A 112,242-nucleotide genomic window follows, 5' to 3' on the forward strand; every position below is an offset into this window, starting at 1 on the left:
GGGGTCCGCCTGAGAGTGCCACTGCCTTGTCCTCCGCTCGAGCACGCAAATGTAGTAGAGCCTGAAGTTCTACCTACACTGCAATGTATCGCATCCCGCGTAATCGCCGTGAAAAAACAGGGTCTTGGAGGTGGTGATGCGCGAGCTGACGGCATGGGGCGAGCGGCACCAGGTGATGTTGTACCTGACGTCCATCGTCGTCGGCGCCGCGATCGGTCTATGGGCACCTGCAAGTGCTCCGTGGTGGGAGTCTGCGATGACCCCTGCCCTGGGGCTGCTGCTCTACGCGACGTTCCTGAGCGTGCCTTTCTCTCGCGTCGGGCGGGCCTTCACCGACTGGCGCTTCCTCGTCACGCTGCTGATCGTGAACTTCGCCGTCGTGCCGCTCGTGGTGTTCGGCCTGACCAGGTTCGTCGCCACCGACGAAGCCGTGCTCCTCGGTGTACTGCTCGTGCTGCTCACTCCCTGCGTGGACTACGTGATCGTGTTCACCGGCCTCGCCGGTGGCGACCGCGCCCGGCTGCTGGCGGCGACTCCACTGCTCATGCTGGTGCAGATCCTCCTGCTCCCCGTCTATGTCTCCCTCATCATGGGGCCGGGCGTTCTGCGTTCGTTCGATGCCCGCCCTTTCGTCGACGCGTTCCTCCTCCTGATCGTGCTGCCTCTCGGGCTGGCCGCGCTGACGCAGCTGACGGCGAGGAGACACGCGTTCGCTCGGGCCGTCGAGCAGGGATCGGCAGGGGGAATGGTGCCGCTCATGATGCTGACCCTGTCCACCGTCGTCGCCTCGCAGGTGGCGGACCTCGGCGATGCATGGGCAGGCGTGCTCGTGACGGTTCCGCTCTTTCTGGGATTCGCCGTGATCGTCGGGCCGCTCGGAGCCCTGGCGGCACGCGTCGCACGACTCGATGCGCCGGGGCGGCGTGCCGTGGTGTTCAGCGCCGTCACCCGCAACTCGCTCGTGGTGCTGCCGTTGGCACTGGCTCTTCCGAATGCTTTCGCGATCGCCCCGCTCATCGTCGTGACGCAGACGATGGTGGAACTGATCGTCATGGTCGTGATGGTGGCGCTCGTCCCACGCCTGGTCCGGGGCGACTGACCGCTCTCCACCCACAGCCGATATCCCGCCCGTATCGCGTCGCTCGACGTCATCCGCGGCGTGGCCATCATCGGCACCCTCACGAGCAACATCTGGCTGTTCCGCGCGTTCTGCGGCGAACGGGTCATCGACATCTGGTGGGATGACCTGCTGTCGGCCGCCTCGAACGGCAAGTCCCTCGGGCTCCTGCTCCTCGACGGAGTGCTGAACTACATCTTCGTGGTGCAGTTCGACGTGCTCCGGGCCTATGCGATCCTCGGTTTCGTGGTGGCATTCGTGCTGCTGGACCGCTCGAGTACATCTGGGACGTCAGCTTCCGATTCCTCACCCGCAGGCGGTCGATCTCACGAAGGCTGTCAGTCACTGAGACACGACATCCCGAATTCCCGGGTGAGCGGTGCCGAAGTCAATGAGCTTCGGGCCGCTGTGGATACACAACGTTTGCGACGTGCTTCGTCGACGGGTCGCGCTCATGTGGCTCGTCCGGCACGGGCTAGGAGGTGGGCCCGGGCTGTCACCTCGACAGCACTGTCGGCATCACGCGCAAGGAGGCTGAGGGCTGAGTCGGCTTTCTCTCCTGGGATGGTGGCGAGCAGTCCAGCGAGACGTCGGCGTCCGTCGCTTCCCGCCAACTCGATCGCGGCGATTACCTGGTCGACGAGGAGAAGCGTCACCCGTTCGTCGACTGCAAGCGCCTCGATCGCATCTGCTGCCTCAACGTCCAGGTCGCCCGTCGCGACCATCTCCACCAATGCGGGGATCGCCCGTTCATCGCCGTCTGCACCAGCAACGACGTTGGCCCGCACACGCACGACCCCATCCGTGTTCTGAGTCTGACCGGCAACCACCTCCCGTGCGAGAGGCGTCCCTATCTTCAACAACGCTTCCAGTGCACGTCGGGATCGCTGCCGATCAGTCGATGAGAGCGCTTCGGTGAGCGCAGGAACCGCGGCGTCATTCATCCGGGCCACCGACCACACGAGAGCGCCCGCAACGTTTGGATCGTCCTCGCGCAGCGCAAGCTCTACCAGGACTGCAGAGTTGCGTTCGTCCCCCGTGACCAGAGAGAGTGCCAATCGCTGCCGGTCGGACGCGCTGCCAGCATCGAACCTGCGGATGAGCTCAATGACGCGCAGCACGTCCGACCACTGCTGAGGCTCACTCGCCCGCACTTGGTCAAGTCGAGAGAGAAGTTCCGTCGCCGCATCTCTCTGTCTGCGCACACGCTCAGTGATGCGTTCGATGAGTTGGCCAGCCGCAAAGTCGGGGGCTTCGAGGGTCGCGGCGACCTCAGACAGACTGAGGCCGAGTGATCGTAGCCCTTCGACGTAGAAGAGCTTTTCCACGTCCGCATCCGTGTATTGGCGGTAGTCCCCGCCCGTGCGTTCGGTCGGGACGACGAGCCCGATGCGGTCATAGTGACGCAACATCCGAGCGCTGACGCCAGTCCGCCGCGCGACCTCACCAATGAGCACTAGTCGACCTCACCCATTGGCGCAGCACGGAGAGCGACGACCCGTCGCGCCTCCTCGACGGCTGCCTCGAAGCTGTCGTCAGGGTTGGCCATGACGTGCGCGGTGGCAAGAGCGTGAGCCCGAACAGCCGGATCACCGGATTCCGCCGCCGTTCCCACTACTGAGGAGGCAGCGTCTCCGAGCATGGCGATTGCGCGACTGAGACTCCTCTGCAACTCGCGATCACCACGACCGAAGTTTCTTCCCAGCTCGCGGGCCAGCTCGCCGCGCTCTCGCTCGGGAGCGAGTCCCGCCGCGGTGTGCCACGCGGCCTTGGCCACCTCGTCGTCAACATCACGCAATAGGGCGACAGTGATTGCTGGCCAGGCTCGTGAGTCACCGATCTTGGACAGACTGTGCAGCGCCTGGCTACGCGCCTGGGGTGTCGACGACTTAAGTTCACGCAAGAGAAGATCTACGGCGTCGCCGCGGTCGTGTCGCGTAATCGCCCAGGTGAGCATGTCGCGCACGTAGAAATCGGGCTCTACCGCGCACCGCTCGATGAGGATAGGCAGATAGGCCCCATCGGCCTGAATGCCCGCGGTGAGAGCTGCCTGTAGGCGACTAGACGGTTCCTCCGTGCGCAGGGCTTCGCTCAGTCGTGTGGCGCGGATTGTTGTGGTGTCTTCGGTCATCGGGACCACCTCCGTCTCACAACTAACACCCTGTCACGATGACAAGGTCAAGCTCCTTGTGATTTGTGATTTGTGATTTGTGCACAACCCCGTCAGGACCACACCTCCCGCAACGGCTTTCGGTCGACACTGATGGACGTGCTACGAGGCTGTCGCATCTTTCATTCGCCGCAGAGCGACCCCCTGGCTCACCGCGAAAGCCGCCACGTCGACTGCGATGGCGAATGCGGCGAGGCTGAGCACGGCCGTGCCAGAGAGCAGGCCAGTCGCCGCCAACCCCAGGCTGGCGACAACATTGGCGATCATCACCAATTGGGCGCTCGTCCGGACTGATCCACGGCGCGATGCGTACCAAACGTAAGCGCCCCAGGTGACGGTGGCCGCGCCCAGGACGACAAGGACCGGGGCGGGCAAGGCCAACCCTTGCGCGGTGAGTGGGGCGGTGACTGCCACGACGAGGCCGAGCGCAATGCAATAGATCGCGTCGAAACGGAGGCTGAGCTGGGCGAGGCGGTCACCGGTCATGACTCCATTGTGGTTGGCAACCGTGCCAGGATCGACGGCGTTTTCGACGACGGCGCGAAAGGGTGCTGGCGGACCACTGAGTTCTCAAAGGAGAAAGACAAAGTGGCAGAGGCGTCGGAGCGCTTGGGCGCTCTCCGCACGGCCGAACGAGACCGACCCCGCAGTGGACACACCCGCACGAGGAATGCTGGAAAACGAGAGGGGACAGTCTGGTCGCGCCTACGAGTGGGAGGTAGAGGGTCCCCGATGCGTCTGCTCAGCGGAGTCACGGGTGTGATCTACCCAGCGGTGTCACCCGAGTGTCCGATCTCACGGGAGTTGACAGTTCGTGAGAGGAAAGAATCGCGGATTCTCACGCGTGGCGGATCTCAAGACGGCGCTGATTTGTCTCACCAGAGTTGTCAGCAACTGCACGGCAGTCCCTCTCAGTCCTCGACGTGGTTCCGAAATGCCGTCATCTGTCGGCTCGCCGCGATCGTCCTCTCGACCGCGTCGGGGACGCCGAGTGGAAGCAGCATCACGCGCTCATGCAGCTCGAAAGCGGCGACGTCCGCGGTGACGGCGGCCACATCCCGCTGCTGCGTCAAGCCGCAGCGCCACGTTTCGCCCAGAACGCGATCGAGGTGCCACTCCAAGGCGTCCAGTTCGGCGACGTTCGCGAAGTCGTTGCTAGCGAGTCGCCGTGCATGCCACAGCGCAAGGTAGGGATTCCGCTCCTGCGCGAAGACAAAGTGGAACACTGCGGTGAAGACCGCCGCGAACTGATCGCCTACCTTCCAGGCGGGTGCGAGCACCCAGCGGACACCTCGAACCAGCAGCGCTTCAGCGACCGATGCCGACCGCACGCGCAACGGTGCGTGAGCTTTCCCCGCACCCGCGTCGCATCCACTCAGCACCGCCAGCGCTGTGCCTTGCCAGACTCCCTCGCCACCCAGGATGTCGTACGCGGTGACGGGTCCGCCTAGTTCAGCGGAGAGGTGGAGCGCGTTGTCGAACACCTCGCCGTTCCCACGCGCATGTCCGCAGAAATGGAAGACGTCGGCGCCCACTCCCGTCACGTGTTCGCGCGCGGACAGGACCTGGTTCTTCGGGTACCACTTCGAGACGAACGTCGCCTCGAACTCAGCCCAGGGCAGCGAGCCCGAGGGATGAGCGTCCGCGCGATCGACCACGATCCGCGCAGTCGCGGCGTTCGCGTAGCCGTCGCGGCAATGGGTGAGCCGGTCGTCGCCTAACGCCGCGTCCGTCGCGGCGTTGAGCGCCAGCGAGACCGACCTGACGGCGCCCACACCCAGCCGCAACAACACCTCCAGCAAGGGGCTCGACGTGAGTCCCCTGCCGAGCGAGACATATACACGCGTCTTTCCCTTCAACGCGGCAAGGCGCTCCGCGATGTCAGCGGACAGCGAGGCGATCAGTCGCTGTAAGGCGAGCGCTCCATCGCGACACCGCACAGCGCCAACGGCGCGATCGCGCGCATGCCGTTCGAGGAGGCCGAGTGTCTGGGTTGAGAGCGGCACCGTGTACGCGGACTCCATCAGGGCTATGCGAGCGCGGCACTGGAGCCGCCCATCAGGCGTGAGATCGAACAGGGCGAAGGCCTCGTCCTCACCAAGCAGCCGGGCGGGGTCGAACACCGGCATCCGGCGCAGCCGCATCGCATCGGGCAATGAGGCGAACGGGTGGCGATCAAGAGACGCCGCAGACCGCGCCGCCAACTGGCAGCACCGCACGAAAGCCTCAACCTCGGCTTGCGCAACTTCGCCCCATTCCTCCTCGTCGTACGCGATCGCTCGGTGCGGCGCAGAAAGTGACCACAGGTCTCCATGCCTGAGGTAATCGACACGGAAGAAGTCGCCATCGGCGAAGTCGGAGCCGGGAAGCTCCCCATACTCAGGCGCGGACTGCCGTGCAAGGACGTCAGCAATGAGCGTCAGTACGCGCGATAAGCCGCCTTCTGGGAACGAGTATTCCGTCCAGGTCGACTCCTCACACATAGGGTCAAAGCCCGTCGTGCCCCATAACTCGACTCGGGCGGCTCCGACGAGCAGTGTCGACACGGTCGACCGGGCATTGGCAAGCGTCACGGGGATGCCAAAGATCGCGCTCTCCTCGCCGGGGGTCAGGAATCCGATTTCCAATCGCGATCCGGGCTCGACGCGCAGGATCCCCGCCGCGATGTCATCTGCAGAGAAGGAACCGCCGAAGAGGGCATAGTCTCGGTGATCCGCTGCGATCAGCATCTGCGGCACGAAGCCGGCGCTGACGACGTCTCCTGCCTCACCACGTCGCGCCATCCCGACGACGGCGTCGACGTTGCTGGCAGCCTTCACGCCCCTCGGCAGCTCGTTCAGTCTTTCGGCGACAACGGCAAGCACGTCCGCCGAGGGCTCACGCGCCCGATCCAGCCACGGGACGACGCGGGCGCGCCACTCCGGGACCTCTGCCAGCGCGGCGTCCGCTCCGCCGAGGATCTGCTTGGCATCGGCCGGGAAATGTGCAACATCGACAAGGTCGGGCGGCCGCTGTCCCCGCATCCGCCCTGCGAGGTCGACGGGGTCATCATCGAGTCCCGCCGCCGAGCGGACCGCTGCGGCAACCTGTTCATCGAGCGCGAACAGATGACAGATGCTGGCGACGGTCTCCGCGTGCACCTCTTTGAGCGTCGAGACACCATACATTCGCCGAAGGCGCGATTCCGACTTTGGGATTCCCATCCCCCGATACTGGGCCACCGCGCACAGTGACGGCGATGCATGCGCGCCCCGCGGCACCCATGGGGACCCCCGTGCGACGCTCCACAGGTAGATGAGATTTCTACAGATCCGGTGAGACAGGACAAACCCGAGGCCTCGCGGAACTTTCCGTGATCAAACCGTTGCATTCGTTACCTCGCCGTTATACAGTGATCGCACGGTGAATGTTTGCTGTGGCATCCACCGCATGTGATTGCAGGACACTCTTGGTGCAAGGGACAAGGGCCGGTCGGGAGCCTCTCCGACCGGCCCTTTACTGTTCGCACTATTCTGTGAGGATGACCGATCGCAAGCTCGCCCTGGAGGCCTGGGAGAGCCTGTTCCGCGCGCAGCACGAGCTGTTCACCGAGATGATGGGCGACTTCGAGCACAGCGATATCGCGCAGGCCGAGTACGACGTGCTGCTCACCGTCACCCGCTCCCCCGACCTCACAGCGCGGCTGCGGGACATCACGGCGAATATGCTCATCAGCCAACCCAGCGTCTCGCGACTGGTCGACCGCATGGTCGCGCGCGGTCTCGTGGCGAAGTGCCCCGACCCCGACGACGGTCGCGGCGCACTGATCCGCGCAACCGACGAGGGGGCACGGGCCTTCCGCTCGCTCGCCACTGTGCACGGACGCTCGATCGCCGAGCGCATGTCCCGCCTCGACGACGACGAGCTCCGCGCCCTGCGCGACCTCGCGGAGAAGCTCCGCAAGGGCTGACGTCCGACTCTCCTCCACAGCTTCTCTGGGGAGGATGAGTTCCCCATGGGGCACGGGAGATGACGTCCGCCGCGGCGACGCCGGGCGCTTTTCTGGCAGGGTGGGGGCGAAGGCGCGCATTACGGCGCGTCCGAGACCGCCCCCTCGGGGGGAACCAGGGAGGTCATCCATGGAGATCGCCGGAATCGTCGGCATCCTCGTCATCGTCGGAATCGCCGTCGTCGTCGCCGTCGTCCTACTGCTCGTCCTGCTGCTGTTCGCGCGCAGCTGGATCAAGGTCGCTCGCGCCGACGAGGCACTCGTCATCTCGGGACGCAAGCAGAAGGTGCAGACGGCAGTGCTCTCGGCCGACGGCTCGAGCAGGTCCGAGATGTCGGAGTCGCCGGTCACCGTGATCGTGAACGGCAAGTCGCTCGTGAACCCGATCACGCAGCGTCACGAGATCATCTCGCTGCGTTCACGTCAGGTCTCCCTGAACGCCGAAGCGCAGTCGCTCGACAGCGTGACCCTGAACGTCGACGGTGTCGCGATCGTGAAGATCGGATCCGACCCGATCCTGGTCCGCCGCGCAGCCGAGCGATTCGCCTCGCAGGACAAGGCCATCGAGCAGTTCACCACCGAGCAGCTCGAAGGTGCGCTCCGCGGCATCGTCGCCACCCTGTCGGTCGTCGAGTTGATGCGCGAGCGCAAGAAGTTCTCGGACCAGATCGCGGCAGACGTCTCGCAGGAGCTCGCCGAGCAGGGGCTGATCCTCGACTCGTTCCAGATCAAGGGCATCACCGACAAAGTCGGCTACATCCAGTCGCTCGGCGCCCCCGAGATCCAGGCGAAGCGCCAGTCCGCCGAGATCTCGCAGACCAACGCCGACCGCGCGATCAACCAGAAGAACATCGCCAACCAGGAAGCGAACCTGATCGAGCAGACCGCGCTCGACACCAACACCGCCAACGCGGACTCCGGCATCGGCCGGGCGCGCGCCGAAGCCGAGCAGGCCGAGGCACTCGCCCGCGCGCAGGCCGAGCAGGCGGTGCTGCAGCAGCAGGCCGAGAACAAGCAGGCACAGCTCGACGCCGACGTGAAGCGCGTCGCCGACGCCCAGCGCTACGAGGCGGAGACCCGCGCCCAGGCCGAGCTCTACACACGCGAGCGCTCGGCCGAAGCCGCCGCGATCGAGCAGGTCAAGCAGGCCGAGGCCCGCACGCGCATCGCCGAACAGCAGGCCCAGGCCGACAAGGCCCGTGCCGAGGGTGAAGCAGCAGCGGCGATCGCGAAGGCCAGCGGTGAGGCGAACGCCCTCCGAGCCCAGGCCGAGGCCGAAGCAGAAGCCCGCCGCCTCCGCGCCAGCGCCGAGGCCGACGCGATCCGTGCCGAGGGTGACGCCCGTGCGGCAGCCCTGGAGGCGGAGGCCAAGGCCATCGCCTCGAACCAGGACGCATTCCTCTCGCAGCGCGTCCTCGAGGTGCTGCCGTCGATCATGGCCGAGTTCTCGAAGGGCTATGCGGCGATCGGCAACGTGTCGATCATCGGCAGCTCCGGCGAAGACGGCGCATCCACCGTCGTGGGCGCCGACAGCGCCAAGGCACTCGCCTCGGTGTTCGACAGCGTCCACTCGGCTACGGGACTCGACCTGGCCGGCATCATCCAGGGTCAGGCCGTGGGCCGCGGCTTCGGCGCAGGAGTCGCAGAGGCTTCGGCGGCCGCGCCCACGCCGCGCGTCGCGACGCCGACCACGCCACCGCCGCCCGCGCCGCCCGCGGAGTAGTCGGCGCATGACGGCAGATGCCGCGATCGATTCGGTCGCGGCATCCGCCGTTTCTCCGACCGGGCAGACTGGACGGATGACGCGCGCCGCCTTCGACATCGCCACGATCGGCGCCGGCCTGTCGTTCGCCGGCGCCGTCGAGGAGCTCTCCGCCGCCCTCGACACGAGTTCATCCGTGGTGGTGACCGCACCGCCGGGCACGGGCAAGACCACCCTGGTGCCTCCGCTTCTCGCCTCGCGAACCCCCGGGCGGGTGATCGTCACCCAACCGCGCCGGGTGGCCGCACGCGCGGCCGCTCGCCGACTCGCGCAGCTCGACGGCTCGCCTCTCGGCGGGCGCGTGGGATTCACCGTCCGCGGCGAGCGCTCCGCGGGAGCCGACACGAAAGTCGAGTTCGTCACGGCGGGGGTCCTCCTGCGACGGATGCTCGACGACCCGGGACTCGACGGTGTGGGCGCGGTCATCATCGACGAGGTGCACGAGCGCGCCATCGAGACCGACCTCCTCGTCGGTCTGCTCTCCGAGGTGCGCGAGCTGCGGGACGACCTGATGGTCGTGGCGATGTCGGCCACCCTCGACGCCGCCCGGATCGGCGCCGTCATCGGCACCGACGAGTCCCCTGCGCCGGTCGTCGACCACGACGTCCCGGCCTTCCCCCTCACCGAGCGATGGGCTCCGAGTCCCGTGCCCCGCCTCGACGAACGGGGAGTCACCCGGGGGTTCCTCGACCACGTCGCGAGCATCACCGCATCCGCAGCCGCCGAACTGGTCCGCGAAGACCCGGAAGCCGATGTGCTGGTCTTCGCCCCCGGCGCTGGTGAGGTGTCGGAGATCGCGCGACGCCTCCGCTCCCTCAGCGACGCCTTCGACGTGCGCGAGTTGCACGGGCGGATCGCCCCGGCGGAACAGGACGCCGTGATCCGCGGCCGCGCGCCGCGAGAGGTCCCCCGCATCATCGTCACCACCTCCCTGGCCGAGTCATCTCTCACCGTGCCGGGTGTACGGCTGGTCGTGGACACCTGCCTGTCGCGGCAGCCCCAGCGTGACGCGGCCCGTGGCATGACGGGTCTGGTCACCACCGCCGCCTCACGCTCCTCGTGCGTGCAGCGTGCCGGACGCGCCACCCGGCAGGGCCCCGGCGCCGTGATCCGCTGCGTCGACGAGCGCACTTACGCCGCGGCTCCCGCTCGTCCGTCGCCGGAGATCGCCACGGCCGACCTCGCCGACGCCGCCCTCCTCCTCGCCTGCTGGGGCGCACCGGATGGCGCGGGTCTGCGCATGATCGAACCGCTGCGAGCCGACAGCCTCGCCGACGCCGTGGCCGTGCTCCGCGGACTCGGCGCGATCGACGACGACGGTCGCGCCACGGCAGACGGCCGAGTGCTGGCACGTATCCCGACCGACCCGCGACTGGCCAGGGCGCTGCGGGACGGCAGTCCCGTGGTGGGGAACCGACTCGCCGCTGAGGTGGTCGCGCTTCTGAGCGGAGACCAGCGCGTCCCCGACGCCGACGTCGCCCACGCTCTCATCGCACTGCGCGGAAGTCGGACCCCCGACGCTCGCCGTTGGCACGAGGACGCGCGTCGCCTGGAGCGGATGGTCGATCCGACGCCGGACACGCGTTCGGGCCTCGAGGGGGTGGGTCTCGTGATCGCGCTGGCCTTCCCTGACCGTGTCGCCCACCGCGTCGAGCGCTCGGAGTCGGGCGCGACCTTCCTGCTGGCTTCGGGCACCCGGGCCGGGGTCACCGGTCCGCTCGCCGCCGTGGAGTGGCTGGCCGTGGCCGACGTCACCCGGGCCTCATCGCGGGCGGCGGCGGGCTCCGGTGCGGTCATCCGATCGGCGGCGGTGCTGACGGAGGGGCAGATGGAGAGCGCGGCCAGCCACCTGATGACAGACCGCATCGAGGCCGCGTTCGTCGGAGGTCGCGTGCAGGCCCGCCGTGAGCGCCGGATCGGGGCGATCGTTCGCTCATCGGTGCCGGTGCGGGCGGCGGCGTCGGAAGGCCGGGATGCAGTGGAGCGGGCGCTCCGACGCGACGGACTCGGCATGTTCACCTGGTCCGAGAGTGCGGATGCCCTGCGCCGCCGACTCGCGCTGCTGCGACGCGAGCTCGGCGAACCCTGGCCCGACGTGTCGGACTCGGGGCTGCTCGAATCGCTCGACACGTGGCTGGCGACGGAGCTCGATGCCCTCGCGTCCGGCGCCCCCGCCAGCCGGCTGGATCTCACGTCCGCCCTTCGCCGTCTGCTGCCCTGGCCGGAAGCCGCGCACCTGGATACGCTCGCCCCGGAACGGCTCGCCGTGCCCAGCGGGTCCCGGGTGCGCATCACCTACCCGGAGCCCGACGGCGACGCGACCGCACGCCCCGTCGTGGCAGTGAAGCTGCAGGAGTGCTTCGGCTGGGCGGAGACGCCGCGGCTGGTGGACGGACGCGTTCTCGTGCTCTTCCACCTGCTGTCCCCGGCGGGGCGGCCGCTCGCCGTCACAGACGACCTCGCCTCCTTCTGGTCCGGTCCCTACGCCCAGGTGCGCGCCGAGATGCGCGGCCGCTACCCCCGGCACCCGTGGCCCGAGGACCCATGGGCCGCGGCGCCGACCAAGCACACCAAGAACCGCGCCGCTCGCTGACCCGCACCACCGAGCCGGTCTCAGCCAGTTCGCCGCCGCAGTGTGAGGGCGGCAAGCGCCAGGGCGCCGACGGCGAACGCCACGACGATGAGCAGCGGACCGAACACGTCCGCGCCCTCGTCCCCCGCCGCGACCGCGTTGATCGTGTCGATCGCGTAGCTGAGCGGCAGCCAGTCGGAGATGGCGTGCAGCACATCGGGCATCTGGTCTCGGGGCATGAACAGACCGCCGAGGATGATCTGCGGGAACACCAGCAGCGGCATGAACTGCACGGCCTGGAACTCGGTCTGGGCGAACGCGCTCGCCAGCAGCCCCAGCGCCGTGCCCAGCAGAGCATCGACAACCGCGACGAGGCCGAGCTGCCACAGCGGCCCGTCGACGTCGAGGCCGCACACCGCGACCGCGAACGACACCGTGATCACCGCCTGCAGCAGGGCCATCAGCCCGAACGCGAGTGCGTAGCCGAGGATGAAGTCGGCCTTCTCGAGTGGCGTGGTCATCAGCCGTTCGAGCGTGCCGGAACGGCGCTCGCGCAGGGTGGTGATCGATGTGATGAGGAACATCACGATGAACGGGAACAGCGCCAGGATCGCACCGCCGAACTGATCGAACACACCGTCCTGCTCGCTGAACAGCCAGGCGAAGAGACCGACGAGCAGGCTCGGGGCGATGAGCATCAGGCCGATCGACCGCGGGTCGTGCCGCAGCTGCGTGAGCACGCGCCCGGCGGTCGCGAACAGCCGACGTCCGTTCATCCCTCTACCTCCTCATTCCGCTCGTGCGCCTCTCGCCGCGCCCGCCTTGTGGTCGCGGTGCCGGCCGCCCTGTCGCTTTCGATCAGAGCGAGGAACGCGGCTTCGGCGTCGTGCGTGCCGGTGTCGGCAAGCAGCGACGACAGCGTCGTGTCGGCGATGATCCGCCCTTCCCGCATCAGGAGCAGCCGGTCGCAGCGCACAGCCTCGTCCATCACGTGGCTCGAGACGATGAGTGTGACGCCCCGGTCGGCAAGGCGTCGGAACAGGCTCCACAGCTCGGCACGCAGTACAGGGTCGAGGCCGACCGTCGGCTCATCCAGCACGATGAGCTCGGGGGCGCCGATCAACGCGACCGCGAGCGACACCCGCGTCGCCTGGCCGCCGCTCAGCGAATCGACGAGCTGCGCCGCCTGCGCGCCGAGACCGACCTCCTGGATGACCCGGTCGACGTCGCCCTTCGGCGCCTTCAGGAGCGAGGCGAAGTAGGTGAGATTCTGCCGCACGCTGAGATCGCCGTAGACCGAGGCACCCTGCGTGCCGTACGCGACACGATGCCGCAGCTGGCGGGAACCGCCCGGCTCACCGAGAACGGTCACGTCGCCCGACGCGATCCGCTGCACGCCGACGATCGACCGCATGAGCGTGGTCTTGCCGCACCCCGAGGGTCCCAACAGTCCCGTGATCTGGCCGCGGGGCACGGCGAGGTCGATGCCGTCGAACACACGAACGGCCCCGCGCCGCACACGCAGCTGCGTGATCTCGACGGCAGCATTATTCATCATGCGATGAATTATGCGCCTCCCGCTCGACGGCGTCAACGGGTTCTCCAGAGGGCAGCAAGGTGCAGCGCCGTAGAAGGTGCAGAGCAGAAGGAAGTGGAGCTCAGTCGAAGAGGTAGCGCTGCACCGTGGGGCCCAGCCGTGCGACGAGGTCCTCCACCGGGGCGGCAGCGAGCGCCGGGAGCTTCAGCACATATCGGGCGATCAGCATCCCGGCGATCTGCGAGGCGACGAGCGATGCCCTGAGGTCGGCGTCGTCGACGTCGAGGCTCCGCGAGATGCGGGAGAGGAGCTCACGCGAGAGGAATCCTGCCAGCAGCGGTGTCGTCACCCGACTCCCGATCGCGGTGCGGAGGAGCATGACCCCGCGCCGGCGCACCTCGGGCTGCTCGAACGCCTCGAGGACGTATCGGATCAGACGTTCACCGACCTCGTCACGCGGACCCGCGAGGATCCCCGGCACATCGATGTCCGGACGCAGCGGGATGCCCACGGCTTCGGCGAAGAGGTCGGCTTTGGTGCCGAAGTAGTGGTGCACGAGGGCGGAGTCCACCCCGGCCCTCGCGGCGATGGAGCGGATCGTCGCTCCGTCGTAGCCCTTCTCCCCGAAGTCGTCCACGGCGGACGCGATGATGCGCGCCCGCGAGTCCGAGACGCCGCGGGGACGGCCACGCCGCCTGGGGGGCTTGTGCTCGGTCATGCCCGTCAGCCTATGATGCGCGGCGATGGCACGGCGCGCCGGTCAGTCGAGCAGATGACGCAGATAGCGCGTCGGATGCTCGAGGAACGAACGCCAGTGGTTCACGATCTCGAGGTCGTCCCACTCGGCCGGGCGCACACCCCACTCGCCGACCTCGAGGATCTTCGCTCCCGGCAGGGCCGCCAGCACCGGCGAGTGGGTGGCGCACAGCACCTGCCCTCCCTCGTCGGCGATGCGTCGGAGCACGGCGATCAGGGCGAGGGTGGAGTTGAAGGACAACGCGGCCTCCGGCTCGTCGAGGCAGTAGAAGCCCGGCTCGTCGAAACGGCTCTCCAGCAGTGCGAGGAACGACTCGCCGTGGCTCATCTCGTGGAACGGCACATCGGGTGCGCTGGTCGACGGGTTCTCCTCGAGGTAGGTGTAGAAGGAGTGCATCGTCTCTGCACGGAGGAAGAACCCCCAACGGCTCGAGCCCACTCCCCGCTGCAGCCGCAACCACTCGGACAATGGCGATTCGGTCGCCCGCGTGGTGTGTCGAGCCTGCCGGGAACCTCCCTCGGGTGAGAGGCCGTACGCGATCGCGACGCCCTCGACCAGGGTGGACTTGCCGCTGCCGTTCTCGCCGACCAGGAAGGTCACCCCGGGGTCGAGGTCGATCCCCTCACGCAGCACCTGGGCGACCGCGGGGATGTTCGTCGGCCACCCCGTGCCCGTCGTCTGCGCCTCATCGTTCGGACGGACCGCGACGACGGGCTGCTGCCGTCGTCGCCGAGAGGTCGGCTCCCAGAACGCATCCATCGTGATCCCTCCCCGTGTGACGTCTCGGAGAGGCTACCCGCATCCCCCGACAGGGACACGGGAAGGAGCCTCAGCACTCGATGACGTTGACAGCGAGGCCACCCTCGCTCGTCTCCTTGTACTTGGTGGACATGTCGGCCCCCGTCTGACGCATCGTCTCGACGACGGCGTCCAGCGAGACGTAGTGGCTGCCGTCGCCGCGAAGGGCGAGCCGCGCAGCGGTGACGGCGGTCGAGGCGGCGATCGCGTTGCGCTCGATGCAGGGAATCTGCACGAGCCCGCCGATCGGGTCGCATGTGAGACCGAGGTGGTGCTCCATCGCGATCTCGGCCGCGTTCTCGATCTGCCGGTTCGTGCCGCCCATCACCGCGGTGAGGCCGCCGGCCGCCATGGCACAGGCGCTGCCGACCTCGGCCTGGCACCCGCCCTCCGCGCCGGAGATCGACGCGTTGGCTTTGAACAGCGACCCGAGTGCCGTCGCGGTCAGCAGGAAGCGACGGATGCCGCGTCGACGGTTCGCCTCAGCGGTCTGCTCCTCGTCGAGCTCGCTCCCGTCGCTCACCGCACGCACGTCCGACTCGAAACCGAGCAGCGCACTGCCGACCAGCTCGCCGTACGGAGTGACCGCATTGCCCGCCCCGAGCCCCGAGTCGGCAAGGAAACGCCACCAGTACATCGCGACGGCTGGGAGGATGCCTGCGGCTCCATTGGTCGGCGCCGTGACGACGCGACCGCCCGCCGCGTTCTCCTCGTTCACGGCGAGCGCGAAGGCCCCGAGCCATTCCCCGGGAAGCTCGCGATGCCCGTCGGCTTCCACCTCCTCGAGCTGGCCGCGGATCACACCGGCGCGCCGCTTGACCTTGAGAATTCCGGGGAGCGTGCCGTCGGCGTGGAGGCCGGCATCGACACACCCCGACATCGCATCCCAGATCGCATCGAGCCCGGCAGCGACCTCCTCTTCCGAGCGCAGCGATGTCTCGTTCAGTCGCGCCACCTCGGCGATCGACAGTCCGTTCTCGTCGCAGAGGGCGAGCAGCGACGCCGCATCCGCGTAGGAATACGGGAATCCGGCGGTCGCGAGCTTCGCTTCCTCGCCGTCGCGTCGGATGAAGCCTCCGCCGACCGAGTAGTAGGTCTCCTCGGCGAGCACCGCACCCGAGTCGTCCCAGGCGGTGATCGTCATGGCGTTCGGGTGCCCGGGAAGCCGGGTGCGCGGCGCGAACACGATGTCGTCCTTCGCGAAGGGGACGTCGTGGGTGCCGTCGATGCGGATCATGGCCTGCGCGGGCAGATCGGTCCAGGCTGCACGGACGTCGGCAGGATCGCAGGTCTCCGGCGTGAGACCGCGCAGGCCCGCGACGACCGCATCCGGGGTGCCGTGCCCGATACCCGTCGCTCCGAGCGAACCGTAGAGGGTGCTGCCGATCCGGGCGACCTGGGGAAGGATGCCCGTCGCTGTGAGTCGCCGAGCGAAGTCGAGAGCCGCTCGCATCGGTCCGACCGTATGGGAGCTCGATGGCCCCACTCCGATGGAGAAGAGGTCGAAGGCCGAGACGTACGCTGTCACCCCTCCAGGCTACGCCGGATTCACCACTTCGGTTCACCGCGGTTAACTCATCAGCGCGTCAAGCCCCTTCCCGTCCTGCGTGTGCGGAGCCATCCTGTTCAGACCACATCGTCGAAAGGGGTCATCATGACCGACACCACTCCCGACCCGGAGACCACGGACGAGGCCTCCCCCGAATCGCAGACCCCCACGCCCACGCCGTCGTCGGACACGAGCGAGGGCGAGGTCACGACACCCGCCGAGGCGGAATCGCCAGAAGACGCCGACCCGAGCGAGGTTCCGAGCACCGAGGAGCTCGAAGAGCCCAGCACCGAGAAGGCCCCGGGCGAAGAGCCCAAGGCTCCGAAGCGCGATGAGCCCGAGCCCGATCACGAGGCGGTCGGCATCGGCGTGATCGACACGGAAGAGCCGCAGGCCGACTGAGCTCCCGAAGAATCCGGAGCACCACAGAGGCCCCGTCCTGCTGTCATCGGCAGGACGGGGCCTCGGTCGTGAACGCGTCCCCGCTACTCGACGAGCTTGCCCTCGGTGTCGACCTCCCGCATGAGCTCGGCGATCTCAGGCGAGATCTCAGGGATCGCCTCTCGGGTCACACCGTCCTTCGGCGACCACACCAGGTTCACCTGCAGTGTCGGGTCGGTGTCGGGGAAGTCGCTGCGGTTATGGCATCCACGGGTCTCCCGACGTTCCAGCGCCGCCTCGAGGGTGGCGCGTGCAGCGAGCGCCGACGCCTTGAGATCGAACGCGTGCGCGAGGTCCTGGAAACCCGCGATGTCGGGGTGGATGCCGATGTCCTCCATGCGCCCTTCGATCATGTCGAGGTCGGCGAGTCCCGCGCGCAGCCCCTCCTCCGAGCGCACGACTCCGGCGTACTCGGTCATCAGGTTGCGGATCGCGCGCTGCAGCGCGCGGACGTTCTCACGTCCCTCCGCGGCGAGCAGGTCGTCGATCTCCGCACGCGCCTCGGCGACGGCCGTCGCCGACCGACGCTGCGCATCCAGCCCGGCCGCATGCTCCATGGCCGCCTGCCCCACGATCCGCCCGTAGACGAGCAGCTCGATGAGCGAGTTGCCCCCGAGTCGGTTGGCGCCGTGCAGTCCGCTGGAGGCCTCGCCGATCGCGTAGAGGCCGTCGACATCGGTCTGGTGGTCTTCCGGCCGCACCCACACACCGCCCATCGAATAGTGCGCGGTCGGTGCGATCTCGATCGGGTCGGTGGTGATGTCGAGCATCTGCAGCTCCATCATCGTCTGATAGACGCGTGGCAGGCGGGTCATGATCGTCTCGCGCGGCAGGTGCGACACGTCGAGCCAGACGCCACCGTTCTCGGTGCCGCGACCTTCCTGGATCTCGGTGTACGCCGCGAGCGCGACGCGGTCCCGCGTCGACAGCTCCATCCGCTCGGGGTCGTATTTCGCCATGAACCGCTCACCGAGCGCGTTGCGCAGGATGCCGCCCTCGCCGCGAGCCGCCTCGGAGATCAGGGTTCCCGCCGCGCTCTCCGGCTCGATGATGCCGGACGGGTGGAACTGGACGAGCTCGGGGTCGCGCAGGCGAGCTCCCGCGTCGACCGCCAGGCGGAAGGAGTCGCCCGTGTTCTCGTCACGGCGGGAAGAGGTGCGGCGCCAGATGCGGTTGTGTCCGCCCGCGGCGAGGATCACGGCATCCGCGTGGATGAGGTAGCGGGTGCCGTCGGCCTGGTCGAAGCCGTAGGCCCCGAACACGACGTTGTCGCGCACCAGGAGGCGGGTGATGTAGACGTGGTCGAGGATCGGCACGTCGAGCTGCTCGGCCTTGCGCACGAGGGTGCGCTGGATCTCGAGCCCCGTGTAGTCGCCGGCGAATGCCGTACGGCGGAAGGTGTGAGCGCCGAAGAACCGCTGTGAGATGCGGCCGTCGTCTTCACGCGCGAAGTCCATGCCCCAGCGCTCGAGGTCGCGGATGCCCCGCTCGGCGCCCTGAGTGACGATCTCGACCGTGTGCGGGTTGGCGAGGAGGTAGCTCTCCTTGATGGTGTCGGCCGCGTGCTGCTGCCAGCTGTCCTCCGCGTCCATCGTGCCGAGCGCGGCGTTGATGCCGCCGGCGGCGAGGGAGGTGTGCGCGTCCTGCCGCGGCCGTTTGCCCACGGCGAGCACGTCGACGCCGTGTTCGGCGATCTCGATCGCTGCCCGGAGACCCGAGCCTCCGGTGCCGATGACGAGGACGGTGGTGGATATCTGACGTTCGCGCGTAGCCATGCGGTCCACGGTAGTTAGGGGATCCTAATAACTCCAATGCATAGTTCGACTTGAAACGATGCGGGTAGGCTATGGCCATGAACCTCGAGCAGCTCCGCGGGTTCGTCGAGGTCGCGCGTCTCGGACACTTCACCCGCGCCTCCGAGCACCTGCACCTGGCACAGCCGTCTTTGAGCCGGCAGATCTCGACGCTGGAGCGCGAACTCGGCGCCGAGTTGTTCCATCGTGCGCGCGGCCACATCGCCCTCACGGCCGCCGGCGAGACGCTGCTGCCGCGTGCGCAGCGCATGCTGGCGGAGGCCGACGCCATCCGCGACGAGATGGGCGAACTCGCCGGGCTCCGACGGGGACGCGTGCGCCTCGGCGCCCCTCCCACCCTTTGCATCAGCCTCGTCGCCGAGGCGATCCGCTCCTTCCATGCCGCGCACCCGGGCGTCGACCTGCATCTCACCGAAAGCGGATCTCGCCGCCTCGTCGAGGAGCTCGCCGTCGGCGCCGTCGACATCGCACTCATCACGGAATCCGACGGCCCTCCACCCTCGGGGTTCAGCCTCACGCGGATGCCGCTGCTCACCGAGGAACTCGTCGTCGTCTCGGCCGCGACCGAGCCGCCCGTATCGAGCTCGGCATCCATGACGCTGCTCCACCTCGCGTCCCTCCCCCTGATCGCACTCGACGAGACCTACGAGCTTCGAGCCACGACCGATGCGGCCTTCCGCGCCGAGGGCCTCAGGCCCACCCATGTGCTCGAAGGCGCCGAGATGGACGCGGTGCTGCGTTTCGTCGAGCGCGGTGTCGGCGTCGCGGTCGTGCCGGCGATGGTGCTCCTCGATCGCCCCGCCCTGCGGTCGGTCCGGTTGACGCACCCCATGATGACCCGCACGGTGAGCCTCGCCCACCGTGCGGATGTGACGCCGGCCGTCGCCGTCGCCGCGATCCGCGACGTGATCGTCGCGACCGCCGCCGAGGTGGCCGACCGCGACCCGGCGATCACGAGCCTGCTCACCTGACGACGAAGGGATCATCCGCAAGGATGAGCCCGCTCGCTCCCGAGGATGACGCCCCGCAGAGATCTCCCGACGTAGCGTTGTGGCTCCACCCACTCGATGGAGGAGTGCCATGCCCTGGCTGGACATCGCCGCGACCGCCGGAGTCCTGGCGACTCTCGTCATCGGCATCGCCGCACGGCGCCGCCCGCCGACCGCGACCTGGATCGTCGCAGTCGCTACCGCGCTCACGCTCATCGTCGCCTTCCTGGTCGAAGGAGCACGCTGGCAGCTGTTCCTGCTCGCCGGCCTGGCGGCCCTCGTCGCCGGCACGGTGATCTGGGCGCGATCGGGACGCCTCCGCGGTCTCGCGTCCGCGACGGGCGTGGTGCTCGCCATCGGTCTGGTCGGCACCGGCGTCGCGGCATGGGGCCTGCCGCCCGTCTACGTGCCTGCACCGACCGGGCCTCACGCCGTCGGTATCACCACGACGGTCTGGACGGATGCGACACGCGACGCCCGCGGAGGCGACGGCGACGGCGACGGAGACGGCGAGCGACGCTCGATCCCGGCGACGATCTGGTACCCCGCCGAGGCGTCGGAGGACTCCGTGGCTTTCCTGCCGCAGCGGGAACGTGTCGACACCCTCACGCGAGCCCTCGCCGACCAGTACGGGATGCCGTCCCTCGTCTTCGACGGACTCGCGGCGGCGCGCGCGAACGCCGGCGGGGATGCGGATCCCGAGGCCGGGAGCTTCCCGGTCGTGATCGCCTCTCCCGGCAGCCAGAGCACGCGCTGGTTCGCGACGTCGTGGGCGGAGGAGGTCGCCAGTCACGGAGTCATCGTGATCGCCCTGGACCACCCGTACGACTCGGCAGCAGCCGAACTCGCCGACGGCACGACCGCCTTCGGCGAACTCGTCTCCACCGGCGACGACGCGCGCGACCAGGCTGCCGCCGACCACGCGGCCGCGGTCCGCGCAGCCGACATCATCGCCGTCGTCGACGTACTCGTCGACGGAAGCTCCCCGATCGCTGCTCTCGGCGCCGTCGACCCGGAGCGGATCGTCACAGCCGGCCACTCTCTGGGAGGTGCCGCAGCCATCGAGGCGGCGCGGCTCGACGACAGGATCAGCGGGACGATCGACATCGACGGCATGCCCCGTTCTCCGCAGGGGACGACCCTCGGCCGACCGGCTGTGTTCCTGATCGCCGGCGATGCGGACCCGAATCCCGCGTACGACGCCACTGTCGAGACCCTCCTCTCCGACGGCACCGGCGCACGTCTCACGTTCGACGGTGTCGCCCACCTCGGGCTCGTCGATGCGGGGCTCCTCCTCGCTCCGATTCCCGGGGTGACGGGGACGCACGGCCCCGGCGGCCCGCGCCTCGTCGCGCAGGCGACGTTGGTCCTCATCGATGCCGTATCGGCAGACAAACCGCTCGACCTTCGCGCTCTCGCGGCCCTCGGCGACGTCGGATGACTTGAGAGGTCCGACTCGGCACATCGCCGGTGAGCGGACCGTCGGAGAATGCAGAAACGGCCTCCACCGGAGTGGAAGCCGTTTCTCACTGTCTCAACACAGTGTGCGCCCGAAGGGACTCGAACCCCTAACCTTCTGATCCGTAGTCAGATGCTCTATCCATTGAGCTACGGGCGCCCGGCCCGCTCAGCGGGCCGTAGAACAGCCTACAACAGTCCCGACGCGAAAGCGAAACGAGGCCTCAGTCGTCGGCCGATGCGGCCTTCTGCTGCTTCTTCCGTCTCTTGGCCTTGGCTCTCTGCTCCGAGGAGAGCGCCTGCAGGTCGACGAGCCGAAGGGCCTGCATCCGGGCCTCGCGCATGCGGTTGTAGTCGGGATCCTGGTCGGGGCGCATCCCCTCGACACGCAGTCGACGGTCGAGGTTGTGGCGCACGTCGGCCCAGGCCGCGCTCCTCGCCTCCTCGACGATGGCGGCGAGCTGCTCCCGGTCCTGCATGATCTCGCGCAGACGCACGGCGACGCCGGTGGACTGCTTGGCCCGACGGCGGAGGTTGCGCACATCGCGATCGCGGTAGTCGTGCGTCCCCACCGGATCGGAATGGCGGCCCCTCGCCCGCTTGCGCAGGGCGGTGACGGTGGCCGCGGCTTCTTCCGACTCCTCTGCCATGGCACGGAGCGCCTCACGCGCGTCGTCGATGTACTTGTCCATGTCGAACACGCCGTCCTCGGCGATGGTGCCGATGAGGATGTGGTTCTTGACGGCCAGGCGCGCGGCAGCGGTCGCGATCGCGACGCCTTCGGCGATGGCATCCGCTGTCCGTCCCACCGGTACCTCCTCTCCTTGAGCGTACCGGTATCGATGCGGCCCGGTGTCGGCCAGAATGGTCGGAATCAGCATGCCCCACCCATCCGACATCCGCGGGTTCGCGCCCCGATCACGCCCTGCAGGAGACGCATGAAACACCTCGACCTCACCGGGGGCACCACCGTGATCACCGGAGGCGCCAACGGGATGGGCGCGGAGATCGCACGCCGGCTCGCTGCCCGAGGAACATCTCTCGCGCTGGTCGACCACGACACCGCGGCTCTCGCGAGGATCGCCGAGGAGCTGCACGACGCACGCGTGACCACGCACGTCGTCGACCTCCGCGACGACGACGCCGTCTTCGCCGCCGTCAGGGACATCACCGCGTCGCACCCGCGGATCAATGCGCTGATCACGTGCGCCGGCTCCTCCATGCTCGGCGACATCGACCAGCTGACGATGGAGGAGATGCGCTGGCTCACCGACGTAAACCTCTGGGGCACCGTGTCCGTCACCAAAGCGCTCCTCCCCGCGCTCCGTGCCGCCCCTGCCGCCCACATCACCCATCTGGCGAGCGTCTACGCCCTCGCCGCCCCCGCCGGACGGATCCCCTACGCGGTGAGCAAATTCGCCGTCCGCGCCTTCTCGGAAGCACTGCGGCACGAGCTGGAGGGCACCTCTGTGACCGTCGGCGCCGTGTACCCGGCAGGGGTGCGCACCGGGATCATCCTGCACGGCCGCTATGCCGCGGCGATCGACCCGAAGGTCGCCGCCCGCGCCGCCGCCGCCCAGGCGGAGATGTACCACACCGAGCCCGCAGACGCGGCGGCGCGGATCATCCGCGCGACCGAACGACGGGCTGCACGGACCATGGTCGGCCGCGAGGCGCGCCTGATCGATGTGCTCACCCGTATCGCGCCGGCGTCGTACTGGCGTGTGATGCGGCGGCCGCTGCGCGAGGCGATCGACACCACGACGCCGATATCCTGACGCCGATATCCTGACGCGGATGTCCTGACGACGCTGAGGCGCACCGCCTCAGCGGACGACGCCCACCCAGATGCCCGAGGCCCACGCCTGCTGATCGCCGTTGCAGCCGACCGATCCGGGATATCCGCGCACCACGGCCATGCAGTTGGCGAGGAACTCCGGGTCGCCGCCGAACAGCGACCCGTAGGCACCGGACGACGTGAGCGAGCCCCATACACGGAACTGATAGATGTGCGCGAGCTCGTGCGCCATCGCCCAGTTCAACCGGCCGGCCCCCCAGCTCGCGATGTCGGCGCGGTACTTGATGTACCCGTTGCTGTTCGCGCAGGCCGGGGCGTTTCCCCCCGCACAGGACGACGATTCGTAGAGCCCGACGCCTCCACCGCCGACGAGGTCGAGCGCCGCCCGCACCCGCGCGTAGCCGTCAGGGCCGCTCGACGACCACGCCGGCCCGCCGGGGCCCGAGCTCTGCGCCGCCTGCCACGAGGCGACCTCCGTGCCGACCTTCTCGGTGAGCGCGTGCACGGTCGCCGTGGCCGCAGCGACCGTGTCGGGGTTCTCCTTCTCGGCGGCGACCGTCTGCTGTGCCGAAAGCGCGGCAGCACGGTGCGCGGCGGTGTCCACCCGCCCCTCCGCACCCTTGAGGGCGACGGTGAGCGCCTGCACCTCCGCGAGGAAGGCGGGACGCTGGGCGAGGACGGCGGCGCGCTCCGCGGTGTCCTGCTCCGCGCGGTCGACCGCGCCATCGAGGTAGTCCGTGCGCTGTCCGGCATCGTGGTACTGCTCGGTGAGCGCGGTCAGCTCAGCGACGGCGGACGCCCTCTCCTGCTCGAGGCCCTGGGATCTGCCGATCATCCCCGAGACGAGGAGCACGGAGGCCGCGAGCGCGACGGCCACGGCGCGACGCATCACGGGAGGAAGCCCGTCGTGTCCGCGATCTGCGCGTCCTGCTCCGCGAGCTGTGAGCGCAGCGCTGTCAGCTGCTCGGCGAGCTCCCGGTTGTCGCCCCGCGTCGTCTCCAGCGCACGTTCGATCCGGACGATCTCCGCTTTGACCGCGGCGATCGATTCCAGACGCTCCTGATCGGCGATGGCGACGACTGTGATCCCACCGACAAGCAAGAGGCATCCGACCGCGACAGCAAGACCTCGCATCTCGCTCCCCAGGACAGCGCACCAGTTCCGGACCGACTCCGATCGCCCCAATATACAACCGGAGGTGCCTCCGCAGGACCTCACCTCGGGAGGCCGCGGACCCGCGAGGCTCAGACCGTCAGGTCGCTGCGCGCCGCAAGCCGCCGCTCCGCCGCGGACTGGCCGCTGGCGAGGTGCGCCGGCACGATCCGACGCAGCGCTTCCGTATCCCGCGCCGTCATCGCCTCGAGGATGATCCTGTGCTCGTCCGCCATGGCGAGCAGGTCGTCGTGCTGACCGAACAGCCAGCGCAGACGGGTGAGGAAGACGGCGATCAGCTCTCCGAGCATCTCGTTCGCGGCGAGTTCGACGGCGACCTCATGGAACTCCGCCGCCGCGATCCTCGCCGCCTCGGAATCCTCGGCACGTGCGGCCGCGAGCTCGCGCTCGTACGCGGCACGGATGCGGGCGATACCCGCCTCGTCGTGCCGCTCCGCCGCGAAGACGAAGATCAGCGTCTCTATGGCCTCGCGCACCTCTGCGAAGTCCTGGATGTCGCGGTGCGTGAACTCCCTCACGACAGCCCAGGTACGAGGACGCGCGACCACGATCCCCTCGGCGACGAGTGTGCGGATGGCTTCGCGGACCGGAAGGCGGGACACGTTCAGCTCCGCGGCGATGTCCCGCTCGACGAGTCGCGCACCCGGCTTCCGGTGTCCGAGGATGATGTCGTCACGAAGGATGCGGGTGACTCGCACCGACTCGAGTTCCCCGCCTGCTGCTATAGCCCCCGCCATCTGGGCATTCTCGCACCCCTGCCGGTGTTCCTCAACTTTTGGTATCCCAAGGCTCCGCGCCGATGGACCCCGACGACCGGGCGAGAGGATGCGTCCCCCCGCCCGCATCGATGCTCAGGGCAGACGGTTCGCGCGTGCGAGGTTCTCCGTCAGCTCTTCCGCGTTCTGCCGGACCACATACGCCGGACGGTCACGCTCGACCCGCCACGACTCGCTGAGCGGTCCCACGTTGACGGTGTCGAACCCTGCCTCGTCGTAGAAGCGGGTCACGAAGGCGACAGCCTCCGCATCATCACCGGCAGTCGCCAACGCCCGCCGGTTCGGCGTGCCGGCAGGAGTGCCGTCCGACGTGATCTCAGAGGCGAAGATGTGGTTGAAGGCCTTCGCGATCTTGGAGTTCGGGAGCGCGCGCTGCACCAGCTCCGACGTCGTGGTCTCCCCCTTGTCGAGGGCTTCGATGTGCCCGTCCCGCTCGAAGTAGTAGTTGTTCGTGTCGAGCACGATCTTGCCGGCGAGCTGCTCTGCAGGCAGGTCGTCGATCGCACGGAGCGGCACCGTGACGACCGCGACGTCCGCAGCGGCGGCGGCGTCCTCCGCAGTGGCGGCGCGAGCGTTCGGGCCGAGCTCGGCGACGAGGTCGGCGAGAGTCTCCGGTCCCCGCGAGTTCGCGATCACCACGTCGTACCCGTTCGCGATCGCCACGCGTGCGACCTGGCTGCCGATGTGTCCTGCACCGATGATTCCGAGAGTTGTCATGTCGGGACCAACGCCGGGCGCTCGAGGCTATTCCCGTCGAGTCCTCCTACGACGGCTCAGACGTCACGGAGCAGGCTCTCCTCGGTGCGGCGGTAGCCCAGCTGCTCGTACAGGTCGATCGCTCCCGTGTTGAAGCCGAAGACGTGCAGACCGATCGAGTCCGCACCGAGCCGGCGCGCCTCCCGCTCGACGGCATGCATCAGTTCGCGCCCGTACCCTCTGCGCCGGTGCTCGACGGCCACCTCGATGTCCAGGACGAACACATGAGGACGACCTTCGCGCTGACGCACGCCGACCCACAGGATGCCGACCTCCGTCCCGTCGACGGAGGCGGTGAAGAGCTCCTGCCCCGCGGTGTCGAGTCCGTCGGGAAGCTCGGCGATCATCTGACGATGCGACTCGGCGAGCGCTTCCTCCGGGGTGTAGCGACCGGACTCGACGAGGTCGTTCGCGAACCCCTCCTCCGATGCGGCGGCGAACGTCGGGAAGCGGTCCGGGGTCATCGGCGACACGTCGACGTGGGAAGCGACGTCGCGCGCAGGGAGCGGCTCGAGCACCATCTGGATGGAGGCCACCTCGAAGCCCCGCCCGCTCGCGAACGCGCGACCGGTCGAGTCCTGGGGGAACAGCTGCATGCCGACCTGCGTGGCGCCCTCTTCTCGCGCGACCCGCAGGATCTCTGCGAGCAGATCGTCGCTGTGCGCGTCGGTGAACGGCTCGTCGACGACGAGGTCGAGGAGGAAGAGCTTGTCGTCCCGCAGAATCAGCAGGAGCGTCCCGACCTCCCCTTCCGCGTCCATGACCACGCGCATGACCCGCGCGGTCGCGGTCGCGGCGGAGCCCGGGAACACCTCGCCGAAGAGCTGATCGACGTGGGCGACCGCGTCGACGCCGGGGCGCCGGTCCGACGCCCTGTTGCCGTCGATGAGACGCTTCCGCGCGGCGGACCGCCATTCGTCGAAGCGTTCGGCGGGCAGGGGCATCAGCTGCACGGACATGCGTCCATCCTGCACCTCAGCTGCGGGTGAGCGCGTCTTCCGCTGCGACCCAGGCGAGCATGGCGCACTTGACGCGTGCGACGTACTTCGACACCCCACCGAGAGCTGCGGCATCTCCGAGCAGCTCCTCATCGGGTTCGATCTTGCCGCGGGAGCGCATCGCCTCGCGGAATGCGGCGATGCGCACCTCGAGGTCTTCGACGCTGAGCCCCTCGGCGAGCTCTGCCAGCAGCGAGGCGGATGCCTGCGAGATCGCGCAGCCGTGTCCCTCCCAGGCGATAGCCTCGATGCCGCCGTCGGCTCCGCGGTGCACCTGGAGGGTGATCTCATCGCCGCAGGTCGGGTTCAGCTGGTGCGACTGCGCCGGGATCTCCTCCCGCAGCCCATACCCGTGCGGGGTGCGCGAGTGGTCGAGGATCAGCTCCTGATACAGGTTCTGCAGGTCGCTCATGCGCCCCTCCGGAAGAAGTCGATGGCTCCGGCGACGCCCTCGATCACGGCATCCACCTCGGCATCGGTCGTGTAGAGATAGGTGCTCGCCCTGGTGGACGAGGTCACGCCGAGCCGGCGGTGCAGCGGCTGTGCGCAGTGATGGCCGACGCGCACCGCGATGCCGAGATCGTCGAGGAACTGCCCCACGTCGTGGGAGTGGATGCCCTGGACGTCGAAGCTCGCCAGTCCCACGCGGGGCAGGTCGATACCGGCGCCGAGCACGCGCACCCCGTCGATCGCGCTCAGACCGTCGACGAGTCGTCGACCGAAGGCCGCCTCATGGGCGGCGATACGCGGCATCCCGACCTCGGTCAGGTAGCCGACCGCTGCGGCGAGCGCGATCGCCTGCGACACCCGCTGGGTGCCCGCCTCGAAACGCTGCGGCGGCGGAAGATACTCGGCTTCGGTCGTGGTGACCGTCGTGATCATCGAGCCGCCCGTCAGGAAGGGCGGCATCGCTGCCAGCACCTCGCGGCGACCGTAGAGGGCACCGATCCCGGTGGGTCCGAGCATCTTGTGTCCGGACAGCACGGCGAAGTCGACGTCGAGGGCGCGCACATCGAGGGGCAGATGCGGTGCCGACTGGCAGGCGTCGAGCAGCGTCAGCGCCCCGACCTCACGGGCGAGCGCGACCAGCTGCTCCACGGGATTGATGACTCCCAGAACGTTGGAGACGTGCGTGAAGGCGACGAGCTTGGTGCGTGCCGTGATCAGCTCGGCCGCGGCGTCGAGCCGCAGGGCACCGTCGTCGTCGAGGGGGATCACCTTGAGCGTGGCGCCGGTGCGGGCCGCGAGCTCCTGCCACGGGATGAGGTTCGCGTGGTGCTCCATCTCGGTGGTGACGATCTCGTCGCCCTCTCGGAGCCGCAGGCGCTCCGCAGCCGCACCGCCACGCCCGAGCGACGCGTTCGAGAGGGAGTACGCGACGAGGTTGATCGCCTCGGTGGCGTTGGAGGTCCAGACGATCTCGTCGTCGTCCGCGCCGACGAATCGGGCGACGGCCGTGCGGGCGTCCTCGAACAGCTCGGTCGCCTCGGCAGCGAGCGTGTGCGCACCGCGATGCACGGCCGAGTTCATCGAGGTGGCGAAGTCGCGCTCGGCGTCGAGCACAGCCACCGGTCGCTGTGACGTCGCCCCGGAGTCCAGATACACCAGCGGGCGCCCGTGCACCTGTGCACCCAGGATCGGGAAGTCGCCGCGAATGCGCCGCACCTCGGCGTCGTTCAGGGGGGCGATCACGTCGAGACCGGGAGAAGTGCTCATCCCTCCATGTTCCCACCTGCGGACCGGGGGTGGGCGCGACGGGTCAGGGGCCGCCGAGAGTCTTCGCGTCGGCGGCCGCGTCGTAGCGGTCCTGCGCGTCACGTACGTCCTCGACATGCGACTCCGCCCAGACCTGCAGCGCCTGGAGCGGCGCATACAGCGTGCGCCCGAGCGGAGTGAGCAGATAGCGGGAGTGGCCGTCGTCTCCGACGCCGCGCTCCAGCATGCCGTCGCGTTCCAGGGCGCGGAGCGTGTCGACGAGCACCTTCTTCGTGATTCCGTCCATCCTGGTGTGCAATTCGCCGAAGCGCAGAGGCTGCTCGTGCAGGAGGACGACGATCATCGCGGTCCATTTGTTCGCGATGCGCGCGAGTGATGCGCGCGACGGGCAGCTGGCCGAGAACACCGTCCACGTGTTCGACATCCGCTGCCCCTTCCGGTGACGTTGAAGTAACCGCGTCCCTGCCGAGACGCTGGATGCTCCACAGTACCGACCCATCGAGAAGGAGCATCATGTCGGCGATCGACGTCGTAGGACAGTACGGTGCGGCCATGGCCGCCGGAGACATGGAGGCGCTGGCGGCGACCTTCCATCCGGATGCCGTCTGGCACCAGCCCGGAGCGAACCAGCTGTCAGGAGATCACGTCGGCCCCGACGCGATCATCGCGCACCTGGGACGGTTCATGCAGCTGAGCGGGGGCACGTTCGCCCTCGAGACGGAGTCGGCGACCGAGAGCGGTGCCCTGGTATCCGCCACCGTGCGATTCCGCGCGCAGCGCGTGGGGCACGATGACCACGATCAGCACGTTCTCGATCAGCACGGTGTCGACGTGTTCCGTGTCGCCGACGGCCGCATCGTCGAGGTCTGGCTGATGAGCGAGGACCAGGAAGCGGAGGATCGCTTCTGGGGTACGGCCTGATCCGTCCCCCGATTCGAGCGACGCCGGGTGGTCGCGGACCTCGACCGCCCGGCGTCCGCGCCTCTAAGCTCGTCCCATGATCGCCCAGGACACGCTGTTCACCTTCGTCGTCGCGGCGTTCATCATGGTCGTCATCCCCGGGCCGACCGTGCTCTTCACGATCGGCCGAGCCATGGCGCTCGGCCGGATGGGCGGATTCCTCAGCATCCTGGGCACGGCGGTCGGATCGATCGTGCTCGTCGTCGCGGTGGCTCTCGGCGTCGGCACCGTGATCGCGCAGTCGGTCGTGCTGTTCACGATCGTCAAGGTGCTCGGCGCCAGCTACCTGATCTTCCTGGGCATCCAGGCGATCCGCCACCGGAAGGACGCGGCGAGAGCCATGGCCACGGCGCCGGCGAAGCGCTCTGGCTGGCGGCTTCTCACCGAGGGCTTCGTCGTCGGCGTCACGAACCCGAAGTCCATCGCGTTCTTCCTCGCGATCCTCCCGCAGTTCGTCGATCTGCATGCCGGATCGGTGCCGGCGCAGCTGTTCCTGCTCGGGGTGGTCGTCGTGGTGATCGGCGTGAGCTGCGACGCCGTATGGGTGCTCCTGGCGAGCGCCGCCCGTGACTGGTTCGGCCGCTCGCCCCGACGCATCGAGGCGATGGGGGCGACCGGTGGCGGGCTGATGATCGCTCTCGGCGCTTTCCTGCTGGTGTGGAGCGAGAAACCCGCCACCGCGTGAACGCTCGAACTCACATCCTGGCGTAGCGGGCCCTGGCGATGCAGACGACGCCGTAGACGGCGAACCCCGCGCCGACAGCACCCAGGACGAGTCCGCCGAGGGGCAGATCGAGCAGACTGTGCAGGGCGGCATCGAGCCCCGCGCCCTTCTCCGGGTCCTGCGTGACGGCGGCGACGACGAAGAGCACCCCGGTCACGGCGACGGCGGTGCCCTTGCCGAAGTAGCCGATCACTCCCAGGGTCACGATGCCCCTGCGGGCGACTCCCGATGGCAGGTCGAGCAGCTTCTCGAAGCCGCGGGTGAAGCCGCCGACGATGAACCCGACCCCGACCCCGACGACCGAGAGCCCTACGACGACCAACAGGGCGACGCCGCCGGGCGCCGAGAGCAGCACCGCGCTCAGGGTCTTCGACGCCGTCTCGGAGTCGGCATTGCCACCCACGGCGTAGATCAGGGCCATGCCCCCGACGATGAGGTAGGCGGCGGCGATGCCGAACAGCTTGACGCGCTGACCCCACTTCTTCGTCTCGGCCGGATCGGCGGCGAGGAAGGCACTGGCGATCTGCCACACGGCGAGCGCGATCAGCCCGGCGGCCACGAGCACGAGCAGCAGCCCTCCGATCGGACTCTGGCGGATCTGCTCCATGGCCCCGTCCTGGTCGGCGTCACCGGAGGCGCCGGCCGCGATGGAGATCGCCACCGAGCCGATGATGACGTGGATAAGACCGAGGACGACGAAGCCGGCACGGGCGATCCGTCGGAACGTCGACGACCTCTTGGCGACGCGCGCCGCGTTCTTGACCGTGCTCATCGTTGAAGCGTATCCGTCGTGCGGAACCCCGCCGAGGGGCTTGATTTCGCCTCGCCTGTCGCTCCCGCCCTGTCGCTCCCGCCCTGTCGCTCAGGCGTGCGGCATGATCGGCTGCCGGAGGATGGTGCGCAGCTTCGCCGGATCGGCACGGCGCAGGTCGCTCAGGTAGATCTCGTGATGGAGCCCCCGCATCTGGAACCCGTTGTCGGGGATGAAGTGGTGATGCAGCTCTTCGAGCACCGGTCCTTCGTCGTCGAACGGTCCGACGTGGAGTGTCTCTACGCAGCTGCCCTCGTCGAGGGTCTGCAGCCGCACGGAGTCGAGCGTAGGGATCGGCTCCCTCTTCTTCACAGCCTTCTGCGACACCGACTCGACGGCTGCCGCGAACATCGCGGGGGTGATGTGATCGCCGACCATGATCATCATCGTCCACATCCAGGCCGACTTGTCACGTCGGGAGGTGAACGACTCCATGTCGGGCGCATGCCAGAGTCCCTCGAGCGGCATCACGACGGTGTCGATGCCGAGGTCGTTCCGACTCGCGAACTTCAGCGCGTATGCCAGGGGGAACAGGGCCGACACGGCGTCCCGATAGGCGGGCGCGGTGTTCGGGTCTCCTGCCCCGTCGATCATCAGGTACTGCAGGGGCGGCACCTCGACGACGCGGAACTCGCCCCGCTTCGCCCGGTACGCGTCGAGTGTCTTCTTCGGATCGATGGCCGCCATCACGTGCCTCCCTGGATCGTGCGCTCAGTGTCGCACGGGCCACGGACACGGGGTGGGTGCGCACGCGCGCCCACCCCGCCGGCCTCAGGCCGGTTCGACCGGAAGCCAGAGCTCGCACGACGCGGAGTCACCGCTGAACTCCAGGTAGCGCACGATCGACGGGCCTGGGCGCAGCCTCCACGGGTTCGACGGGAACCACTCCGTCGCCGTGGCCGCCCACAGCGTCTGCAGAGCGGCGGGGAAGGGCCCACTGGCGGCGAAGACCGCCCACGATCCCTCGTCGACCGGAAGCACGTCGAGGTCTTCCGGAACCGATGTCGTGCTCTGCACCGCGACGCCGTGCAGATACCTCAGCAGCGAGCCTTCCGGGGCGTCGGGTTCGACGTCTGCCGTGACGGCCAGGATCCCCGAGGGCTCGGCATCGCCGAGGGTCTTGAGCCGCGCATGCTCCTCGGGCGGGATGGCCGCGATGTGCGCCTGGATGTGCGGATTGGCGCCTTCGCGGATCAACGGAACCTCCACGGCGTGACCGACGAGCACGAGCGCGGGCCGGTGGGTGATGGTGACGTGCATGGGGATGCTCCCTTCCACGCTCAGGCGGAACCGGAGCGAGGGTTGTGTACGGAGAGGGCCCCCGTCACGGCGCGCATCGGCCGGTCCGATGCCGTGCACCGCGCGGAAGGCGCGAGCGAACGCCTCGACCGAGCCGTATCCGTGGCGCACGGCCACATCGAGCAGGCTCGGAGCGCCGGCTGCGAGTTCCGCTCCCGCGTGCGTCATCCGGCGACGACGCACGTACTCCGAGAGCGGCATCCCCGCCAGCGCCGAGAACATCCGACGCAGGTGGTACTCCGTCGTGCCGTTCTCACGGGCGAACGCGTCGATGTCGATCTCTCCCGCGACACCGTAGGTGTCGACGAGGTCGACCAGGGCGTTCAGCGTGCCGATCATGAGGTCCTCCTTTCCCCACCATCGTCGCTGCGCATCTCATAAGCCGACCCGACTTCTCCGGTCGGATGCGATCGGTTCTCCGTCGACGCCCGGTCAGAGCTCGACGGGAGGTGCCGGCTCCGTCTCCGACTCCTCGGGATGACGGGCCAGGTTCACGATCCCGGCGACCAGCCCGCCCCAGACCGTGACCATGGCGATGATCATCATGACGACAGCGATCGGAGTCATGCGCTCGCTCCCTTCGTCGTGGTGCCCACCGCCGGGATCGCGGACGTCTCCGCATCCGGCTCGTACTCCTCTTCGACGAGGAACTCGTCGTACTCGGGATCGTCCTTCGCGTGGGAACGGCCGCTCCACGGCAACGCCGACAGGACCAGGGCCAGCACCACGAGGGCGATCACCATGCCCCATCCGAAGACGGCGAGGAACCAGGCCGGATAGCCGCTGTACGGCTCGGACGTCTTCGCGATGAGCTCGCTGATGAAGAGGTACCCGAGCACGACGGGTGCCAGCACGCCGACGAGCAGCTTCCAGATCGCGCCCACCCGGAAGCTCGATCGACGATTGAGGTGCTCGACCAGCACCGGCAGCTTGTGCAGCAACCAGGCCACGATGATCACGGCCACCAGGGCGACCGCCATGATGCCGAAGGAGTTGACGAAGGCATCGACCGTATCGAGGACGGAGAGCGCCGTCGTCGTCGAGAACAGCGCCATCGAGACGATAGCGAGCGGGATCGCCACGGTCAGGGTCGTGCGCACACGCGCCCAGCCCAGCTTGTCCTGCAGCGCGGCGACGATCACCTCGAGGATGGAGATGAGCGAGGTGACTCCGGCGAACACCAGGGCCCCGAAGAAGAGGACGCCGATGATCGATCCGCCCGTCGCCTGCGACACGATCGTCGGGAACGCGATGAACGCCAATCCGATGCCGGAAGAGGCGACTCCCGCCACCTCGGTCCCCTGCGCCTGCGCCATGAAGCCGAGGGCCGCGAAGACACCGATGCCGGCGAGGATCTCGAAGCCCGAGTTCGCGAAGGCCACGACGAGTCCCGAACCGGTCAGGTCGGTCTTGCGCTTGAGATACGAGGAGTAGGTCACCATGATGCCGAACGCGACCGACAGCGAGAAGAAGATGTGGCCGTACGCGGAGGCCCAGACGCCCGGGTCGGCGAGTGCCTCCCAGTTCGGGGTGAAGAAGGCGTTGAGGCCGTCCATCGCACCGGGGAGGAACAGCGACTGCACCACGAGGATCGCGAACATGACCGTGAGCAACGGCATCAGGATCATGTTCGCCCTGCCGATGCCGCGCTTCACACCCAGCGCCATGATCACGATGACGATGAGCCACACGACCACGAGAGGGATGCCGACCTGGGGGACGAAGTCGGTCGAGACGCCGACTTCGGCCACGTCCGCCGAGCGCAGGAAGTCGATGAAGAAGAAGTCGTTCTCGTTGCCCGCGCCCCAGGTGAGCTGGGCCGAGAACCAGGTGTACATGGCCGCCCACGCGATGATCACGGCGTAGTAGACGGCGATCACGACGCAGATGAGCACCTGCCACCATCCGAGGGGCTCGGCAGCACGGTGCAGACGACGGAAGGCGAGAGGCGCCGATCCGCGGTATCGATGACCGATCGCGTAGTCGAAGAACAGCAGCGGGATGCCGGCGGTCAGCAGCGCGCACAGGTACGGGATGAGGAACGCCCCGCCGCCGCCCTCGTAGGCGACGTAGGGGAACCGCCAGATGTTCCCGAGGCCGACCGCTGAGCCGATCGCGGAGAGGATGAACACGTTCCGCGAGCCGAAGGCTTCGCGTTTGTGGGTCTGCGTCGTGGCGGAGGACATGCGGACGAGGCTACCCGAGGGCTGAGCCGAACGTCGGGTCGGACACAGACACGAGACGATCCCGCCGCTTCAGCCCAACGCCTCCGCCAGCTCGGCCAGGCTGGGGAAGCGCCCGTCGAAGGCGTCGGTGTCCTCGGGCGGATCACCTGCCGGACGCGGTACGTACGCGGTCCTCATCCCCGCGGCTCCGGCGCCTCGGAGATCCCAGGCGTGGGCGGCGACCATGAGCACGCGCGTCGGGTCGCCGCCCGCCTCCTCCACCGCGAGCCGGTAGACCCGCGGGGAGGGCTTGTAAGCCTCGACGGCGTCCGCCGATAGCGCTCCGTGCCACGGCAGTCCGGCGTGCTCCCCGAGCGCGTGCAGCGACTCCGGGTTCGCGTTCGACAGCCCGAGCACACGGAAGCGGGCGGCGAGACGCTCGATGCCCTCGCGCGAATCCGGCCAGGCGGGAAGACGCTTCGCCGCGGTCGCGAGGCGATCGACGGTGGCGGCATCCGTGACCCCCGCAGTCTGCGCCACCAGTGTCGCCGCCTCGCGATCCAGGATCCCGGAGTCGACGTAGTCGCGCTCACCCCGTGCGATCCGGCGCTGCTCCCCGTCGATATGACGTTGCCAGACGGCGAGGAGTCCATCGGAATCGCGGGGAGAGCCACCCGCCTCCTCGATGGCAGCGCGAAGCCCTCCGGGCTCATCGACCAGGGTGCCCAGCACGTCGAAGACGATGGTGGTGATGTCGCGACGCATGATTCGAGTCTGCCCCGACACGGGAGCCCAGGGGCCGGGAACGAGAAAACCCCCGCCGGAGCGGGGGTTCTTCTGCGGAGACGAGGGGATTTGAACCCCTGGTCCCCGTGAGGGGACTCCACCTTAGCAGGGTGGTGCACTCGGCCGGACTATGCGACGTCTCCAGGCATCCGGCCGGAAAGCGCGGATGCACCTAGCCATCATAACGGGTCCGGCGAGCGGACACGAACCGCGCCCGGCCGGTCGTCCCTCCTCGTCGTCACCCGCCTGGGATACTGACCGCAGATCACGGACATCGCCAGCCGCTGATCCGGAGGGACGCCATGACCGAGAAGCTGACCGCGCACGGGACCGACTCCTCGCCTCCCGGCGGCCTGTGGACCCGACGCGCAGCCGGGTACGGGGTCGTGCTCGTGCTCCTCGTCGTCTCGTATGGACTGTGCGCGACGCAGCCGAGCACCGACCCGAGCCCGTGGGCCTTCCTGCCGATGCTGGCGACCGTCGCCGTGGTCTTCTACGTCACCGGAGCGACGCGGCTGGCGCAACGTGTGTCGTGGGTGGTGCTCTCCGCTGCCGGTCTCGCCGCGGTCATCGCCGGCGCCCTCGGGCTCGACGGCCCGCTCTTGGCCATCCCGCTCTCCGCCGCCTCGATGCTCGCGCTCCTCGTGGCGCCGTGGGTCATCATCGCCCACCAGGTCACCCGTCGCGGGCTCGACTTCGAAGCGCTCCTGGCTGCGGTCACGGCGTACATCCTCGTCGGGATGTTCTTCGCGTTCGTGTACAACCTGATGTCGCAGCTGTCTCCCACTCCGCTGTTCGGCGACGCGACCGCCGACTCCCTCGGAAACCAGCTGTTCTTCTCCTTCACAGCCCTGACGACGACGGGCTACGGCAACATCGTCCCGGTCGGAACCGGCGGGCAGGCGGTCGCGATCGCCGAGGGGATCACGGGACAGCTGTTCCTCATCACGGCTGTCGCCCGGATCATGCGGGGCGCCAGCGCCAAGCGCACCCCGGCGCCGTCCGAGTGAACCCGCGACAGAGCATCGACACCCGACGAGCCGCAGGGGCAGGAAGAAGCACATGACCACCGTCTCCGCGCCACGCATCGAGCACCACCGGGAGCCGCTCGGCATCGGCGAGAGCCGCCCGCGTCTGAGCTGGAGCATCGCAGACGCCCCCGCTGACTGGCGACAGCAGTCCTATGCCGTCACGGTGGTGCGCGGCAGCAGCCAGGACCGGGACGAGGAGCGCATCGAGGTGACGTCCGAAAGACAGGTCCTGGTGCCCTGGCCCTTCGGCGCCCTCGACTCGCGCGAGCGCGTCGGCGTGCGCGTGGCAGTGCGGGGCGGCGACGGCAGCTGGTCCGCCGACAGCCCGGAGACCTGGCTCGAGGCCGGCCTTCTCCGGGCAGACGACTGGTCGGCGCGACCGGTGGGGGTCGACCTCGACGAGGATCCGGAGAGCGATGCCCGCCGCGCGACCCTGGTTCGACGCGGCTTCCGCGTCGAGGGCGAGATCGCCAGCGCCCGGCTCTACGCCACGGCGCACGGCTTGTACGAGGCGGAGATCAACGGGGTCCGCGTCGGCTCCGACACGCTCTCACCCGGATGGACGACCTACCGCGAACGCCTGCGGTACTACACCTACGACGTGACCGCACTGCTCCTCGACGGCGAGAACGCGCTCGGCGCCTGGCTCGGCGACGGCTGGTACCGCGGTCGTCTGGGCTGGCGCGGCGGTCATCGCAACGTCTTCGGCAGCGACCTGTCCTTCCTCGGCCAGTTGGAGCTCGTCTACGTGGACGGACGGCGCGAGACGATCGCGACCGACGAATCCTGGAGGGCATCACTCTCCCCCATCCTGCGTTCCGGCATCTACGACGGCGAGGACTACGACGCACGGCACGAGCACACCGGGTGGACGACCGCGCCGTTCGACGACACCGGCTGGTTCCCTGTCGCCGTGCGCGAACGCGACCCGCGAACCCTGGTCGCCCCGACCGGCCCGCCCGTGCGGGTGACGGAGGAGGTCGCCCCGATCGCCGTGCTCACCTCACCGAGCGGCGCACGCATCCTCGATTTCGGGCAGAACCTCGTCGGCAGGGTCCGCATCCGCGTCGCGGGTTCCCGCGGTGCCACCGTGACGCTGCGCACCGCGGAGGTTCTACAGGAGGGCGAGATCTACACGCGTCCGCTGCGCAGCGCCCGTTCGAGCGACGCCTACACGCTGGCCGGACATCAGGGCGGCGAAGAATGGGAGCCGCGGTTCACCTTCCACGGCTTCCGCTACGTAGAGGTCTCGGGGTGGCCGGGCGACCTCGACGCGGATGCCGCGGCCGGCGCACTCGTCGCCCGTGTGCTCCACACCGACCTCGAGCGCACCGGATGGTTCACGTGCTCCGATCCGCTGGTCGAGCAGCTGCACCGCAACGTGGTCTGGGGCATGCGGGGGAACTTCGTCGACATCCCCACCGACTGTCCGCAGCGCGACGAACGCGTGGGCTGGACGGGCGACGTGCAGGTGTTCGGCCCGACCGCGTCGACACTCTTCGACGTCTCGGGGATGCTGTCCGGGTGGCTCAGAGACGTCGAGGCCGATCAGCTGCCCGACGGCACTGTGCCCTGGTTCGTGCCGGTGATCCCGTCGCACAAGGTCTGGTCCCCGGCCAGGGCTGGTGCCGCCTGGGGAGACGTCGCCACGCTGCTGCCCTGGACCCTGTACGAGCGCTTCGGCGACACCGGCGTGCTGGCGACGCAGTTCGAGAGCGCACGCCGCTGGGTCGACAAGGTCGATTCGCTGGCCGGACCCGACCGACTGTGGGACGAGGGGTTCCAGCTCGGCGACTGGCTCGATCCCGCCGCTCCCCCGCAGGATCCCGGAGCCGGCCGCACGGATCGGTACCTCGTGGCCACGGCCTACTTCGCCCGATCGGCCAGGGCGCTCGCGGAAATGGCCGGGGTGCTCGGGCTCCCCGCAGAGGCTGCGCGCTATGCGACTCTCGCCACCGAGGTCGCCGCCGCCTTCCGCGCGGCCTACGTGCGAGCCGACGGCACGATGACCTCGGACGCTCAGACCGCGTACGCCCTCGCCATCGTGTTCGCGTTGCTCGACGACACGCAGCGCGCAGCGGCAGGGGCGCGTCTCGCCGAGCTGGTGCGAGAGGCAGGCAATCGCATCGCGACGGGCTTCGTCGGCACACCGCTGGTCTGCGACGCGCTGACCATGACCGGCCATGCGGACACCGCGTACGACCTGCTGCTCGAGCAGGGCTGCCCGTCGTGGCTGTATCAGGTCGTGCAGGGAGCGACCACGGTCTGGGAGCGCTGGGATGCGATGCTCCCCGACGGCACGGTGAACCCCGGCACCATGACATCGTTCAACCACTACGCGCTGGGCGCCGTCGCCGATTGGCTGCACCGCAGCGTCGCAGGGCTCGCCGCCGCGGAACCGGGCTACCGCCGCATCCGCTTCGCCCCGCGCCCTGGCGGTGGGCTCACGCATGCCTCATCGACGCAGCGCACTCCCTACGGAGTCGCGTCGATCTCGTGGCGCGTCGACGGCGACCGACTGCACGTCGACGTCGTGGTCCCGGTCGGCGCGACCGCGGAACTCGACCTGCCAGGAACATCCGTCGAGGAACTCGGGCACGGCTCCCACACGCGGGCGGTGCGCATGCGGTCGTGACGGCCTGGCCGAATGCAGACTCCGGTCGCACTCTCCGTCGTTCCCGCTCGGCGGGAGCGATGGAAAGTGCGACCGGAATGTCGCTTGGCACCGACGGGTCAGCGGGCGGCTGAGTCCCCCGCGTTCGCTGCGGCGATGAGCTGCTCGATCTGCTCGAAGTCGACGGGAAGGCCCGGGAAACCGGCCAGGCGACCGATCGGGAACGACGCCATCATCTTCTGCATCGCCTCGTCGTTCGGCATCATCGACGCCGCTGCCGCATCGCCGCCGGACCCGCCCAGAAGACCACCGAGAGCCTGCTGCACGATCGGGCCCGCGACGGGGTGCGACATCAGGTCGCCGACCGAGGAGTTCATCGTCAGCTCCTGGCGCACCGTGTCTCCGGCGATGTCGACGGTCGCGGTGGAGCGGATGTCGCGGCTGGAGGCGGCGACGTCGACGATGTACTCGCCGCCCTCCACCACCCAGCGGTCGACGCGGACATCCCAGTAGGCGAGGTCCTCGCGCCGCACGACCAGCTCGACCGTGCGGGTCTCCCCTGCGGCGAGCGCGACGGAGGAGAAGGCCTTGAGCTCGCGGGGTGCGCGCTGCACGATCGATGTCGCCGGAGCCACGTACACCTGCACCACCTCGCGGCCGTCGCGGTCTCCGGAGTTCGTGACGTCGACGCGCACGACGATGTCGCCGTCCGCTCCGACGTCGGCCGTCGCAGGTGCGTACTCGAACGTCGTGTACGAGAGACCGTGGCCGAAGGGGAAGGTCACGTCGAGACCCTTCGCGTCGTACCAGCGGTAGCCCACCAGCAGGCCCTCGCCGTAGCGGACATGTCCGAACTCTCCGGGGAAGTTGCCGAACGAGGGGTTGTCCTCGAGCCGCACCGGCACGGTCTCGGTGAGCTTGCCCGAGGGGTTCACCGCCCCGTAGAGCACATCAGCCACAGCGCTGCCGCCCGCCTGACCGAGCAGCCAGCTCTCGACGATCGCGGGTACACGGTCGGCGAAGGGGAGCGCGACCACGCCGCCGTTCGACAGCACCACCACGACACGAGGGTTCACCGCGAGCACGGCATCGAGCACCGCAAGCTGCTCGGCGGGCAGATCGATGTGGTCGCGGTCGAAGCCCTCCGACTCCTCCGCGGCCGGGAGCCCGAGGAAGAGCACGGCCACGTCAGCCGCCGTCACGATGTCGACGGCTTCCGCCCGCAGGTCGTCTGCAGAGCGTCCGGACGCGGCGATGGCACCGCCTTCGACCGCGAAGCCCGCGGCGTAGGTGACGTGGTCGCCGCCGACGGCGCGCAGTCCGTCGAGGGCCTCGTCGATGCGCGTGGGGTTGATCAGCGAAGAGCCCGCTCCCTGGAACCGCGGCTCGGTCGCGAACGCGCCGATCACGGCGACCTTCTGGTCGTCGGCGAGCGGCAGCAGCGCACCGTCGTTCTTCAGCAGCACGATGGACCGACCAGCGGCCTCCCTGGCCAGCGCGTGGTGCGCGTCGACGTCGAGCGGGCCGGACACGGCAGGACGCCGGGCGGCCTTGCGCACGAGGTCGATCGCGCGACCGGCTGCGGTGTCGAGCACGCTCTCGGCGAGTTCGCCGGCGCGCACGGCTGCGACGAGCTGCGCATCCGTCCTCCCACCGGAGGAGGGCATCTCCAGGTCGAGTCCTGCGGCGACGCCGGCGACGCGGTCGTTCACGGCTCCCCAGTCCGAGACGACGAGGCCGTCGAAGCCCCAGTCGTCGCGGAGCACGCTGGTGAGCAGCCAGGGGTCCTCGGAGGTCCAGACGCCGTTGAGCTTGTTGTACGAGCACATGACCGTCCACGGCGCAGCGTCCTTCACGACACGCTCGAATCCGCGCAGGTAGATCTCCCGCAGCGGACGCGGATCCACGTCGGAGCTCGCGCGCATGCGATCGAACTCCTGGTTGTTCGCAGCGAAGTGCTTGAGCGAGGTGCCGACGCCCTTCGACTGGATGCCGCGGACGGACGCGGCTCCGAGCACGCCCGACACGATCGGGTCTTCCGAGAAGTACTCGAAGTTGCGGCCGCACAGCGGTGAGCGCTTGATGTTGATGCCGGGTCCGAGCACGACCGCGACGTCCTCGATCGCGGCCTCGATGCCGATCGCGGCGCCCACCCGCTCGATGATCTCGGGATCCCACGATGAGCCGATGCCGACGGCGGGCGGGAAGCACGTGGCGGGGACGCTGCTCGCGAGGCCGAGGTGATCGGTGCTGCCCGACTGCTTGCGCAGACCGTGCGGTCCGTCGGTCATCATCACCGACGGGATGCCCACGCGGTCGATCGCCTTCGTCGTCCAGAAGTCCGCACCGCTGGTGAGCGAAGCCTTCTCCTCGAGGGTCAGGTCGGAAGCCGAGTTCTCGGTCATTGTGTTCCTTTCGCGGGCGACGGCGATGTCCTTGCGAAAACCTTATGCCTTTCAGTATTAGATTTCAAACGTCATTCAGGATTAGGGTCGAGTCATGGCACGACGAGGTTCGTACGCGAAGGGTGTCGCGAGGCGCGAGGAGATCCTCGAGAGCGCCCTCGACGTGATCGGACGCAAGGGGTATCAGAACGCCTCGCTCAAGGAGATCGCCGAAGTCGTCGGTGTCACACCCGCCGCCCTCCTGCACTACTTCGGATCGAAGGAGGAGCTCTTCACCGAGGTGCTCCGCACCCGCGATGCGCATGACGGTCTCGACCCGACAGGGCTCGGGGCCGACGATGCCCGCACCGCCTTCCTCGACGTGATCCGCCACAACACCGAGGTTCCCGGCATCGTCGCGTTGTTCTCGCGGCTCTCGGTGGATGCCGCCGACCCGGAGCATCCGGCCCACCAGTACTTCCTTGACCGCAGCGAGCGGCTGAGGGAGTCGATCGCCGACGGCTTCGGAGCCGACGGTCGCCGCTCCCCCCTGGATCCGGACGCCCTCGCCCGCGTGATCCAGGCCGCATCCGACGGACTTCAGCTGCAGTGGATGATCGACCCGACCGTCGACATGCCCGGCATCATGGGCGCCCTCATCGACGCGCTGCTTCCTCCGACTCCACCCACCTGAGTCGTCGAGACCCATTACCATCGCCGAGACCCATCGCAGGATGCGTCGCCGGCGATGGGTCTCGACGCGGAACGTGGGTCTCGACGCGTCTCACCCCTTCACGGCACCGCCGAGACCTGCCGAGCGCAGGAACACCGACTGGAAGACGAGGAACATCGCGATCGGGATCAGGGTCGCGATCGCGAGCGCGGCCAGGAACACGTCCAGTTCGGTCTGCGACTGCACGGCGGGGAGCCGCACCGACAGCGGCTGCACCGCGGGATCGGGCAGCACCAGCATGGGCCAGAGATAGTCCTTCCACGCGGCGATGATCGCGAAGACCGAGACCACCCCGAGGATCGGCTTCGACATCGGCAGCACGATCGACCAGAACAGCCGGAAGGGCCCGGCGCCATCCGTGCGCGCGGCCTCGAACACCTCGCGCGGAAGACTGTCGAAGAACCGCTTCACCAGCAGGATGTTGAAGGCGTTCGCGCCCATCGGCAGCCACACCGCGAGGTAGTTGTTGAGCAGGCTCACATCGCCCAGCAGCGGTGGACGCACGATCGTCAGGTACAGCGGCACCAGCAGCACGATCCCGGGGATGAACAGCGTCGCCAGCACCAGCGCGTTGAGGATGGGCGCGTAGGTCGGGCGCAGCACCGAGAGCGCATAGCCCGCCGTCGTCGCGATGAACAGCTGCACGAACCAGGCCCCGAGCGCGATGATCACCGTGTTGAGGAAGTACTGGTCGATGTGGATGTCGTTCCACGCGGTCGAGAGGTTCTCCCAGTCCATGCCGTTCGGCCACAGCGCGAACGGCTGCTGCAGGGTGTCCTGCGTCGGGGTGATCGCCGACTTCGCGAGCCACAGGATGGGACCGAGTCCGGCGACGACCAGCCCGACGGCGAGGAACACGTGCGTGAGCGTCATCCCGATGCGGATGCCGGGGCGCCGACGTTCGGAGTCGGAGATGACGGTGCGATCGCCCGCACTGTCAGCGGCCTTCTCCGCGGCCCTCTCTGCGGCGCGGGTCGAGAGGCGGGTGGTGAGGCTCACGTCGTGCTCCAACGGTCGGTCAGCTTGAAGTACAGCCAGGAGAGGAGGGCGAGGACGATCGCGAGCAGCACCGAGACAGCCGTGGCCTCGCCGTAGTCGCCGCCCAGGCTGTTCCGGAAGGCCTTGTCGTAGATGTACAGCAGCACGGTCTTGGTCGCTCCCGCGGGGCCACCGCCGGTGAACAGGAACGGCTCGAGGAAGACCTGAGCGGTCGCGATCACCTGCAGGATCAGCATGATGAAGAGGATGCCGCGCAGTTGCGGCAGCGTGACGTGCCAGACCTTCTTCCAGACGCCGGCACCGTCGACCTCGGCCGCGTCGTAGAGCTCCGGTGGCACACCCAGGAGCGCCGCGAGGTAGATGATGATCGATCCGCCGGCTCCGGCCCAGGTGGCTTCCAGCACGAGCGAGGGCATGGCCTGGACGGCGTCCTGGATCCACGGCTGCGGCGGGATGCCCACGAAGCCGAGCACGGTGTTGAACACACCGGACGGATCGGCACTGTAGAAGAACTTCCACAGCAGCACGGCCACGACCGGCGGGATGACGACCGGGAGATAGGCGAGCGCGGAATAGATGCCCTTGCCGCGGCGCACCTCGCTCATGAGTACGGCCATCAGCAGGGGCAGCGGGAACCCGAAGAGCAGAGCGAGCACGGCGAACCACAGCGTGTTGGCCACAGCGCGGCCGAGTTCGGGGTCACCGATCACCGCGAGGTAGTTGTCGAACCCGACCCACTCGGAGACGATCAGGTTGGTCTTCTGCAGGCTCATGACCACCGACTGCACGATCGGCGACCACGAGAAGAACACGAACACGAACAGCATCGGGAGCACGAACAGGAGGTTCGCGAGCCCGCCGCCGCGGAACCAGGTGAGGGGTGAGCGGCGGCGGGAGCGGCGCACAGCGGGCGGCGGAGAATCCTCCACCGCCGCCCGCTGCTCGGGGAGCGTCATCGTCATGAAGGGTTACTCGTCGAGCTTCGCCTGCGCATCGCTCTGCGCCTGGGCAAGGAGAGCGTCGATGTCGGCGTTCTGGTCGGTCAGGACCTTCTGCACCACGGTGTCGAGCAGGGCGTAGACCTCCTGCGTCTTGACCTTCGGCTCCCCCACCGGCGTCTGATCCCAGATGCGGTCGCTGAACGGCGCCATCTGGTCGACCGGCACGTTGATGTAGTCGGCGATCCACTTCTGCGACTCGTCGTACAGCTCCCGGCTGAGCACCGGCAGCAGCGGAGTGCCGACGGCCTGGCCCGACTCATTCAGGGTCTTCGCGTCGAGCACCGCGGCGTCCTTGTCCATGAGCTTCTGCATGTAGTACCAGTCGATCCAGGTCACTGCGGCTTCCTTGGTCGCGTCGTCGACCGTGGGGCTGATCACCGCGATGTCACCGCCGCCGAGCGTGCCGGGGTCGTCGCCTTCCATGGGCACGACGGTCATGCCGTAGATGTCCGAGTCCATGCCGAAGTCGCGCACGAGAGCGGTGTAGATGTCGGAGCCGGAGGTGTACATGCCGATGTTGCCCGCGGCGAACTCCTGGTTGATGGTCCCCCAGTCGAGGTCGACCTTCGAGCCGAAGGCGTTGTCCTCCCACTTCACGTCGTGCAGGAACTGGAGGGAGGCCTTGGTCGCGTCGTTGTCGATCGTCGACTCGGCGGTGCCGTCCCCGTTGTCGGTCTGCGTGCGACCACCACGGGCCACGGTCTGCGACGTGAGCTGCCATCCACCGGTGTTGTTGATGGCCATCTGCGCGTAGCCGGCCTTGCCGGTGGCGTCCGTGATCTTCTTGGCGGCCTCGCGGATCTCGTCCCACGTCTCCGGAGGGCTGTCGGGGTCGAGCCCCGCCTGCTCGAACAGGTCGCGGTTGTAGTGCAGTGCTGCGGCGTACGCCTGCCGCGGGAAGCCGTAGATCTTGCCGTCGGCGCCGGTGACCCCGTCGAGGATGATGGGGTTGAACTTGTCCGTGTAGCCGAGCTCTTCGATCGCGTCGGTCACATCCATCAGCTGCCCGTTCTCGAGCAGGGTCTTGGAGTCGGTGAACGGCACGGTGAAGACGTCGGGCAGGCTTCCCCCGGCGAGCTGCACGGCGAACGTGGGGCCTTCCCATTCGTACTCGACACCGATGATGTCGATATCGGGGTGTTCCTTCTCGAACTGCTTCTCCTGCGCGGCGAACGCATCGTACGCGGCCGCATCCGCCCCGGGCGGGAACGTCGCGACGCGCAGCTCGAGGCGTCCGTCGGCGCCGTCCCCGTCGCCGGCGGACGTGCATCCGGCAAGGGCGCCGACCGTCGCGAGCACGGCGATGCCGGCGACCATGGCCTTCGTTGGTGACTTCATTGTCTGTCCTTCCATGTGGTGCTGAACGGGTGGTGCAGGATCACGACGGCGCTCACTGCGAGCGCGTGGGGGTGGCGCGCAGAGCGAGCCAGGCTGTGGAGTCGGGTGGGAGCACGCCGTCGAGCGGCGCACTGGAGAGGAGGACCTCATGGTGTGCAGGCAGCGGCACGGCGACCGCCCCGAGGTTGGTGACGCTGAGCGTGCCGTCACCACGGCGGAAGGAAAGGACGTCGGCGCCCAGTTCGAGCCACTCCAGGTGGTCGCCGGCGAAGTCGTCGATGCGCCGTCGCAGAGCGATCGCCGTGCGATACAGGTTGAGCGTCGAAGAGGGGTCCGCATCCTGCGCCTCGACGGTGAGCGCCGCCCAGTCCTCGGGTTGCGGCAGCCAGGGAGCGCCGCCGAAGCCGTAGGGGCTCGTCGCCCCCGTCCAGGGCAGCGGCACTCGGCAGCCGTCGCGTCCCGGGTCGACCCCACCGGAGCGGAAGTGCATGGGGTCTTCGATCGCGTCGAGCGGCAGCTCGACCTCAGGAAGGCCGAGTTCGTCCCCCTGGTAGATGTAGAGACTGCCCGGCAGCGCGGCGACGAGCAGCGCGGCGGCGCGGGCCCTTCGCGCACCGCGAGCCGCGTCGGTCGGGGTGCCGAAGCGCTTGCGCTCGAAGGCGAAAGAGGAATCCGCCTGCCCGTACCGCGTGACCGGACGCGTGACGTCGTGGTTCGAGAGCACCCACGTGGCCGGGGCACCGACCGGCGCATGCTCCGCGAGGGTGCGGGTGATGGAATCGCGCATGGCACGCGCACTCCACGGCTGCGTCATGAAGCCGAAGTTGAAGGCGGTGTGCATCTCCCCCGGCCGCAGGTACCGGGCGAATCGCTCTGCATCCTCGAGCCACACCTCGCCCACGAGCACCCGCTCCCCGTCGTACTCGTCGGCGACCGCACGCCACTCGCGATAGATGTCGTGCAGCTCGTCGCGGTCGATGTGCGGATGGTCCACCGTGGGCGCCGAACCTGCGGGGAGGTCGGGAAGCGCGGGGTCCTTGACGGGAAGAGCCGCCGAGTCGATCCGGACACCCGCGACCCCGCGGTCGAACCAGAACCGCAGGACGTCTTCGTGCTCACGTCGCACATCGGGGTGGTTCCAGTTCAGGTCCGGCTGCTCGGGGGTGAACAGATGCAGGTACCACTCGCCGTCGGTGCCGTCGGGGTTCCGCGTGCGCGACCAGGTCTCTCCCTGGAAGCTCGACACCCAGTTCGTCGGGATGACGTCGCCGTGCTCCCCGCGGCCGTGGTGGAACCAGAACCGTTCCCGCTCCGGACTGCCTGGACCCGCCGCCAGCGCCCGCTGGAACCACTCGTGCTGATCCGAGATGTGATTGGGCACGATGTCGACGATCGTGCGGATGCCCAGAGCGAGCGCCTCCGCGATCAGCTGCTCCGCTTCCTCCAGAGAGCCGAAACGGGGATCGATGCGGCGGTAGTCCTGCACGTCGTACCCGCCGTCGGCGAGGGGGCTCAGGTACCACGGGGTGAACCAGAGCGCGTCCACCCCGAGGCTCTTCAAGTACGGGAGCCTCGAGCGGACACCCGCGAGATCGCCGATGCCGTCGCCGTTTCCGTCCGCGAAGCTGCGCACGTACACCTGGTAGATCACGGCCGTCCGCCACCAGCCGTCGCCAGCAGGCATGGTCAGGGTGCCGGCGGGTGCCGTCGTGCGCAGAACGTCAGTGTCCACGGAACTCCTCGTCGTCGGTGGCGATGAGTCGAATGTAGCTTTCTCAATCACTTAACGCAAGAACTAAACGAGTTGTCGCAAATTTGCGATGATTTGCGGGCACGACAATCAGCGCCCCTTCGGGGACCCGTGGTCAGAGAGGCAGGGGGCCCGTCGAGGCGCGCAGCACCAGTTCAGGCTCGAACAGGAGCTCGTCGCTCGGCTGAGCCGTGCCGGCGATCTGAGCGAGCAGGAGGGCGATCACAGCTCGCCCCATCGACTCGATCGGCTGCCGAACCGTGGTCAGCGGCGGCTCGGTGCAGCTCATCAGCGCGGAGTCGTCGAATCCGACGATGCTCACGTCACCCGGCACCGACAGCCCGGCACGCCGCGCCGCGCGCACCGCCCCGAGCGCCATCGGGTCGCTCGCGCACACGATCGCCGTCGCACCGGCGGCGAACAGTCGTGAAGCCCCCGCCTGGCCGGACTCGAGCGAGTACATGCCGCGCACGACGAGTTCGTCCGCCAGCGGTGCGCCGAGCGATTCGAGCAGGCGTCGCGCCGATTCGAGCTTGCGGCGGGACGGGATGTGATCCTCCGGCCCCAGCAGCAGGCCGATCTTCCGATGCCCGAGCTGATGCACGTGCAGCACCGCCTGTTCCGCGGCGGCGGCGTCGTCGGTCGACACCGTGGCGAACGAGAGCTCCGGCACCCGGGCGTTGACGAGCACGGTGGGGAGGTTCACTTGACGCAGGCGCTCGTAGTGCTGATGCGCGGCGTCGGCCTGCGTGTAGTTCCCCCCGAGGAAGATGACGCCGGACACCTGCTGCGCGAGGAGCAGGTCGACGTAGTCCGACTCCGTCACACCTCCGGCATTCTGCGTGCAGAGCAGCGGCGTGTACCCGTTCTGGGTGAGCGCACCGCCGACGATCTCGGCGAATGCGGGGAAGATCGGATTCTGCAGCTCGGGCAGCACCAGGCCCACGAGGCGGGCGCGTTCTCCGCGCAGCTTCGTCGGCCGCTCGTAGCCGAGGACGTCGAGGGCGGTGAGGACCGCCTGGCGCGTGGCGTCCGAGACCCCCGGCTTCTCGTTGAGCACGCGACTGACCGTCGCCTCACTCACTCCGACCTTGCGGGCCACCTCGGCGAGTCGCTTCGACATGCAGTCAGTGTACGCAAGTCCTTGCAAGAAGGCGCAAGCGATTTGCGCTCCCTCGCGGAGTCGTCAGCGGACGTTGCCGTTGGAGCAGGTCTGCTGCGCGGCGGAGTTGCCCTTGATCGAATCGGGAAGCGCCACGACGTTGTCGGGGGTCGCTGCGGGGTCCGGAGTCGCCGCTGTGTCCGTGGGCTGTTCGCCGGTCGTGGTCGGCTCCTGCACGATCACACCGTCGTTGCGGTTGTTCTCGTGCGTGATCTGCAGCTGCGCGTTCTCGGCGAGCGCATCCCAGAGCGCAGCGGCTGCGGTGTAGTTGGGGACGACCTTGTTGGGGTTCGCCGAGTCCGCGCCGTTGGGGTACTGCACGAAGACGATGTCCTCGAACGGCACGGACTTGACCGCGAGCGCGATCTGCACGAGCGTCATCGGATTCGTGAGCGACTCGCTCGGTTCGAGGTTCTGGATCGCGGTGTTCGCGAGCTTGAGCATCACCGGGACGTTGCCGAGCACCTCGCCGCTGATCATCTTGCGGGCCAGGCTCGACATGTACTGCTGCTGGTTGCCGATGCGGCCGAGGTCGCTGCCGTCGCCGACCCCGTGACGGGTGCGCAGGAACTGGAGCGCCTGCAGCCCCTCCACCGTGTGCGTGCCCGCGGCCATGTCGAGTCCGGTGTAGCGGTCCTTGATCGGGTTGGCGAGGCAGACGTCCACGCCTCCGATGGCGTTCGTGATCTCGATCACGCCGCCGAAGGTGACGCCGGCCGCGAACTGGATCTCCTGATCGGTCAGCTCGGAGATGGTCTTCACGACGCAGTTCAGGCCGCCGTCCGTGTACGCCGTGTTCAGCGGCTGCTTGCTCATCGCAGAGGTGGCGTTGCCGTTCTTGTCCGTGCAGGACGGGATCGGGACCATCAGGTCTCGGGGGAAGCTGACCACCGTGATGCGGCGCGGCTCCTGCGAGACGTGGACGAGCAGGTTCACGTCATTGAGCGTTCCCTCGGCGTCAGCTCCCGTGCACCGCTCGCCGAACAGGTCCTTGTACTTCTCCTCGCAGGTGTCCACCCCGGTGAGCACCATGTTGAAGCCGCCCTCGTACTCGCCGATGTCCGGCGGGATGGGGTCCTGGCCCTCGATCTCGACAGCATTCGCCGAGACCGTGCTCGTGAGGTCGTAGAAGACGTAGGCGCCGACGCCGAGGCCGCTCACCAGGACCACGGCGAGGCCGATGGCGATGAACTTCAGGAGTTGGCCGACGGTACCGGGAGTACCCAGCTGACCATGGCGCGCGATGGTGTGCCGGCGTCGGGGGTTCTGGCTCACTCGGGACCTTTCGGATTCAGCGCCGGTGCGGGGGACACCGTGCTCACAATGCGGAGGGTGTGGGATTCGAACCCACGAGACATCTCTGCCCACTGGTTTTCAAGACCAGCTCCATCGGCCGCTCGGACAACCCTCCCGGCAGGCACTTCTGCCGACCAGGCGTGAGTCTAGCCGAGTTCTATTCTCCGGCGCTGACCTGGGCGGGGGCTGGAAGCGTGTCGAGCGCTCGCGCCAGGCCACCGTCGACGACATCTGCGGTGACCTCGCCGGCTGCCTCCTTCACCACGTCCGGAGCCTGGCCCATCGCCACCGCCCGACCACCGAGCGAGCGCGCCCAGCCGAACATCCCGATGTCGTTGCGCCCGTCCCCGGCGACGAGGATGCGCCCCCCGCCGAGCCCGAGCTCGGTACGCACCTGCTCCAGCGCCGTGCCCTTGTCCACACCCTGCGGTGCGATGTCCAGCCACGCCGTCCAGCCGATCGCGTACGACACCTCGTTCAGACCGGCGTCAGCGACCAGACGGTGGAAGTCCTCTTCGTCGTGACCGGGAGAGACGACGACGATGCGCGAGACGGGAAGGGCTCCGAGCTCGTCGAAGTCGACCTGTCGACCGCCGTCGAGCGTCCAGTCGTCGAGCTGCTCCGTGAACAGCCGCTGCCCCGAAGCCAGTTCCACCATGTACCTGGCGTCGGGCAGCCGCTCTCGCAGCAGACCGAGAACCGGGGTGGGGTCGAACGTCTCCACGTTCCAACGCTCCCAGTCATCGCCCGATCGCCGCATCGTCACGGCCCCGTTGGAGCAGACGACGAAGTCAGCGGTCAGTCCGAGTTCCTCGACGTAGCGCCGCGTCGCCATCCAGCTTCGTCCGGTCGCGATCGTGACGACATGTCCGCCGTCGCGCAGGCGGGCGATCGCCTCCGGAACACCGGGGCTCATCGTCTCGTCCTGCAGCAGGATGGTCCCGTCGACGTCGAGGCCGACCAGCCAGGCGTCCGTCATCGTGCGGCCCGCCCCTCAGCGAGCGGCTCAATCACCTCGAGGCCGCCGAGATACGGGCGCAGCACCTCGGGGACGCGCACGGATCCATCCGCCTGCTGATGGGTCTCGAGCAGCGCCACGATCCAGCGCGTCGTGGCGAGCGTGCCGTTCAGCGTGGCGACGTGCTGCGTCTTCGCCGCGCCCTGCGCAGCACCATCCGCGGTCTCCACCACCGGCCGGTACCGCACATCGAGACGTCGCGCCTGGAACGTCGTGCAGTTCGAGGTCGACGTCAGCTCGCGGAAGGCACCCTGCGTGGGGACCCAGGCCTCGATGTCGTACTTGCGGGCCGCGCTCGAACCGAGATCTCCCGCTGCGACGTCGATCACGCGGTAGGCGAGGCCGAGAGAGGTCAGCATCTCCTCCTGCAGCGCGACGAGGCGCAGGTGCTCGGCCTCCGCGTCCTCGGCCGTCGTGTAGACGAACATCTCGAGCTTGTTGAACTGGTGCACACGGATGATGCCTCGGGTGTCCTTGCCGTGCGAGCCCGCCTCACGCCGGTAGCACGTCGACCAGCCGGCGTACCGGAGGGCACCGTCCGTCAAGTCGACGATCTCGTCCTTGTGGTACCCGGCGAGCGCGACCTCGCTGGTGCCGACGAGGTACAGATCGTCGTCCTTGTCGAGGTGATAGACCTCGTCGGCGTGCTCGCCGAGGAAGCCCGTCCCCTGCATGATCTCGGGGCGCACGAGCGTCGGGGTGATCAGGGGCACGAAGCCGTTCTGCAGCGCCTTGTCGAGCGCGAGGTTCATCAGCGCGATCTCGAGACGTGCTCCGATGCCGCGCAGGAAGTAGAAGCGGGCGCCGGAGACCTTGGCACCGCGTTCCATGTCGATCGCACCGAGGAGCTCGCCCAGCTCGAGGTGGTCCTTCGGCTCGAAGTCGAAAGCGGGCACGTCTCCCACACGCCGCAGCTCGACGAAGTCGGCTTCGCCACCGGCCGGCACACCGTCGATGACGACGTTCTCGATCCGGGCGAGGGCTGCGGCCGCTGCCTCAGCCGCCTCGTTCGCGGCGTGCTGGGCCTGCTTCACTCGCTCGGCGAGGTCCTTGGCCTGCGCGACCAGGGCGGCCTTCTCCTCCTTCGGGGCTTTCGCGACCAGCTTCCCGAAGGCGTTCTGCTCTGCTCGCAGCTCCTCGAATGCGGAGAGCGCCGACCGGCGCGATCGATCGGCCTCGAGTGCGACGTCGACGGTGCTCTGGTCGTTTCCACGAGCAGTCTGCGAGCGGCGGACGATCTCCGGATTGTCGCGGAGGAGTGCGAGGTCGATCATCCACCAAGTCTACGGTGATCGTCACACCCTCTCGGATGTCACACTCTCGGCGCAGCATCGTCTTCCTCTGCAACGGCCGGCATTCCGCCGACCCTCGGAAAGGAACACCCATGAGCACTCGCGTCACCGCCCTCGATCAGCTGAACCTGGCGTTCGCCGACCGCTTCAACGCCCGTGACCTCGACGGATTGATGGCATTGAACACCCCGGAGGTGGTCTTCGTCCCCGCGCCGGGGACACCGGTCACCGGCACGGAAGCCGTGAGGGGCGCGCTCGAGCAGTTCCTCGGCCTGAACCTGCCGATCTCGATGACGGTCCGTCACGTCTTCGAGAGCGCGGGCACCGGCCTCGCGGTCGCCGACTGGACGATCTCGGGCGTCGCACCCGACGGGTCGGAGGTCTCCCTCGCCGGGACGACCGCCGACGTCGCGGTGTACGACGATGCGCACGGCTGGCGCTACGCGATCGACAACCCGTTCGGGACCGCCTGAGATGACGTGAGGGAGACCTGCAGGAGAGTCTCCCTCACGCCACCCCCATGCCTGTGCCGCGGCAGGCCTTCAGCGCCTTGCGTGCCCGCGAGATGCGCTGCCGGGCGGCGGCGGGTTCGATTCCGAGTCGCGTCGCCACCTCCTCCGCCGAGAGCCCGTCGGCTACCGTCAACAGCAGTGGTTCCCGAAGCGTGGGTGGGAGCGCATGCACAGCCGCCATTGCTCCGTCGAGCAGGACTCGCGCCTCGACGACGGACTCGACGCTGACGTGCTCGTCCGCCGCCTCTTCCAGCGTCGCGGCGGGGCGACGGGAGCGCTGTCTGGCGAGGTCGACGGCGACGTTCCTGGCGATCACGTCGAGCCAGGCGCACATGCGCCCTGGCTGCGGGGTGTCGAGGTGAGAGATCGACCTCCAGGCGCGCAGCAGCGCGTTCTGCGCCGCGTCGTCGGCGTCGTCGACGGGAACCCCGAGCGAGATGCTCCGTCGCCGCAGACGATCGGGGTCGCCTTCGATCATCGCGGAGAGCACGGTGCGAGCGGTGTCGTCGGAGTCATCGCGCATGTCTCCATTCTCCTCGCGCCGGGAAGGCCCGGCGCCGGATGGGCGACCCGAGTGGATCGCGGTTTAGAGTAGCGCCATGACCACGAGCGAACCCGTCCGGCGACAGGCGGCGCTCATCTACAACCCGATCAAGGTCGACGGCAAGCACCTCCGGGGCCGAGTGCGCGATCTCTCCCGGGAGGCCGGTTGGGAGCATCCCGCGTTCTATCCCACGACCGTCGAGGACGCCGGCCAGCTCGCCACGGCGCAGGCGCTGGAGCGCGGGGTGGACGTCGTGCTGGTCGCGGGAGGCGACGGCACGGTGCGCGCCGTGTCGGAGGCGATCGCGAACAGCGGGGTGCCGTTGGCGATCCTGCCCAGCGGCACCGGGAATCTGCTCGCGCGCAATCTCGGGCTCCCGCTGGGCGACCCGACCGAGATGATCCAGGCGGCGCTCGGCGACTTCCGACACCCGATCGACATCGGCTGGGCGCGGCTGACTCGACAGGACGGTGAGGAGGCGCAGCATGCGTTCGTCGTCCTCGCCGGAATGGGTCTCGACGCCGACATGATCGCGAACACCCGCTCCGATCTGAAGAAATCCGTCGGGTGGATCGCGTACGTCGACGGCGCCGCCCGCTCCCTGCCTCGCGCGAAGCCGTTCCGCGCGGTCTACCAGATCGACGACGGACGCCTGCATACCCATCGCGCCTACAGCCTGCTGTTCGCGAACTGCGGCACGCTCCCTGCCGGGATATCCCTGATCCCCGAGGCATCGATCACCGACGCCGCCCTCGACGTGGCGGTCATCCAGCCGACCGGCATGCTCGGCTGGTTCGCCGTCTGGCGGAAGATCTGGTGGGACAACTCCGTGCTGCGACGCTTCCGCGCGGGACGCCGAGTCCTCGAACGGCGCGGGAAGAACGCCTCCGTCCACTACTTCCACGGGGCCGCGGCCGAGGCTGCAGCGCCCGACCCGATCCCGATCGAGCTCGACGGCGACGAATTCGGGGAAGCCGTGCGCATCACCTGCTGGGCAGACCCGGGGGCGCTTCTGCTGGCGCTGCCGACGGGCCACCCCGTGCACATCCTCTGAAGGCCCGCGGGCTTCGGATTCAGCGCACCTCGACCGTGCCTTCGAGGCCTCCGCCGACGAGGGTCAGAGTGAAGGGCGCGTCGTCATCGACCGCGTCGTCCCCGAAGGAGAGCAGCGTGGCGCGCGGAGCCATGTCCATCGTGCAGGCCTTGGTCTCATCCGTCACGAACGTCGCCGTGCCACTGTTCCCCGACCCCTCGAGGGATTCGATCACCGGCGGGCAGGACGACGATCCCCAGGTGAGCAGCACCAGAGCGCCGTCGCCGGACCAGCCGGCAGACGGCAGGTACTCGGTCGACGTGCCGGGCGTGCCCGTCGCGGCGGGGTCGCCGTCGAGGTCGACGTCGTCGGTGATGTCGCCATAGGTGACCTCGAGGGTGATGTCGGCTGTCGGATCCACGCCCTCGGGAAGCGCGCCGATGCTGGCCCGCGGAGCGAGGTCCTTCGTGCACGGCCGTGGCGACTCGCCCTCGGCGTCGACGAGAGTGACCGTGACGGTCTGTCCCTCGGCGCTCACCTGGTCCACCTGGGGGACGCACGTGGAGGAGCCCACAGTGACGACGGCGAACATGCGTCCGTCGTCGAGCAGCGCACCCTCGATGTCGTTCCGGTCGTCGACGCCGCCCGCGCTCGGCGCAGGGGAACTCGTCGGCGTCTCCGTACCGGGGCTCGCGGTGCAGCCGGCGACGAGGAGCGCCGCGGCGACGAGACCGACGACAGGGGCGAGAGGACGCAGCGCGGAGGTCATGCTCACAGGGTAGCCCTCGCGGACTCGCGACGGATAGCGCGACGACTACTGCAGCGCGGAGGTGAGGCGGGCGAGGTTGTCGAGCACGGTCGAGCGCAGCGGCTGCTGCATCCACTCCTCGAGCGTCAGCTCACGGCTGAGGGAGCGGTACTTGTCCTCGACCTCCCGCATCTCGGCGACGAACTCCTCGCCACGCACCAGCATCGAGACCTCGAGGTTCAGACCGAAGGAGCGCATGTCCATGTTGCTGGACCCGACCACCGCGACCTCCTCGTCGATCGTGAGCGTCTTGGTGTGCAGGATGTAGGGCTTGCGATACATCCAGATGCGCACTCCCGCCTTGAGCAGAACCTCGTAGTAGCTGCGCTGGGCGTGATAGACCATCGCCTGGTCGCCCTCTTCCGAGACGAACAGCTCGACGTGCACGCCACGGTCGACGGCGGCCGTGACCGCGAGGAGCAGGGCTTCGTCGGGGACGAAGTAGGGGCTGACGATCATGATCTTCTTCTTCGCCGCGTAGAGCAGTGCGAGGAAGAGACGGAGGTTGTTCTCGACTTCGAACCCCGGGCCGGAGGGCACGACCTGGCAGTCGAGATCCCCGGAGCCGATGTTCGCGTGGGCGATGTCGATGCCCTCGAGCACCGTGTCGGTCTCGCTGTACCAGTCGGCGACGAAGATCGCGTTCACGCTCAACACCACGGGACCGTCGAGACGGACCATCAGGTCGACCCAGTGCAGTCCTCGCTTGATGTTCTTCTTCAGGTTGTAGGTCGAATCGGTGATGTTCTGCGACCCGAGGAATGCGATGTTGCCGTCGACGACGAGGAGCTTCCGGTGGTTGCGCAGATCGGGGCGCTGCATCTTGCCCTTGAGCGGCTGCACCGGGAGCATCAGGTGCCAGTCCGCCCCCATCGCGTTGAGTCGCGCGATGGTCTGCTTGTAGCGGGGCTTTCCGCGGTTCGCCCAGTGATCGAGCAGCACGCGGACCTCCACCCCTCGCGCGCAGACCTCTTCGAGGGCGCGGAAGAAGTTGTCGGTCGAGTCGTCCGACTGCAGGATGTAGAACTCGACGTGCACGTACTCCTGCGCGGTGCGGATGGCCTCGGCCATCTCATCGAGCGACTCCTGGTAGTCGGAGATGAGGTGGGCGCCGTTGTCGCCGGAGAGCGGGAGGGCGCCGAGCTTCTGGTTCATCTGCACGATCGGGCCGAACCACGCAGGGGCGTTCGGACGCAGGGTGCCGAAGTGCAGGTGCTCGCTGGTCTCCGCGATGTACTCGTTGATCTGATCCTGCTTGCGTCGACGCGCCCGCGGGAGGCGGGGGTTGCCGATCATGAGGAACAGGAAGACGCCGACGAAAGGGATGAAGAAGACGGCGAGCAGCCACGCCATCGCGGCGGTGGGGCGGCGGTTGCGGGGGATGACGATGATCGCAGTGACGCGGATGACGATGTCGAGCATCAGCAGGAAGGCGGCGATCCACCATGCCCAGCTATCCGCCGTCATCGTGCCCCCTCGCCACCGCAGTGACCGTCACAGCTCACGCGCATCTGAGCAGATGCACTGGCTTCACAGTAGCCGATGGGGTGGGAATCAGCCGCGTGGCGGGAGGCCCCGCGCTGCGCGCTCCTCGGCTTCGATCTGCGCGTGCACCTTGCGTTCGGTGCGGTCGAAACGGAGGATGCCTCGGACCACGAGGAAGAACACGACGCTCACTCCGACGGTCGGCAGAAGCGACCATGCCGCGGCGAGCCAGAAGTTGTCCATCCCTCCATGGTACGCGAGCCACTGTTCGTGCACACTCCGGCACTCACAGGATCTGCGTCCACAAGCCCCCTTTTCCCCTCCCGTCCGCCCCGCCGACGTGCACACTCTCGAGATGACCACAGTTCTCCGCGCCACCGATTCCGCCGCATTCCTCGGCATCGTCCCCTCTCTCGCCGGCTTCACGCCCCGTCGGAGCATCGTCCTCCTCCCGTTCCGCGGCTCGCGCACCGACGGTGCCATGCGTCTGGACCTCCCCGAGGAGAGCACCGATGTCGGTCGCTATGCCGACAACGCGGTCGGGCTCGTGGCACGGGTCTCCGGAACGGATGCGGTGGCCGTCGTCGTCTACACCGATCAGGATGCGCACCCGACGCGCGACGGCCTGGTGCTCCCGCACGCGGTGGTGATCGACGAGGTGCTCGGCTGCGCGGAGGATGCGGGTCTGCGAGTCGTCGACGCTCTGTGCGTGACGCCGTCCGGCTGGTCGAGTTACCTCGAGGAGGAACCGGAGCTCGGGTCTCTCGCGCAGATCCGCCTTCCGTCCGACCTGCCGCCGATGGAAGACGTGTCCGGAGATCAGAACGTCGGCACGGAGCTGCCGACCGTCGATCTGGCGGAGAAGGAGCGGGTCGGGCGAGCATCCGCCGACCTCGACGCGCTCCTCGATCGGCGCGGGCGCGCTCCGCGAAGCGCCAGGGAGAATCCTCAGCTCATCGCCGCACTCGTCCTGCTCGACGACGTGCCCGCGTTCCTCGAGTCGGTGCTGGCTGCACCCGACGGTCTTCCACCCTTCGCGACAGCCGCGCTGCTGTGGTGTCTGGAGAAGCCGCTGCTGCGCGACGTGGCGATCGCGCAATGGGCGACCGACCTCGCGGGAGGCACCCGCACGCTCGACGCCCAGACCGCCTTCGCCGAGTCCGGCGTCATGGTTCCCGACGAAGTGGGCGACGTGTTCCTCGGACGCGGACCGACGCCCGACACCGAACGCCTGCGGTGCGCCCTCTCGGTCGCGCGCGAGGCAGCCGCCCGTGCACCCCGGCACTCGCGACCCGCCCCGCTCACCGTGGCCGCGTGGCTGTCCTGGGCGCTGGGGCGCGCCAGTCACGCGGGCCGCTACCTCGAGATGGTGCGCGAGATCGACCCTCGGTACTCGCTCGCCGCACTGTTGGAGACCATGATCGGCGGGGCCATGCTGCCGGAATGGGCGTTCCGGCGCGGCCCGATGGGATGAACGACTCCGTGGACTACTTCACCAGAGGGAAGAGGATGGTCTCCCGGATGCCCAGACCCGTGATGGCCATCAGCAGTCGGTCGATCCCCATGCCCATCCCGCCGGACGGCGGCATGCCGTGCTCGAGGGCGCGAAGGAACTCTTCATCCACGGGCATGGCCTCGACATCGCCGCGTGCTGCGAGCTTGGCCTGCTCGACGAAGCGCTCCCGCTGGATCACGGGATCGACGAGCTCGGAGTATCCCGTCGCCAGTTCGAAGCCGCGGATGTACAGGTCCCACTTCTCCACGACGCCCGCGATCGAACGATGCTCGCGCACGAGGGGCGACGTGTCGACGGGGAAGTCCATCACGAACGTGGGGCGGACGAGGTCGCCCTTCACGAAGTGCTCCCACAACTCCTCGACGAGCTTGCCGTGGGTTGCCTGCGGTGGCAGATCCACATCGTTGGCCTCCGCGAAGGCGATGAGGTCCTCGACGGAGTCCTGCGGGGTGATGACACGACCCGAAGCGGCCGAGAGCGACTCGTACATCGAGATGCGGTCCCACTCACCGCCGAGCTCGTACTCGGTGCCGTCGGCCCAGGTCACCGTGGTGGAGCCGGCGACCGCGATCGCCGCGTTCTGCACGAGCTCCTGCGTGAGCGCGGCCATCTGGTTGTAGTCGCCGTACGCCTGATAGGCCTCGAGCATCGCGAACTCGGGGCTGTGCGTCGAGTCAGCACCCTCGTTGCGGAAGTTGCGGTTGATCTCGTAGACGCGCTCGATGCCGCCGACGACCGCGCGCTTGAGGTACAGTTCCGGCGCGATGCGCAGGTACAGCTCGGTGTCGAACGCGTTCGAGTGCGTGATGAACGGGCGGGCAGAGGCTCCTCCATGCTGCACCTGCAGCATGGGCGTCTCCACCTCGAGGTAGTCGTGGCTCGTGAACGTCGAACGCAGGCTCGCGTTCACGGCGGCCCGAGCACGGACGGTGTTGCGCGCCTGCTCCCGCACGATCAGGTCGAGGTAGCGGCTGCGCACCCGGCCCTCTTCGCTGAGCTCGGAGTACGCGTTGGGCAGCGGGAGGATCGCCTTCGCAGCGATCGTCCAGTCGTCGGCCATGATCGACAGCTCGCCGCGACGGCTCGAGATGACTTCACCGTGCACGAAGACATGGTCACCGAGGTCGACGTACTCCTTCCAGTCCGCGAGGGATTCCTCGCCGACGTTCGCGAGGGAGATCATGGCCTGGATACGCGACCCGTCGCCGGCCTGCAGGGTGGCGAAGCAGAGCTTGCCGGTGTTGCGGCTGAACACCACTCGGCCGGCGACCCCGACGACGACGCCGGTCTCGGCACCCGCTTCGAGGTCGCCGTACTCGGCGCGCAGTGCAGGGATCGTGTGAGTGACGGGCACTCCGACGGGGAATGCCCCTCCCCCCGCGTTCGACCGCTTCTCGATCAGACGCTCGCGCTTGGCGAGCCGCACGGCCTTCTGCTCGTGGACGTCCTCGTCGGTGGAGGGGTCGGTCGATGCCGATTCGGGCGCGGGCGACGCGTCAGTCATGTGGGGGGCTCCTTGGAAGTCCCTCCCAGTTTACCGAGGCGGCGTGACGCCATCGGTCGCGTGCTGGGTAGCCTCGGAGAATGGCCCACACACGGATCCTCCGCGCGTTCGCTGCACTCCCCCTCGCCCTCGTGGCGGCCTTCACCCCGGCTGCGGCGTTCGCGACGTCAGCCGAGCACGCCGCTCACGCCGCAGCCGGTCCGATCCGCGCCGCCACGACCGATGTCGACGACTTCTCCTACAGTTCCTGGGACGCGGCGTACGAGGTCGGGCTCGATGACGACGGCCGCGCGCGGATGCGTGTGACGGAGACGCTCGTGGCGCGTTTCCCCGACGCCGACCAGAATCACGGCATCGTCCGGGGGCTCGCGACCTCGTACGAAGGGGCCAGCACGGAGACGACGGTACTCTCCGTGACCGACGGGAACGGCGCGGAGGTGCCCTACGAGACGGACGAGGAGGACGGTCTCCTCTACGTGCTCACGGGCAACGACGACGACTTCGTCCGGGGTCTCACCACGTACGTGATCGAGTACGAGATGCGCGATGTGATCCTGGCGACGAAACCCTCTGCGGGATCGTCGGCTCCTCCCGCGGACGAGTTCTACTGGGACCTGCTGCCGCTCGACAGCACGCAGTCCATCGATCGCTTCCGCGCTGACGTCACGCTCGACTCCTCCTTGAGCGCTGCGCTCAACGGGGCCACGCGCTGCTACACCGGTCCCTCCGGCTCGAAGGACGAGTGCGAGCTGGACGGTCCGATCGCGGACGGGCGCGATGTGACGTTCCGCGTCGAATCGGGAGCCCGTCCTGCCGGCGACGGGGTGACCGTCGCCATCGGCTTCGACGCCGGTACGGTCACCCAGCCTCTCGCCCGCACCCCCGACCCCGTGGCGGACGTCACCCCGATCGTCGCCGCCGTCGGCGCGCTCGGGCTCTCGGTCGGCAGCTGGGTGGCCGTCTCGGCCTTCACCCGGAGACGCCGAAGGGCGACCGGAATCGTGGTCGCCCAGTACGACGTGCCGGATTCACTGCCTCCCCTGCTGGCCGCCGCCGTGGTGCCCGGCGCCAAGGACGTGATCCCCTCGGAGATCGTGCACCTGGCCGTCCGCGGCACGCTGCGCATCGAGGAGGGGGCGGAGGAGGAGGAGGCCCGGTTGCGTCGGCTCCCCGGAACGCGACTCCCCGACCAGCTCGACGTCGAGGCCCTGGATGCCCTCTTCACCGACGCGGACGGCGAGGGTGTGGTCGACCTGCCCACCGCCGATGAGACGTTCGCCGCGCGGATGACCGCCCTGGAGCAACGCGGGACGATCGAGGCGCAGAACCGCGGGCTCACCGAGAAGGCGCGCAGTCGGGCGGCCGTGATCCTGCAGTGGTGTGCGATCGGCATCGCGGTCATCGGTCTGGCGTTCGGGATCTGGAGCGCGGCCAGCGGGCGGCTCTCCGCGATCCCGGCGCTCGTGGTGATCTCCTTCGGCGCTTTCCTGGTGCTGCTCTCCAGCATCTACGGCTTCTCGAAGCACACGGTGCTCACGGCCGAAGGCGCCCGCACCTACGAGTACCTGCGCGGCGTCGAGGAGTTCATCCGCGTCGCGGACGCCGACCGCCTGCGCATGCTGCAGTCCTACAGCGGGGCCGAACGTCGAGCAGACGGCACCGCCGACGTCATCCACGTCTACGAGCGCCTCCTCCCCTACGCCATCCTCTTCGGCATGGAGGACGAATGGGGCGAGGTGCTCGAGAAGGCGTACACGCGTGCACAGCACGGCGCCACCTGGATCGGCGACCCGACCTCGTTCGTGCTGCGCGCGCAGCTCGCCTCGTTCGTGGCCTCGTCGCACTCGGCGGCGACCTACTCGGCGCCGTCGACGGGGTCCTCGTCCAGCGCGGGCGGGTCCTTCGGCGGCGGATTCTCCGGTGGCGGGGGCGGCGGGGGCTTCTCGGGCGGACGATGACACGGCGGCTTCCGGCACCCTGCGCTGAGACGCGGCGGGAACCGCTCAGATCAACGGCGGAACGTCGGAGGCTTCGCGCAATGCTCTCTCGACGGTCGACTGCACGAGCGCCGAGAGATACCCTCCGGGGTTCTCCACACCGATCTGCCGCAGTCGCTCGGTCGACTGACCGATGATCGACCGCGAGAACTCCGTGGCCGTCGCGATGGCATCCGCATAGGCGGGACGATCCGCTTCCGCGATCACCACGGGCTCGCATCCCATCTCCACGGCGAGCGCCTGGGCGATCGGCAGCACGGCGGCCGGCGCAGTCACCGCGGCGAACCCGGCCTGGAGCTGGCGGAGGTCGATCGACGTCCCCGTGAAGGTGATCGCCGGATGCACGGCGAGAGGGATCGCGCCGCGCTCGGCCGCAGGACGCAGCACCTCGATGCCGTAGGCGGGGTCGGTGTGCAGCACGAGCTGACCGATCTGCCAGCCGCCCACCTCCGCGATGCCGGCGACCAGAGAGGGCAGTTGCTCCGAGGGGACCGCGATGATCACGAGCTCGGCTCGACGCACGACCTCCAGCGCTTCGAGCACCGGCACATCCGGGAGCACGGCGGAGGCTCGCTCGTCGTCGGAGCCGCCCGTGATGCCGATCACGGCGTGGCCTGCACCACCGAGGGCTGCGCCCACGACCGGGCCCACACGGCCGGCACCGATGATGCCGACACCGAGGCGCCCGTCACGTGCCATCGTCGCTCCGTCTCCGCCGTCGCAGCGGGGGTTCGGAGGGAGCCTCGGGCGCGGCGGGAGGCACGGCCGGAGGAACCGGGGGCGGGGTCGTGGCGTTCACCGAGGGCGAAGACGGAACCGCCGGAGGCAGGGGCGGAGCGACCGGCGCTGTCGCCTGTGGCACGACTGGAGGCGCGAGCGGCGCTACCGGAGGTGCGGGCGGAGCTGCCGGAGGTGTGGGCGGCACGAGCGGAGGCGCGGGCGGAGCCGTGTGCTCCGGAGCCGGGAAGACCGGCGCCGCCCCCGTGTACGCCGGAGGTGCGGCGACGGGCGGCGGTCCCGTGTACGCAGGAGGTGCGGGAGGTGCGGCGACCGGCTGCGGCGCCGCATGCTCGCTCCACCGGTGAGTGGTGTCGCGGGACGCGGCCTCCGCCGCTGCGGCCGTGACCTCGTCGATCAGCGCCAGCGCATCGGCACGCTCGAGACCGGACAGGTAGCCGGTGATGGGACCGGGAACGGTGTGCACCTGCGCACCGGACACACGCTGCGCGCGGTCGATCGGCCCCTGGCTCAGCGAGACGCCCTGCAGCCGTGCGAGCGGGAACACGGCGAGCTTGCGCCACACGTTCCCGCGGCGGAGCAGCAGCCCGAAGTCTGCGACCAGGTAGCCGTGACGCTTCCAGGAGAACGGACGTCGCCACCGCGCTCGGCGGGGCATGGTCCGATAGGTGTCGTCACCCTCAGGGCCGACGATGCCCTGCTCCCACAGCGAGGGGATGCTCTCGGCGGGCACGTCGGGAAGGACGAGCGCGAGCACCCGCTCGACATCGGCACGCTTGCCGACCGGCAGCACCACGTTGAACTGCTGGCCGCTGCCCGATGACTGCTGCGCCGCGCTCTTGCCGCTCATCCGGTTGATCTTGATCGTCCACCAGCCGAAGGGACGCCACAGCAGCGACTGCGACACCTCCACGGCGAAGATGCGACCGGGCGGGAGCGTCTCGGTGACGGTCGTGAGGAGACCGTACGTGATCCGCACGCCGTCCGGTGTCGGCGCGATCGAGTAGCGCAGCGATTTGGAGATCTGCGCCCAGGTGATACCGACCACGGCGACGATCATGGGAACGCCCATGCCGAGTCCCAGCCCGAGGAGGATGAACCCCCCGTCCGAGTTGCCGTCGGCCAGCATCCCGATCAGGGCGCTGCCGATCGCGATCGCGAAGATCGCACCGAAGAAGACGAACCACAGCAGTCCGGAGATGAGCTGCGATCCGACCAGCCGACCGGTCGGGATCTTCACGACGCTCTCGGGGACCACGTCGGCGAGATCGACTCCGGCGATCAGACCGTTGACTCCCGCGTTCATCGATCCGACGAGCTGCGCTCGCGCGGATGCCGGTGCGGCCGCCGCCGCTGCGGCTGCTGCCGGGTTGAGCGCGGCGTCGCGCGCCGCGCGCGCGCCGGACGCCAGACGGAGGATGTCGGCGCGCACGGATTCGGCACGCGGGGTCGCCAGATACTCCAGCTCGACGTTCGCGTCGTTGCCGGCACCGACGACCTCGAGCTTCGCGAGGCCGATGATGCGCGCGGGGAACGGACGCGTCAGGTTGACACCCTGCACGCGGTCGAGCGGCGCGCGTCGGTGCGAACGGAAGATGATGCCCTTGCGGACCTCGACGTGGTCACCGGTGATGCGGAACTGCTGGAAGCGCCAGATGAACCAGAAGATCAGGATCAGCACGATCACGAGGCCCAGCACGCTCAGCAACGCGACCAGGATCAGGTTGTTCGAGAGAACCCAGTCGACGGGATCGGCGCCGGCGTAGTCGCCGTAATGCGCCTCTTCCGGCGCGAAGAGCGCGACGGCCCAGGAGATCAGGCGGTCGCGCATGTTCGCGATGACGATGCCGCCGATGATGATGAGCGCCAGGCCGCCCTTGAAGAGCGGCGTGAGCGGGTGCATCCGGTGCCACTCGCCGTTCGCGAGGGTCGTCGGGGCCTCCCCCGCCGATGCCTGCGGGCTGTGCGTCGCGAGCGGAGGCTGCTGCTCGCTCACAGGCCGGTCCGTCGGGTCTCGGCCACATGGATGAGCGTGTCGCGCAGTGCCTCGGCCGCTTCCTGCGTGAGACCGGGGATCTGCACACCGGTCGTCGCCGCAGCCGTGACCATCTTGAGCTGGGCGATCCCGAAGGCACGGTCGAGCGGCCCCTGCGTGATGTCGACAAGCTGCATGCGGCCGTAGGGCACGGCGATCATGCGCTGCCAGAGGATCCCCTTGCGGAAGACGATGTCGTCGGCGCGCAGCATGTAGCCGATCGCCCTCGCCTGACGCGGGAGGATGATCAGGGTGACCACCGTGATCAGCAGGATCACACCGGCCGGGATCCACACCCAGTCCTGTTCCAGCACGATGTTCAGCACGATCGCGGCGGCGGCGACGATCACGAGGAAGATCACGTTCTGGACGATCTGCGAGACGACGTAGCGCGGCGAGATCTGGTGCCAGGTGCCGTCGAGTTCCAGGCGGGCCTCGTTGCGCGCCGTGCGCAGCTGCGTGTAGGTGCCACGGTCGAGGGCGTCGAGGTCAGTGCCCTCCGCCGGGTTCAGGGGCGCGGTCTCTGGGTTCTGAGTCATCAGGATCCTTCGGCAGGGTGCAGAACTGTTCGGCGACGAGAGCAGCGATCACGAGGACGATCGCACTTCCGATCAGGGCCAGCATGGCCACAGTCGACCCTACCGGCGGAACGACGGGGCGCGACAGGAGGAAGACCAGCAGCCCCGCTCCGAACCCCGCCATGATCGCGCCGAGAAGGCTGGATGCACGGGCGAGCGTCGCCGCTCTCAGCGCACGGAACGGATCGATGCGGATGCCCGAACGCACACTGCGTCGCACCGGCCAGGCGACGCCGAGAGATGCCGCGGCGATCAGCAGCAGGAGTACCGGCAGCAGGAGCGACGGCGTGAAAGTCGCGCGCCCCGAGGCCGTCAGCAGATGGTCGAGCAGGAAGCCGACGCCGCCGCCCAGCAGTGCGAGGAGGACGAGCACGCCGGCGGAGGTACGTCTCATCCCTCGCCTCCGGCACGAAGGGCGGCCGCGAGGTCGGCGACCCTCCCCCGACCGAGCAGCACCGCGTCCTGATCGACGTCGAGCCAGGGGTCGAGCACGAAGAGGCGTTCGGCGGCACGCGGGTGCGGCAGCTGCAGATGCGGTTCCTCGGAGATGACGTCGCCGTACGCGATGAGGTCGAGGTCGAGGGTGCGGTCGCCCCAGCGCTCACGGCGCTCCCGACCGTTCTCATCCTCGATGGCGTGCAGCATTCCGAGCAGGATCTCGGGGGCCAGACGCGTGGTGACCAGTGCCACCGCGTTGACGTAGCCGGGGGCGTCGGGATCGGGACCGTCGGGCCGGAGGGCGACCGTCTCGAACAGCTTCGACAACCGCACCTCGCTGACCAGCGGCAGTCGTGCGATCCGCTCGGCGGCAGCGGTGATCGTGTCATGGCGATCGCCGAGGTTCGCGCCGAGGGCGACGACGGCCGTCACCTCCGGCCGCCCGGGGCGAGGCGCCGGCATTGCGGGTGGGTTCGCGAGGTTGCGGCTCATGCGGTGGTGTCCTCCGGCGCATCAGGGGTTCGGCGGCGATGCAGGGTGACCGCCACATCGGCGAAGTCGAGGGGAATCGGGGCGTGGGGCTTGTGCACCGTCACGGTGATGTCCTGCACCCGTGGGTCGTCGAGACCGACCGCGGCGATGCGTTCGGCGAGCGTCTCGATCAGGTTCACGGGCTCCCCCGACACGACCGCGGCGACCTTCTCGGCCAGCTCGCCGTAGTGCACCGTGTCCACGACATCGTCGGAGGCAGCGGCACGCGCGAGGGAGAGCCGCAGTCGCAGGTCGATCGTGAACTCCTGGCCGTCCTGACGCTCGTGCTCGAAGACGCCGTGACGGCCGAACACCGTCAGACCGGTGAGGACGATCTCGTCGAGGGGCTCCATACGTCTAGCGTACGGGGATCGCCCCGAGACGCCCTCAGCCTTCCCAGGCGTGCGCGATCGCCAGGGCGTCGCGCGTGGATGCCACGTCGTGCACACGCACGGCCCACACTCCGGCTCTGACCGCGAGCGCACTGGTGACGGCGGTGGCGAGGTCGCGACGGGATTCGGAGACCTCCTCGTCGGGACCTGTCTCCTGACGGAGTACCTCTGCGAGGAACCGTTTGCGCGACGTGCCGATCAGCACCCGAGGGCCCAGTGCGACGATCTCGTCGAGCCCGCGCAGCATGTCCCAGTTCTGCGCTCCCGACTTCGCGAACCCGATGCCGGGATCGATGATGAGGCGAGACGGCGCGATCCCCGATGAGGCCGCCTCACCGATGCGCTCCTGCAGCTCGCCGGCGACCTCGCGCGCGACGCGGTGGTACTCGGCATTGGCATACATGTCCGAAGAGAACCCGCGCCAGTGCCCGATCGCGAAGTCGGCGCCGGATTCCGCGACGGCAGCGCGCATCTCCGGATCGGCGAGCCCCCCGGAGACGTCGTTGACGATCCTGGCCCCCGCCCGCACGGCGGCGGCTGCTGTGGCGGCGCTGAGCGTATCGACGCTGACCGGCACGCCAGCGGCAGCGAGCTGTTCGATCACCGGGATCACTCGCTGCTGCTCGACGTCGGTGCCGACCCGGTCGGCGCCGGGCCTGGTCGATTCACCACCCACATCGAGCACAGCTGCTCCCTCGGCGCGGAGCCGCAGCCCGTGGGCCACCGCGCGGTCGACGTCGAGGTAGCGACCCCCGTCGCTGAACGAGTCCGGAGTGACGTTGACGATGCCCCAGATGCCCGTCATCCGTGCGCTGCTCCGAAGCCGGCCGAGCCGATCAGAGTGATGAGCTCGGCCCGGGAGACGGGATCGTTGTACTCACCGCGCGCCGCGATGGTGAGTGTCGAGGCCTCGGTCTGGCGTCCGCCGCGCATGGTGACGCAGCCGTGCGCCGCATCGAGCACGACCAGCACACCGCGGGTGTCGAGGTGCTCCGCGATCGTGTCGGCGATCTGCTCGCCCAGCCGTTCCTGCACCTGCGGACGCGCGGCGAGGATCTCGACGACCCGCACGAGCGCTCCCAACCCGACGACCTGTTCGCCGGGGAGATAGGCGATGTGCGCGTGCCCGGCGAAGGGCAGCAGGTGGTGCTCGCAGACGGAGCGGAAGCGGATGTCGCGCAGCAGCACGGCGCCGGAGGGCAGCGTGTCGGGCGCGGGGCCTCGGGAGACACTGATGGTGCGCGCGAGCGGTTCAGCCGGGTCTTCGCCCACTCCGGAGAAGAACTCCGTGTACAGCTCGGCCATGCGCGTCGGGGTCTGCTTCAATCCCGGTCGGTCCGGGTCTTCGCCGATCGCCGCGAGAAGCTCTCGCGTGAGCCGCTCGACGCGCTCTCTGTCGACCGTCACGTCACGCCGTCGCAGGCCGCGGGTTCCCTGCTCCCGCCGAGCCCTGCTGCGTGCGCGGCACGCCGGCCGGAGCCTCGACGGATGCCGCCAGCGAGACGTCCTTCTTCGGCACCTCGATCGGAGGACGTTCCGAGACCGGACGCCCTTCGCTCGAGAGCCACAGCGGGCGCTCCGGCAGCTTCTTGATCTCGGTGAAGATCTCCGCGATCTGGTTGTGGTCGAGGGTCTCCTCCTCGAGCAGGGCCAGGGCGAGCTTGTCGAGGATGTCGCGGTTCTCGCTGATGACCTCGTAGGCCTCGTTGTGCGCCTGCTCGATGAGCGCGCGCACCTCGGCGTCGACGCGCTCGGCGACCTTCTCGGAGTATTCGCGGCCACGGCCCATGTCGCGTGCGACGAACATGTCGCCGCCCTCGGTGCCGAGCTTGACCGGACCGACCTGCGTCGTCATGCCGTACTCGATGACCATCTTGCGAGCGATCGAGGTCGCCTTCTCGATGTCGTTCGAGGCACCGGTGGTGGGGTCGTGGAAGACGATCTCCTCCGCGACGCGGCCGCCCATGGCGTAGGTGAGCTGGTCCTGCAGTTCGTTGCGGGTGACCGAGTACTTGTCGTCGAGCGGCAGCACCATCGTGTAGCCGAGCGCCTTGCCACGAGGCAGGATCGTGATCTTGGTCACCGGGTCGGTGTAGTTCATCGCCGCCGCCGCGAGCGCGTGTCCGCCTTCGTGGTACGCCGTGATGAGCTTCTCCTTGTCCTTCATCACGCGGGTGCGGCGCTGCGGGCCGGCGATCACACGGTCGATGGCCTCGTCGAGGGCGCGGTTGTCGATGAGCTGCGCGTTCGAACGGGCTGTGAGCAACGCGGCCTCGTTCAGCACGTTCGCCAGGTCGGCACCGGTGAAGCCGGGGGTCTTGCGGGCGACGACCTCGAGATCGACGTTCTTCGACAGCGGCTTGCCCTTGCTGTGCACCTCGAGGATCTTCTGGCGACCCTTGAGGTCGGGGGCGTCGACGCCGATCTGACGGTCGAAGCGGCCGGGGCGCAGCAGTGCGGGGTCGAGGATGTCCGGACGGTTGGTGGCCGCGATCACGATGACGTTCGCGTTCGGGTCGAAGCCGTCCATCTCGACGAGCATCTGGTTCAGCGTCTGCTCGCGCTCGTCGTTTCCGCCGCCCATGCCGGCGCCGCGGTGACGACCGACGGCGTCGATCTCGTCGATGAAGATGATGGCCGGAGCGTTCTCCTTGGCCTGGCTGAAGAGATCGCGCACACGAGAGGCACCGACGCCGACGAACATCTCGACGAAGTCGGAACCGGAGATCGAGTAGAACGGGGCGCCGGCCTCACCGGCGACGGCGCGGGCGAGGAGGGTCTTTCCGGTTCCGGGAGGGCCGTACAGCAGCACGCCCTTCGGGATGCGGGCGCCGATCGCCTGGAACTTCGCGGGGTCCTGCAGGAACTCCTTGATCTCGTGGAGCTCCTCGATGGCCTCGTCGGCACCGGCCACATCGGCGAAGGTGACGGTCGGGGTCTCCTTGCTGACGAGCTTGGCCTTGGACTTGCCGAACTGCATGACCTTGCCGCCGCCGCCCTGCATGGAGGACAGGAGCCACCAGAACAGCAGACCGAGCAGCACGAGGGGAAGAAGAAGGGAGAGGAAGCCGTCGAACCAGGTCGCACGCGGGACGGCGTCGTTGAAGCCGTCCTTCGGCGCTGCATCGTTGACGGCCTTGACGACCTCGTCGGCGCGCGCATCGACGTAGTAGAACTGGACGTTCTCGGAGCCCTGGAACGGCTTGGAGAGCGTCATGTCGACGCGCTGATCGCCATCGGTGTTCACGACCTCGGTGACCGTGGTGCCGGAGAGGAGCTTCAGCCCCTCCTGCGTCGTGATCTGCTTGGGCGCACCCAGATTCGAGATCAGCAGGAAACCGCCGAACAGGAGCACGCCGATCAGCGCGACGTAGATCAGCGGATTCCGGGTGAGCTTCTTCACATCCATGATCGGATCAGCGTATCGCGCGCGCCCTAGGGGGTCGCTGTGCGTTCACCCACGGCGTAGCGTTCGACGGCGAGGTCGGAGTCGCCGCGTCACCGCGGCCGGGTCTGCGACCTCAGGAATAGACGTGCGGGGCGAGCACGGCGACGTCGCGCAGGTTGCGGTAGCGCTCTGCGTAGTCGAGGCCGTAACCGACGACGAACTCCACCGGGATGTCGAAGCCGACGTACTTGCAGTCGATCTCGACCTTCGCCGCCTCGGGCTTGCGCAGGAGCGCCAGCACCTCGATCGACTCCGCGCCGCGCGATCCGAAGTTCTCCAGCAGCCAGCTCAGCGTGAGGCCGGAATCGATGATGTCCTCGACGATGAGCACGTGCTTGCCGTTGAGGTCCGTGTCGAGGTCTTTCCGGATCTGCACCACGCCGCTCGACTTCGTGCTGGCACCGTAGCTCGACACGGCCATCCAGTCCATCGGAGCGTGGAACGGCAGCGCCCGCGCGAAGTCGGCCATCACCATGACCGCGCCCTTCAGCACGCCGACGAGGAGAAGGTCCTTGCCCGCGTAGTCCTCGGCGACCTGCGCTGCGAGCTCGTCGAGCTTGGCGTGGATCTCCTCCTCGGTGACGAGGATCTGTGCAAGGTCGTCCTGGATCTCCGCGGCGCGCATGGATCGATTTTAGGCGACGCGATCGGATGCTCGGTCCCAGGTCTGTTCATCGGGACGGCATCTGCCCCTCGTCGGGCATCCGCACTACTGTGAGCGGTGATGCGGGCGGACGCCCCGAGGAAGGATTCACCATGGCTCTTGACGACATCCTCAACCAGGTGCCGATCGACGACATCGCCGAGAAGCTGGGCGTCTCGCGGGACGAAGCCAAGGTCGCGGTCGAGCAGGGCGGTGCGGTGCTGCTCGGCGGCCTCGCCAAGAACGCCGAGACGGATGAGGGCTCCGCGGCGATCCGGAACGCGCTGAAGAAGCATGAGGGCGCTTCCGGCGCGTCGAAGGTCGACGACATCGATCAGGCCGACGGCGGCAAGATCGTCTCCCACATCCTCGGTTCGAAGGAGAAAGAGGTGACGAAGGAGCTCACGGAGTCGAAGGCGACCCCCGGCATCGACTTCGGCAAGCTCCTTCCGATCCTCGCCCCGATCGTGATGGGCCTGATCGCGAACGCGACCAAGGACAAGTCGACGAAGGCCGACGCGGGCGCGGAGGGCTCCGGCGGTATCGGCGATGTGATCGGCGGATTGCTGGGCGGCGGCAACAGCGGCGGCTCGTCCGGCGGCATCGGCGATGTCATCGGCGGACTCCTCGGCGGCGGCAACAGCAGCGGTTCCGGCGGCGGCATCGACCTCGGCGGGATTCTCGGCGGCCTGTTCGGCGGCAAGAAGTAAGACCACATGCACGCATCCGGTCGCGCAACGGTGGTCCCCGCTCAGCGACCGGATGCGGCGAAGACGATGCGCCCCCCGTGGCGCATGGCCGAGCACTCCGGCAGGTCGATCGGCCCCTGCCCATTCCAGTCGGTGACCAGCCGCGCGACCTCGATCGTCTGCGACCTGGTCAGGCTCACCCCGAACTCGCTGTCGACGACGAGCCGGATGATCCGGTTGCGCAGTGCGGCGGGATTCGCGGCAAGCGCCGCCACGCTGACGGAGATCCCGGCTTCCGCGTGCTCGACGATGTCCTCGATCGTCTCGTGGATCATCTCGTCGAACGCCTCGGCGTCCTCCCGGAGCTGCTCCGCCGTGCGGGCGAGGGCCTCGGCGATGCCGGGACCGAGCTCGTCTTCGAGAACCGGGAGCACGCGCTCGCGCACTCGGACCCTGGCGTAGCGGTCGTCGCGGTTGTGCGGATCGTCCCACGGCGTGAGGTCGGAGGCGACGCAGAAGGCGCGCGTCGTCTCGCGGCGCACGCCCAGGAGCGGACGCACCCATCGCACATCGTCCTCATCCTCACGGACCGGAGCCATCCCCTGCAGGCTGGCCGCCCCGGAGCCACGAGCCAGGCCGAGCAGAACGGTCTCCGCCTGGTCGTCGAGCGTGTGCCCGAGAAGCACGGCGGCAGCTCCGACGTCGGCAGCCGCGTCTCGCAGCACCCGGTATCGCGCCTCTCGGGCGGCGGCCTCAGGACCGCCCTCCCCTGCGACGTCCACGCGCACGATCAACGGGTCGAGGCCGAGGTCGGCGGCTGCACGAGCCGCCGCGGATGCGACGTCTGCCGAGTCGTGCTGCAGGCCGTGATCGACGGTCAGGGACGCGACACGAAGTCCGAGCTTGGGCGCTTCGAACGCGACGGCCGCGGCGAGCGCGAGCGAATCCGCACCCCCGGACAGGGCGACGATGACGGCCGCTCCCTCGGGAAGGTCGGCGAGCGCGGTGCGCACGGCGAGGCGGATCTCGGCGATGGCGGGAGCGAGTGACGGCACGCCTCCACGCTAGGGCACCGCAGGGAACGGCGCGCCCTGTCCCGGTCGCCGGCGACGGCCGCGGGCGGGGCTATCCTGACGCCGTGACCGATGAGACGAGCACACGACCGTTCCGCACCGAGAGGTTCAAGGCCTTCGTCGATGCCGTCGTCGCGATCGCCATGACACTGCTCATCCTCCCGCTGATGGAGTCCGTCTCCGAAGCGGCTTCCGGTCAGCTGACCACCGCCGAGTTCCTGAACGAGCACGCGGGTCAGCTGCTCAGCTTCGGGTTGAGCTTCCTCCTCATCGCGACGTTCTGGATGGGCCACCATCGCCAGTACCGCGACGTGGAGTGGATCACCGTCCCCCTCCTGTGGATCAACGTCGCGTGGATGGCGACGATCGTCTGGCTGCCCGTTCCCACGGCGATGATCGGGCAGATGGACACCGATGCCCTCCAGGCGGTGGTCTACATCGGCACGCTGATCATGACGCAGGTGACGACTCTCGCCGGCTGGCTCTATCTCGCACGCCACCGCGAACTCACCACGGCGTCGACCGAGACGATCCGGCTGGGGGCGATCGGAGACCTCGCGGCGATCATCCTGTTCGCCGCAGCCCTGGCCATCGCCGTCCTCGCTGCGCCGAACGGGTACGCCGGGCTCTTCCTGCTGCTGCTCAGCGACCCGACGAGCCGGCTGTTGAATCGGCTGCTGCGCAGGCGCGGAACCGAAGAGCCTCGGCCGGAGACCGACGCCGGATCCTGAGCATTCACTGCCCATGGGGGTGCGAGCGCCGCAGGTAGGCTAGTCGGCGGTATCCAACCGAACTTTTCCTGAGGAGCACACGCATGGGCGCACACGACGCCGTCATCGAGATCCCGCGCGGCAGCCGCGTGAAGTACGAGGTCGACCACGAGACCGGGCGAGTGCACCTCGACCGCGTGCTCTACACGACCTTCGGCTACCCGGCCGACTACGGCTACTTCGACAACACGCTCGGCGAGGACGGCGACCCGCTCGACGTGCTCGTGCTGCTCGACCACGCCATCTACCCGGGCGTCGTCGTGGAGGTCCGCCCCGTCGCCGTGCTCAAGATGAGCGACGAGGCCGGCGGAGACGACAAGCTCGTCGCCGTGCTCTCCAAGGACCCGCGCTGGGCCCACATCCAGGACATCGACGACATCGCCGAGTACACGAAGAAGGAGATCGCGCACTTCTTCGAGCACTACAAGGACCTCGAGCCCAACAAGTGGGTCAAGGTCGATGAGTGGGGGAACGCCGCCGAGGCGCAGCGCATCCTCGACGAGGCGATCGTCCGTTTCGGCGAGCAGGGCCACTGACCCTCACGCACGCAGAAGACCCCCGGTTCCGCTCAGCGGCCGGGGGTCTTCTTCATGTCAGGAGGGAGCGGCTCAGGCCGACACTCCGCGATCGCCGAGGAACGCGACGGGATTCACGGGGCGACCGCCGACGTAGACCTCGAAGTGGAGGTGGCAGCCGAACGAGCGGCCGGTGTTGCCCGCGTACGCGATGACCTGGCCGGAGTTCACGCGCTGACCCGAACGGACGAGGATGCCGCCGTCGCGGATGTGGGCGTAGCCCGTGCCGATGCCGCCGCCGTGCTGGATGCGGATGTAGTTGCCGTAACCGGAGTTGGGGCCCGCATAGTCGACGGTCCCGGAGTTCGCGGCGTAGATCGGAGAGCCACAGCCGTTGGCGAAGTCGGTTCCGTAGTGGAAGGACGAGGAGCAGCCCTGGGAGCCGCACTGCACGGAGCGAGGGCCGTAGCCCGAGCTCTTCCCGCCGCCGTGCGGACGGCACCAGCCGCCGGAGCCCTGGCTTCCGCCACCGCCTCCGCCGCCACCACCGCCACCGCCGGCAGCGGCGGCCGCAGCTGCGGCAGCACGCTCGGCGGCTTCGCGTTCGCGACGGGCCTTCGCCTCGGCTTCGACACCGGCCTGGTAGCCGGCCACCGTCTGAGTCGTCACGTCCTTGAGGGCCGCGAGCTGAGCCTGCATGGTGGCGAGGTTCGCGGACTGCTCGTCCAGGGCGGCCTGAGCGGCTTCCGCCGCCTGCTGCGCGACGACCATCTTCTCTTCGGCGACCTTCTGCAGCCGGTCGCGCTCGTTGCGGGCGACGACGGCCTGGTCGCTGAGCGACTGCGCGGAGTTGCGAGCGGCGACAGCCTTGTCGTAGACCGACTGGTTGTACTCGAGCAGCTTGTCCATCGTGCCGAGGCGCGCGAGCAGCTCATCGGCGTTGTTCGCCGACCCGGCGAAGAACAGCTCCATCGACGTGTCGTCGCCGCCGTTGCGGTAGAGCTGCGCAGCCACCTGTCCCGCCTTGCGGGCGGAGCTGTCGGCGACCGCAGCCTGCTCGTCGGCCTTCGCCTGCAGGGTGTCGGCTTCGGTCGCTGCGGCGAAGTACGCCTGCTGCGCGTCGTAGAACTCCTGGGATGCGACCTTCGCCGCGGCCTGCGTCTCGGCGACCTTCTGCGTGAGGGACTGGATCAGCCCTTCGATACGCGAGACCTCGGCAGCCTTGGCCGCCTCGTTGTTCTTCGCTCGCTGCACGTCATCCCAGCTCGGGTACGTGGCGGCATACGCGGCGCTCACACCGTTGGTGATGCCGAAGGCGCTGAGCGCCACGACGCCGAGCGCGCCGATGCCGAGGGCTCCTCGACGACTGATGCCTGTCGCACCGAAGGCGCGGCGTTCTGTGGGAGTGGGCGCGCAGCCGCAGTCCTCGGACGCTGCTGCGACCGCAGCATCCAGCGTGATCTTGTCGTTCACACGGCCCCTTCCGCCGGTTTCACAGTTGCCACAGTAACAACAACTTTCACATCCGCACCAGGGGCACGGCCGCTCCTCCGCCTTCCACCGACCCGTCGATCGTGCCCCGGAAACACGCCCGGGTTGCGGCGCCGCGCCCTCGATTCGCGATTTGCCTGAAACATCCCTTATGCTTGAGCGTCGGCAAGGAAGTCCCCCGGGACTGACTCGGCCCCATCGTTTAGCGGCCTAGGACGCCGCCCTTTCACGGCGGTAGCACGGGTTCGAATCCCGTTGGGGTCACACCTTCCGATATAATTAAACAAGTATGGCCCTGTAGCGCAGTTGGTTAGCGTGCCGCCCTGTCACGGCGGAGGTCGCGGGTTCAAGTCCCGTCAGGGTCGCTCCGTGCGATGAGCTCTTTCTTCGGAGAGGGCTCTTCGTCTAGGACGCGACAGGTTCGCCGGTCGCGCGGCTCTGTAGCTCAGTTGGTAGAGCGTTCGACTGAAAATCGAAAGGTCACCGGATCGATGCCGGTCGGAGCCACACGAGTGATCGTTACAATCACTCCAGAAACCCTCGCCTAGCTTCTACATGGCGGGGGTTTTGCTTTGCCCGCGGCGAGACCTTTCCACCGACGCCCTGTGATCAACTGTTGCGTATGCGTTCAGAGCAGTCGTCCGTCATCCCGGTCGAAGCCCTCCGAGGCTTCCGGCCCGGGGACGACGCGACCTGGGAATGGGTGTCCCACGTACCGGGCATCGCGCTGGACCTGCTGCAGCGGTGGGAGCTCCGCCCTGAAGGCACGGTCCGATCGGGAGAGGCCGGGGTCTTCATTCCGGTGCGCCGTGCCGATGGAACACCCGCGGCGTTGAAGCTGCAGGTCCCCCGCGCCGAGACCACGGCTGCGATCATCGGCCTCACCCGTTGGCAGGGAGCCGGCATCGTCCGCCTGCTGGACAGTGATGCCGACCGCGGAGGGATGCTGCTCGAACGCCTCCATGGGGACCGCCCTCTGGAGACCGTCGAAGACGACGATGCTGCCGTTCGCGTGGTCGGTGGCCTCCTCGCACGCCTGCACGCTGTGGCCGCCCCGGACGGGCTCCCCCAGCTCGCGACGGTCACCGCCGAGATGATCGACGATGCTCCTGCGGCAGCGCGCGTGCTCGACGACGACGACCGGTCGCGGCTGGACCGATGGGTCGACACGGTGTCGGCGGTGGCCGATGACACCGGCGACCGCCTCCTGCACTGGGACCTGCACTACGGCAACGTGCTCGCGGCTGATCGCGAACCCTGGCTGGCGATCGACCCGGAACCGCTCGTCGGCGATCCCGGATTCGACCTCTGGCCCGCGCTCGACAGCGGATGGAGCGACGACCCCACCCGCACCGATGCAACCCGGCTCGTGCGGCGACGCTTCGACATCCTCACCGAGATGCTCGAGCTCGACCGCCACCGCGCGGCTGTCTGGACCCGTGCCCGCCTGCTGCAGAACACCCTGTGGGACATCGAAGACGGTCAGCCCGCCATCAGCGCGGCAGCGAAGCTGGTCGACGATGCGCTCCTCGCCGCCCACAGCTCCGAGATGCGGTGAACGCACCGAAACGGGTTCGCGTCGAGCGCTCTTCGCGAGGTGGAAGGCCCCGTCGTCGTCACAGCGATTCCGCAGCCTCCCGCGCTTGCTCCAGATCGTGCGCCGCCACTTCCGTGCGCTGAGCCGCAGCAGCTCGTTCCGCCTCCGCGCGCGACACCTCGGCCTCGGCGCGCTCGGCATCGGCGCGGGCGCGGGCGAGCTCGGCCTCGAGTTCGGCGGTCCTGTCCGAGAGTTCAGAGATGTGCGCTCGCACCCTCTGCAGCGCCGCATCCCTCCGTGCGAGCTCTCGCTCCGCGACCGTGTGCTCCTTCTCCGCCGCCGCGATCGCCCGCTCGGCGTCCCGGCGCGCCCGTCGCGCCTGCAGTTCATCCGTCGGAGGTCGCGGCGTCGGCTCGCGGTCGGGCACGTCGCCCGCCACCGCCTCACGGATCTCGCTCGCCGTGGCCGAGGGATCGAGAGCCCGCAGCAGTCGGCCGGAGGCGACGGCTGCGGCCGCCGCCGGATCGAAGAACGCCGCCGAGATGGTCTGCTCGACCGCCTCGAGCGTCGACGGCGTCACGCGCTCCCCGCGCGCTGCGGCCAGCTCTCCTGCGGCCTGGGCGAGCCGCCGGGTGAGGGCACGGCGTTCCCGTCCCAGCTTCGCCAGCGCCGGCGCGTCCAGGTCGTCCTGGGCTTCGCGAAGCTCTCGCGCGAGCTCCAGCGCCTCCCCGAGCTGCGCCGCCCGCTCGCGCGCGAACACGTTCACCACCCAGGCCGCGATCGACGGCTTCCTGAGAGCGAGGATCCGGGAGGCGAGCTCCGGATCAGCCTCCCCCGCCCGGGCCTTGCGCGACGCCACGAACGATTCCGGGGCGTCGGAGTACAGCACGGCTGCGATCTCCTCGAATGTGGGACCGACCATGTCGCCACCCTACGCCGATACCGGTCGCCCGCCCGGGCTCCGCCCTGTGACCCCGCCCGCGATCACAACAAGTCGTACTCCCCGCCGTACGGCACCGCACTGTCGCCGGTGTCCCGCGCGTCGAATTCCACCGTCTCGACCGAGATCACGACGTGTGTGACCGAGGAGATCAACACGCTGACCGAGCGATTGCCCACCACCGAGAATTCGACGAACCCGCCTCCGGTCTGGATCGCCTCCTCTATCCGACCTCTCAGCTCGACGGCATCCTCCCCCTGCGCCAGGAAGAACTCTGATTCATTGAGCGCAATCCGCGTGCGCGCCATCGTCTGCACCTTGTCCTCCGCTCGTTGTCATTCCGTTGTCGTCATCCTGAGACGGTAACGAGTACATCCGGGCTCGCAGAGGGGGTTGCGCATGAGCCGCAGAAGAGGCAGTGCGCCGGTGTACCGTGATCACATGGGCAGACTCCGCTACGACGGGACCTCGGATCCGATCCTCATCGAAGACGCGACTCTGGCGCACCTCAAGATCGTCATCTCGACCAAGCTCCGCCGCCAGGAGAGCTTCATGATGACCTGGCTCCCGGTCAACGGCGGGGTCGACAAGCGCGCCACCGTGTGGATCCATCCGGCGATCCCGCTGCAGTTCGGGTACGACGCCGCCGAGCCTCCGGCGATCGATCCGCGACTGATCGCCGACATGATGCAGGCGCTCAACGCGTCGGGCGAACTCGTGCTCGATCATCTGATCTCCCCCGCCTGACCCCGAGTACCTCCGCAGGACCCGCCGCGGATCCGGCTACGCTGTGCCCGTGGATGCCGCCCCCTATCTCCTGCTCGGTCTGCCGATCCTCGCGCTGATCATCGGCGGCCCGATCCTCAGGAGTCGTATGGGTCGCCGTGCCTCTGCAACCGGAGCCAAGGCAGGAAAGAAGTTCGCGGACGAGAAGCTCGAGACGGCGCTCGGCGAACTCGGCACCACTCTGGTGATCCACGCACCAGAGCCGCGCGCGAGAGAGATCATCGCCTCCGCGATGGCGGGGAAGGAACGGGAGTACGTGATCCGCAGCGACGGCGGTTACGGCATCCGCTTCGTCGAACCCGATGACACGCTCGTCCGACTCGGTCCCGTCACCGAGGGCACCCGGATGCAGATCGAGACCTTCCGCGACTACTTCGGTTTTCCCCAGACCGTTCAGTTCTGGACGGAGCTGCGTGCACGCGTCGCCGCCGCGGCGGAGGCCCACGAGGTCACGGTCGCAGAGGGCAAGCCCATCCGCTACGTCCGCGGCGAGACGATCGACGACCGGAACGCCCGCTGGGTGCAGGCCCCCTGACCTGGGTCACGCGCCTTCAGCCGATGCAGGCGAAACACGGACGCACAACAAACCGCAGACGCAACTAGGCTGGAGGGCGCGCCCCGCCCGCCGGGCCTCCGCCGGGTCACGGTGGTGGCGTGCGCCCTGACGACCTCCTCCGGTCCACACGGTCCCGACTGACGGGACGGAGCCGCCGCTCCCGGTGTGGCCACGCCAGAAAGGCAAATACCCATGAGCGAATCCCCCGGAACCGCAGACCGTGACGGCGAGCGCTCGCCGGACTTCTTCGACCAGCTGATCGAGACCTCGCCCCGCGACCAGCAGGGCGCGTTCACCATCGGCTTCCGCGGATACGACAAGGGCGAGGTCGACGCCGCGCTCTCCGCGCTTCGCAACCAGCTCAAGCAGGCCGCCGCAGACGTGGCCGAGGCTCAGGCGCGCGAAGAAGAAGCCGTCGAAGCGGTGCGGGAAGAGGAGCGCAAGGCTCGCGAGGCGCTCGAGAGCGAGCTCACGGCCGCGAACGCCAAGGCCTCCGACGCCGAGCAGCAGGTCGCCACACTCACCTCCGAGCTCGTCGACGCCCCGCAGCCCGACGGCGAGGAGGCCCCGTCGCGCCAGCAGTTCGAAGCGATCCTCCGTGTCGCGGAAGAGCAGGCGAACGTCCTCATCCAGAACGCCGCGGTGCAGGCCGATCGCCTGATGACCTCCGCTCGCGAGGAGGTGGCCGCGCAGCGCGCCGAGGCCGAGGCCGACGCGGAGCGCATCACCGACCAGGCGCAGCGCGACGCCGATCAGGTGCGCCTGAAGATGGACACCGAGTACACGGCTCACGAGGCGCGCATCGAGCGCGAGGCCGCGCACGCCGCGGAGAAGGTGAACCAGGCCGCTCAGGAGGCCACGGCGATCCGCACCGAGGCCGAGAAGGGCGCGGCAGCACTGCGCTCCCTCGTCACCCGTGAGACGACCCAGCTGCGCGCCGATGCCGAGCGCGATGTGCGCGACATGAACGCCCGCGTGCTCGAGTTCGAGGAGACCCTCACCCGCCGTCAGGACGACGCGCAGCAGGAGTTCCTGGTGCTGCACAACCAGGCGGTGGCGCACGCGGAGCGGATCACCAACGACGCCAACGAGCAGGTCACGGCCTCGCTCGAGCACGCCCAGCGCATCTCTGCACGCGCCGAGGACTACGAGCGCCTGACCCGCTCGCAGGCGCAGGCGATCGAGGCCGAGGCTCAGGTCCGCGCACGTGAGACCCTGGAGCGCGCACGCGCCAAGGCCCAGAAGATCGTCGATTCGGTCACCGGCCACACCACTGCCGTGCTGCACGACGCGGAGGACCGCACCCGCCAGCTGCGGTGGCAGCAGCAGCAGCTGTCGAGCTTCATGGCGGAGGTGCGCGAACTCATCCGCCCCGACGGCATCTTCTCCGACGAGTCGCTGCCGACGGAGATCACCGGAGCGGACGCGCCTGCCGCCCCGGCTCCCGAAGCTGCGGTCGCCGACGAGGCGCCGGAGGAGACCTTCCTCGGCGACGAGGTGCTCGAGGACGAACTTGACGATGACCGTCCGCTCGAGAAGATCACGATCGACGTGGTGGAGACCAAGAAGAAGTCCTCAAAGTAACGCACGAACGACAGAGGCGCGAGCAGGGATTCCTGCTCGCGCCTCTGTCGTTCCCGGACTGATCAGGCCCGGTGATGTCTGGGGGCTACCCCCGGCCGAACTGCGCCACTGCCGGGCAGTCGAAGGGATCGGCTCCGGCGGAGAGACCGACCCGGTTCAGGTACTCGATGACGATCATGTAGGACCGACCGAGGCTGGTCTCCGTGTAGGGCACGTCGTTCGCCGCGCAGTAGTCGCGAACGATCTCCCGCGCCTTCGCGAGGTGCGGTCGCGGCATGCTCGGGAAGAGGTGGTGCTCCACCTGGTAGTTGAGGCCGCCCATGAGCCAGGTCGTCCACCATCCACCGCTGATGTTGCGGGAGGTGCGCACCTGCTTGGTGAAGAAGTCGAGACGGGCGCCGGGCTCGATGATCGGCATCCCCTTGTGGTTAGGCGCGAACGCGGCCCCCATGTAGACGCCGAAGACCGCGAACTGCACCCCCATGAAGGCGAAAGCCATACCGAGGGGGAGCATCATGAACACGGGCACCAGGATGAGGGCGAACCGAAGCGCAATGATGCTCAGCTCGGTCCAACGTCCCTTGACGTTCTTCGTCGTCATGAGGTACTTCAGGCCGAGGAAGTGGAGGTTCAGCCCCTCGAGGGTGAGGAGCGGGAAGAAGAGCCAGCCCTGCTTGCGGGTGATCAGCTTGATCAGGCCCTTGGACTTGGCGGCATCCTCCTCGAGGAACGAGATCGTGTCGACTTCGATATCGGGGTCCTTGCCGACCTGGTTCGGGTTCCCGTGGTGCTTGGTGTGCTTCGAGTCCCACCACGAGTAGCTCATGCCGATGCTGGCGATCACGATGCGGGCGAGCTTGAAGTTCGCCGGCCCGGTGGAGAGGATCTGGCGGTGCGCGGCCTCATGCCCGAGGAACGCGATCTGCGTCAGGACGATGCCGAGCCCTGCGGCGATGAGCAGCTGGAACCAGCTGTCGCCGAGCAGGATGAAGCCGGTGATGAGACCGCCGAGCGCGACAGCGATGCCGGTGGCCACGAAGATGTAGAACCACTGGGTCCGCTGCAGCAGCCCGGTCTCCTTGACCACCTGCGAAACCTGCTTGTACGCCTTCGCCATGGGAGGGAAGTCTGCGTTGCCGGAATACGTCTGACGAATCGGACCCAGCGTTGCCGCGGTCGGTTCGATCTGTGTGAGGGAGATGATCTTCTCCTGACGATCGGAGCCCTTGAGCTGTGAAAGCCCAAGGCAGCTGCCCAACGCTTACCTCACAGTAGCCCTAGCTCTATACGCGTCAGGGAATACATCGGAACCTCTCGCCGACCCTTCAGCCGAGCCCGGCTGCGGATGTCCGAGGGGGCTCAGGCCCGCGCGCGTCGGGTCCGGCGTCGCCACGCTCGCGGAAGGATCGAGGGGAAGTCGGGGGTCGACCGAGAGGGTCGGTTCGCGTCTTCGAGGGCGCGGAAGGCGGCATCGAGCGAATCGAAGACTCCGAGTTCGGTGCCGTGATTGTCGCGCACGAGGTGCGCGCTGCCGTCGAACTCGACGAAGCCGGCGAACTCGCCGCCGCGCGTCGCGACGTGCACATCGACGTCGGCCTGTTTCCAGGTCAACGGGTCGGAAGGGGGAAGTGTGGTGCTGCTCATGGTCATACTCATTGCTGTGTGGCGGACACGCGTGGCGCTCCGCAAGATGTGAGACCGAGGGCGGATTCCGCACGCATCGATGTGCGCGGTCCGTGATGGCCCTGATCAGTGGCGACGTGGCGGCCGAGAGGGGCGATGCACACACGTTGCTCGACAAGCATAGCAGATCTCCCCTCTCGACCTCAGGAGCCCCGATGCGGCTCAGCTCGACGGCCGGCCGCCGCCTGGCCCGCCCTGACTTCCGCCCGCGGCGGGAGCTGTCTCGGTATCGATGCCGACCACGAGCGTCGCCTTATACCCGCCCTGCACGCCGCCCGTGACCGTGGCCAGTTGCAGCGCTCCGGAATCGTCGCCGAAGACGTTGTCGCTCGCCAGCGTGATCTGCGACAGATTCCTCGCGGATCCGTCGTAGGCCGACTCGGCGTAGACGTCCGCGCATGCCGCTTCCGGAAGTGCCAGCTGCGAGGTAGCGATGGCCGCCGTCGAGTCGGTGATCGAGCCGACATCCGGATACACCTCGAAGTGGATGTGCGGCCAGCGGCCCGAGTAGCACCCGGGGAACACAGAGGTGAACGAGACCCTGCCGTCGGCGTCCGCCACCTGCACACCCCTCAGGTAGGTGACGTCCTCCAGCCCCGAGGAGTACATCGAGTACTCTCCCTGGGCGGTGCAGTGCCACGCGTAGACGGCGACACCGGCGAAAGGCAGGCCTCCGTTCGCCAGATCGATGACCCGCAGCTCGAAGGTGAGGGGCACTCCCTCCGCCGTCGCTCCGCCGTCGATCGAGGACCGGATGTCCTGACGCACGATGCCGGCGTCCTCGAGCACATCGGGCCCGTTCGACCCGTCCCCCGGATACGGCCCCGCCGTCTCGTCGGGGATCTCATCGACGCTCACGGACTCGCCATCCGATGTCGTCGTCGTGCTCGGCGTCGGCGTCGGTGTCGACGTCGCAGCTCCGCCCGAGTCGGACGGCGTGCAGGCCGCGAGGACCACGGCTCCGATACCGAGACCCGCGAGGCCGAGCACACCGCGTCGACTCAGCAGGGTGCGGATGTCGAAGGCCGCCCCCTGGTCGACGACCTCCTCGTCGACACGATCGAGCAGCCTCCCCTCGTACGCCGGACCATCGGGGGTCTGGGTGGGTTCCGGAATGCTCATGAAGCTCTCCTCCTCGACGGGCTGTTGGTGATGACCACCAGCGTCGCGGAGCTTCCGATCAGGCGCTCCTGCGCCCGCTATGCCTTTTCTATGTGCGGGGAATCGACCGGCGGACGCAGCACCAGCACCACCACGACTCCGACGAGGATGAGGGCGGTGAGCGTCACCGGAACCGGCAGCACGGGGTCGAGCAGCACCAGCACCGCCGCGACCGGGACGACCGTGTTCACGACACGATCCGCGTTCTCACGGATGGCGATCCACCAGATGCCCACCAGGAAGATCGCGATCGGGATGGTGACCGTGAACGATGCGGCGATGTTCGACAGATGGCTCTTCCCGGTCAGGACGTCGAGCTCCACCTCGATGCCCGCCGAGAAGGCGGCCGCCGCCGCGAAGACGAAGTAGTGCGTGTATCCGTAGCGCAGCGACCGCGCGAAGCTCGAGATGGCACGGTGATGCGGCGGCCAGAAATAGATCCACCAGAGAGACGCCGTCACGACGAGCGTCAACACCGAGATCGCGATCAGCGGCCCGAGACTCTCGACCTTGTCGAGCGCATCGATGATCGCGTTCGCCGAGGCCAGCAGGCTCTCGCCGAGCACGATGAGCGTGAAGAGTCCGTAGCGCTCGGTGATGTGATGCGGATGCCACGGATTCTGCTTGCGGAACTCGGCGAACACCGGGACGCTGATCTCGATCAGGGCGAACAGCACGAACGCGGCGATCTGCAGGGGGCCGGTGGGTATGAGGAGGAACAGGATCCACAGCACCTGGACGGCAGCGATGCCGAACGCGTACCGTCGCGTCACCGACCGCAGCTGACCGGCCGACCGCGACGCCCGCAGCCACTGCGCCACCATCGCCACGCGCATCACGACGTACCCGAGCACCGGAACGGTGAAGTCCCCCTCGTTGAACGCTCGGGGGATGCCGGCGGCGAAGACGAGGACGCCGCCCATCTGCACGAAGGTCGTGACGCGGTAGAGCCAGTCGTCCGTGTCGAACGATGTGGCGAACCAGGTGAAGTTCATCCAGGCCCACCAGATCGCGAAGAACAGCATCGCATAGGACGTGATGCCGTGCAGGAACTCTCCTTCGCTGAGGGCGTGGTGCAGCTGAGCGGAGGCGATGCTCACCGCCACCACGAAGACGAGGTCGAAGAAGAGCTCGAGCGGACTCGCGGTGCGATGCGGCTGCGCCGGGTCGCGCGGCAGCATGGTTCGCAGCTGGAAGCGTGGATTGTCGATGTTCGCGGTCACCGCGACAGGATAGCCCGCCGGCGGCCGCCTCCCGCAGCCGCCGTTCATCCAATCAACAGAATTACCTTCCGGTGCAGCCGGTGTTCCGCTACACTGAGTCGAGTCTGCAGTGCCTGCTGTCAGCGATCACCGTGTGGGACGGTGAGAACGCACTCCGTGATGTGGGAATCATGGGGAGTTTCAGCAGGACCCGAGGGGTCGGGACGCAGACGAAAGCCGTGAACGTGGGGTTCATGGTCTGGGGAAACTGGGGAAACACATGTCGCACTGGGGATTTCTGCGTACATTCACGGCTCATGGGGCCTCGGCATGACTTCCGTCGAGGATGCCCTGAGCATCGCTCGTACGGGCTTCGTGCCGGTCGCGGCTCCGCGAGCCACGAAGTCGGTGACGCGCACGGTGGTCACGCCGCGCGCTTCGGCGACTCTGGAACGGCGCCGTCAGTGGGAACGTCGCTATCGGATGCAGCTGCGGATCACGGATGCGGCCGTCATCCTTTTCGCACTCGGTCTGACAGCAGCGATCCAGCTGGCGAACGGCGTCTCCGGGCCTGAGGTCCTCCGCGACGGCATTCCGCTCGCCGCGCTGTGGTACCTCCTGCTGAGCGCGCTGCACACGCGGGACGCCGCGTTGTTCCGCGCCAGCGCCACCGAGTACCGCGGCGTCGTGCACGCCACGGGACTCGCGTTCGGGATCATCGCCATCGTGGCGGTGCTGCTCGCCTGGAAGACGATGCAACTGACGCTGCTGCTGGGGCTGCCCGTCGGTGTGCTGACTCTCCTGGTGACCAGGTGGCTGTGGCGTCACTGGCTGCAGAAGCAGCGATCCCAGGGGAGGTTCGCCTCCCGCACCCTCGTCGTCGGCAATAGGGACGACGTGGAGTATGTGGTCCGGACGCTGCACCCGATCGGCGCCTCCGGCTACCAGGTGGTCGGCGCGACGCTGCTCGACGGCAACGCTCGCGACATCGTGATCGACGACACGCGGTTCCCGGTCCTGGGGAACGTGAACTCCGTGTCGTCGGTCGCGGCCGAGGTCGGTGCCGACACGATCATCGTGGCGAGCCGCCCCGAGGGCGAGCCCGAGTTCGTGAAGCAGCTCAGCTGGCAGCTGGAAGGGACCGCCGCCGAGCTCGTGCTCTCGAGTCGCCTCACCGACGTCGCGGGTCCGCGGATCTCCTTCGCGCCGGTGGAGGGACTGCCGCTGATCCAGGTGCAGATCCCCACCTATGAAGGTGGCCAGCACCTGCTCAAGCGCGCCCTCGACATCGCCGTGGCCACGGTCGCGCTGATTCCCATCGCGCTGCTGGCTCCCGTGCTCGCGCTGCTGATCAAGCTGGACTCCCCCGGTCCGGTCTTCTTCTTCCAGGAGCGGGTCGGCCGCGACGGTCGACGGTTCAAGATGGTCAAGTTCCGGTCGATGAAGACGGACGCCGAGCAGCAGCTCGCCCTGCTCAAGGAGCAGAACCAGGGCGCCGGACTCCTGTTCAAGATGAAGGACGACCCCCGCGTCACCCGGGTCGGCCGAGTGCTGCGCAAGCTCTCCCTCGACGAGCTGCCGCAGTTCTGGAACGTCCTCATCGGCGACATGAGCGTGGTGGGGCCTCGGCCGCCGCTGCCCAGCGAGGTCACCGCCTACGACGGCACCGTCTTCCGTCGCCTGTACATCAAGCCGGGGATCACGGGGCTGTGGCAGGTCTCCGGTCGGAGCGACCTCTCCTGGGACGAGAGTGTCCGGCTCGACCTGCGCTACGTCGAGAACTGGTCCGTGATGAACGACCTGCAGATCATGTGGCGCACCGCCAAGGTCATGGTGCAGCCCAGCGGGGCATACTGATCGGATGAGCAATTCGAACCGCCTCACCATCGCGATGGTGGGGACCAGAGGAGTGCCCGCAGCATACGGCGGCTTCGAGACCGCCATCGAAGAGGTCGGACGCCGTCTCGCCGACCGCGGACACGATGTCGTCGTGTACACCCGCGGCTCCGAGCGGCGCGAGAAGGAGTACCTCGGTATGAGGGTCGTGCACCTTCCCGCGATCCCGGTGAAGCAGATCGAGACGCTGAGCCACACGGGGCTGTCGGCTCTGCACCTCATGTTCCGGCGGCGGCCGGATGCGACCTTCGTCTTCAACGCGGCGAACTCCCCGTTCCTGCCCCTGCTGCGATTGCGCCGCGCGCCGGTCGCCCTGCATATGGATGGACTCGAATGGCGACGCTCGAAGTGGGGTCCGCGCGGCAAGGCGTACTACCGCTGGGCTGAGCAGTTCGGGGTGCGCACGGCCGATGCACTGATCGCGGATGCGCCCGGAATCGCCGACTACTACCGGCACCAGTTCGACGTTCCGACCGAGCTGATCCGCTACGGCGCCCCGATCCTCGACCAGCTCCCGGAACGTGGCGTCGCCGAGATGGACCTCACCCCTGAGGGGTATCACCTGGTCGTCGCACGGTTCGAACCGGAGAACCATGTACTCGAGATCGTCCGGGGTTACCGCGACAGCGACGCGAAGCTGCCGCTCGTCGTCGTCGGCTCGGCGCCCTACAGCGCGGGGTACACCCAGGAGATCCAGCGTGTGGCGGACGGCGACGACCGCATCCGTCTCGTGGGGGGCGTCTATGACCAGGAGCTGCTCGATGCGCTCTATGCGAATGCGCTCACGTATCTGCACGGCCACTCTGTGGGCGGCACCAACCCCTCGCTCCTGCGCGCCATGGGGGCCGGGACCGCTGTCATCGGCTTCGATGTCCCCTTCAACCGCGAGGTACTCGACGGCAACGGGTGGTTCTTCGCGGATGCCGCCCAGGTCGCCGAGCAGGTGATGGCCGCCGAATCCGACCCGGCAGCGACCGCGGCCAAGGGCACCGCCGTGCAGGAGATCGCCCGCACCCGCTTCCGCTGGGATGATGTCGCGGACGAGTACGAGGCACTCGCGCAGCGGATCTCCGAAGGTGCGACCATTCACCCCTCAGCCAGGCGGGCACGCCGACGGTCGACGGACTGGGCGCCCGTTCGCGCCGAATCGAGCACTTCGTGAGCAACGAGTCGAAGCGACCGACCGTCCTACTCGTCCACCCCGGCGCCGAGATGTTCGGGTCCGATCGCATGCTCCTGGAGAGCGCCATCGGCCTCGTCGAATCCGGGGCGCGTGTCGTCGTCGCTCTGCCGAGTTCCGGCCTTCTCGTGAACGAGTTGCGCGCGGCCGGCGCAGAGGTCGTCATCCTGCCGATGCTCGTGCTCCGCAAAGTGCTGCTCACCCCGCGCGGACTGCCGAGGCTGTTCCGAGACACGTTCCGAGGTCTGGGCGCTGCCTGGCGGCTGATCGGCCGGCTGCGTCCCGACGTCGTGTACGTGTCTACGATCATCATCCCCGAGTGGCCGCTGATCGCCCGGCTGCGCGGAGTCCGCACCGTGAGCCACGTGCATGAAGCCGAGGCCTCGGGCAACAGGATCGTCAATGCTCTCCTCTACTCCCCCCATCTGGCCTCCCATCAGACCCTCGTGAACAGCCGGTTCAGTCTGGACACCATCCGCACCGCGCTCCCCGCCCTGGCCCGGCGCTCGCACGTGGTGTACAACGGCGTCGCTTCTCCCCCGCAGCCGCTGTCTCCCCGTCCCCGCACAGAGGGCCCCCTCCGCGTGCTCTACATCGGGCGTCTCTCCCCCCGCAAGGGCCCCGATCTCGTGATCGCGGCGGCCTCACGCCTCCACTCCGCCGGGCGCGCAGTGGAGGTCACCCTCCTCGGCGCGGTCTTCGAGGGCTACGAGTGGTTCGAACGCGACCTTCGTGCACAGGCGTCCGAGGCCGGGGTCACCGTCGACTTCGCCGGATTCCACACCGACATCTGGCCGTTCCTCGAGCAGGCCGATGTGCTGCTCGTGCCATCACGCGTCGACGAACCCTTCGGGAACACCGCCGTCGAAGGCGTCCTCGCCCTGCGACCGGTGATCGCGAGCGACAGCAGCGGACTCCGGGAAGCAGCAGGCGGTTACGGCACGGCGAGGCTCGTCGCGGCCGGCGATGCGGAGGCGATCGCTTCCGCGCTGACCGACATCGACGCCCGGTGGGATGAGATCGTCTCGACCGTCGCAGACAGCCGCGCCGAGGCCCTGCGCAGGCACGCGCCTCAGGTCTACCGCTCGAGCATCTCGACGCATCTCCTGGGCTGACCCGCACCCCGGTCTGCCACACCCGCCGGCGGGTCAGCGCTCTCGCTACACCTGTTCCAGCTCGCCCACGGTGAGCCGCTTCTTGTTCCGGACGATGTAGATCGAGAACGGGATCAGCTGGCACACGACGAGGGCGAAGGCGACGCCGATCAGGGGTCCGGCGATGCCCAGCACAGGAGTGAGCACGAACGAGAGGGTGATGCCCACGGCCGCCATGCTGAGCGTGGGGATCACCTGGAAGCGGATTCCCGGCTTGTCCATGATGAACATCCCCAGGGGGTACACGGCCGCCGTCATCATGATCATCAGACCGAAGGCGAAGATCGTGCTCGTGCGCACCGTCAGCTCACCCTGGGTGATGAACCCGAACAGCCACGGGCCGACGAGCCACACCATCACAGTCGCGACGCCGATCGCCGCAGCGAACAAGACCGACAGCAGGAACGGCCCACGCCGGAGGTCACCGTCGTGGCGGCTCTTCGCGAAGTGCGGCCAGAGCGCGAGTCCACCGGCCATCACGAGTCCGTTGAGGGCGAAGAACACCTGGCCCGCCACGCCGTACTCGGCGACGTCGGTGGGTCCGCCCAGCTGAGCGATCACGTAGCGCTGCGAGCCGACGGCGATCGGATACGTCACCATCTGGGCGAGCATCGGCCACCCGACGTCCATCACCCGCACGCCCGGGTAGCGGCGAGGATGCAGGACCATCCGGGCGGCCGAGGGGATCAGCGGCGAAGTCGTGCGAGCCGTGATGAGGATGCCGAGCACGGATACCAGGAAAGACGCGCCGAAGGAGGCGATCGCCACGAAGGAATGGAGATTCTCGCCACCGAAGGTGAGCATCAGCCAGACGCCCGTCATCGTGAGCGGCGAGATCAGCCCCTGGAGGAGGATCACGATGTGGTTGCGACGCTGGCCCAGCATGATCCGCGCCCACACCCCGAGCGGGATACCGAGACAGAAGATCGTGACGCAGTAGAAAGCGGCCAACGAGGCACCCGGTCGCCCTCCGGCTTCACCGAACACCAGCTCCCAGGCACCCGTGAGCACGAGGACCGTGTTGATCGCCATCGCCGTGGCGGCGAAGGTGAGCAGCACCCGGCCGACGGAGGTGAGCTGGTACCGCAGCTTCTCGTCGGTGCGCACGTTCGTGCTGGTCGCGACAGCGTTGACGAGGACCGCGCCGCTGCCGAGGTCTGTGAACGTCAGCAGCGAGGGGATGGTCGTCAACAACGTGTACAGGGCGAAGCTGTCGACGCCGGCGCCGCCGATGATCATCCGGGTCGTGATGACGCCGCAGACCAGCGCGATGACCATCGTCAGCGCACGCGCGCCGACAGCGAGAAGAGAACCCATGTTTACATCGTCACCGGGGCAGGGCTCCCAGTGTCGTGCTGCTGCCGGGGAGTCGCGATACTGAGGCGATGTCGGACGGCACCGGCACCGCCACCGACCCCTGCGTCGCGGCGAACTGCGGCAGCAGGGCGAAGCCGGCGTCGACCACCGGGGCTCCCTCGACGAACTGCGACCGTCGATCCTGCCCCGTGGCCGCGGTGAACGCGGCCAGCGTATCCGTCACCGCGGGGTCTCTCGAGACGGAACCCTTCGACCACGCGGAGAACCAGCGGGGGGTGCCCGGTGACGTGCGGTGATAGAGGTTTCCGTTGACGCTCGACATCATCTGCGAACCCGTGTACTGCAAGGAGAAGTCCTGGACGCAGACCAGGCAGTTGCCCGCGCTCTCGGCCACGATGTTGTTCGATGCCACGATGTTCCTCGTGATCCAGGACGCCTCGGGTGCGTACCGCGTCCGCGGGTCGTGCCCCGGCGTGTTCGGGTCGGAGGCGCGGCGGGCGTCCATCGCGATGCTGATGTTCCGGTTCCCGTTGCCGACCAGCGTGTTGTTCCAGATCTTGACGCTGCCGGAGTTCAGCACCCACAGGCCGAACTCTCCGTTTCGGGCGATGACGTTGTCGGCGATGACCGCACGTTCCGACAGCTCCACCATCACGCCATGCCCGGTGTTGCCGATCACATCGTTCCCGGTGAACGCGATATCGAGCACGGACTCGTCGAACCATGGTCCGCGGCCGTCGTTCCCGGTGAACGCGCTGTCCGTGACGGTCACCCCCCTGGTGCGGGTGACCTTGAACGCGCCGGACACCGGTGCGTCGTTGAAGTGCTCCATGTTGTTGCCCACGGAGAGCATCTGCGTCACGGTCAGTCCGTCGGCCTGCGATGCGCCGCCGCCCAGCAGACCGTTGCCGATCAGGGAGACACGGGTCAGCGTGGTCGCCGGCGCCCACGAGTAGAAGCCTGTGGTCGAGTTGTCGCGGATCGTCACATCGGTGAGCGACACGTGCGGTGCAGCGGCGATGACCGTGCCCATCTGCGGGACGCTGGTGGCGTATCGGCGCACTCCGATCCCGCGCACCTCGGTCCCTGCGGAGCGGATGGAGAGCGCCTGCGTGAGCACGCTCGCCTCGACCGACTTGCCCGACGGGTTCGTTCCGATCACCAGACGCTTGGCGGAATCGTCGACGAAGAAAGTGCCTTCTGCGACCTGGGCGACGGATGCGACCTCGCGCAGCTGGACTCCTGCCACCCAGACCTGATCCGGGTGCGCGGCCATCGGGTGCGCCGGATCGACGAATCTCCACTCCGCCGCCGTGTTGTCGGGCGCGCCCTTCGTGTAGGTCGGACTCGCATCGAGGGCTGTGTTCCAGCCGTCGACGAACCAGGTGCTTCCCGAGGCCTTCCAGCCGGTGACCGGCTCGGCGCCGTCGAACCACACGGACTCGTTGGGCGCCGGCTGGATGGTGACCCGCTTCTGCGCGGGCACCACGACCTCTTCGTGGTACGAGCCGCCACGCAGGACGATCGTCCCCCCGTTAGGGACGATGCGGAGCGCGGCAGCGACCGACTTGACGGGTGCGTTCCTGGTGCCGGAGGCTCCGTCGAACCCTGCGGGTGAGACGTAGACGGCCGTCGCCGGAGCTTCGTACACGAGCGTCCCTGGGGCTTTGGCCCCTGGTTCGCCGCGCAGGCCCTCAGGCGTCACGGGAGGCACCGGCTCGGGTTCAGGGGCCGGCGTGGGCTCCGGGGCCGGTGTGGGCTCGGGAGCAGGTGTGGGCTCCGGAGACGGGGTCGGCGTGGGCTCGGGAGCCGGCGTGGGCTCAGGTGACGGCGTGGACTCAGGTGACGGCGTCGAGGTGGGCTCAGGAGCCGGGGTCGGCGTGGGCTCAGGATCCGGGGTCGGAGTGGGCTCCGGCGTGGGCTCGGGAGCGGGTGTGGGCTCCGGGGACGGCGCGGGCGCGGTCACCGCGAAGTCGTCGATTCCGACCGGAACAGCAGCCCTGGCCCCGGAGGACGTGTAGAGCGCGAAGCCGTATCCGCCTGCGGACTGAATCCGCGCGTTCGAGTCGTCGGAGTACGTCACCTGCCAATCCGCCGGCTCCGCGGCGTTCGACTCCCAGGCCTTGGCCGCCAGCGCCACCGGACTCGTGCCGGCGACGCTGAACGCCACCGTCAGCGTGTCACCGCCCGTCACGGTGAGGGGAAGCCGACGCTCGGCCAGATGCTGCACGCGCATGAGGTCGGTGAGCCGCACGACCGATACGTAGGCCGAGCCGTCGGGATGGACGCGCAGGCGCACCCCGTACGAGTCGGCGCCGGACACCCGGACCGCCTGGGAGAGGTAGAGCGGCCCTCCCACGGGCAGCTCGGGAACGGTCAGCGAGAACCGGCTGTCCACATCAGCGGCGACCGCACCGTCGATGGTGGCCCTGGCGGTGATACCCGGCTTGCGACTGGCGAGCAGCGCCTGCTCGCCGGTCACGCTCGCCGTCGCTTCCACGACACGCCATGGGCCGTCGGGCGAGGACCCCCACCCCGAGTCGACCGTGCGATCCATGTCGTCGGCGATGACGGGAGCGTCCGTGGCATCGGCGGACTGTGCGAGGAGCGGAGCGTCGTCGGCCAGTGCCGACGCAGGAACGGCTGTCAGCGCCGTCGTGAGCGCGACGGCAGCGGTCAGCACTCCTGCGAGCATCGTGCGGGTGCGTCGCCGGGGCGGACTCGAAGTCTCGCGTGAGGTGCGGTCGAGGAGCGGAGTGGGCACGGTGTCACCGTCTTCTGGGGCAGATTCATGATCACCCCGCAGCTCCGCCGCAGTTTCAACCCCGGGCAGCAAAGTGCGAGTCCCCCTCGCAACTCATGAAGAATACCCCGGCCATCCCGGCGAAGACAAACGGAAACGGCGAGGCACCGATATACTTCGTCGCTTCCGCGACCCGAGGGGCCTCGGATGTCGCCTCAGTCGCTGTAGTACTCGCTGCGGTGACGCTCCGGCCGGGCGCGGTTCAGAACCGTGCCGAGGATGCGGGCACCGCCCGACTCGAGCGACTTGATGCTCTTGGCGAGCGCGGCGCGGCGCGTCTTCGTCGCGTCGACCACGAGGATCACGCCGTCGGTCTGGGTGGCGAAGAGGTTGGCGTCGGCCACGCTGAGGATCGGCGGGGAATCGATGACCACGTAGTCGTACTCCGCTGCGGCGAAGTCGAGGAGCTGGTTCATGCGCGCCGACGTCAGGAGCTCCGCCGGATTCGGCGGGATGGTACCTGCGGGCAGGATATCGAGCGTGCTGTCGGCGACACTGTGCTTGGCGACCTCGAACTCGACTTCGTCCAGCAGCACGCTGGTCAGACCGATCGAGCCGTCGATGCCCGCGTGCTCGTGCGCCCGCGGGCGCCGCATGTCGGCGTCGATCAGCAGCACCGAGTTGCGCAGACCGGCGAGGGTCATGGCCAGGTTGACCGAGATGGTCGACTTGCCCTCCGCCGGCATGCCCGACGTCACCAGCAGCACCTTCACCCGCGAGGAGACGTTCGCGTAGGCCAGAGCCGAACGGATACGGCGGAACTCCTCCGAGGTGTGGCCGAGCGGCTCCTGCGCGACGGCGATGCCCCGCATGGCCAGGAGAGGCGACTTCGAGACGACGCCCAGAACAGGGTCGCCACCCGCCTCCGTCAGCGTCTCCTCGTTGCGCATACGGGTGTCGAGCACTCCGATGAGCACCGCGATGGCGAGGCCCAGGACGCCCCCGAGGAAGCCTCCGAGAAGGGCATCGCGCGGCTTGCTCGGCGTGAACTGGAACTCAGGCACGACCGCGTCGTCGATGACCTGCGCCGTGATCGTCGATTCGCCCTGCGGGTCCTTGGGCGCCACGTCCTTGACCACGATGATGAGCTGGTCCGCCACGGCATCGGCCAGCTCGGCCGCTGCCTTCGGATCGTCCGTGATCCCCGTGATCCGCAACGTGACCGTGCTCTGGGGGATCGTGACCTCGATGTCCCTTGCGAGGGCTCGCGGAGTCGTGTCGAGCCCCAGCTCCTCGATGACGGGGTCGAGCACCCGCGAGCTGGTCGCCAACTGGGCGAACGACAGCATCTGGCTCTGCGTGTACACAGAGCCCTGGTTGAGGTCAGAGGCGCTGGTTCCCTGGTTCAGGGCGAAGTACAACGAGGTCGTCGCCTGGAACAGGGGGGTCTGCAACGAGGCGTACCCGAAGGACCCTGCAGCCCCGACGACCGCGCAGAGCACGATCGCCCACCAGAACTTGCGCAACGAGCTGGCGATCACGCGCAGACTCACCCGGCTCTCGCCCATGACTCCCCATTCCCCCTGAGACTTCGATTCTAGAGGTGTTCGTTCCTGCGACCTCATGATTGTGCAGGGGGCTTCCCGACGAGGCGCTGCCGGTGCACGGGTCCGAGCCCGCCTTGGAGTGCTTCCTCTGACTGTTGCCCCCCTCTGCCGATCACGTCCGCGTCGCGCGCCCACGTGATCGCCAGGCCCACGCAGAACCAGAGGAACATGCTGTACTGCGTGATCAACGCCACCACCACGAGGCTCGGCAGCTGTCCGACGACGGCGATCGACGCCGGGCTCCTGGTCGAGCGTCGTACGGTCATGATCGCCGCGCAGACCAGGGCGGCCATGATCAGCAGTGTGGGGACGTACCCGTACCGGAGCAGAGTGAGGACGAGCGCGTTGTCGACGGAGCGCGCGAAGTAGCCGAGGTAGTAGTCCCCCGAGACGAGCGAGTGCCAGTCCCCCGGGTTGCCGAAGAGCTGCACCTGCTGGAGGAGCACCAGGAGATCGGTCCGGTAGTCCGCGCTGCCGCCCGCCTCGTCACCCGCCGCCCCGAAGACGGAGTCGATGATCGGGATGGCGATGGCGGTGCCGATGACACCGGCCGTGACGACGGCGACCCGGAACCGCGTGGACACCCCGACGATGAGGAACGTGGACAGCACCAGCGTGAGCACGAGGGTGAGCTGTCCGGCGCGGCTGAACGTCAGCACCGTCGCCACCGCGACGATCACCACGCCGCCGATCTTCGGGATCAGCCGCCACTTCGTCGCCACGATGAAAGCCGACGACATCGCCAGCGCCGCTCCCAGGGCGATCGAGTGGCCGAACGCGCCCTCGACCCTCAGCACCCCGCCGCGTTCCTGGAGAGGACTCCAGGTGTCGTAGACCACGCCGGATCCGGGGATCAGGACGAAGGGATTGAGGGAGGTGAAGAACTCGATGATGCCGAGGACGGCTGCCACGATGGCGACGACCGCGATCGTCGACGTGACCCATTCCGGCGCGACCCGGGCGAGCACCACGCGTCCCCAGAGATAGGGGATGACCCATTCGAGCAGAGCGGCGACGAGCGACGGGAGATCGACCGTTCCGAAGCCGTACAGCCCGACAATCACGATGACGAATGCCACGACCCAGGCATCTGCGGCGCGCAGCGGGACGACCGACCAGTTGACGATGATCATCAGGGCGGTCAGCAGCGTTATCGCGGCCCAGTAGAAGCCGATGTTGACGCCGACCCAGAGCGGCACGAAGAAGAGGACGCAGGCCCAGCCCACGAACGCCGTGCGCGGCAGCAGCCTGAGCACGAAAACGACGATGGCCACTGCTGCGATTCCTCCGACGGCGAGGAGCGCGATCGGAACAGCAGTGGCCATGCGTCAGGATCTTACTGGGGCGCGGTGACGCGGAACGAATCGAACGAGACGTTCAGGGGCGCCGTGGAGCTGCCCGACCGGTTGCCGCTGAGACCGACGGAACCCGCAGCGAGCGGAGTCGTGTCCGTCGCGTTGATCTGCCAGTTCGCGGGCTCTGTCGTGCCGGTCGCCCAGATCTTCGCCGAGATGGCGGTGGAGGCCGATCCGGTGACGGAGACCTTGAGGCTGTACGACGTGTTCGCCGCCCACACGAGTCCGGGTACCGCCTGCGTCAGCAGCACCGTTCCCTCGCGGTGGACCACGAGCCAGACGGTTCCGTCAGGACGGAGCCACGCACGGGCGAAGTACTTCCCGGCAGCGGTCTGCCTCGCGATCACGCCGACGTAGGCGCCGCCAGCGGCAGGAGCCTGGTCGACGCGGAACTGCGTCTCGAGGATCGCGTCGCCGATCGAGGTCGAGTTGAGCGTGGCGTGGCGGGTGTCCCCCGCGACCAGACTCAGCTTGCCCTGGCCGTCGGCGACGGTCGCCGCCGCCTGCGAACCGCCGGCGACCGTCCACGCTCCGCCCGTGACCGCGGTTCCCCAGCCGGGCCCCGCCGTGCGGTCGAACTCATCGCTCGCGAGCGCGGCCGGGTTGGGCTGAGGCTGCGGGTCGACCGGCGGTGCCGTGACCGTGACCTGCTGGGTCGCGGTGTGGGTGGCCCCCTTGTCGTCCGTCACCGTGAGGGTCACCGTGTAGGTGCCCGCCGCGGTGTACGCCCGCGAGCTGGTCGCCCCCGTGCCCGTCGATCCGTCTCCGAAGTTCCAGGCATAGGAGGCGATGGTGCCGTCCGAGTCGGTCGATGCCCCACCGTTGACGTTCACGGTCAGCCCCGTGGTCGTCGCCGTGAAGGCCGCGGTCGGCGGCACGTTCGGCTGCGGCTGCGGCTCCGGCTGCGGCTCGGGCTGCGGTGTCGCCGCCCCGAGGTTCTTCAGCGTGAAGTCGTCGAAGCTCGCCAGGTTGGTGCCGGTCGCGCTGCCTGCGCGGTAGGAGAAGACCGTCGGCGCTCCCGCGACCTGCAAGGCGGGCGTCGTGTCCGTCGTGGAGAGCTGCCAGTTGGCGGGCTCCGCAGCTCCGGCAGCCCACAGCTTCGCGCGGATGGTCGTCGTCCCGGACCCCGTCGTCTCCATGGCGAGGTTGAACGTGCTTCCCGCGGTCCAGGTGAGACCGGCGACGGCGGTGCTGGCGATCGCGGTTCCGTTGCGGTGGATCACGAGCCACGTGGTCCCGTCCGCCCGGTGCCACGCGAGTGCGCGGTACCCGTTGGAGCCGGAGCGACGTGCACCGAGTCCTTCGTAGGCCACACCCGTCGACGGGCCGGAGGCCAGCGTGTAGGTGATGCGCGCGGACGTGTCGAGGAGAGACGTTCCCTGCAGCAGCATCTCGCGCGTCTCACCCGGCGTGAGGTTCACCTTGCCGACGCCGTCTCCGACGGAGGTGACGGCGGCCGAACCGCTCATCGGCGCCCAGGTGCCGCCGACGTCGGCCGCACCCCATCCGCTCGACACGACACGACCGAAGGAGTCGGATGCGGCGAACACCTGAGCCTGGACGGTCACGGACTTCGTGACGCTGGCCGATCCGCCGAGGCTGTCGGTCACCGTGAGCGTGATGTCGTGCGCACCGGGCTGGGCGTAGGTGTGACCGGCGGTCGCACCGCTGCCCGCGGCCGTGCCGTCACCCCAGTTCCAGGAGTACGACAGCGTCGCGCCGTCGGAGGCGCTCGAGCCCGCGGCCGAGACGTCCACGTTCATCCCCGACGCCGTCGCGGTGAAGGTGGCGACCGGGTTCGCGTGGGTCGTGACGGACTCCCGCGTCGTCGTCGCCGTGCCACCGCGGTTGTCGGTGACCGTCAGAGTGACCGTGCGCGTGCCCGCCGAGGCGTACACGTGGCTGGCGACCTGGCCGGAGGACGTCGAACCGTCGCCCCAGTTCCAGTCGTACGAGGCGATCGTGCCGTCCGAGTCGGTCGATGCCGAGGCGTCGGCCGAGACCGAGAGCCCGGTGCCCGACAGCTCGAAGGACGCGGTCGGAAGGACGTTGGCCGCCTGCACCGTGACGGGGTTCTCCGTCGTGGTGGCCAGGCCGTTGCTGTCGGTCACGGTGAGCTTGACGGTGTACGTGCCCGCCGCCGTGTAGGTGTGCGACACCGTCTTACCCGTCGCGGTGGCCGAGTCGTCCCCGAAGTCCCAGCGGTAGCCGGTGATCGTGGCCGAGCCGGTCGGCGCGGACGTGCTGGCGTCGAATGCCACGGCGAGATCCGTCGGCGTCGAGGTGAAGGCCGCGGTCGGCGGCTGGAAGCCCTTGCCGATGCCGTAGTGGGTCTGCACCTGCGCGGCGGTGAGCGCGTAGGGGTACACCGCGACCTCGTCGAGAGCTCCCTTGAAGTTGCTCGAGCTCGGTGCGGAGGGCCAGCTGTTGAGGTTGTCCCCGCCGACACGCCAGTACCCGACGTAGTTCTCGGCGGTAGTCGCGCCGGCCGCGGACGAGACGAGCACGCCGTCGATGTACAGTTTCATGCCGTCAGCGCTCTGCGTGGCCACCGCATGGTGCCAGGCGTTGTTGTTCAGCGCCGTGGTGTTCTGGATCGTCTGCGTGCTGCCGTTGTAGGTGCCGAACACCAGACGCCCGTTGTTCGTCATGTAGAGATGACGGTCGTAGCTCGTGGAGTCACCCGAGGCCGCCGACCCGTAGCCGAGCAGCTTGCCACCGGTGGTGGTGTTGGTCTTGAACCACAGCTCCGTGGAGAACTCCGTCGATGCGGCGATCTTGTCGGTCGAAGAGGCTCGCCCCGACGAGGTTCCGCTGAACGTCGATGCGCCGGTCGCGGTGTTCTCCACGCCCGAAGCCGACGACGTCACGCCGGAGCCGAACACGGGAGGGTTCGCGCCCGCCCAGTCCTGCGCCGCGGTGCCCAGCGGGTAGTAGAGCTGCGGGTTGTCGGCCGAGATCGCGTTCGTGTAGCTCGAGACCGTTCCCGATGCGACCGTGACGCTCATGGCCTGGCTGCTGACGGTGTTTCCCGCGCTGTCCTTGGCGCTGACCGTGTACTCCTGCTGCGATCCCGGTGTCGCCGTCTTGTCCTCGAGGGTGACGGACGGCCGGTTCCACCACGTGCCGTTGGCTGTGGTCGTGGCGACCGGCGTGGCCGTGCCGGTGCGACGGAGCTCGTACGTGAGCGTCAGATCGTCGCGGTCCCAGTTGGCCGGGATCGACACCCGGACGCGACCGGGGATGAACGACTGCGCCGTGCCGGTCCAGTTCGCCGCCGCGAGACGGGGACCGTCCTTGGCTCCGCCAGGGGGGTTCGTCGAGAAGCGCACGAGTCCCTCGAAGCGGCCGTTGTTCACGGACCGGAACTCACCGCCGATCGAGATCATGTTGCCTGCGCCCGTGATCGACAGACCGGCCTGTCCCATGCCCGTCGTCACACCGACGGCCCAGTCGGGCGTCCAGGCGTAGGGCGACGGTGCAGGAGTGCCCGCCCAGTTCTTGTAGGTGCCGCCGGCTGCGGGCTGGTTGCCCAGCGAGCCGCGAGCATCCGCCGTGTACGCCTCCGAGTAGCGGTGCGTGCGCGGGTTCTGCTCCGGGTGCAGGCTCATCGTGCCGCACGCGTGCGTGTGGCTGGTCGTGTAGACGACCTTGCCGGTGGAGTACACGCCGTAGTGGTCACCGAGGCAGTCGGCGATCCAGCGGACCTGGCCCGTCCCTGCTTCCGCCGCGAAGGTCCCCTCCAGGTTTCCCGTGGCCGCGTCGGCGTAGACCCAGCCGGTGCCGTACACGGCCTTGTCGTCGGCGGCGAGACCGAAGATGCCGGCCTTGCCGGAGTTCGAGCCCGTGTTCGAGCCGTTCTTGACCGTCTGCGGGAGTGCCCAGGACGTGTCGACCGCGCCGGTCGCCTTGTCCAGTGCCACGGTTCCGCGCATCGTCAGGTCGCCGTTGACCTGCGAGAAGCGCCCAGCGGCGATGACGTTCTGCCCCGCGGGGTCCATGACCATCGCGTCGACCTGTAGGTCGGTCTGCGGCGCCCAGCTCAACAGGGCTCCGTTGGCGGCGTTGAAGCCGGCGAGGTTCTTACGGGCGGTGCCGTTGCCCTGCGTGAACAGCCCGCCCACGTAGACGCTGGTGCCGGAGGTTGCGAGGGCGTAGACACCGCTGCCGCCGATCGACGGGTTGAAGCCGGCCACGAGCTGGCCGGTCACGGCATCGAGGGCCGCGAAGTTCCAGCGGGCCTGACCGTTGACGGAGTTGAACGATCCGCCGATGTAGATGCGGCTGCCGTCCGGCGACGCGGCGACGGCCTTGATCACACCGTTCACCTGCGGCGCGAACGAGAGCAGCTGACCCGTGTTGATGTCGTAGGCGAGCACGTTGGAGCGGGCCGTCAGGCTCGTTCCCGGCGTGGCGAGCGGGGCCCTGGCGTTGTCGAACTTGCCGACCGCATAGACGGTCGACCCGATCATCGTCTGCGCCCAGACGTAGCCGTTGTCGATCTGCACCGTCGGAATCGGATCCGAGGTGACGACGTTGTCGTCACGCTGCAGCAGAGGCGGTGGGGTCGAGGGGACGTCTGCTGACGCCGCCTGCGCTCCCAGTGTCGTCATGCCTGCGACGAGCAACGCCGCCGTCACGACAGACGCGAGTGCGCTCAGCGCTCGCCTCGTGGTCGATGTGTTCCCCATAGTGACTCCCCAGCCGCCAGTTTTCTTCTTCGAAAATGAGTTAGTGCAAATGAAAAACGAAAGTGATGCGAGTGATTACGTGCGCGTCAGGACAGCTGGCCGGCGAAGGTGGCCACCGGCTCGCCTGCGGCGTAGTTGACGCTGATCTTCACCGATCGCCCCTGCGTCGGATCGAGCATGAAGACGTAGGTGCCGGTGGTCTTCGCGCCCGCGGCGACCTCACCCTGCAGGGGTTCGTTCGGGCCGGCAGTCGTGGAGACCCCGATGTCGCCGTCGTCCGTGACGAGACTGACGACCGCGGAGTCGACGCTCTGCGCACGCTTCGAGTCGTTGGCCACGGTCAGCGTGACGACCACGGCGGGTCCGGCGTACTCGCCGGGCGTCTCGGGCTTGATCGTCGTGGTCGAGATCTTGTCGATCGTGACGACCATGTCGGTGGAGAGGGAGATGGGCGCGTCGAGCGCTCCGTTCTCCTCTGTGAGCGCCGGGCCTTCCGTGGGCCCCTGGGCCTCGGTGTCGGCGGGCGGCGTCCAGTCGGTGGTGCTAGTGCCTTCCGGCGCCGGCGATTCCGATGCGCTCGGCGCGGCAGCGGTGCAACCGGCCGTCACGAGTGCCAGCGCCACCAGAGGCGCGACGAAGATCGCTCGTAGCGAGCGCGAAGTGCCGTCCCCAGAACGGCATGATGAAACCTTGAACACTGCAGCTCCCCAGAACCCAGATTCCTCAATCCCGAAGCCCCCTCGGCTTCAGGTCCCCTTCAACCGCGCGGAACGCGGCGTCGGCTAATCCTAGTGCGAGGTCTGGAAAACCACAAGTGCCCGGTCAGGAAGCGTGTCGACGATGGCCCGTGAGCTGTGCGAGGACCGTCGCGATGGCGGCATCGACCTCGTGGATCGTCTCCAGGTGACCGCGACTCCCGTGCCGATCGGCGATGCTCGTCGGATCGACGGTCCCCCGGGCCTGGAACAGCTGACGCAGGCGTGCCCCGGGGCCCCCAGGCGGTGTCAGCGGGACGGCGCGGGAACGTGCACGGTCGAGGTGCGCCACGTACTCCACCACGCGATCGGAGGCTGAGGACGAGAAGCCCTCCCCCAGATGGGCGGCTTCCTTGATCGTGAACATCCAGTCACGCGAACGCGGTGCCATCCTCACCAGTTCACCACGGATGTCGCGCGATGCGGTCAGCACGATGCTCGCCTGCTCGACCTGCTCGATCGTCACCGGCTGCGCCCGATGCTCCTGCGCCCAGGCCTGCCATTCCTCGTCCTCATGGACCGAGGCCACCGCCGCGCAGATCGGTGTGCCGGCGTTCGCCCGCACACCGGCACTGCTCACGGTGATGGGGGAATCCACGCCGAGCCCGCGACGAAGAGCCAGCTCGGCCAACGGCGACCGGCACACGTTAGCCGCGCACACGACCAGGATCTTCTCGTCCGTCATGCGGAGGCACCGAGCCTTCCGATCTCGCGGAACCACTTCACCGCGGCGAGCGCGAGGAACAGGACAGCGGCCAGGCACAGAGCGCCGTAGCCGACGAGGAATGCCGGCGTCCACCCCCACAGCACGAACACGAGGCACACCAGCCCGAAGTCCGTCGGCAGCAGGATGAGCGAGCGCAGCAGGGTCCCGCCTCCTCGCTCGTGGGTCGACGCCACCGCGTGCTTGCCCTTGAGCAGATCGTTCAGGAGCATTCCCGAGAACGTGGTCGTGGCGACGATGCTGAACACGATCGGGATCAGCAGGAGAAGAGGCGTGTCGGGAAGCACGCGATAGAGCCCGATCAGCACGGCGAGGTGGAGGGAGGCGATCTTGAGCGTGTCGATGAAGTGATCGAGCCACTCGCCCTGGGGGCTTCCCCCGCCGCGCAGACGCGCCACCTGACCGTCGGCCGAGTCCCAGGCGTAGCCGAGCACCAGCAGCAGAGCGATCAGGAGGCCCATGGGCACGTTCACGGGTCCGAACGCGATGAGGCCGATCGCGATGAAGGAGTGCACCGCGCTGATGATCGACACCTGGTTCGGGGTGAGACCGATCCGATACGCGACGGCGGCGAGCACCCGACCGATGCGCCGATTGACGTACACCGAGTAGGCGGGCGCCCCACGAGCGTGCCCCTTCTGCGCGCGTGCGAGACGGTGATAGGCGTCTACGACCATTTCCTGCCCTTCTGGCCCGAGGTGTGCGTCCGCGCGATCCGTCGGGCTTCGCGCACACCGCGAAGATAGGCCCGGATCGGAGCGGGCGACTGGATCAGCTGTCGTCGGCCACCGCGGAGGATGACCTCCCTGGCGGTGCGCGGGATGGACCGGCGCCAGCGCTGCACGGCCTCGTCATCGAGATGGCGCACGGCGTAGAGCATCCGATTGCGGATGTTGTAGTAGTAGTAGCCCTCGGACTTGGCGCGTGAGGTCTCGGGCTCCGCGCGCTGCGTGCCTCCCTCGTCGTGCACGGCCCTGGCGTCCTCGACGAGGGCCAGCGATCCGCCGGCCGACACGACACGACGCGAGAAGTCGACGTCCTCCCAGTAGAGGAAGTAATCGTCGTCGAACCCGCCGGCGAGATCCCAGACCTCGCGCGTGATCCACAGGCAGGCCCCGCTCAACCATGGTACGAACGGCTGGGTGTCCCCGGCGTCGCGCTTGCGGCGTGCGCGCATGGTGCCGTCGGCGAGCAGGAGATCGATCCCGGCGAACCAGGTCTTGCCGTCCGAGTCCGTGATGACCGGCGAGGCGAGGGTCGTGCGCTCGGCGTCGGTGGCTGCGGCCAGTCGGCGCAGCGACGCGCGATCGATGTGCGCGTCCGGATTGATCACGAGGACGTCGGTGGCACCCTCGGCGAGCGCGCGCGTCACCCCGATGTTGACCCCGCCGCCGAAGCCCGAGTTGGATCGCGGTTCGATCAGGAGCCAGCCCTGCGCGTCGGCGATCGTCGCGGCAGCGCGCCGTTCTTCGGCGTTCGACCAGTTGTCGACGACGATGACGAGCGCATGCTGATCGATCGCGCGCGCCTCGCGCTCCACCATCACCAGGTTGCGCTCGAGCAACCCCGCCGAGGCGTAGTTGACCACGACCACGGCAAGCCGTCCGTGCTCGATTGACACGCGATCCTCCCCCCGGATCCGGATCACGGATCGCCTCGGGTCGCCGGTCGAATTCCCCAGAGTCGCGACCGACGTCGACTCCCAGGTGAACGACTATACGCGAGAGCTTCCTCGACGAGCGGCTTCAGGGGTTCACGATACGATGAGCCGGCGTCGGAGTCGAGGCGCGATACTGCCATGGGGATGGGGCGGATGACCAGGGGACCGGAATCGAACGACATGATCAGGGTGACGATCGGCGTACCCACGTACCGGAGGCCGGAGCTGCTCCGAGCGCTGCTGCGCACGCTTCCCGAGCGGATCGCCGAGTGCGCAGACCTCGGGGTCACGGTGGACGTGCTGGTGGTGGACAACGATCCCTCCGGCTCCGCCAGGGAGGTGGCCGCCGGTGCGAGCGTCCCGGTCCGCTACGTCGTCGAACCCGAGCCGGGGATCGTCGCCGCTCGCAACCGCCTCCTGGACGAGTGCGCCGACCGCGACCTGCTGGCCTTCATCGACGACGACGAGGTCCCGCGAGAGCGGTGGCTCTCCGCGCTCATCGAGGTGTGGCGCGAACACGGCGCCGATGCCGTGATGGGGCGCGTGATCTCCGTCTTCGACGAGGACGTCGACCCGTGGCTCCTCGCATCCGGCACCTTCCGACGGCCGCCAAGGGAGACGGGCACCGTGCTCCAGGTGGCAGCGGCGGGCAACCTGCTGCTGGACCTCCGCTCCATCCGGCGGCTCGGTCTGCGGTTCGACCCTTCGCTCGGTCTCGGCGGCGGCGAGGACACACTCTTCTCCCGGCAGCTCGCCCGACGAGGCGGCTTGATCGTGTGGTGCAACGAGTCCGAGACGGAAGACCTCGTCGTCGCCGCGCGCCTGAGCCGCGCCTGGGCGGCACAGCGTGCCTTCAGCTCGGCGAACGCGGGCACCCGCATCCAGCTCCAGCTCACCGACGGGAAGATCCGCCGCGGGGTGCTGCGACTGCGGGCTCTGGTCGGAGGCGTGGCCCGTATCGTCGTCGGCGCCCTGCGGAGAGCCTTCGGCGCCCTGACCTCGAACATCACCCATCACGCCAGGGGAACCCGGCTCATGCACCGCGGACGGGGCACGATCGCCGCCGCCCTCGGTCGACGCTACGACGAGTACCGACGCCCATCGGAGGATGACGCCACCATGACCGTTCCCGGATCGACCATCCGCGTGATGCAGTCGTTGGGCGCTCCCCGTCCGACGACGAACCCGTATAACAAGATGCTCGACGAAGCACTGGGCTCGACCGAGGGCCTCACGCGTCTGCGGTTCTCGTGGGGCACTGCGCTGTTCGGGCGCTATGACGCCTTCCACTGGCACTGGCCGGAGGCGAAGCTGCACGGATCCACCTGGTGGAAGTCCACGGGCAAGTATCTGCTCACCGCCGCGCTCGTCTTCCGTCACCGCCTGTCGCGTCGGATCGCCGTGGTGCGCACGGTGCACAACATCGAGCTGCCGGACGACAACGCGCCGCGCCTGTGGCTGCTGCGTTTCATCGACCGCCACACCGACTACCGGATCGTCATCAACGAGACCACCCCGCTCGCGCCCGGCACGCCGCACAGCTTGATCCTGCACGGCGACTACCGCGGCTGGTACGCGAAGTTCCCCGCTGCGGAGAAGGTTCGGGGCCAGCTCGGCTCCTTCGGCGGGATCCGCCGCTATAAGGGCCTCGAGGGGTTCATCGACGCCTATGCGGAGGCCGTCGCGGTGGAACCGGCTTTGAGCCTGCGGATCGGCGGACGCCCGTCCACCCCCGAGCTCGGCGATGACCTCCGTGCACGGACGGCAGACCTCCCCGGAGTGAGCCTGCACCTCGACTTCCTGAGCGATGCCGAGCTCGTGCAGCTCGCGACGTCTTCCGACCTCATCGTGCTGGCCTACCGGTTCATGCACAACTCGGGCAGCGTGCTCGCCGCCCTGTCGATGGACCGACCCGTGCTCGTGCCCCGCAACGAGGCGAACGAGGCGCTCGGACGCGAAGTCGGTCAGGAGTGGGTGCTCATGTACGACGGAGACCTCGATGCTCCGACCGTGGTGGAGGCGTGGCGGGCGGCGACCACGCTGACGGGTTCGCCCGACCTCTCCCGACGGGACTGGGCCGATGCAGGCCGTGCCCACGCCGACGCGTTCCGCGCGGCCGTGCGAGTGAAGCGACGCGGCGCGAAGCGCTAGACGACGGTGGGCCGCGACGCGGTCACCTCGGGGTCAGCAGCCCCCGCACCAGGGCGGCGACCATCACTTGCGTGGTGAACTGCTGCTCGACCTCGATGCGCCCGTTCCGCCCGAGCTCGGCGGCGCGCTCGGGGTGATCGAGAAGACGGAGCAGCGCGAGGGCGAGCTCGGCGGGATCCTCAGCGGGAACGAGGTGACCGGTGCGCCCCTCACCGACGTACTGGCGCATCCCCGGGGTATCGGAGACCACGACCGGACGGGCCGTCGCGAGGGCTTCGAGCGCGACAGTCATCCCGGATGCGTGGAGGTTCTCCCTGGTCGGAACGACCACGACGCTCGCCGTGGCGTAGAGGTCACGCAGCTCGGCGTGCGGCAGATGGCGGACGACCCGCACCCCCTCCGGCGGGTCGAGGTCCGAACGGGTCTGCACGACCACGTCCGTCTCCGGACGGATGGCGAGCACACGCGCGAGCGCCGCGAAGAGTCGCCGGGTCGCGGTCTCTGTCGTTGCCGGCGCTGACGATGCACGGCCGCGCCGGGTAGGGCCTCGCGACGAAGAAGGAGCTGTCGATGCCGAAGGGCACCGCGAACACCCGCGTCTCCGTTCCCCCCAGCATCGTGCGCAGCGGTTCGACCTGCGCCTCGCTGAGCACCCAGGCCGCCTCCGCCCTGCGCAGCATCGCCAGCATCCGCTCCGGTGCTCCGTCTGTCTCGGCCATGTCGGTGAGCCAGATCACGCCGGTGGCGAAGCGATCCCGCGGGTGCGTGATCTGCATCCGATAGGCCGTGTTCTCATCCCAGGTGAGCGCCAGACCGCGGGCGGGACGCGGCCCCAGGGAGAGTCGCGAGCGAGCCCGTGCGATTCTGCTCGGCGGGGCGAGGTCGACCACCTCCACGGCCGCGTGGTCGCGTAGCGCATCGAAGCCGTACGGCCAGACACTGGGCACCTCTCCCCTGGCGTGGCTCTGCTCCCAGGCGCGCGCCGACTGTTCGGCTCGATGCGCCCAGGTGAGAGTCAGGGAGGGACTGCCCTCGGATTCCACGAGCCAACTATGGACCTCGCCACGGATCCTGGCAAGAGAGAAGTTCCGGAGACCGCTTCGCTCTGCCTTCGAGCCCCGCCTTCGCGCTCCGGCGCTAGAGCTCGCCGGGCTTCATCACCTCGGCGTCGATCGCCCTGATCACGCGTTGCGCCGCGGTGTCGGTGGGCGGCTCGACGCCGACCGCATGGTCCTTGCTCCGACGCTTCGGCGCGTACACGACGAGCGAGTGGAACAGGAACCGGGCGAAGAACGCCACGATGAGCGAGAGGCCTGTCGCGACGACGCTCGAGATGTGCCACGACTCGACCATCAGCGCCATCACCGGGATGCGCAGAGCAGCCTCGACGTTGTTGAAGGCGAAGGAGCTGGCGAAGCGGATGCCGAGACCACGGGCATCCGTGCGCATGTCGGCGAACACGAACCGCTCCTGCAGCAGGAAGTTGCCGATGATCGTGACCTCGGCTCCGATGATCGCCGCCCAGATGTACGGCACGCCCGCGGCCGTCAGCACCCACATGATGCCGAGGTTCGCTGCTGCTCCGATCACGCCGATCAGTGCGAACAGCGACATCTTGCCGAAGCGCAGTCGCGCGAGGTGCTCGAGGAACATCGCCCCCTGACGCAGGCTCGCCTTCGAGGTGCCGTGGCGACGCTCGGCGAACTCCATCGGCACCTCGGTGATGCGCATGTCGTTGCGGGCCAGGATCTCCAGGAGGATCTTGAAACCGCGAGGCTGGAGCGTGGAGAGGTCGAGGCGCGCGCGGTCGACGAGGAAGAAACCGGTCATCGGGTCGGTGCTGTGGGCCAGGCGGATCGGGAACATGGCCCTGGTGAGCCAGGTCGCCACGCGGGAGACGCCGAAGCGCACCGCCGTGCCGAGACCGCTCGTATCCCCTCCGCCGACGTAGCGCGACGCGGCGACGACATCGGCGTCCCCCTGCGCATACCGGGCGAGGAGGGCGGGGAGGAGCTCGGGCGGATGCTGGAGATCGCCGTCCATCACGATGCAGACGTCGGCCGCGGCAGCCCCGAGCCCGACGACGACCGCGCCGCCCAGACCCCCGGTGTTCTCGGAGCGGTGGAGCACGCGCACGGGGATCGGCGCGTCCGCCGCGACCCTGGCGATCTCGACTGCCGTATCGTCCGTGCTGTCGTCGACGAACAGGATCTCCGCGTCCCACCCGTCGAGCGCTGCGGCCGTGCGCGCCACGAGCTCGGCGACGTTGTCGCGCTCGTTGAACGTCGGCACGATGACCGTGACCCGTGCCCCCACGTCCGCCCCCTGTCCCTCACGCGCATCGCGTGCGGCCTCCATCGTTCCACGGGTTCCTATGCGGAAGGAAACCCGAACCTGCTAGACTCTCGAACCGCGGCTGTGGGAGTCGCGGAGCGGATGGGGACCCGCTTACTGGGGAATTACTGATCTGGGGAGATCATGGGGACGCGTATCGGCTATGCCGTTGGTGCTTTCGACCTGTTTCACGTCGGGCATCTGAATCTACTTCGTCACGCCAAGCAGCACTGCGACATTCTGATCGCCGGTGTCGTCAGCGACGAGATGCTGCGTCAGGTGAAGGGCATCGAGCCCGTCATCCCGACCGCGGAGCGTGCGGAGATCGTGAAGCACATCTCGTTCGTCGACGACGTCTACGTCGAGACGACGCCTTCGAAGATGGACTCGTGGCGCGACGTGCAGTTCACGCACTTCTTCAAGGGCGACGACTGGCGCGGCACCGACAAGGGCCTGCGCTTGGAGCGCGAGTTCGCCGAGGTCGGGGTCGAGGTCGTGTACTTCCCGTACACGGCGCACACGTCGAGTTCGTCGCTGCGCCGCGCCCTCGACGCGATCACCGCCGGGGCGAACGCTCCCGCCGTCGCCTCGGTGCGCTGAGCGCCTGAGCGGTCACCGGGGTCACGCGGTCGATCCGCCTGGTCTGCCTTCGCGCGGCTCTGTCGGCCCTCGCGCGGCTCAGTCGGCCCTCGCGCAGCTCAATTGGCCCTCGCGCAGCTCAATTGGCCCTCGCGCAGCTCAATTGGCGACGCCGAGGAGGCTCCGCGCCATGCGGGCCACGTGCGGTGGCGTGTGCGGCCCGAGCCAGACCGTCCACTGCGAAGGCGGCTCGCTGCAGGCCCATTCGACGCACCAGGCATGCACCGCGTTCGCAAGCCTCTCTCCTCGCGTGTGGGCCCTGGTACCGTCTCCGCGAACCAGCCACCGCACCGACACCCCGTCGGGGACGTCGATGTGTCGGAACTGGATGCGCGCCGCCGCCTCGAGGATGACGACCCCCTGGGCGTCCCACGGCAGCCGCGCGGCGATGCTTGCGATGAACCCGGCATCGGCCGCATCGCCGGCGATGAGCACGGCACCCTCGATGTCGTCCCAGTCGGGGTCTTCCAGGTGTTCGCATGCGCTCATGCCCCCAGTGTAAGTAAGGGCACCCTTACTTACAAGAGCCGGCCTCTGTGAGTACCTCGGGGTGCCGACACCCCGAGGCGAACGCCCAGCCGCCACTCAGCGCCAGCCCCTCCGGGCGGCCGTAGGCTGGGCGCATGACTTCTCCTGCCTCCGACACCATCACGATGTTCGGCGCCGACTGGTGCCGCGACTGCATCCGCACCAAGAAGCAGCTCGACGCGCTCGGGGTGGAGTACACGTATGTCGACCTCGTCGCCGAGCCCGCGGCCGCAGACGTCGCGAAGGAGATCTCGGGCCGTACCAACATCCCCGTCGTCGTGTACCCCGATGCCTCGCACCACGTGGAGCCGTCGAACGCCGACGTCGAGTCGAAGCTGCGCGAGCTCTCGCTGATCTGATCCGGCCTCATCGCGCCGCTACACTGGCGCGATGAGCACCGAGGCTCGGCCCGAACGAGCATCAGTCCGCCTGTCTGCCCGCACGATCGTGCTGTACGCGATCGGCTCGCTCGGCACCGGCGGCTATGCCACGTTGCCCGGGCTGGTGCTGACCTACTTCCTCACGGACAACCTCGGCGTCGCCGCGCTCGCTGCGGGGACGATCGTGACGGCCGCGAAGATCTGGGATGTGCTGATCGATCCGCTGATCGGCGCCGCATCCGATCGTCAGCTCGCCCGCACCGGATCGCGTCGCGGTTTCATGGTCACCGGCGCGCTCACACTCCCCGTCTTCTTCGCCCTCACGTTCGCCGTACCGCCGTCGTGGGGTCCGACCGCCGGAGCGATCAGCGTACTGCTGGCCTTCCTCGCGACCGCGACGGCCTTCAGCCTCTTCCAGGTGCCGTACGTCGCCCTCCCGGCTGAACTGACCGGGGGTTACGACGAGCGCACACGTCTGCTCGGGTGGCGCGTGGTCGTGCTCACGGCGGCCATCCTGCTGTTCGGCGCCGGCGGCCCGGCGTTGCGCAACGCCGGTGACGACCCCGTCATGGGCTACCTCCTGATGGGCATCGCCTCCGGGCTCGTGATCGGCATCGGGATGCTCATCGCCTCCCGCACAGCGGGCGTCGCCGCCGAACGCGGCGCGGTCACGCCCGGCGCGGTCGTCGCCGCATCCACGTGGCGTGATCAGTACATGTCGGGCTTCCGGGCACTCGGACGCAGCCAGCCCTTCCGCGCGCTGCTCGGCACCTTCGTCCTGCAGGCCCTCGCGACCGGGACGATGCTCGCCGGCGCGCAGTACGTCGCCACGTGGGTGCTGCGCTCGGAGGATGCGGTGACGTTCGTGTTCGTCGCGCTCGTGGGCCCGGCGCTGCTCGCGACCCCGGGGTGGACGGTCATCGCCCGACGCCTGGGCAAGGAGCGGGCCTTCGCGATGGCCAGCGCGCTGTTCACGGCTGCTGCCGCATCGCTCGTCGTGGCCGTGTGGTCGCCCGGCCTCTGGATCTACGCCTCGGTCGCCGTCGCCGGCATCGCGTACGCGGGGCTGCAGTCGCTGCCGATGGCGATGCTTCCCGATGTGATCTCGCACGACGAGCGTACGAGCGGGGCAGGGCAGGCCGGCACGTTCACCGGCATCTGGACCGCCGGGGAGACGGTGGGGTTCGCCCTGGGCGCGACGGCGGTGTCCCTGACCCTTGCAGCGACCGGCTACGTCTCGACCGTCGCCGGCACCACCGTCGAGCAACCGGCGGCCGCGGTGACGGGCATCGTCCTCAGCTTCAGCATCCTGCCCGCCGTGTTGATGGCCGGCAGCCTGGTGACGCTCCGCCGCTACCGACTGCGCCGCGCGGACATCGATGCCCTCGAGACCTCCGACGCCTAAGCTGGGATCCCGTCCGAAGGAGACGTCGATGACTTCTGCGAGCACAACCGCCACCTCCCCAGCGGCCGCCGCTGCCGAATCGAAGAGCGCGTCGAAGGGTGCGCCGAAGAACGAAGCGCCGGGGCTGGGCGAAGGCGAACGGGAGCGGCTCGACACCGCTGTCGACGCCCTCCAGGTCGGAGCGCGCACGTGGTCGGCGCTCACGGTCGCCCAGCGGGTGACGCTGCTGCGGGCGGTTCGGACGAGCGTGGCCTCGACGGCCGAGGACTGGGCGAACACGGCCGCATCCTCGAAGGGCCTGGACGCGCGCCATCCCCTCCGCGGCGAGGAGTGGCTGAGCGGTCCCTACAGTGTGCTCGGTGCTCTCGACGCCTACATCGAGACGCTCTCCCGTCTCGCGAACGGTGCCAACCCCCTCGACGGGATCTCCATCGATCGCGCACCGGGCGGACGCACCCGCGTACACGCCTTCCCTCTCACGGGCATCGACAGGTTCCTGCTGTCCGGATTCACGGGCGAGGTCTGGCTGGAACCGGGGATCACCCCGGGAGCGGCACGCGCATCAGCCGGTCTCGCGCAGCGCACGCCCACCGAGTCGGGCGGCGTCGGCCTCGTGCTCGGCGCGGGGAACGTGACCTCGATCCCGGTGCTCGATGTGCTCTACGAACTGCTCGCCCACAACCGCACGGCACTGCTCAAGGTGAACCCCACGCAGGACGCGCTGGTGCCCGTGTACAAGCGCGCGCTCGCGCCCCTCATCGAGCCCGGCTTCCTGCGCATCGTCCGCGGCGGGCCCGCCACCGGCTCGTATCTCACCGGTCATCCAGGCCTCGTGCACGTGCACATCACCGGCTCGGCGGCGACGTTCGACACCATCGTCTGGGGCCCGTCGAAGGGTGACGGCGCATCCGCGACGAAGCGACGTCGACGCGAGAACCGTCCACTGCTGAAGAAGCCGATCACGGCAGAGCTGGGCGGCGTCTCGCCGATCATCGTGGTGCCTGGCGCGTGGACCGACGCCGACCTCACCTACCAGGCCGAGCACATCGTGACGATGCGCCTGCAGAACTGCGGTCACAACTGCATCGCGGGCCAGGTCGTGATCATGTCGTCCGACTGGGACCAGGCCGAGGCCTTCCGCGCAGCCCTGCGACGTGCGTATGCGAACGCCCCCGAGCGCCCGATCTGGTACCCGGGATCGCCCTCGCGGATGGAGCTCGCGACCGACGCCTACCCCGATGCCCTCGTGCTCGGCGACCGACTGCTCGTCGAGATCGATGCCGACGACGACCCGACCGCCCTGGAGAACACCGAGTACTTCACACCGGTGCTGGGCGTCGTCACCGTGCCTGGCACGGGCCAGGAGTTCCTCGACGCCGCTGTCGCCCACGCGAACGACAGACTGCAGGGGACCCTCGGCGCGAACCTGCTGATCGACCCCGCGACCGAGAAGTCGCTCGGCACCGGCTTCGAACGGGCCATCGCCGCGCTCCACTACGGCTCCATCGCGATCAACGGCTGGACCGCATTCGGGTTCATCACCCCTACCCTCACCTGGGGCGCGTTCCCCGGCGGCACGATCGACGACGTCGGGAGCGGCATCGGCGTCGTGCACAACGCCCTCCTGCTCGACGGGGTCGAGCGCTCCGTGCTGCGTGGCCCCTTCCGCCCGTTCCCGCGGTCGCTCCCGATCGCGAACGGGGGCGGACGCCTCACCATCCTGCCGAAGCCGCCGTGGTTCGTCTCCTCGCGGACCGGCGCCGCAGTGAGCGAAGGGCTGACCCGCTATCGGGTGGACGGCCGCATCAGCGGACTCGTGAAGACCCTGATGAAGGCGCTGCGGGCCTGACGGTCAGCGCTCCGCGCGGGCGAATCGGTCCGTCGCCGCCCGGAGCGCCTTCTGCGTGCCGGGTTCCGTGGCCGCGTGGCCGGCGTCGTCGACCACGACGAACTCCGCCTCCGGCCAGGCACGGTGCAGATCCCACGCGGTCATCATCGGCGT

104 protein-coding genes and 6 tRNA genes (2 of these 110 cut by a window edge) are annotated in these 112,242 nt (G+C 68.6%); 35 read left to right on the forward strand and 75 right to left on the reverse strand.

The genetic code is table 11. The annotated features are described in order from the left end of the window. Nucleotides 1-22, reverse strand: the start of a protein-coding gene (locus MOX01_RS15725) for a GntR family transcriptional regulator (protein ID WP_230977959.1). 668 nt of this gene lie to the left of the window's left edge; the window shows 22 of its 690 coding nt (coding positions 1-22); the start codon lies at nucleotides 20-22; its stop codon lies off the left edge, out of view. Between the two features lie 114 nt (nucleotides 23-136). Between MOX01_RS15725 and MOX01_RS15730 the strand changes: the two genes are divergently transcribed. Then, a complete protein-coding gene (locus MOX01_RS15730) occupies nucleotides 137-1,099 on the forward strand; it encodes an arsenic resistance protein (RefSeq protein WP_061015557.1) in 963 nt (320 codons plus the stop codon). A 470-nt stretch (nucleotides 1,100-1,569) separates the two neighbouring features. On the opposite strand, the gene MOX01_RS15735 is transcribed toward MOX01_RS15730, so the two are convergent. The 4 genes from MOX01_RS15735 to MOX01_RS15750 form a co-directional block, all read right to left on the reverse strand. After that, nucleotides 1,570-2,574 (reverse strand): MerR family transcriptional regulator, encoded by a 1,005-nt coding sequence (locus tag MOX01_RS15735; RefSeq protein WP_141370461.1) that lies wholly within the window; start codon nucleotides 2,572-2,574, stop codon nucleotides 1,570-1,572. Further along, entirely contained in the window at nucleotides 2,574-3,248 is a 675-nt protein-coding gene (locus MOX01_RS15740) for a HEAT repeat domain-containing protein (protein WP_141370463.1), read from the reverse strand. Before MOX01_RS15740 ends, MOX01_RS15735 begins: the two co-directional genes overlap by 1 nt. Nucleotides 3,249-3,389: 141 nt before the next feature. Further along, nucleotides 3,390-3,773 carry a hypothetical protein gene (locus tag MOX01_RS15745; RefSeq protein WP_141370466.1) on the reverse strand — a complete coding sequence of 128 codons (384 nt, stop codon included), beginning with the start codon at nucleotides 3,771-3,773 and terminating at the stop codon, nucleotides 3,390-3,392. Between the two features lie 425 nt (nucleotides 3,774-4,198). Beyond that, nucleotides 4,199-6,490, reverse strand: a complete 2,292-nt coding sequence (locus tag MOX01_RS15750) for a CHAT domain-containing protein (RefSeq protein WP_141370467.1) — start codon at nucleotides 6,488-6,490, stop codon at nucleotides 4,199-4,201. A gap of 317 nt (nucleotides 6,491-6,807) precedes the next feature. Here MOX01_RS15750 and MOX01_RS15755 point away from each other — a divergent pair, with 317 nt between their 5' ends. From MOX01_RS15755 to hrpB, 3 genes are all read left to right on the forward strand, one after another. Next, the gene (locus tag MOX01_RS15755) at nucleotides 6,808-7,236 is read left to right on the forward strand and encodes a MarR family winged helix-turn-helix transcriptional regulator (RefSeq protein WP_045264204.1); all 429 of its coding nucleotides are present in this window, start codon (nucleotides 6,808-6,810) and stop codon (nucleotides 7,234-7,236) included. A 169-nt stretch (nucleotides 7,237-7,405) separates the two neighbouring features. Beyond that, nucleotides 7,406-8,998 carry an SPFH domain-containing protein gene (locus MOX01_RS15760; protein ID WP_046746700.1) on the forward strand — a complete coding sequence of 531 codons (1,593 nt, stop codon included), beginning with the start codon at nucleotides 7,406-7,408 and terminating at the stop codon, nucleotides 8,996-8,998. 76 nt (nucleotides 8,999-9,074) lie between these two features. Next, a complete protein-coding gene (gene hrpB / locus MOX01_RS15765; protein WP_141370469.1) occupies nucleotides 9,075-11,630 on the forward strand; it encodes an ATP-dependent helicase HrpB in 2,556 nt (851 codons plus the stop codon). Nucleotides 11,631-11,650: 20 nt separating this feature from the next. Here hrpB and MOX01_RS15770 read toward each other — a convergent pair whose 3' ends face one another. From MOX01_RS15770 to MOX01_RS15790, 5 genes are all read right to left on the reverse strand, one after another. Beyond that, a complete protein-coding gene (locus tag MOX01_RS15770; RefSeq protein WP_141370471.1) occupies nucleotides 11,651-12,385 on the reverse strand; it encodes an ABC transporter permease in 735 nt (244 codons plus the stop codon). After that, complete coding sequence (locus MOX01_RS15775) at nucleotides 12,382-13,167, reverse strand: ABC transporter ATP-binding protein (RefSeq protein WP_141370473.1); 786 nt, start codon at nucleotides 13,165-13,167, stop codon at nucleotides 12,382-12,384. The genes MOX01_RS15770 and MOX01_RS15775 overlap by 4 nt, the downstream gene beginning before the upstream one ends. Nucleotides 13,168-13,267: 100 nt before the next feature. Next, nucleotides 13,268-13,864 carry a TetR/AcrR family transcriptional regulator gene (locus tag MOX01_RS15780; protein ID WP_061016084.1) on the reverse strand — a complete coding sequence of 199 codons (597 nt, stop codon included), beginning with the start codon at nucleotides 13,862-13,864 and terminating at the stop codon, nucleotides 13,268-13,270. Between the two features lie 42 nt (nucleotides 13,865-13,906). Next, nucleotides 13,907-14,662 carry an AAA family ATPase gene (locus MOX01_RS15785; RefSeq protein WP_141370475.1) on the reverse strand — a complete coding sequence of 252 codons (756 nt, stop codon included), beginning with the start codon at nucleotides 14,660-14,662 and terminating at the stop codon, nucleotides 13,907-13,909. Between the two features lie 70 nt (nucleotides 14,663-14,732). Then, nucleotides 14,733-16,229, reverse strand: a complete 1,497-nt coding sequence (locus MOX01_RS15790; protein WP_141370477.1) for an L-serine ammonia-lyase, iron-sulfur-dependent, subunit alpha — start codon at nucleotides 16,227-16,229, stop codon at nucleotides 14,733-14,735. A 126-nt stretch (nucleotides 16,230-16,355) separates the two neighbouring features. Between MOX01_RS15790 and MOX01_RS15795 the strand changes: the two genes are divergently transcribed. Next, on the forward strand, nucleotides 16,356-16,652 hold the full coding sequence (locus MOX01_RS15795) for a hypothetical protein (RefSeq protein WP_046746705.1): 297 nt from the start codon (nucleotides 16,356-16,358) through the stop codon (nucleotides 16,650-16,652). 83 nt (nucleotides 16,653-16,735) lie between these two features. Here MOX01_RS15795 and MOX01_RS15800 read toward each other — a convergent pair whose 3' ends face one another. Further along, nucleotides 16,736-18,466 carry an L-aspartate oxidase gene (locus tag MOX01_RS15800; protein WP_046746706.1) on the reverse strand — a complete coding sequence of 577 codons (1,731 nt, stop codon included), beginning with the start codon at nucleotides 18,464-18,466 and terminating at the stop codon, nucleotides 16,736-16,738. Between the two features lie 71 nt (nucleotides 18,467-18,537). Between MOX01_RS15800 and MOX01_RS15805 the strand changes: the two genes are divergently transcribed. Continuing rightward, nucleotides 18,538-19,476 (forward strand): LysR family transcriptional regulator, encoded by a 939-nt coding sequence (locus MOX01_RS15805; protein ID WP_046746707.1) that lies wholly within the window; start codon nucleotides 18,538-18,540, stop codon nucleotides 19,474-19,476. Between the two features lie 109 nt (nucleotides 19,477-19,585). After that, on the forward strand, nucleotides 19,586-20,935 hold the full coding sequence (locus MOX01_RS15810; protein ID WP_141370479.1) for an alpha/beta hydrolase: 1,350 nt from the start codon (nucleotides 19,586-19,588) through the stop codon (nucleotides 20,933-20,935). 104 nt (nucleotides 20,936-21,039) lie between these two features. Here MOX01_RS15810 and MOX01_RS15815 read toward each other — a convergent pair. Together MOX01_RS15815 and MOX01_RS15820 are read right to left on the reverse strand one after the other, a co-directional pair. After that, nucleotides 21,040-21,112, reverse strand: a tRNA-Arg gene (locus tag MOX01_RS15815). Nucleotides 21,113-21,176: 64 nt separating this feature from the next. Beyond that, entirely contained in the window at nucleotides 21,177-21,761 is a 585-nt protein-coding gene (locus tag MOX01_RS15820; protein WP_058631503.1) for a hypothetical protein, read from the reverse strand. 129 nt (nucleotides 21,762-21,890) lie between these two features. Between MOX01_RS15820 and MOX01_RS15825 the strand changes: the two genes are divergently transcribed. Then, on the forward strand, nucleotides 21,891-22,730 hold the full coding sequence (locus MOX01_RS15825; protein WP_061016091.1) for an SDR family NAD(P)-dependent oxidoreductase: 840 nt from the start codon (nucleotides 21,891-21,893) through the stop codon (nucleotides 22,728-22,730). Nucleotides 22,731-22,778: 48 nt separating this feature from the next. On the opposite strand, the gene MOX01_RS15830 is transcribed toward MOX01_RS15825, so the two are convergent. The 8 genes from MOX01_RS15830 to MOX01_RS15865 all read right to left on the reverse strand — a co-directional run bounded on the left by MOX01_RS15830 (nucleotide 22,779) and on the right by MOX01_RS15865 (nucleotide 28,593). Beyond that, nucleotides 22,779-23,639: a hypothetical protein gene (locus MOX01_RS15830; protein WP_058631592.1), complete on the reverse strand. Its 861-nt coding sequence runs from the start codon at nucleotides 23,637-23,639 to the stop codon at nucleotides 22,779-22,781. Next, on the reverse strand, nucleotides 23,639-23,851 hold the full coding sequence (locus tag MOX01_RS15835) for a hypothetical protein (protein ID WP_230977960.1): 213 nt from the start codon (nucleotides 23,849-23,851) through the stop codon (nucleotides 23,639-23,641). Before MOX01_RS15835 ends, MOX01_RS15830 begins: the two co-directional genes overlap by 1 nt. A gap of 143 nt (nucleotides 23,852-23,994) precedes the next feature. Beyond that, entirely contained in the window at nucleotides 23,995-24,660 is a 666-nt protein-coding gene (locus tag MOX01_RS15840; RefSeq protein ID WP_046746712.1) for a GntR family transcriptional regulator, read from the reverse strand. Between the two features lie 114 nt (nucleotides 24,661-24,774). Next, nucleotides 24,775-25,416 (reverse strand): NADPH-dependent F420 reductase, encoded by a 642-nt coding sequence (locus MOX01_RS15845; protein ID WP_046746713.1) that lies wholly within the window; start codon nucleotides 25,414-25,416, stop codon nucleotides 24,775-24,777. A gap of 56 nt (nucleotides 25,417-25,472) precedes the next feature. Further along, entirely contained in the window at nucleotides 25,473-26,414 is a 942-nt protein-coding gene (locus MOX01_RS15850; protein WP_170224289.1) for a GNAT family N-acetyltransferase, read from the reverse strand. A gap of 16 nt (nucleotides 26,415-26,430) precedes the next feature. After that, nucleotides 26,431-26,865, reverse strand: coding sequence for a Fe-S cluster assembly sulfur transfer protein SufU (sufU, locus tag MOX01_RS15855; RefSeq protein ID WP_046746714.1), 435 nt, complete (start codon nucleotides 26,863-26,865; stop codon nucleotides 26,431-26,433). Further along, a complete protein-coding gene (locus MOX01_RS15860; RefSeq protein ID WP_141370483.1) occupies nucleotides 26,862-28,169 on the reverse strand; it encodes an aminotransferase class V-fold PLP-dependent enzyme in 1,308 nt (435 codons plus the stop codon). Before MOX01_RS15860 ends, sufU begins: the two co-directional genes overlap by 4 nt. 43 nt (nucleotides 28,170-28,212) lie before the next feature. Further along, nucleotides 28,213-28,593, reverse strand: a complete 381-nt coding sequence (locus MOX01_RS15865) for a winged helix-turn-helix transcriptional regulator (RefSeq protein WP_061016101.1) — start codon at nucleotides 28,591-28,593, stop codon at nucleotides 28,213-28,215. An 89-nt stretch (nucleotides 28,594-28,682) separates the two neighbouring features. On the opposite strand from MOX01_RS15865, the gene MOX01_RS15870 reads away from it, so the two are divergent. Together MOX01_RS15870 and MOX01_RS15875 are read left to right on the forward strand one after the other, a co-directional pair. Further along, entirely contained in the window at nucleotides 28,683-29,090 is a 408-nt protein-coding gene (locus MOX01_RS15870) for a nuclear transport factor 2 family protein (protein WP_061016103.1), read from the forward strand. Nucleotides 29,091-29,166: 76 nt separating this feature from the next. After that, nucleotides 29,167-29,814 carry a LysE family translocator gene (locus tag MOX01_RS15875; protein ID WP_141370485.1) on the forward strand — a complete coding sequence of 216 codons (648 nt, stop codon included), beginning with the start codon at nucleotides 29,167-29,169 and terminating at the stop codon, nucleotides 29,812-29,814. Nucleotides 29,815-29,824: 10 nt separating this feature from the next. Here the strand turns inward: MOX01_RS15875 and MOX01_RS15880 are convergent, their stop codons facing one another. The 7 genes from MOX01_RS15880 to MOX01_RS15910 all read right to left on the reverse strand — a co-directional run bounded on the left by MOX01_RS15880 (nucleotide 29,825) and on the right by MOX01_RS15910 (nucleotide 35,057). After that, nucleotides 29,825-30,625: a DUF1206 domain-containing protein gene (locus tag MOX01_RS15880; protein ID WP_141370487.1), complete on the reverse strand. Its 801-nt coding sequence runs from the start codon at nucleotides 30,623-30,625 to the stop codon at nucleotides 29,825-29,827. A 90-nt stretch (nucleotides 30,626-30,715) separates the two neighbouring features. Further along, nucleotides 30,716-31,351 carry a GyrI-like domain-containing protein gene (locus tag MOX01_RS15885; RefSeq protein ID WP_141370489.1) on the reverse strand — a complete coding sequence of 212 codons (636 nt, stop codon included), beginning with the start codon at nucleotides 31,349-31,351 and terminating at the stop codon, nucleotides 30,716-30,718. 84 nt (nucleotides 31,352-31,435) lie between these two features. Beyond that, on the reverse strand, nucleotides 31,436-32,302 hold the full coding sequence (locus tag MOX01_RS15890) for an AraC family transcriptional regulator (protein WP_141370491.1): 867 nt from the start codon (nucleotides 32,300-32,302) through the stop codon (nucleotides 31,436-31,438). Nucleotides 32,303-32,395: 93 nt separating this feature from the next. After that, nucleotides 32,396-32,530, reverse strand: coding sequence for a methionine/alanine import family NSS transporter small subunit (locus tag MOX01_RS15895; RefSeq protein WP_082108540.1), 135 nt, complete (start codon nucleotides 32,528-32,530; stop codon nucleotides 32,396-32,398). Then, nucleotides 32,527-34,149, reverse strand: coding sequence for a sodium-dependent transporter (locus tag MOX01_RS15900; protein WP_058631515.1), 1,623 nt, complete (start codon nucleotides 34,147-34,149; stop codon nucleotides 32,527-32,529). Before MOX01_RS15900 ends, MOX01_RS15895 begins: the two co-directional genes overlap by 4 nt. 69 nt (nucleotides 34,150-34,218) lie before the next feature. Beyond that, entirely contained in the window at nucleotides 34,219-34,893 is a 675-nt protein-coding gene (locus tag MOX01_RS15905; RefSeq protein ID WP_141370493.1) for a haloacid dehalogenase type II, read from the reverse strand. 75 nt (nucleotides 34,894-34,968) lie between these two features. Then, a tRNA-Ser gene (locus MOX01_RS15910) sits at nucleotides 34,969-35,057 on the reverse strand. A gap of 159 nt (nucleotides 35,058-35,216) precedes the next feature. Between MOX01_RS15910 and MOX01_RS15915 the strand changes: the two genes are divergently transcribed. Next, complete coding sequence (locus MOX01_RS15915; protein ID WP_141370495.1) at nucleotides 35,217-35,924, forward strand: potassium channel family protein; 708 nt, start codon at nucleotides 35,217-35,219, stop codon at nucleotides 35,922-35,924. Between the two features lie 52 nt (nucleotides 35,925-35,976). Continuing rightward, nucleotides 35,977-38,580: a family 78 glycoside hydrolase catalytic domain gene (locus MOX01_RS15920; RefSeq protein ID WP_141370497.1), complete on the forward strand. Its 2,604-nt coding sequence runs from the start codon at nucleotides 35,977-35,979 to the stop codon at nucleotides 38,578-38,580. Between the two features lie 98 nt (nucleotides 38,581-38,678). Here MOX01_RS15920 and MOX01_RS15925 read toward each other — a convergent pair whose 3' ends face one another. Further along, the gene (locus MOX01_RS15925) at nucleotides 38,679-40,964 is read right to left on the reverse strand and encodes a glycoside hydrolase family 3 C-terminal domain-containing protein (protein ID WP_141370499.1); all 2,286 of its coding nucleotides are present in this window, start codon (nucleotides 40,962-40,964) and stop codon (nucleotides 38,679-38,681) included. A gap of 94 nt (nucleotides 40,965-41,058) precedes the next feature. On the opposite strand from MOX01_RS15925, the gene MOX01_RS15930 reads away from it, so the two are divergent. After that, nucleotides 41,059-41,637, forward strand: a complete 579-nt coding sequence (locus MOX01_RS15930) for a TetR/AcrR family transcriptional regulator (RefSeq protein WP_046746725.1) — start codon at nucleotides 41,059-41,061, stop codon at nucleotides 41,635-41,637. A 90-nt stretch (nucleotides 41,638-41,727) separates the two neighbouring features. On the opposite strand, the gene MOX01_RS15935 is transcribed toward MOX01_RS15930, so the two are convergent. From MOX01_RS15935 to serS, 9 genes are all read right to left on the reverse strand, one after another. Beyond that, a complete protein-coding gene (locus MOX01_RS15935) occupies nucleotides 41,728-42,675 on the reverse strand; it encodes a carbohydrate ABC transporter permease (RefSeq protein WP_046746726.1) in 948 nt (315 codons plus the stop codon). Beyond that, on the reverse strand, nucleotides 42,672-43,637 hold the full coding sequence (locus tag MOX01_RS15940; protein WP_174799794.1) for a carbohydrate ABC transporter permease: 966 nt from the start codon (nucleotides 43,635-43,637) through the stop codon (nucleotides 42,672-42,674). Before MOX01_RS15940 ends, MOX01_RS15935 begins: the two co-directional genes overlap by 4 nt. A gap of 6 nt (nucleotides 43,638-43,643) precedes the next feature. Continuing rightward, on the reverse strand, nucleotides 43,644-45,014 hold the full coding sequence (locus tag MOX01_RS15945; protein WP_141370502.1) for an ABC transporter substrate-binding protein: 1,371 nt from the start codon (nucleotides 45,012-45,014) through the stop codon (nucleotides 43,644-43,646). A 52-nt stretch (nucleotides 45,015-45,066) separates the two neighbouring features. After that, on the reverse strand, nucleotides 45,067-46,698 hold the full coding sequence (locus tag MOX01_RS15950) for a glycoside hydrolase family 13 protein (RefSeq protein ID WP_141370611.1): 1,632 nt from the start codon (nucleotides 46,696-46,698) through the stop codon (nucleotides 45,067-45,069). Between the two features lie 181 nt (nucleotides 46,699-46,879). Then, nucleotides 46,880-47,887: a LacI family DNA-binding transcriptional regulator gene (locus MOX01_RS15955; protein WP_141370503.1), complete on the reverse strand. Its 1,008-nt coding sequence runs from the start codon at nucleotides 47,885-47,887 to the stop codon at nucleotides 46,880-46,882. Between the two features lie 63 nt (nucleotides 47,888-47,950). Then, nucleotides 47,951-49,201, reverse strand: a complete 1,251-nt coding sequence (locus MOX01_RS15960; RefSeq protein WP_058631521.1) for an LCP family protein — start codon at nucleotides 49,199-49,201, stop codon at nucleotides 47,951-47,953. Between the two features lie 51 nt (nucleotides 49,202-49,252). Next, a tRNA-Ser gene (locus MOX01_RS15965) sits at nucleotides 49,253-49,337 on the reverse strand. Between the two features lie 42 nt (nucleotides 49,338-49,379). Next, complete coding sequence (locus MOX01_RS15970) at nucleotides 49,380-50,201, reverse strand: HAD family hydrolase (protein ID WP_058631522.1); 822 nt, start codon at nucleotides 50,199-50,201, stop codon at nucleotides 49,380-49,382. Continuing rightward, nucleotides 50,198-51,514 (reverse strand): serine--tRNA ligase, encoded by a 1,317-nt coding sequence (gene serS, locus MOX01_RS15975; RefSeq protein ID WP_061018213.1) that lies wholly within the window; start codon nucleotides 51,512-51,514, stop codon nucleotides 50,198-50,200. Before serS ends, MOX01_RS15970 begins: the two co-directional genes overlap by 4 nt. Before the next feature lie 110 nt (nucleotides 51,515-51,624). Between serS and MOX01_RS15980 the strand changes: the two genes are divergently transcribed. Then, nucleotides 51,625-52,005 (forward strand): YybH family protein, encoded by a 381-nt coding sequence (locus MOX01_RS15980; protein WP_058631524.1) that lies wholly within the window; start codon nucleotides 51,625-51,627, stop codon nucleotides 52,003-52,005. Between the two features lie 34 nt (nucleotides 52,006-52,039). Here MOX01_RS15980 and MOX01_RS15985 read toward each other — a convergent pair whose 3' ends face one another. After that, nucleotides 52,040-52,567: an RNA polymerase sigma factor gene (locus MOX01_RS15985; protein WP_058631525.1), complete on the reverse strand. Its 528-nt coding sequence runs from the start codon at nucleotides 52,565-52,567 to the stop codon at nucleotides 52,040-52,042. A gap of 76 nt (nucleotides 52,568-52,643) precedes the next feature. Here MOX01_RS15985 and MOX01_RS15990 point away from each other — a divergent pair, with 76 nt between their 5' ends. Continuing rightward, nucleotides 52,644-53,642 carry a diacylglycerol/lipid kinase family protein gene (locus MOX01_RS15990; RefSeq protein ID WP_046746732.1) on the forward strand — a complete coding sequence of 333 codons (999 nt, stop codon included), beginning with the start codon at nucleotides 52,644-52,646 and terminating at the stop codon, nucleotides 53,640-53,642. Between the two features lie 19 nt (nucleotides 53,643-53,661). Here MOX01_RS15990 and MOX01_RS15995 read toward each other — a convergent pair whose 3' ends face one another. From MOX01_RS15995 to MOX01_RS19230, 3 genes are all read right to left on the reverse strand, one after another. Next, nucleotides 53,662-54,390, reverse strand: a complete 729-nt coding sequence (locus tag MOX01_RS15995) for a hypothetical protein (protein WP_058631527.1) — start codon at nucleotides 54,388-54,390, stop codon at nucleotides 53,662-53,664. Between the two features lie 45 nt (nucleotides 54,391-54,435). Next, on the reverse strand, nucleotides 54,436-55,896 hold the full coding sequence (cls, locus tag MOX01_RS16000; RefSeq protein WP_046746734.1) for a cardiolipin synthase: 1,461 nt from the start codon (nucleotides 55,894-55,896) through the stop codon (nucleotides 54,436-54,438). 87 nt (nucleotides 55,897-55,983) lie between these two features. Further along, a complete protein-coding gene (locus tag MOX01_RS19230; RefSeq protein ID WP_164734077.1) occupies nucleotides 55,984-56,157 on the reverse strand; it encodes a hypothetical protein in 174 nt (57 codons plus the stop codon). Between the two features lie 112 nt (nucleotides 56,158-56,269). Between MOX01_RS19230 and MOX01_RS16005 the strand changes: the two genes are divergently transcribed. Then, complete coding sequence (locus MOX01_RS16005) at nucleotides 56,270-57,388, forward strand: DUF4192 family protein (RefSeq protein ID WP_141370506.1); 1,119 nt, start codon at nucleotides 56,270-56,272, stop codon at nucleotides 57,386-57,388. Between the two features lie 13 nt (nucleotides 57,389-57,401). Here the strand turns inward: MOX01_RS16005 and lysS are convergent, their stop codons facing one another. Next, a complete protein-coding gene (lysS, locus tag MOX01_RS16010; RefSeq protein WP_141370508.1) occupies nucleotides 57,402-58,934 on the reverse strand; it encodes a lysine--tRNA ligase in 1,533 nt (510 codons plus the stop codon). An 80-nt stretch (nucleotides 58,935-59,014) separates the two neighbouring features. On the opposite strand from lysS, the gene MOX01_RS16015 reads away from it, so the two are divergent. Further along, the gene (locus MOX01_RS16015) at nucleotides 59,015-60,892 is read left to right on the forward strand and encodes a DUF2207 family protein (protein ID WP_141370510.1); all 1,878 of its coding nucleotides are present in this window, start codon (nucleotides 59,015-59,017) and stop codon (nucleotides 60,890-60,892) included. A 45-nt stretch (nucleotides 60,893-60,937) separates the two neighbouring features. Here the strand turns inward: MOX01_RS16015 and MOX01_RS16020 are convergent, their stop codons facing one another. From MOX01_RS16020 to hpt, 10 genes are all read right to left on the reverse strand, one after another. Further along, a complete protein-coding gene (locus tag MOX01_RS16020) occupies nucleotides 60,938-61,630 on the reverse strand; it encodes a DUF2520 domain-containing protein (RefSeq protein ID WP_046746738.1) in 693 nt (230 codons plus the stop codon). Next, nucleotides 61,620-63,665 (reverse strand): PH domain-containing protein, encoded by a 2,046-nt coding sequence (locus tag MOX01_RS19515; protein ID WP_061015365.1) that lies wholly within the window; start codon nucleotides 63,663-63,665, stop codon nucleotides 61,620-61,622. Before MOX01_RS19515 ends, MOX01_RS16020 begins: the two co-directional genes overlap by 11 nt. Continuing rightward, on the reverse strand, nucleotides 63,662-64,243 hold the full coding sequence (locus MOX01_RS16030) for a PH domain-containing protein (RefSeq protein ID WP_046746740.1): 582 nt from the start codon (nucleotides 64,241-64,243) through the stop codon (nucleotides 63,662-63,664). Before MOX01_RS16030 ends, MOX01_RS19515 begins: the two co-directional genes overlap by 4 nt. After that, nucleotides 64,194-64,676, reverse strand: coding sequence for a DUF3180 domain-containing protein (locus MOX01_RS16035; protein WP_046746741.1), 483 nt, complete (start codon nucleotides 64,674-64,676; stop codon nucleotides 64,194-64,196). Before MOX01_RS16035 ends, MOX01_RS16030 begins: the two co-directional genes overlap by 50 nt. Then, nucleotides 64,673-65,212 (reverse strand): 2-amino-4-hydroxy-6-hydroxymethyldihydropteridine diphosphokinase, encoded by a 540-nt coding sequence (folK, locus tag MOX01_RS16040; protein WP_046746742.1) that lies wholly within the window; start codon nucleotides 65,210-65,212, stop codon nucleotides 64,673-64,675. The genes MOX01_RS16035 and folK overlap by 4 nt, the downstream gene beginning before the upstream one ends. Beyond that, the gene (folB, locus tag MOX01_RS16045) at nucleotides 65,209-65,604 is read right to left on the reverse strand and encodes a dihydroneopterin aldolase (protein WP_058631535.1); all 396 of its coding nucleotides are present in this window, start codon (nucleotides 65,602-65,604) and stop codon (nucleotides 65,209-65,211) included. Before folB ends, folK begins: the two co-directional genes overlap by 4 nt. Nucleotides 65,605-65,638: 34 nt before the next feature. After that, nucleotides 65,639-66,448 (reverse strand): dihydropteroate synthase, encoded by an 810-nt coding sequence (folP, locus tag MOX01_RS16050; protein WP_061015363.1) that lies wholly within the window; start codon nucleotides 66,446-66,448, stop codon nucleotides 65,639-65,641. Beyond that, complete coding sequence (gene folE / locus MOX01_RS16055) at nucleotides 66,445-67,050, reverse strand: GTP cyclohydrolase I (RefSeq protein WP_061015362.1); 606 nt, start codon at nucleotides 67,048-67,050, stop codon at nucleotides 66,445-66,447. Before folE ends, folP begins: the two co-directional genes overlap by 4 nt. 1 nt (nucleotide 67,051) lies before the next feature. Further along, on the reverse strand, nucleotides 67,052-69,052 hold the full coding sequence (gene ftsH, locus MOX01_RS16060) for an ATP-dependent zinc metalloprotease FtsH (RefSeq protein WP_141370512.1): 2,001 nt from the start codon (nucleotides 69,050-69,052) through the stop codon (nucleotides 67,052-67,054). Nucleotides 69,053-69,164: 112 nt separating this feature from the next. Then, on the reverse strand, nucleotides 69,165-69,716 hold the full coding sequence (gene hpt, locus MOX01_RS16065; RefSeq protein WP_046746747.1) for a hypoxanthine phosphoribosyltransferase: 552 nt from the start codon (nucleotides 69,714-69,716) through the stop codon (nucleotides 69,165-69,167). A 131-nt stretch (nucleotides 69,717-69,847) separates the two neighbouring features. Between hpt and MOX01_RS16070 the strand changes: the two genes are divergently transcribed. Then, nucleotides 69,848-70,444 (forward strand): DUF937 domain-containing protein, encoded by a 597-nt coding sequence (locus tag MOX01_RS16070; protein WP_141370514.1) that lies wholly within the window; start codon nucleotides 69,848-69,850, stop codon nucleotides 70,442-70,444. Between the two features lie 41 nt (nucleotides 70,445-70,485). Here MOX01_RS16070 and tilS read toward each other — a convergent pair whose 3' ends face one another. Further along, nucleotides 70,486-71,478, reverse strand: a complete 993-nt coding sequence (tilS, locus tag MOX01_RS16075) for a tRNA lysidine(34) synthetase TilS (protein WP_141370516.1) — start codon at nucleotides 71,476-71,478, stop codon at nucleotides 70,486-70,488. Nucleotides 71,479-71,561: 83 nt separating this feature from the next. Between tilS and MOX01_RS16080 the strand changes: the two genes are divergently transcribed. Then, nucleotides 71,562-72,227: a TMEM175 family protein gene (locus tag MOX01_RS16080; RefSeq protein WP_141370518.1), complete on the forward strand. Its 666-nt coding sequence runs from the start codon at nucleotides 71,562-71,564 to the stop codon at nucleotides 72,225-72,227. Nucleotides 72,228-72,310: 83 nt separating this feature from the next. After that, the gene (locus tag MOX01_RS16085) at nucleotides 72,311-72,802 is read left to right on the forward strand and encodes an inorganic diphosphatase (protein WP_017204665.1); all 492 of its coding nucleotides are present in this window, start codon (nucleotides 72,311-72,313) and stop codon (nucleotides 72,800-72,802) included. 72 nt (nucleotides 72,803-72,874) lie between these two features. Here the strand turns inward: MOX01_RS16085 and MOX01_RS16090 are convergent, their stop codons facing one another. Further along, nucleotides 72,875-74,254, reverse strand: coding sequence for a M23 family metallopeptidase (locus tag MOX01_RS16090; protein WP_141370520.1), 1,380 nt, complete (start codon nucleotides 74,252-74,254; stop codon nucleotides 72,875-72,877). 209 nt (nucleotides 74,255-74,463) lie between these two features. Between MOX01_RS16090 and MOX01_RS16095 the strand changes: the two genes are divergently transcribed. From MOX01_RS16095 to MOX01_RS16110, 4 genes are all read left to right on the forward strand, one after another. Continuing rightward, nucleotides 74,464-74,536 (forward strand) — tRNA-Glu (locus tag MOX01_RS16095). Nucleotides 74,537-74,563: 27 nt separating this feature from the next. Next, a tRNA-Asp gene (locus tag MOX01_RS16100) sits at nucleotides 74,564-74,637 on the forward strand. 69 nt (nucleotides 74,638-74,706) lie between these two features. Further along, nucleotides 74,707-74,779: transfer RNA gene (locus tag MOX01_RS16105), tRNA-Phe, on the forward strand. A gap of 115 nt (nucleotides 74,780-74,894) precedes the next feature. Beyond that, a complete protein-coding gene (locus tag MOX01_RS16110) occupies nucleotides 74,895-75,830 on the forward strand; it encodes an aminoglycoside phosphotransferase family protein (RefSeq protein WP_141370522.1) in 936 nt (311 codons plus the stop codon). Nucleotides 75,831-75,888: 58 nt separating this feature from the next. Here the strand turns inward: MOX01_RS16110 and MOX01_RS16115 are convergent, their stop codons facing one another. Both MOX01_RS16115 and MOX01_RS16120 read right to left on the reverse strand, forming a co-directional pair. Then, nucleotides 75,889-76,731: a transposase gene (locus tag MOX01_RS16115; protein ID WP_141370524.1), complete on the reverse strand. Its 843-nt coding sequence runs from the start codon at nucleotides 76,729-76,731 to the stop codon at nucleotides 75,889-75,891. A gap of 62 nt (nucleotides 76,732-76,793) precedes the next feature. Further along, entirely contained in the window at nucleotides 76,794-77,057 is a 264-nt protein-coding gene (locus tag MOX01_RS16120) for a hypothetical protein (RefSeq protein WP_218867944.1), read from the reverse strand. 133 nt (nucleotides 77,058-77,190) lie between these two features. Here MOX01_RS16120 and MOX01_RS16125 point away from each other — a divergent pair, with 133 nt between their 5' ends. The 3 genes from MOX01_RS16125 (at nucleotide 77,191) to MOX01_RS16135 (ending at nucleotide 79,675) form a co-directional block, all read left to right on the forward strand. Further along, nucleotides 77,191-77,496, forward strand: coding sequence for a DUF7882 family protein (locus tag MOX01_RS16125; RefSeq protein ID WP_046746757.1), 306 nt, complete (start codon nucleotides 77,191-77,193; stop codon nucleotides 77,494-77,496). 49 nt (nucleotides 77,497-77,545) lie between these two features. After that, the gene (locus tag MOX01_RS16130; protein ID WP_230977961.1) at nucleotides 77,546-78,070 is read left to right on the forward strand and encodes a hypothetical protein; all 525 of its coding nucleotides are present in this window, start codon (nucleotides 77,546-77,548) and stop codon (nucleotides 78,068-78,070) included. A gap of 213 nt (nucleotides 78,071-78,283) precedes the next feature. Continuing rightward, nucleotides 78,284-79,675 carry a coiled-coil domain-containing protein gene (locus tag MOX01_RS16135; RefSeq protein ID WP_046746759.1) on the forward strand — a complete coding sequence of 464 codons (1,392 nt, stop codon included), beginning with the start codon at nucleotides 78,284-78,286 and terminating at the stop codon, nucleotides 79,673-79,675. A gap of 85 nt (nucleotides 79,676-79,760) precedes the next feature. Here MOX01_RS16135 and MOX01_RS16140 read toward each other — a convergent pair whose 3' ends face one another. The 4 genes from MOX01_RS16140 to MOX01_RS16155 form a co-directional block, all read right to left on the reverse strand. Beyond that, entirely contained in the window at nucleotides 79,761-80,879 is a 1,119-nt protein-coding gene (locus MOX01_RS16140) for a fatty acid desaturase family protein (protein WP_307723518.1), read from the reverse strand. A gap of 155 nt (nucleotides 80,880-81,034) precedes the next feature. Continuing rightward, complete coding sequence (locus MOX01_RS16145; protein WP_127011755.1) at nucleotides 81,035-81,319, reverse strand: hypothetical protein; 285 nt, start codon at nucleotides 81,317-81,319, stop codon at nucleotides 81,035-81,037. A 201-nt stretch (nucleotides 81,320-81,520) separates the two neighbouring features. Continuing rightward, nucleotides 81,521-82,480 carry an intradiol ring-cleavage dioxygenase gene (locus MOX01_RS16150; RefSeq protein ID WP_141370526.1) on the reverse strand — a complete coding sequence of 320 codons (960 nt, stop codon included), beginning with the start codon at nucleotides 82,478-82,480 and terminating at the stop codon, nucleotides 81,521-81,523. A gap of 77 nt (nucleotides 82,481-82,557) precedes the next feature. Continuing rightward, nucleotides 82,558-83,700, reverse strand: coding sequence for a low temperature requirement protein A (locus tag MOX01_RS16155; RefSeq protein WP_061018789.1), 1,143 nt, complete (start codon nucleotides 83,698-83,700; stop codon nucleotides 82,558-82,560). A 351-nt stretch (nucleotides 83,701-84,051) separates the two neighbouring features. Between MOX01_RS16155 and MOX01_RS16160 the strand changes: the two genes are divergently transcribed. Genes MOX01_RS16160 through MOX01_RS16170 form a run of 3 tightly spaced genes read left to right on the forward strand, consistent with a single transcriptional unit; the run spans nucleotide 84,052 to nucleotide 87,912 of the window. Further along, on the forward strand, nucleotides 84,052-85,578 hold the full coding sequence (locus MOX01_RS16160; RefSeq protein WP_061018776.1) for a sugar transferase: 1,527 nt from the start codon (nucleotides 84,052-84,054) through the stop codon (nucleotides 85,576-85,578). Between the two features lie 4 nt (nucleotides 85,579-85,582). Continuing rightward, nucleotides 85,583-86,779 carry a glycosyltransferase gene (locus MOX01_RS16165; protein WP_061018774.1) on the forward strand — a complete coding sequence of 399 codons (1,197 nt, stop codon included), beginning with the start codon at nucleotides 85,583-85,585 and terminating at the stop codon, nucleotides 86,777-86,779. After that, the gene (locus tag MOX01_RS16170) at nucleotides 86,776-87,912 is read left to right on the forward strand and encodes a glycosyltransferase (RefSeq protein WP_141370528.1); all 1,137 of its coding nucleotides are present in this window, start codon (nucleotides 86,776-86,778) and stop codon (nucleotides 87,910-87,912) included. The genes MOX01_RS16165 and MOX01_RS16170 overlap by 4 nt, the downstream gene beginning before the upstream one ends. 45 nt (nucleotides 87,913-87,957) lie before the next feature. Here the strand turns inward: MOX01_RS16170 and MOX01_RS16175 are convergent, their stop codons facing one another. The 9 genes from MOX01_RS16175 to MOX01_RS16215 form a co-directional block, all read right to left on the reverse strand. Next, entirely contained in the window at nucleotides 87,958-89,268 is a 1,311-nt protein-coding gene (locus tag MOX01_RS16175) for a lipopolysaccharide biosynthesis protein (RefSeq protein ID WP_046746651.1), read from the reverse strand. A 10-nt stretch (nucleotides 89,269-89,278) separates the two neighbouring features. Beyond that, on the reverse strand, nucleotides 89,279-92,032 hold the full coding sequence (locus MOX01_RS16180) for a right-handed parallel beta-helix repeat-containing protein (RefSeq protein WP_141370530.1): 2,754 nt from the start codon (nucleotides 92,030-92,032) through the stop codon (nucleotides 89,279-89,281). A gap of 194 nt (nucleotides 92,033-92,226) precedes the next feature. Beyond that, on the reverse strand, nucleotides 92,227-93,579 hold the full coding sequence (locus MOX01_RS16185) for a tyrosine-protein kinase domain-containing protein (RefSeq protein ID WP_141370532.1): 1,353 nt from the start codon (nucleotides 93,577-93,579) through the stop codon (nucleotides 92,227-92,229). Nucleotides 93,580-93,632: 53 nt separating this feature from the next. Continuing rightward, entirely contained in the window at nucleotides 93,633-94,943 is a 1,311-nt protein-coding gene (locus tag MOX01_RS16190) for a hypothetical protein (RefSeq protein WP_141370534.1), read from the reverse strand. A gap of 11 nt (nucleotides 94,944-94,954) precedes the next feature. Further along, complete coding sequence (locus MOX01_RS16195) at nucleotides 94,955-99,664, reverse strand: PKD domain-containing protein (protein WP_230977962.1); 4,710 nt, start codon at nucleotides 99,662-99,664, stop codon at nucleotides 94,955-94,957. 86 nt (nucleotides 99,665-99,750) lie between these two features. After that, complete coding sequence (locus tag MOX01_RS16200) at nucleotides 99,751-100,287, reverse strand: DUF4352 domain-containing protein (protein ID WP_058631554.1); 537 nt, start codon at nucleotides 100,285-100,287, stop codon at nucleotides 99,751-99,753. 199 nt (nucleotides 100,288-100,486) lie between these two features. After that, entirely contained in the window at nucleotides 100,487-101,104 is a 618-nt protein-coding gene (locus MOX01_RS16205) for an arsenate reductase/protein-tyrosine-phosphatase family protein (RefSeq protein ID WP_141370536.1), read from the reverse strand. Next, complete coding sequence (locus MOX01_RS16210) at nucleotides 101,101-101,820, reverse strand: CDP-alcohol phosphatidyltransferase family protein (protein WP_046746653.1); 720 nt, start codon at nucleotides 101,818-101,820, stop codon at nucleotides 101,101-101,103. Before MOX01_RS16210 ends, MOX01_RS16205 begins: the two co-directional genes overlap by 4 nt. Next, a complete protein-coding gene (locus MOX01_RS16215; protein WP_230977964.1) occupies nucleotides 101,811-102,764 on the reverse strand; it encodes a glycosyltransferase family 2 protein in 954 nt (317 codons plus the stop codon). The genes MOX01_RS16210 and MOX01_RS16215 overlap by 10 nt, the downstream gene beginning before the upstream one ends. A gap of 192 nt (nucleotides 102,765-102,956) precedes the next feature. On the opposite strand from MOX01_RS16215, the gene MOX01_RS19460 reads away from it, so the two are divergent. Continuing rightward, nucleotides 102,957-104,954: a glycosyltransferase gene (locus MOX01_RS19460; protein ID WP_230977966.1), complete on the forward strand. Its 1,998-nt coding sequence runs from the start codon at nucleotides 102,957-102,959 to the stop codon at nucleotides 104,952-104,954. A 22-nt stretch (nucleotides 104,955-104,976) separates the two neighbouring features. Here the strand turns inward: MOX01_RS19460 and MOX01_RS19465 are convergent, their stop codons facing one another. From MOX01_RS19465 to MOX01_RS16235, 3 genes are all read right to left on the reverse strand, one after another. Further along, nucleotides 104,977-105,390 (reverse strand): glycosyltransferase, encoded by a 414-nt coding sequence (locus MOX01_RS19465; protein WP_230979370.1) that lies wholly within the window; start codon nucleotides 105,388-105,390, stop codon nucleotides 104,977-104,979. Continuing rightward, nucleotides 105,308-105,997: a hypothetical protein gene (locus tag MOX01_RS16230; RefSeq protein ID WP_230977991.1), complete on the reverse strand. Its 690-nt coding sequence runs from the start codon at nucleotides 105,995-105,997 to the stop codon at nucleotides 105,308-105,310. The genes MOX01_RS19465 and MOX01_RS16230 overlap by 83 nt, the downstream gene beginning before the upstream one ends. 94 nt (nucleotides 105,998-106,091) lie before the next feature. Further along, complete coding sequence (locus tag MOX01_RS16235) at nucleotides 106,092-107,312, reverse strand: glycosyltransferase (RefSeq protein WP_058631558.1); 1,221 nt, start codon at nucleotides 107,310-107,312, stop codon at nucleotides 106,092-106,094. Nucleotides 107,313-107,432: 120 nt separating this feature from the next. Between MOX01_RS16235 and MOX01_RS16240 the strand changes: the two genes are divergently transcribed. Next, entirely contained in the window at nucleotides 107,433-107,888 is a 456-nt protein-coding gene (locus tag MOX01_RS16240; protein ID WP_046746655.1) for an FAD synthase family protein, read from the forward strand. A gap of 138 nt (nucleotides 107,889-108,026) precedes the next feature. Here MOX01_RS16240 and MOX01_RS16245 read toward each other — a convergent pair whose 3' ends face one another. Further along, nucleotides 108,027-108,416 carry an SIP domain-containing protein gene (locus MOX01_RS16245; RefSeq protein ID WP_058631559.1) on the reverse strand — a complete coding sequence of 130 codons (390 nt, stop codon included), beginning with the start codon at nucleotides 108,414-108,416 and terminating at the stop codon, nucleotides 108,027-108,029. A gap of 134 nt (nucleotides 108,417-108,550) precedes the next feature. Between MOX01_RS16245 and MOX01_RS16250 the strand changes: the two genes are divergently transcribed. From MOX01_RS16250 to MOX01_RS16260, 3 genes are read left to right on the forward strand one after another with little or no spacing between them, the layout of a single operon-like run. Continuing rightward, a complete protein-coding gene (locus MOX01_RS16250) occupies nucleotides 108,551-108,814 on the forward strand; it encodes a glutaredoxin family protein (RefSeq protein ID WP_017831447.1) in 264 nt (87 codons plus the stop codon). Between the two features lie 31 nt (nucleotides 108,815-108,845). Next, a complete protein-coding gene (locus tag MOX01_RS16255; RefSeq protein WP_230977969.1) occupies nucleotides 108,846-110,240 on the forward strand; it encodes an MFS transporter in 1,395 nt (464 codons plus the stop codon). Nucleotides 110,241-110,268: 28 nt separating this feature from the next. Then, nucleotides 110,269-112,089, forward strand: coding sequence for an aldehyde dehydrogenase family protein (locus MOX01_RS16260; RefSeq protein ID WP_174799796.1), 1,821 nt, complete (start codon nucleotides 110,269-110,271; stop codon nucleotides 112,087-112,089). Between the two features lie 3 nt (nucleotides 112,090-112,092). On the opposite strand, the gene pip is transcribed toward MOX01_RS16260, so the two are convergent. Beyond that, nucleotides 112,093-112,242, reverse strand: partial view of a prolyl aminopeptidase gene (gene pip / locus MOX01_RS16265; RefSeq protein WP_046746659.1) — the final stretch only. The gene runs 828 nt beyond the window's last position; 150 of the gene's 978 nt are visible here — the last part of the coding sequence; its start codon lies beyond the right edge, outside the window; its stop codon occupies nucleotides 112,093-112,095.

It is taken from the genome of Microbacterium oxydans (genome assembly GCF_006540085.1).
Lineage (GTDB): Bacteria > Actinomycetota > Actinomycetes > Actinomycetales > Microbacteriaceae > Microbacterium > Microbacterium oxydans.

Excerpts from the sequence above, each read along its gene's own strand:
- MOX01_RS15830 (WP_058631592.1), bottom strand. The coding sequence starts at position 23,639 with ATGCGTCGCGCCGTGGCCGTCGCGCTCGCGGCCTCCGTGCTCCTCGTC.
- MOX01_RS16205 (WP_141370536.1), bottom strand. The coding sequence starts at position 101,104 with ATGACGGACGAGAAGATCCTGGTCGTGTGCGCGGCTAACGTGTGCCGG.
- MOX01_RS15880 (WP_141370487.1), bottom strand. The coding sequence starts at position 30,625 with ATGAGCACGGTCAAGAACGCGGCGCGCGTCGCCAAGAGGTCGTCGACG.
- MOX01_RS16175 (WP_046746651.1), bottom strand. The coding sequence starts at position 89,268 with ATGGGTTCTCTTCTCGCTGTCGGCGCGCGTGCGCTGACGATGGTCATC.
- folP (WP_061015363.1), bottom strand. The coding sequence starts at position 66,448 with ATGACGGGCATCTGGGGCATCGTCAACGTCACTCCGGACTCGTTCAGC.
- MOX01_RS16185 (WP_141370532.1), bottom strand. The coding sequence starts at position 93,579 with ATGGGCGAGAGCCGGGTGAGTCTGCGCGTGATCGCCAGCTCGTTGCGC.
- MOX01_RS16195 (WP_230977962.1), bottom strand. The coding sequence starts at position 99,664 with ATGGGGAACACATCGACCACGAGGCGAGCGCTGAGCGCACTCGCGTCT.
- MOX01_RS16155 (WP_061018789.1), bottom strand. The coding sequence starts at position 83,700 with ATGCTGCCGCGCGACCCGGCGCAGCCGCATCGCACCGCGAGTCCGCTC.
- MOX01_RS15805 (WP_046746707.1), top strand. The coding sequence starts at position 18,538 with ATGGCCATGAACCTCGAGCAGCTCCGCGGGTTCGTCGAGGTCGCGCGT.
- MOX01_RS16210 (WP_046746653.1), bottom strand. The coding sequence starts at position 101,820 with ATGGTCGTAGACGCCTATCACCGTCTCGCACGCGCGCAGAAGGGGCAC.
- folB (WP_058631535.1), bottom strand. The coding sequence starts at position 65,604 with ATGGAGCCCCTCGACGAGATCGTCCTCACCGGTCTGACGGTGTTCGGC.
- MOX01_RS15840 (WP_046746712.1), bottom strand. The coding sequence starts at position 24,660 with ATGGCGGGGGCTATAGCAGCAGGCGGGGAACTCGAGTCGGTGCGAGTC.
- MOX01_RS15740 (WP_141370463.1), bottom strand. The coding sequence starts at position 3,248 with ATGACCGAAGACACCACAACAATCCGCGCCACACGACTGAGCGAAGCC.
- MOX01_RS15895 (WP_082108540.1), bottom strand. The coding sequence starts at position 32,530 with ATGACTCCGATCGCTGTCGTCATGATGATCATCGCCATGGTCACGGTC.
- MOX01_RS15865 (WP_061016101.1), bottom strand. The coding sequence starts at position 28,593 with ATGTCGAACACGTGGACGGTGTTCTCGGCCAGCTGCCCGTCGCGCGCA.
- MOX01_RS16110 (WP_141370522.1), top strand. The coding sequence starts at position 74,895 with ATGCGTTCAGAGCAGTCGTCCGTCATCCCGGTCGAAGCCCTCCGAGGC.
- MOX01_RS16070 (WP_141370514.1), top strand. The coding sequence starts at position 69,848 with ATGGCTCTTGACGACATCCTCAACCAGGTGCCGATCGACGACATCGCC.
- MOX01_RS16145 (WP_127011755.1), bottom strand. The coding sequence starts at position 81,319 with ATGAGCAGCACCACACTTCCCCCTTCCGACCCGTTGACCTGGAAACAG.
- MOX01_RS15755 (WP_045264204.1), top strand. The coding sequence starts at position 6,808 with ATGACCGATCGCAAGCTCGCCCTGGAGGCCTGGGAGAGCCTGTTCCGC.
- MOX01_RS15775 (WP_141370473.1), bottom strand. The coding sequence starts at position 13,167 with ATGATGAATAATGCTGCCGTCGAGATCACGCAGCTGCGTGTGCGGCGC.
- MOX01_RS15915 (WP_141370495.1), top strand. The coding sequence starts at position 35,217 with ATGACCGAGAAGCTGACCGCGCACGGGACCGACTCCTCGCCTCCCGGC.
- MOX01_RS15780 (WP_061016084.1), bottom strand. The coding sequence starts at position 13,864 with ATGACCGAGCACAAGCCCCCCAGGCGGCGTGGCCGTCCCCGCGGCGTC.
- MOX01_RS16235 (WP_058631558.1), bottom strand. The coding sequence starts at position 107,312 with ATGGAGGCCGCACGCGATGCGCGTGAGGGACAGGGGGCGGACGTGGGG.
- MOX01_RS16125 (WP_046746757.1), top strand. The coding sequence starts at position 77,191 with ATGGGCAGACTCCGCTACGACGGGACCTCGGATCCGATCCTCATCGAA.
- MOX01_RS15885 (WP_141370489.1), bottom strand. The coding sequence starts at position 31,351 with ATGGCGGCCATCGATCCGAAGAAGACACTCGACGCGTACCGGGCGAAG.
- MOX01_RS16240 (WP_046746655.1), top strand. The coding sequence starts at position 107,433 with ATGGGGACGCGTATCGGCTATGCCGTTGGTGCTTTCGACCTGTTTCAC.
- hrpB (WP_141370469.1), top strand. The coding sequence starts at position 9,075 with ATGACGCGCGCCGCCTTCGACATCGCCACGATCGGCGCCGGCCTGTCG.
- ftsH (WP_141370512.1), bottom strand. The coding sequence starts at position 69,052 with ATGGATGTGAAGAAGCTCACCCGGAATCCGCTGATCTACGTCGCGCTG.
- lysS (WP_141370508.1), bottom strand. The coding sequence starts at position 58,934 with ATGACTGACGCGTCGCCCGCGCCCGAATCGGCATCGACCGACCCCTCC.
- MOX01_RS15875 (WP_141370485.1), top strand. The coding sequence starts at position 29,167 with ATGATCGCCCAGGACACGCTGTTCACCTTCGTCGTCGCGGCGTTCATC.
- MOX01_RS16190 (WP_141370534.1), bottom strand. The coding sequence starts at position 94,943 with ATGGCCACTGCTGTTCCGATCGCGCTCCTCGCCGTCGGAGGAATCGCA.
- sufU (WP_046746714.1), bottom strand. The coding sequence starts at position 26,865 with ATGAGCGACCTGCAGAACCTGTATCAGGAGCTGATCCTCGACCACTCG.
- MOX01_RS15745 (WP_141370466.1), bottom strand. The coding sequence starts at position 3,773 with ATGACCGGTGACCGCCTCGCCCAGCTCAGCCTCCGTTTCGACGCGATC.
- MOX01_RS16250 (WP_017831447.1), top strand. The coding sequence starts at position 108,551 with ATGACTTCTCCTGCCTCCGACACCATCACGATGTTCGGCGCCGACTGG.
- MOX01_RS16005 (WP_141370506.1), top strand. The coding sequence starts at position 56,270 with ATGACCACAGTTCTCCGCGCCACCGATTCCGCCGCATTCCTCGGCATC.
- MOX01_RS15990 (WP_046746732.1), top strand. The coding sequence starts at position 52,644 with ATGACCACGAGCGAACCCGTCCGGCGACAGGCGGCGCTCATCTACAAC.
- folK (WP_046746742.1), bottom strand. The coding sequence starts at position 65,212 with ATGAGCCGCAACCTCGCGAACCCACCCGCAATGCCGGCGCCTCGCCCC.
- MOX01_RS16135 (WP_046746759.1), top strand. The coding sequence starts at position 78,284 with ATGAGCGAATCCCCCGGAACCGCAGACCGTGACGGCGAGCGCTCGCCG.
- MOX01_RS15905 (WP_141370493.1), bottom strand. The coding sequence starts at position 34,893 with ATGCGTCGCGACATCACCACCATCGTCTTCGACGTGCTGGGCACCCTG.
- MOX01_RS15955 (WP_141370503.1), bottom strand. The coding sequence starts at position 47,887 with ATGTCGAAGCGACTCGCCGAGGTGGCCCGCAAGGTCGGAGTGAGTGAG.
- MOX01_RS15925 (WP_141370499.1), bottom strand. The coding sequence starts at position 40,964 with ATGACCGAGAACTCGGCTTCCGACCTGACCCTCGAGGAGAAGGCTTCG.
- MOX01_RS16160 (WP_061018776.1), top strand. The coding sequence starts at position 84,052 with ATGACTTCCGTCGAGGATGCCCTGAGCATCGCTCGTACGGGCTTCGTG.
- MOX01_RS15785 (WP_141370475.1), bottom strand. The coding sequence starts at position 14,662 with ATGGATGCGTTCTGGGAGCCGACCTCTCGGCGACGACGGCAGCAGCCC.
- MOX01_RS15985 (WP_058631525.1), bottom strand. The coding sequence starts at position 52,567 with ATGCGCGATGACTCCGACGACACCGCTCGCACCGTGCTCTCCGCGATG.
- MOX01_RS15770 (WP_141370471.1), bottom strand. The coding sequence starts at position 12,385 with ATGAACGGACGTCGGCTGTTCGCGACCGCCGGGCGCGTGCTCACGCAG.
- MOX01_RS15860 (WP_141370483.1), bottom strand. The coding sequence starts at position 28,169 with ATGAGCACTTCTCCCGGTCTCGACGTGATCGCCCCCCTGAACGACGCC.
- MOX01_RS15940 (WP_174799794.1), bottom strand. The coding sequence starts at position 43,637 with ATGACGATGACGCTCCCCGAGCAGCGGGCGGCGGTGGAGGATTCTCCG.
- MOX01_RS16120 (WP_218867944.1), bottom strand. The coding sequence starts at position 77,057 with ATGGCGCGCACGCGGATTGCGCTCAATGAATCAGAGTTCTTCCTGGCG.
- MOX01_RS16245 (WP_058631559.1), bottom strand. The coding sequence starts at position 108,416 with ATGAGCGCATGCGAACACCTGGAAGACCCCGACTGGGACGACATCGAG.
- MOX01_RS16115 (WP_141370524.1), bottom strand. The coding sequence starts at position 76,731 with ATGGTCGGTCCCACATTCGAGGAGATCGCAGCCGTGCTGTACTCCGAC.
- MOX01_RS15930 (WP_046746725.1), top strand. The coding sequence starts at position 41,059 with ATGGCACGACGAGGTTCGTACGCGAAGGGTGTCGCGAGGCGCGAGGAG.
- MOX01_RS15900 (WP_058631515.1), bottom strand. The coding sequence starts at position 34,149 with ATGTCCTCCGCCACGACGCAGACCCACAAACGCGAAGCCTTCGGCTCG.
- MOX01_RS15870 (WP_061016103.1), top strand. The coding sequence starts at position 28,683 with ATGTCGGCGATCGACGTCGTAGGACAGTACGGTGCGGCCATGGCCGCC.
- MOX01_RS16260 (WP_174799796.1), top strand. The coding sequence starts at position 110,269 with ATGACTTCTGCGAGCACAACCGCCACCTCCCCAGCGGCCGCCGCTGCC.
- MOX01_RS15795 (WP_046746705.1), top strand. The coding sequence starts at position 16,356 with ATGACCGACACCACTCCCGACCCGGAGACCACGGACGAGGCCTCCCCC.
- MOX01_RS15845 (WP_046746713.1), bottom strand. The coding sequence starts at position 25,416 with ATGACAACTCTCGGAATCATCGGTGCAGGACACATCGGCAGCCAGGTC.
- MOX01_RS15945 (WP_141370502.1), bottom strand. The coding sequence starts at position 45,014 with ATGAAGTCACCAACGAAGGCCATGGTCGCCGGCATCGCCGTGCTCGCG.
- MOX01_RS16015 (WP_141370510.1), top strand. The coding sequence starts at position 59,015 with ATGGCCCACACACGGATCCTCCGCGCGTTCGCTGCACTCCCCCTCGCC.
- MOX01_RS16030 (WP_046746740.1), bottom strand. The coding sequence starts at position 64,243 with ATGACTCAGAACCCAGAGACCGCGCCCCTGAACCCGGCGGAGGGCACT.
- MOX01_RS15800 (WP_046746706.1), bottom strand. The coding sequence starts at position 18,466 with ATGGCTACGCGCGAACGTCAGATATCCACCACCGTCCTCGTCATCGGC.
- MOX01_RS15825 (WP_061016091.1), top strand. The coding sequence starts at position 21,891 with ATGAAACACCTCGACCTCACCGGGGGCACCACCGTGATCACCGGAGGC.
- MOX01_RS15760 (WP_046746700.1), top strand. The coding sequence starts at position 7,406 with ATGGAGATCGCCGGAATCGTCGGCATCCTCGTCATCGTCGGAATCGCC.
- cls (WP_046746734.1), bottom strand. The coding sequence starts at position 55,896 with ATGACGGCGGATAGCTGGGCATGGTGGATCGCCGCCTTCCTGCTGATG.
- serS (WP_061018213.1), bottom strand. The coding sequence starts at position 51,514 with ATGATCGACCTCGCACTCCTCCGCGACAATCCGGAGATCGTCCGCCGC.
- MOX01_RS16165 (WP_061018774.1), top strand. The coding sequence starts at position 85,583 with ATGAGCAATTCGAACCGCCTCACCATCGCGATGGTGGGGACCAGAGGA.
- MOX01_RS15970 (WP_058631522.1), bottom strand. The coding sequence starts at position 50,201 with ATGACGGACGCCTGGCTGGTCGGCCTCGACGTCGACGGGACCATCCTG.
- MOX01_RS15950 (WP_141370611.1), bottom strand. The coding sequence starts at position 46,698 with ATGCCTGCTGGCGACGGCTGGTGGCGGACGGCCGTGATCTACCAGGTG.
- MOX01_RS15730 (WP_061015557.1), top strand. The coding sequence starts at position 137 with ATGCGCGAGCTGACGGCATGGGGCGAGCGGCACCAGGTGATGTTGTAC.
- MOX01_RS16150 (WP_141370526.1), bottom strand. The coding sequence starts at position 82,480 with ATGAGCATTCCGGAACCCACCCAGACCCCCGATGGTCCGGCGTACGAG.
- MOX01_RS16020 (WP_046746738.1), bottom strand. The coding sequence starts at position 61,630 with ATGGCACGTGACGGGCGCCTCGGTGTCGGCATCATCGGTGCCGGCCGT.
- MOX01_RS15850 (WP_170224289.1), bottom strand. The coding sequence starts at position 26,414 with ATGTCCGTGCAGCTGATGCCCCTGCCCGCCGAACGCTTCGACGAATGG.
- MOX01_RS15810 (WP_141370479.1), top strand. The coding sequence starts at position 19,586 with ATGCCCTGGCTGGACATCGCCGCGACCGCCGGAGTCCTGGCGACTCTC.
- MOX01_RS15920 (WP_141370497.1), top strand. The coding sequence starts at position 35,977 with ATGACCACCGTCTCCGCGCCACGCATCGAGCACCACCGGGAGCCGCTC.
- hpt (WP_046746747.1), bottom strand. The coding sequence starts at position 69,716 with ATGCGCGCCGCGGAGATCCAGGACGACCTTGCACAGATCCTCGTCACC.
- MOX01_RS15995 (WP_058631527.1), bottom strand. The coding sequence starts at position 54,390 with ATGACCTCCGCGCTGCGTCCTCTCGCCCCTGTCGTCGGTCTCGTCGCC.
- MOX01_RS19460 (WP_230977966.1), top strand. The coding sequence starts at position 102,957 with ATGACCAGGGGACCGGAATCGAACGACATGATCAGGGTGACGATCGGC.
- MOX01_RS15890 (WP_141370491.1), bottom strand. The coding sequence starts at position 32,302 with ATGATCGGCACGCTGAACGCCCTGGTCGACCTCGTCGACACCTACGGT.
- MOX01_RS16255 (WP_230977969.1), top strand. The coding sequence starts at position 108,846 with ATGAGCACCGAGGCTCGGCCCGAACGAGCATCAGTCCGCCTGTCTGCC.
- MOX01_RS16035 (WP_046746741.1), bottom strand. The coding sequence starts at position 64,676 with ATGAGACGTACCTCCGCCGGCGTGCTCGTCCTCCTCGCACTGCTGGGC.
- MOX01_RS15750 (WP_141370467.1), bottom strand. The coding sequence starts at position 6,490 with ATGGGAATCCCAAAGTCGGAATCGCGCCTTCGGCGAATGTATGGTGTC.
- MOX01_RS15980 (WP_058631524.1), top strand. The coding sequence starts at position 51,625 with ATGAGCACTCGCGTCACCGCCCTCGATCAGCTGAACCTGGCGTTCGCC.
- MOX01_RS19230 (WP_164734077.1), bottom strand. The coding sequence starts at position 56,157 with ATGGACAACTTCTGGCTCGCCGCGGCATGGTCGCTTCTGCCGACCGTC.
- MOX01_RS16085 (WP_017204665.1), top strand. The coding sequence starts at position 72,311 with ATGGGCGCACACGACGCCGTCATCGAGATCCCGCGCGGCAGCCGCGTG.